The organism is Skermanella mucosa, from assembly GCF_016765655.2.
Taxonomy (GTDB): domain Bacteria; phylum Pseudomonadota; class Alphaproteobacteria; order Azospirillales; family Azospirillaceae; genus Skermanella; species Skermanella mucosa.
On record NZ_CP086106.1, the window covers coordinates 505,669 to 602,500 of the forward strand.

Here is a 96,832-nt window from a genome sequence, read left to right on the forward strand (position 1 = left end):
CGCCGATTCACCCGCACCGATCCGGGCCGGGTGTCCGTGACCCGGTTCAATCGAAGGTTCGCGTGCGCCGCCGGCCTGCTGGTCGCGGCGCTCGGGGTGCTGGTTCTGTTCGGCTGGGGTTTCGGCATCGAGCCCCTGAAGAGCATGGCGCCCCATGACGCCCGGATGCAGCCGCTGACGGCCCTGGGCATGCTGGTCGGCGGGGCGGGGCTGGCCGCCCTGTCGGCCGGCTTCAGCCTTCCCGCCCAGGTCGGAGGCGCGTTCGTCCTGCTGGCGGGGGCGCAATCCCTGATCCAGGATGCCTTCGGGTTCGACTTCGGTACCGACCGGTTCCTGTTTCCCGGGGAGATCGCGACCGCGGCCATGGCCTATCCCGGGAGGATGGCTCCGGCGTCGGCCGCCGGGTTCGCGCTTCTGGGCACCTGCCTCGTCCTGAAATGCCGGAACCGCGACGGCGGCACCGTGGCCGGTCTGTTCGGCCTGCTGCTCGCGTCCGTGCCCCTGCTGGGATACCTGTACAGCGAGAACAGCCTCTACGCGTCCGGGCCGTACCTGACCATGGCGGTCCATACCGCGGCCGGGTTCGCCGTGCTGTTCACCGGCCTGCTGGCCCTGTGTCCGCCGGACTGGCTGCTGCATCTCGGCGGCCAGGGGCCGGGCGGGACGACGGCGCGCCGCCTGATCCCGGCCACCGTCGGGGTGCCGGTCGCGGCCGGCTGGCTGGCGCTGGAAGCGGCGGACGCCGGCCTGTACCCGGAACGCCTGGCATCGGCGCTGGTGGTGCTCTCGACCACGGTCATGCTGACGCTGGTCGCGATCCGCTTCGCCGCCCATCTCGACAGGAGCGACGCCGCCCGGCGGGAGGATTACGAGAAGCTGCGCCTCGCGGTCGAGGGTGCCAGCCTGGGAACCTGGGAGGTGGACCTGGGAACCGGCGAGACGCACGGGTCGGACCGGTTCGCCGAGATGTGCGGACTGTCCCGCCGGCCGGCCCGCGCCGCCCTGGAGACCTGGCTGGAGAACCTGCATCCCGAGGACAGGGACCGCGTCCTCGCCAGCCTCCGGAGCGCCACCCGAAGCGCTTCGCCGCGCTTCCGGGACGAGTACCGCGTGCCCCGGCCCGACGGCGGCTGGCGCTGGATCTCCAGCGAAGGGCGCATCCTGTGCGATGCCGCAGCACAGCCCTGCCGGGCGCTCGGCGTCACGCAGGACATCACCGAGGCCAAGCTCTGGGAGGAGCGGCAGGAATTGCTGCTGCGCGAGGTCAACCACAGGGTCAAGAACTCGCTCCAGCTGGTGAACTCCCTGCTCGGGATGCAGGGCCGCCAGTCCGACGACCCCGCGACGCGGCGCCGGTTCGAGGAGGCCGCCGGACGGGTCCGCGCCATCTCCCACCTGCACGAGCGGCTGTACCGGGGTGCCGACGTGGAGCGGGTGGACTTCGACGTCTATCTCCGCTCCCTGTGCGAGGACCTGAGCGCCACGGCGCCGGAATTCAACATCCGGGTCGATGCGGATCCCGTGCTGCTGCCGACCGACAGCGCCGTGCCCCTGGGCCTGATCGTCACCGAACTGGTGACCAACGCGATCAAGCATTCCAACCCGTCGGACGGAAGCCGGGTCATCGAGGTCCGGTTCGGCCCCGCCGCCGGCGGCGACCCGGAACTGTCCGGCGGCGACCTGGAACTGGTCGTCCGCGACCATGGCGTCGGGCTGCCTCCGGGCTTCAACCCCGACCGGGGCGGCGGCGGCCTGGGCATGCGGGTGATCAAGGGACTGTCCCTCCAGCTCCAGGCCAGCCTGCGGACGGAGGATGCCGGTCCGGGCTCGCGCTGGATCCTGCGCATTCCTCCGCTCTCCCGGCCGGCGCCGCGGGAGGTTCCCGCCGAGGTCATGCGCGGCCGGTAATGCTGCGATGCGGCAAGCCTCCCTGGGCGAACCGCTCCGCCTGACATACTGTTTTACAAACGAACAATGACCGCCGGGAGGAAGGTCCGTGACGCCGTCCTCCAACCGCCCTTGCGGGCCTTCCCCCGAGCGAACTCCATGCCCCTCCCGCTTCTCGCATTGGCCGTCGCCTCGTTCGGCATCGGCACCACCGAATTCGTGATCATGGGCCTGCTGCCCGAGGTGGCGGCGGACCTGGGCGTCAGCATCCCCGGCGCGGGCATGCTGGTGTCCGGCTATGCCCTGGGCGTCGTCGTCGGCGCGCCTATCCTGGCGGTCCTGACCTCCAGGCTGCGGCGCAAGACGGCCCTGGTCGCCCTGATGGCCCTGTTCATCGTCGGCAACGTCCTGTGCGCGGTGGCGCCCGGCTATTGGACGCTGATGGCGGCGCGGATCGTCACCGCCTTCTGCCACGGCACTTTCTTCGGCATCGGGTCGGTGGTGGCGGCCAACCTGGTCCCGCCGGGCCAGCGCGCCCGGGCCATCGCGCTGATGTTCGCGGGATTGACCCTGGCCAACGTGCTGGGCGTGCCGCTCGGCACCGCGCTCGGCCAGTGGGCTGGCTGGCGCTCGACCTTCTGGGGCGTGGTGGCGATCAGCGTCCTGGCCGAACTGGCCATCGTGTTCTGGGTGCCCCGGGGCGGACGGGAGGAGCCGTCGAACCTGCTGAGCGAGTTCCGGGTGGTGCGACGTCCCCAGGTGCTGCTCGCCATGGGCATCAGCGTGCTGGCGTCGGCCAGCCTGTTCAGCGTCTTCACCTACATCACGCCGATCCTGCGGGAGGTGACGGGCGTCTCGCCCCACGGCGTCACCATGGTCCTGCTGCTGTTCGGAGTCGGCCTGACGCTGGGCAACCTGCTGGGCGGAAGGCTGGCCGACTGGAAGCTGATGCCGGCGCTGGTCGGCATCTTCTGCGTCCTGGTGCCGGTGCTGGCGGCGTTCACCGTCACCAGCGCCTGGTTCGTGCCCGCCGTCGCCACGATCTTCGTCTGGGGCGTCGTCGTCTTCGCCCTGGTCGCCCCGCTCCAGATGCGGGTGGTGGACGAGGCCCGCGGTGCCCCGAACCTCGCCTCCATCCTCAACCAGGGCGCCTTCAACCTGGGCAACGCCGCCGGCGCCTGGTTCGGCGGAATCGCGATCTCCTCCGGCCTGTCCTACGCCGCGATTCCCTGGGTCGGGGCGGGACTGGCCCTGCTTGCGCTCGGCACGACCCTGCTGTCCGGCAGCCTGGAGCGCCGGGATTCCGGCCTGCGGGGCGAGTTGGCCTGATCCTTCGGTGCGCGATGCCTGCGGTGGCTGGGTCGTCGGGCGATCATATCATTCTATCGCAACCGTCCATTCTCAATTAATTCGCCGGGAATTCCAATAAACGTTGAAATAAATACTAAACCGGGAGCATTGTCAGACCCGAGAACGGGGTCGATACAACCATTCAGGTCGTCTTGGCCGACAACTTACTCGTGATGCTGTCACGGGATGCATTCCCATTCGGCGATAAAGCCGATCCCGGTGTCCAGCATCCGGCGAGCCGTTCCGCGATTTCAGCGATCGGAGTGCCTTCATGGGGGGATTCCTTGGTTCGGTCACGAGTTTCGGCGTGTGGGCGAAGCTCTTCTACACGGGCTTGCTGCTTCTTCTCGCGACCGCCCTGCTCAGGGAAAGCTGGCGCCTGTGGTTCGACAGGACGGTCGCGATCGGCCAGTTCACAAGCCAGGCCGACGGCGCCGCGATCCAGGTCGACGACGCCTTCACCCGGCGCGTCCTGCAAACGCATGCTCTTTTCAAGCAGCGCCTCGCGGAGGAGCCGGAGCGGCGGCGGCGGCTCGAACTGGCGAACCGGCTCCTTGCCGACATCGCCGTGATGCCGATCGATGTACCGCCGGTCCAGGATAGCCGCAGCCTGCTCAGCGACGTCCAGGCCAGCGTCCAGGGCGTCAATATCGGCGCGATCCTGCAATCGCTGCGCAACTGGGTCAGCCCGCCGAACGAGATCACCGGCCATCTGGCCCAGGTCAACGGCGCCGTCCGGCTGATGGCCAGCTGGCCGGAGCCGCTGCGCCTTCCGAGCGGGACGCTCGCCGTCGACCAGATCCATATCTCCGGCCAAGGCGACCCTGGCGAGGTGAGCATCGGCCTGGTCTGCCGGATCGTCTACGCGCAGACCAGGAAGAGCGGCAGCCAAGGGTCGGATGTTCCATACCCGGATGTCAGCGAAGAAGTGTTTTGCACCTGGGCGCGCCTGTGGTGGGAGCTGCGCAACATCGTGGATCGCAACGATCCCCTGTCCGCGGCCGGTTACGCCGCGCAGGTGGCACCCCTTCGCCAGCAGCTCGACGCGATCATCGCCCAGGGCACCAAGTTTCCTGAATTCTACCTGATGCGCGCCGAGATCATCGAACTGGCACCGACGGACCAGAAGAAAGCGGGCGACATCGCCCTGGCCGCGCAGGACCTGACGCGCTACACCGGCCTTCTGCCGAAAAGCGTGATCGAGTCCGCCAGGAACCAGCAGGCCGAGGCGCCTGCGCCTCCACAGGCCGCCGCGCCCGTGCCCGAAAGCGCCGTGGACTACCAACCGCCACCGTCCCTGGGCGTGGCCGAAATCGGACCGGGCCGGAACGCGCGGGTCACCATGACGGCGCTTGTGCAGGATGCGCGTGGGAAGCGCTTCGTCGTCCTCCCCGACTATGCCTGGGTGGAACGGCCCGGAGCCGGCGGCAGTGTGCCCGGCGTCGAGATCTTCCAGCCGGGCAGGAAAGAGCCGATCGGCAGGATCGTGGGACGCATCGCGGACAAAGGTCCCGGCATCGTCCTGGCGGAGGTGCTGGCCGCCGACCTGAAGGGCGGCCCCGAGCGGTTCGCATTGGCCGATCCGGCGGCCGGCGACATGGTCGGCGTACAGGTCGCCGAAGCACCCGGAATGCCAGGCGAAATACGGATGGCGCGGCTTTCCGAAGTAGCGGTGGACATCGGCGGCAAATCATCCGGGTCCGGAAAGTTCCTTGCGGCCGACAAGATCACCCGGCCCGGCGACGGCGGGGCTCCGGTGTTGAACGAGGCCGGCGAAGTCGTCGCCATGGCCTACGCCAGTTCGGACCGGCAGAGCTATTTCCTTCCGATCGTCCGGATGCTGATGGATGCCGGCTATCGCGCGGTGCCGGCCGGGCAGGGAGCGAAGAAGGCAGGGGGCGCACCATGAGCATCGTCGTCATCGATCCGGGGCATGGCGGCTGGGAAAAGATCGGGGGCTCCAGCCCGAACAATGCCACGGGACCCACCGGGCTGCTCGAGAAGGACGTCACGCTCCAACTCGGGCTGGCCGTCCGCGACGCGCTCGGCGGAACGGGGCTCGACATCCTCCTGACCCGAGAGACCGACCGGAACCTCGGGCTGGCCGGCCGGGCCGCCGTCGCCGCCTCGATGAAGGCGGCGGCCTTCGTGTCGATCCACCTGAACGGCTGGGAGACCCCCGACGTCCAGGGGACCGAAACCCTCATCCACGAGGGAGCCGGCCCGTCATCCCGCCGCCTTGCGGAATGCGTCCAGGCCGCCGTGCTGCCGGTCACCGGCCTGCGGGACCGCGGCGTGAAGAAGCAGGCCCTCGGAGTGCTCAATCCAGGGAGCCACGATCCCGGCACCGCCGCCTGCCTGCTGGAAGTCAGCTTCATGACCCAGCCGGCCGAGGAGAAGCGTCTCAGGGACGCCGGATACCGAACCCGGATCGCCCAGGCCATCGCCCGGGGCATCACGACCTACCTGGTCGAAGCCGGCCGCATGCCCGAAATCATGGTGGCCGGGGAGTACGAGGACGGCTATGCCGCCGAACATGCCCCGGCGCTTCCCGAACGCGGCCCCGTGGTCGTGCCGCAGTCCCTGGCCATGACCGTACCCTTCATCACGGAACCCGGAAAGGCGCACGTGCCGTTCGCGGACATTCCCGACGGCCCGGTGCATGACAAGGAGCGCATGCTTCGGGGATGGCGCTCCCCCGAGATCATCATCGACCGCGACGATTCGATCCACGCCGTCTTCGTCGAGCTGATGGCCCGCCGCCGCCAGGCGGTCTGCAAGATCGAGGCGTCGGGAAGGGACTTCAGGGGCCGGTCCGGAGGATGGAGCGGTACCGGTTTCCTGGCCGCCAAGGGCGTGCTCCTGACCAACCACCATGTCGTCAACTCGCCGGAGGTCGCCGCCGCCGCGGAATGCGTCTTCGACTACGAAGTCTCGGACGTGGATTACGCCAAGCGCCGCGACGCCCTGCCGAAGCCGGGACGGCGTTTCCGCCTGATGCCCGAGCGGCTGTTCATCACCAGTCCATTCGACCACGGGCTCGACTATACCTTCGTCGCGATCGACGACGCGGCGGAAAAGGAGTTCGGCTGCATCACGCTGGAGCGGGCGGCCTTCACGGTCGAGGTCGGGGAGCGCGCGTTCGTCATCCATCATCCCCGCGGCAAGCCCAAGCGCGTTTCGCTGGAGGACAGCGGCATCCTGGGGATCGACAGCAAGATCCTGCATTACACGACCGACACCGAGCCGGGCAGTTCCGGCGCATCGGTCTTCGACCGCAACTGCCGGCTCATCGCCCTTCACCACGCCAGCCAGGCCAATACCGGGGGCCTGCGGCGCGAGAACGGAACGGTGCCGGAATTCGTCAACGAAGGCATCAAGATCGCGGCGATCGCCCTGGACCTCGAGCAGCGCGTCGCGAATCCTGCCGACGCGGGAGCCGCGCGGCGGGTTCTCGCGGCGATCGAGGGATCGGACTCGCTGTCCGGCTATTTCGGCGGACTTGGACGCCGCACCGGTACCGTGGGAGTGGAGAACGTGGTCGACACCTACCAGGCGTCGGACCAGGACATCGATATCGGCTTCTGGAACGTCGAACATTTCGCGACGCGCTTCGGGCAGAAGCTCGACGATGTCGCAAAGGCGATCGTCGATCTGCGCCTCGACATATGGGCCTTGAGCGAGACGTCGGCCGAGGCGACCCGGCTGCTGGTCGAGCGTATCGAACAGCGGTTCGGCCAGCGCTACGAGTGGCTGCCGTCGGAACCCGACGCCGGATCGAAGCAGGCGACCGCGGTCCTCTGGAACCCGGCGGCCGTGACCGGGCGGGCCGCTCCCTGGCCTGAAGACATCGACTGGATGCTCCGGCAGGACTCGCGTGAATTCAGCCTCGCCGGCAGGGCGCCGGAAGCGGTGCACGGGGCCGTGTTCCCGCGCTATCCAGCACGGTTCCATTTCACCGCCGCCGGTTCCCGAGGGCCGGAAAGTGCCGCGCCATTCGACTTCTTCCTCGTGCCTCTCCACCTCAAGGCCATGGACGAGGGCGGTTTGAGGCGGCGGATGGCCTCCAGGATCCTGGCCTTCGCGGTCGAGCGCGCCGTCCGCGACCATGGCGACGACGCGGACTGGATCCTTGGCGGCGACATGAACGACGAACTGGCCGGCGGCGACTTCAAGGACCTGCTCGACGCCGACTTCTCGGCCCTCGGCGCGGCCGACGAGCGGGACGGCGCGTTCACCTACCTGAAGCGTCCCAAGTCGCTGATCGACCATGTCTTCCTGTCGCCCAACCTGAAGCGGGTGGCCGGGCCGGACGACTTCTTCATCCTCGCGAAGGACCGGACGTCTCCGATCGACTATCTGGAACGCCTGTCCGACCACCGCCCGGTGCTGCTGCGCCTCTCCCTGCCGAATCGCGGCCGAGCCGTGGCGGACTCCGAAGGGGGAATGGAAAACCTGGACGAACTCCTGCGCCGGGTTTACGGGACCCGGAAGGGCGCGGGAAAGAAGGCGGCCCGGCTCGCCGGCGCCGACGCCTGAGCGGCCGGCGCCCGGACGGGAGGCCGGCCACGGTGCCGGCCTTGCTCACCGGCTTGATGGTCCGGCACGGTGTTTTTGATCGGTTTAACGTAGGTCGGCCAGAGCGCCGATGCAGGGTGTCGGCGTTCGCCCTGACGGGCGAAGGCCGACCTACCGCACTCCGCGCCGCCGAACGTCATCAAGAACACTGTGCCGAGCCAGCCTCAGCCCACCGGCAGGCCCCGGTTCCGCAGCAGCGCGTCGGTCTGCGGCTCGCGGCCCCGGAACGCGACGTAGAGTTCCATCGGGTCGCGGGTGTCGCCGGCCTCGTAGATGTCCTTCAGGCGGGCGGCGAGGCGGGGGTCGAACAGGTCGCCCGCCTCCTTGAAGGCGTCGAAGCCGTCGGCGTCCAGCACCTCCGACCACATGTACGAGTAATAGCCTGCGGCATAACCGCCGGAGAACAGGTGCTTGAAGTGGGGCAGCCTGTGCATCAGGCCCACTTCCTTCGGCATGCCCAGCCGGTCCAGCACGTCGCGCTCGAAGGCTTCCGGGTCCAGGTTGTCCGGGTTGGCCTGGGAATGGATCTCCATGTCCATCAGCGCCGAGCCGGTATAGGCCACCGTGTCGAAGCCCTGGCCGAACTTGCGGGCCTCCAGCAGGCGGCCCAGCAGCTCCTCCGGGATCGGCTCGCCGGTCTCGTGGTGGACCGCGTAGGCGCGCAGCGTCTCCGGCGCCGACAGCCAGTGCTCGTAGACCTGCGACGGGAACTCCACGAAGTCGCGTCGGACGGAGGTGCCGGACTGCGACGGGTAGCGCGCCCTGCTCAGCAATCCGTGCAGCGCGTGGCCGAACTCGTGGAACAGCGTCTCAGCGTCGTTGAAAGTCAGCAGCGACGGCCGGCTCTTGGCGAAGTTGCTATTGTTGACGATGATCGGCGTGACCTCCTCCTCGTAGGATTCGGAGTCGCGGTAGCTGCTCATCCAGGCGCCCGACCGCTTGGAAGCGCGGGCGAAATTGTCCTGGATGAACAGGCCGACATGCCGGCCGGTCTCCTTGTCCCTGACCTCGTAGAGGCGGGCGTCGGGATGGTAGAGCGGCAGGTCCGTGCGCTCGACGAAGGTGATGCCGAACAGCCGTGTCGCCGTGTCGAACGCGGCGCGGACCATGTTGTCGAGCAGGAAGTACGGCTTGATCTCGCCGTCGTCCAGGTCGTACCGGGCCTTCCGCACCCGCTCTGCGTAGAAGCGCCAGTCCCACGCCTCGATGGCGCCGTCGAAGCCGGCCTGCTCCGCCTCGGCCTGGATCAGGCCGCGCTCGGCGATCGCCTGGGCGCGGGCCGGCTCCCACACCTGGTTCAGCAGGTTCATGACAGCCGTCGGCTGCTTCGCCATGGTGTCGTCGAGCTTGTAGTCGGCATATGTCGGATAGCCCAGCAGCCGGGCCTGCTCGGTCCGAAGCGCCACGATCTCGCGGATCAGGTCGCGGTTGTCGGTCTCGCCGGCGTTGGCGCCCCGGCTGGTCCAGGCGCGGTGCGCCTTCTCGCGCAGGTCACGCCGCGTCGAGAAGGTCAGGAACGGCTCCACCGAGGAGCGCAGCAGGGTGATGACGTAACGGCCCTCCAGCCCGCGCTCGGACGCGGCCTGGGCCGCCGCCTCCCGCACATAGCCGGGCAGGCCGTCCAGGTCGGCCTCCTCCAGGACCAGCTGCCAGGCCTGCTCGTCGGCCTGGACATGCTGGCCGAACAGCGTCGTCAGGGTCGCCAGCCGCTCAGAGATCTCCGCCATGCGGACCTTGGCATCCGGCTCCAGGGCGGCGCCGCTGCGCACGAAGCCCAGGTGGCTGCGCTCCAGCAGGCGCATCTGGTCCGACTCCAGCCCCAGGTCTTCGCGCCGCGCGTAAAGGTCGGCGACCCGCTCGAACAGGGCCGGGTTGAGCGAGATCCTGGCGTTGTACTGCGCCAGCTTCGGACTGTAGTCGCGGGCGATCGCCTCCAGGTGCTCGTTGGTGTGGCTGGAATTGAGGTTGAAGAACACCGAGCACACCCGGTTCAGCAGCCGGCCGGCCGCCTCCATGGCCTCGATCGTGTTGGCGAAGGTCGGTGCCTCGGCCGAGGTGGCGATGGCGTCGAACTCGGCCAGGCCTTCTTCCATGCCGCGGTCCAGGGCGGCTGGGAAATGCTCTGGCTGGATCCGGTCGAAGGGGGGAAAGCCGAACTCGGCGGTCCACGGCGTGAAGAACGGGTTGTCGGCGGACATCGAGGCCTCGTGATCAACTGGGATACCGATGATAGCCGCTTCCCGCACCGACCACAAATCCCGGCCCACCGGCCCGATCCTGCGGCAAGGGCCGGCATACGGGCGCAGGTAGGGAATGTTTTAGCAATCGGGTCGATATGGTTCCGGCTCGATCGGACGATGCCGCCCCTCCGGAACAGGGACGGACGGCCGATCGGAAAGGATTCCCCGGAGCCCGACGGCATGCGCGCAACGCAACAGGACGGCATTTTGCCGATCTTCCCCTTGGCCGGAAAGAAAGTCTGGGTGGCCGGTCACCGGGGCATGGTCGGCTCGGCCATCGTCCGCCGGCTGGCTGCGGAGGATTGCGAGATCCTGACGGTGGACCGCGACGCGGTGGACCTCCGCCGCCAGGCCGAGGTCGAGGACTGGGTCGGGTCCCGCCGGCCCGACGCGATCTTCCTCGCCGCGGCCACGGTTGGCGGCATCCATGCCAACGGCACCCGGCCGGCGGACTTCATCTACGACAACCTGTCGATCGAGGCGAACGTGATCCACGCCGCCCATCTCGCCGGCGTCCCGAAGCTGCTGTTCCTGGGGTCCTCCTGCATCTATCCGAAACTGGCGCCCCAGCCCATGACCGAGGACGCGTTGCTGACCGGGCCGCTGGAAGAGACGAACCAGTGGTACGCCATCGCCAAGATCGCCGGCATCAGGCTGTGCCAGGCCTATCGCCGGCAGCACGGCCGCGACTTCGTTTCCGCCATGCCCACCAACCTGTACGGCATCAACGACAATTTCGACCCGATGGGCAGCCACGTGCTGCCCGCCCTGCTGCGCAAGATCCACGCCGCCAGGCGTGACGGGCGGGACCGGGTGGAAATCTGGGGCACCGGCACGCCCCGGCGTGAATTCCTGCATGTGGACGACCTGGCCGACGCCTGCCTGTTCATGATGAAGCGCTACTCGGGCGACGATCACCTGAATGTCGGCTTCGGCAAGGACATCTCCATCCGGGACCTCGCCGCGCTGATCGCGGACATCGTCGGGTTCGACGGCACCTTCGTCTTCGATCCGGACAAGCCCGACGGCCCGCCGCGCAAGGCGCTCGACATCTCCCGCCTGTCCGGCCTGGGCTGGAAAGCCTCGATCGGGCTGCGCGAGGGGATCGAGTCGACCTACGGCTGGTTCCTGAACCATCATCCGGCGGCGGCGGAGCGATAGAGCCCGGGAGCTGCGGCCTGCCGCTCCGCTCGCCGCGATGCGTTGGGCTGTCCCGGCCCGGGTGAGTGCCGGGGGTTATCAGGGTGGCGCGGAGCCCCGGAGTCCGGCGAGCCAGCGGTCCATGACCGGGAACAGCGCCGGGCTCGCGACCAGCTCGTGCCCGGCGCCCTCGAACGGCACCACCCGCGCGCGGTCGCCCGCCGCCGCCGCGAGTGCCGTCGCGTGTCTGTAAGGTATGGTCCTGTCCGCCGTGCCGTGCAGGATCAGGATCGGGGCGGCCACGCGGCCGATCTTGCCGGCATTGTCGAAACGGTCGCGCATCAGCAGCCGCACCGGGACGAACGGATAGGCGGAAGCCGCGACGTCGGGCAGCGAGGTGTAGCCGGAAATCAGCACCAGCCCGGCCACCGGGAAAGTGGAGGCCAGTTCGGTCGCCGGTCCCGACCCGAGAGAGTTGCCCACGAGGACGGTGTGCGACGCGGGCACGCCGTTCGCGGCAAGCCACCCCAGGGCGGCGCGGCCGTCGGCCTGGAGCCCGGCCTCGCTCGGGCTGCCGGGATTTCCGTCATAGCCCCTGTATCCCGCCAGCAGCAGCCCGTAGCCCTCGGCCCCCAACCCCGCCGTGACCCGGAGCGAGCCGGACAGTCCGTCGGCATTGCCATGGAAATAGACGAGGGTCGGCTTGCCCGCCGCGGCCGGCCGGTGGAGCGCCCGCAGGTCGAGGCCGTCCGCCGTGCGGTAGGAGACCTCCCGGAAACCGGGGACTGCGTGGAGGTCGGGGGGAGCGGGCGACATGTCCGCCCGGAAGACCATGGGCCGCTGCAGGGCATAGAGCGCGCCGACCACCACCAGGTAGAGCCCGGCCAGGAGGAGCGCGATGGGAAACGCGATGGATAGAAGCTTGCCCGTCCACATCTCCGGTTCCTCCCGTAAAGAACGCCCGCACCGCCGGCATGATCTGCGCCGTCGGGAGAGCCGACGCAACCCTCCGGCGCGCCTGCCTGTTGGTTTGGGATAAAACCGTCCGGCAAAGAAGGAAGATACGCATGACGACCGACAGCTCTCCAGTCTGGTTCATCACCGGCTGCTCCACCGGCTTCGGCAAGGAACTCGCCAGGATGGTGCTCGACCGCGGATGGCGTGCGGTGGTGACGGCCCGCGATGCCGACCGGGTGCGGGACCTGACCCGGGGTTACGAGGACCGCGCCCTGGCGCTGTCGCTGGACGTGACCGACGCCGGCCAGGTCGCCTCGTCGGTCAAGGCGGCGGAAGACCGGTTCGGCGCCATCGACGTGCTGGTGAACAATGCCGGCTACGGCTATCAGGCCCCGGTCGAGGAAGGCGACGACGCGGAGATCCGCGCCATGTTCGAGGCCAACGTGTTCGGGCTGGCCGCCATGATCCGCGCCGTGCTGCCGGGCATGCGGACCCGCAAGCGCGGGCATATCGTCAACCTCTCCTCGGTCGCCGGCTTCGTCGGGTTCCCCGGCTCCGGCTATTACGCGGCGACCAAGCACGCCGTCGAGGGGCTCTCCGATTCCCTCGCCCGGGAGGTCGAGCCGCTCGGCATCAAGGTCCTGTGCGTCGAACCCGGACCCTTCCGCACCGACTGGGCCGGGCGTTCCCTGAAGCAGACGCCGAGCCGGGTCCCCGACTATGCCGAAACCGCTGCGGCGCGCATGCGGGCGACCGCCGACATCAGCGGCAAGCAGCCCGGCGACCCGGTGCGGGCCTGCGCCGCCATGATCAAGGCCGTGGAGGCGGAGAACCCGCCGCGCCATCTTGTCCTGGGCGCCTTCGGCGTGGACGCGGTGCGCGGCAAGCTCGCCGGCGTGATCGAGGAGATCGACGCCTGGAAGGAAACCAGCCTCGGCGCCGACTTCCCGAAGGACTGATCAGCCTTCCGGAAGATTCCGGCGGCGATCAGGGATGGGTGTCGGCGCCCTCCCGCGGTCGCCGGCCCAGCAGGCGGATGTCCGGGCTCCAGGTGCGCGCCAGGGCATCCGCCGCCTCGATCATGCCGCCCCGGCGCAGGATCGCCTGACGGTGGCGCAGCAGGCGGGCCGACACGGCCTTTTCCGCCAGCACGCCGCCCAGCATGTCGTCGGCGCCGTCCCGGCGCAGGCGGTGGATCACCTCCTCCAGCAGGAGGCCTTCCGCTTCCGGTTCCTTGTGGTCCAGCGGGTGGTTCCGTCCCAGCTCCGCCAGCAGCCGTTCCAGCAGCACCGCGCGGCATGACGGCGTCCTGCCGTCGCCGAGCAGCCCGCCCAGCCGGGTCAGCAGGGGGTTCGTGCCGGCGGCGGCGAGGTCCAGGCGGCCGTGCAGCAGGTCGGCCAGCCGGCACAGGGACGCCGCCAGATGGCGCTGGGGACCGAGCAGTTCCTTGATGATGTCCGCATTGCCCAGCGCGTCGGCCGCGACCGCTTCCAGCAAGCCGGACAGATGGGGATCGAGATCGTCGGTCATCAGCCCGAGCACCGCCTCCAGCTTCCCGCCGATCGACGGGAACCCCATGAGATGGTCGCACAGCAGGGCGGTGAACACGAAATCGTGGCGCTCCGGACCTTCCCGCGCCCTGACCCGCCGGCTGAAATGATCCAGGGCCTGGGGATCGAAGCGCGGCAGGCGGCGCTTCTCGCCGGCCAGGTCCCGCGCCTGGGACAATCCCTCGCCGATCAGCTTTTCCAGCGCCCGGACCCGCTCCCTGGCGGGCACGCCCAATTCCTTGGCCTGGACCGCCGCGATCTGGTGGGTGGCCGTGTTGACCAGGCTGCCGGTGTCCTGGAGCTTCCGCAGATAGGTCCAGTTGTGCAGCAGTTCCGTCGTGGTGATCCGGTGCTTGTCCAGGAACATCCTGAACAGGCGGCCCAGGATCATCCGGCTCTCCAGGCCACGGATGTCGGCCGCCGTCGAACAGGGGCCGACCCGCCCGACCGTGCCCTTCACGGTGATCGGCTTGTCCCGGACCGGCGGCTTCGTCTCGTGGAAGATCTCCGCCTTGGTCGAGTAGCCGGTGATCATGCTCCGGACGCGGACGATCCTGGCCTCCTCGCAGTCCCCGGTCGCCAGCAGCAGGCGCGCCGCCTCGACAGCCTCGGCCTCGCCGGTTCCCGAGCCGGTCTCGTGGACCACGCCCTGGATGATCCAGCGGCCCTCGCGGGAAACCAGGATCTCGTAGTGGATAATCCGCCCCCTGATCATCTCCGCCCGCTCAGTTCAATCCGCTGCCGTCCTGCGGCCCAAGGCCGCGCCCGCCGTCGAACCCCATGGGACTACACCGAAATCTTAAACTTTTTGTTGCACTTAGAATTCGTTGCAATCTTAGAACGCAGGAGGCTTGATGACTCCGCACGAGCTGCTGTCCATCATCGACAGGCACGGCCGCTGGCTCTCCCGGCGTGCGGGCGGCGCCAGGGCCTGCCTTGCCATGGCCGACCTCCGGGGGATGCATCTCGCCGACACCAACCTCCAGAGGATCAAGCTGTCCGGCGCGGTCCTCACCGGCTGCGACCTGAAGCGGAGCGACCTGTCGGAGGCCGACCTGTTCGCCGCCGACCTGAAGGCGGCCGACCTGTCCGGCGCCAACCTCCAGCGCGCCGACCTGCGGGGCGCGCATCTCCGCGGCGCGCGCCTGCGGGGAGCCAACCTCCGCGATGCCGACTTCAGGGGCGGCGCCCTGCTCGACCACAAGGGGGGCAGCACCCTGACCGTCCGGCGGTCGGACCTGCACGGCGCCGATTTCGACGACGGCCTGCTGGCCCGCGCCAACCTGTCCGGAGCCGACATGTCGGAGGCGAAGCTCAACGGGGCCGACTGCACGGGCGCCCTGATGGCCGGCGTCAACCTCGCCAAGGCCAGCCTGCGCGACGCGGATCTCGGCTCGGCCAATCTCAAGGGCGCCAACCTGAGCGGGGCCAACCTGTCCGGCGCATCCCTGAAGGATGCCGACCTGACCGGGGCGACCCTGATGGGCGCCAGCCTGCGGAACGCCGACCTGATGGGGGCGACCCTGGACGGCGTCGACCTGACCGGAGTCGACTGCACGGGCGCCAACATCCGGAGGAACGCCGACCAGTTCCCCCCGACGATCCGGCAGAGCCTGGAGAACCACCAGGCCTGGGTCAGGAGCGGCGGTGCCAAGGGCGGACGCGCCGACCTCGCCGGCCAGGATCTGTCCCATATCGACCTGACGCGGGTCAATCTCAGCGGGGCCAATCTCCGCGGGGTCGATCTGTCCGGCGCCACGCTCCGGGACGCCCTGGTCGTCATGTCGGACCTGTCCGACGCCGTCCTGTGCTACGTGGACTTCACCGGGGCGACCCTGGACGGCTCCAACCTGCGGGGCAGCGACCTGGGCGGCGCCAGGCTGGACCGCGCCAAGCTGGGATCGGTCGAGATCAAGGGCGCCGGCGACCGCGCCACCGGGCGCCGGTGGCCGGTCAACCTGACCGGGGCCAGGCTGGTCGGCGCGAGTCTCGTCGGCGCCAACCTCCGGGACGCCAACCTCGCCTTCGCCGACCTCGGCGGCGCCGACCTGACCGACGCGGTGCTGATCGACGCCAACATGGCCGGGACCGTTCTGGACGGCGCGAAGCTGGACGGCGCCGTCCTGCCCGCGATGACGGACGACGACTGACGGTACCGGCGCCCTCAGGCCGACCGGACCTCGCCGATGAAGTGGTCGACCTGCCCGCGCAGGGTTTCGGACTGGCGGGACAGGTCCAGGGCGGCGTCGAGCAGCTGGCCGGCCGTGCGGCCGGTTTCCCGCGCGGCCTTCGTCACGCCGGAAATACCCGCGCAGACCTCGTGGGTCCCGGATGATGCCTGGTCGACGTTGCGGGCGATCTCGGCGGTGGCGGCGCTCTGCTGGCCGACGGCGCCGGCGACCGTCAGGGTGATCTCGCTGACCTGCGCGATGGTGGCGGTGATGCTCCGGATCGCCTCGACCGCCTGGCCCGTCGTCGCCTGGATATGGGCGATCTGCGCGGCGATCTCCTCCGTCGCCTTGCCGGTCTGGGTGGCGAGGTTCTTGACCTCCGAGGCGACGATGGCGAACCCCTTGCCGGCGTCGCCGGCCCGGGCGGCCTCGATCGTCGCGTTCAGCGCCAGCAGGTTGGTCCGGCCGGCGATGTCCTGGATCATCCTGACGATGTCGCCGATCCGGTCGGCCGCCGCCGCGAGCCCCTGGACGGTGCCGTCCGTGCGCGCCGCCTCGTCGGCCGCCCGGCGGGCGATCTCCCGGGCGCTGCCGGTCTGGCGGTCGATCTCGGCGATCGACGAGGTCAGCTCCTCGGTGGAGGCGGCGACCGCCGCGACGTTGGCCGAGGCCTGGCCGGAGACCAGGGCGACGGTGTCGGTCTGGCGGCATGCTTCCTCCGCGGTGGCCGCCAGGCTCCGGGCATTGGCGTGGACCTGCGTCGCCGACGACGAGACGCTCTCCGCGACCTGCCGGATCGTCGCCTCGAAACCGTCGGCAAGCTCGTTGAGCAGGCGCCGCCGCTCGGCCTGGGCATCCATCTCGGCCTGGCGGTGCCGCGCTTCCTCCTCCGCGTGCCGGCGCGCCTCCGTCTCGCGGGCGGCGTCCAGTTCGGCGCCGATGCGCGCATTGGCCCGCTCGACGCGCACCAGGAACCGCCAGGCGGCGACCAGCACCGCGAGGGACAAGCCGCCGCCGACCGCGACGAAGGCCAGCGCCGAGGTCAGCACCGTGTCGTCCAGCGCCCGGCTCAGGTCGGTGGTGTCGGTGACGGCCTCGACCGCGGCGATGCGCTCGCCCCCCGGGGCGTGCAGCCACAGCGCGACGGGACGGGTCACCGAACCGCCGGGTATCCGGAACGCGTCGAGATTCAGCAGCGGCCGGCCCGATCCCAGCGCGTTCACCGCGATTCCCATGCCGAGCCTCAGGTCGAGCGACTCCAGGCGGGGCAGGGGATCGACATGGAGCAGGACATAGCCGGTCAGCCGCAGCCCGCCGGTCGGCACGACCACCGACATCAGCGGCCGGTCGCCGTCCAGCCAGACATGGGTGAGGGTCTGGAGGCGTTCCGGCCCCTGGCGCGCGCCCAGCCGGCCGAGCAGGTCCGCGGGCAGCGGGCGCGGCCTGTCCGTCCATTCCTCGGCCAGCGGCTTCAGGCCGGGATCGAGCACGCCGACGCCGAGCAGCGCCACCGTGCCGTCCGTCACGACCCCGCGCCGGGGAGCGGCCATGGCGATGGCCCTCAGCGCCGCCGCGTCGCGGGCCTAGACGGCGGCCCGCATCTCGGTCGCGATCTCCGCCGCCACCCCGGCGACCGTGGCGGCGTGGCCGCGCCACAGCATGTCCGTCACCGCCACGTCCATCACCTGCTGGCTCTGGCCGTCCATGAATTCGAAGGTCAGGCGCTCGTAGCTGCGGCTCATGTATCTGCCGATGCCGGCGCTGGCGATCAGGATGACAGCGACGGCGGCGCCGAGGATGGTCAGCAGCAGCCGGTTGCCGCTCTTCGGGGCGATTTTCTTCTCGGCCATCTCGGTCCTCCCGAACCGGCTTTCTCGCGGGGCGCCACGGGGCCGGCCGGGGCTCCCGGCGGCCGGCGCCGGCCTCGTCAGGGCTTGGCCAGGGGCAGCCCCTTGGCTTTCCATTCGCCCATGCCGGCATAGTAGTAGTGCACCGCCTTGTATCCCCAGCCGACCGCCAGCCGGGCGGCGTTGTAGGCACGGGCGCATTTCGGGCCGTTGCAGTAGAACAGGACCGGGGTCGCCGGGTCCGCGCCGTGCTTCGCCAGCACCTCGGGGCCAGTCAATTCGTCGTCGATCAGCCGGATCGCCCCTTCGATATGGCCATCGCGGAAATCCGCCTCCCGCCGGTTGTCGAACACCACCAGGGCAGGCGTGCTTTCGATCATCGCCAGGACCCCGTCGGCATCGACGGTCGTGGCCCCCTCGACCCGGGGCGGCGCATCGTCGGCAAGAGCTGGAAAGGAAACGGCGGCCAGGAACAAGGCCGCGAGGATCATCGTCATCGCCCGGGGGATGAATGGCGCGCGTCTTTTATAAGACATCTTACTATCCTTTTGACTCGGAAACTTCGCCAAAGGTTCCGGTGGCTTGTTTTTCTGTTTGTAACTCTTGCCGTGCGTGGACCGGTATTTCGAGTCAATTTTTACAGAGAGGGTGCGGCGGCATGCGGCAAATTAGCCATTCCTGGATATGCCGGCGCGTGCCGGGGCGGGCGCCTCGACGGACCCCCGCCCCGGCGACGGATCACTCGGCCATAGCCCCGTATGCCAGGTTCCTGAACAGGGGGCGCATCTGGCCGCGCCCCGACGGGGCCTGCGCCATCAGGATCGCCACCAGCTTCTCCCGCGGGTCGATCACGAAGGTCGTGCCGGTCACGCCGAACCACGTGGCGTCGCCCTTGCTGCCCAGGACGGGGGACACGCCGTCCTGGGCGCGGACCGCGAAGCCCAGGCCGAAGCCATAGCCCGGCCCGGTATAGGCCGCCGGCCCACCGGAAAGCCCGGCCAGATGATCCGACAGCATCAATTCGACGGACTTGCGGGACAGCACGCGCACGCCCCGGACGGTCCCGCCGTCCAGGATCATCTGCGCGAAGCGGAAATAGTCCGGCACGGTCGAGACCATGCCGCCGCCGCCGCTGAGATAGGCCTGCGGACGGTCGCCTTCGACGCGCATCCATCCCGACAGCCATGCCGCCAGCGGATCTTCGGCGGAGAAGCCGGCCAGCCGCGCCCGGTCGGCCGGCTTCACCGTGAAGCCGCTGTCCTTCATACCCAGCGGCCGGAAGATCGTCTCGTCCAGGACGGCGTCCAGGCGCTTGCCGGCGATGCGTTCCAGGACGATGCCCAGCACGTCGGTCGAAACGCCGTACTCGAAGGTGGTTCCCGGCTCGTGTGCGAGCGGGATCCCGGCCAGGCGGCGGATCATCTCGTCGGCGGGCAGGTCGGCCTCGATCTGCTCGATCCCCTGGTCGATATAGGCCTTGCGGATCGGGTCGGTTGCCGGGCCGGTGAAGCTGTAGGTGAACCCCGAGGTGTGCCGCATCAGGTCCTGGATCGAGATCGGCCGCGCCGGCGGCGCGGTGCCGAGGACCGCGTTCCCCGCGGCGTCCGTGCTCCTGGTCTGGACCCGGAGGCCGACGAACTCCGGAACGTAGCGGGTCACCGGCTCCTGCAGGCCGAGCCGCCCCTGCTCGACCATGACCATGGCGGCGGCGGTCACCACCGGTTTCGTCATGGAGCCGATGCGGAAGATGGCGTCCTTCGGCATGGCGGTACCGGTGGCGGGGTCCAGCAGGCCCAGCGCCCTGTGGTGGACGGTCTCGCCGTCCCGGGCGATCAGGAACACCGCGCCGGGCATCAGGCCCTTCGCGACCGCTTCCTCCAGGGCGCGGTCGACCTGCTCCAGACGGGCGGCCGGAAAGCTCCGGGACATGTCCGGCGAAGCGCCGCCGCGGCCTTCCGCGAGGGCGGGGCCGGCGACGGCCGGAACGATCAGCAGGGCGGAAACCAGAAGTCTTCTCAGCATCCAACGCTCTCCGTCTTGGGACTGGGGCGGATATCGCGTTGGCTGGTATATATCTGAACGGTTGCGCTTTTATGCTTGAATGCCCGCAAAAAGAATATGTCCGCCGTCCCCGCTTCAGAAGATGTAGCGGATGCGGCAGTAGGGCATCTCGCGGGCCAGCATCTCGCGGAAGACGGCGATCATCTTGCCCTTGAGCGGCGCCCGGTAGCGGACGTTGACGGCGCCGTTCCCGGAGACCTTGCTCTCCTGCCAGCGCGGCGTCCAAAGCTTCTCCTCGGCCTTGGGATGCCAGCGCAGGTTGATCTCGTGCAGGCCCTCATTGTGGGTCAGGAAGATCACCTCGGCGGCGAGCTGCGCCTTGGCCCGGTCCGACAGCGCCGCGTCGACCTGCCGGAACAGCTCGGTATAGTCGGCGGTCCAGCCCTCGTAGGCGACCACCGGGCTGAAGTTCAGGTGGACCTCCCATCCCGCCCGGACGAAATCGTCGATCGCCGCGATGCGCTCCGGGATGGGGGAGGTGCGCACGTCCAGCGTGCGGGCCAGCTCGGCCGGCATCAGGCTGAAGCGGATGCGCATGCCGCCGCCGGGGTCGTAGGACAGCAGGTCCCGGTTGACGTACTTGGTCGCGAAGCTGCCCTTGGCGTTGGGCAGGCGGCGGAACAGCGCGGTCAGGTCGGCCAGGTTGTCGCAGATCAGCGCATCGACCGAGCAGTCCCCGTTCTCGCCCACGTCATAAACCCAGGCCTGTCCGTCCACCTGGTTCGGCTGCGTCTTGGGGCCGGTCCGGGCGGCGTGGCGCTCGATGGTCGCGCATATCCCCTCGATGTTGACGAAGGTCGTGATCGGGTTGGCGTAGCCCTTGCGGCGCGAGACGTAGCAGTAGGCGCAGGCCATGGCGCAGCCGTTGGAATGCGACGGCGCGATGAAGTCGCCGCTCCGCCCGTTGGGCCGCACCGACAGCGATTTCTTGACGCCCAGCACCAGCACGCCGCGCTTGGTGCGCACCCACTCCTCGACCTTGTCGCTGTCGCCGTGCAGGTCCGGGATGTTCCAGTGGGACGCCACCTCGACCCGTTCGGCATCGGGGAACCGGTCCAGGATCTGCCGGCCGCGCGGGTGCGTCGCGGCGGCCGGCTCCACCAGGATGCGGGCGACGTCGAGCGGCGGGACGGTCACGGCGCCGGGGTTTCCGCCGGGATCGCGCCCAGCCGAAGCGCGTCGCGCTCCAGGTCGTCCACGGCGAGGTTCTTGGCCTTGGCCTCCACCTCGAAGTCGGCCCAGGCCAGGTGCTCCGACACCAGCCGGTTGACCGCGTGGTTCCACATGCGCTGGGAATGGGCCCTCAGGTCCCGGGCCTTCAGCCCGCGGGCGCTCAGCACGGCATGATCGGGCAGTTCGTCGGCCGGCCAGCCGTCCAGCAGGTCCTCGCGCGAGACGCTGATATGGGCTATCGGGCGCACGCCACGCCAGGATGCGCGGATCGTCTCGATCCGGGGATCGTCGGCCCGGATATACTCGCCCTCCGATTTGACCCAGTGGTGATGCAGGTCCAGGATGATCGGCACGGCGTCGGCCAGCGGCAGCAGGTCGTCCAGCCCGTACGACATCTCGTCGTTCTCGACCGTCACCAGGTTCCGGGCGTCCTCCGACAGCAGGGCCAGGCCGCGGCGGAACCCCGCGATCCCCTCGGCGCGGCCGCCGCCATGGATGTTGACGTGGGCGCCCTGCGGGTGCCAGCCGCCGGTCAGGCCCATCATCCGCAGGATGTCGGCATGGTATTCCAGCTCGTCCACCGAGTTCTTCAGCGTCGCCGGGTTGGCGCTGTTCAGCACGCAGAACTGGTCGGGGTGCAGGCCGATGCGGATGCCGGCCTCGCGCGCCTTCCGGCCGGCATGCTCCAGGGCGGTCTCGACCAGCGAGCGGATCGCCGGCTCCCGGTAGAGCGGCAGCCCGATGGCGTGGGTATAGACCGGCAGCAGGCCGCTGTTGACGCGGAGCAGGCGGCGATAGGGTGGGTGGCGGGCCACCTCGGCCAGTTGCAGGTGCAGCGACTGCAGGTTCCGGCGCAGCACCTGCTCCAGCTTCTCGGCCGCCCGGGCTGCGTCCAGCCTGCTCAGCGTCGCCACGGTGACGGTGCCGGGATTCATGCGCTTGGCGGTCTCGGCGTCGCCGTCGGGCGGGATATACTGGCAGCACCAGCCGAAGCGGGGCAGGGGCGGGGTCGGCAGGGAATGGGTCAAGAACCGGTCTCCAGGGCAGCGCAGGAGCATACATATGTGACCCGCGCGGCGCCCGGCCACCGGCGGGACGCATTCTTCATCCGCCTCCCCCGGCCGCGGCGGCGCCGGGCAACGCCGGGTAGCGTCAGGGAGCCGCGCTCGTCTTCAGGAAACCGCTGTCCGGATCGCGGATCACGGCCCCTTCGTCGAGAGCGGTCTGCACCGATTCGTAATCGGCCACCAGCACGTCGCCCCAGTCGTCGGTCGTGACGTGCGGGTAAGCTTCGTCGCTTGGCCGGACCGGCATCCCCTCGGGGCCGACCAGTTGAGCGATCTTTTGCGCGGCCTCGTCCTTCCGGACGGATTCGTCTGCCATGATGATCTCCGGCTCTGTCGCGGTTCGAGCGGTATGCCTGAACGACGAGCCCAAACAGGCCGGAGATGAGTTGGTTGCGAGGGCGTATCGGCCATTCAACGTCCGCAGGCCTGCGACGGCCCCGCGAACCGGGAAACCTGCTGGGAAACCCGTTGGGAAATCCGTTGGATCCGTCCTTGCGGTGATGGCCTTCCGGCTCAGCCGGCGGCGGTCTCCCGGACCGACTGGCGCCAGTCCGCCACGAATCCGTCCAGGACGGCCCGCGCCGCCGTCCAGGCGCGGTAGGCTCCGTCGGCGGCGTCGAGGATCGCGGCCCTTTCGCCTTCCTCGAACCGGGCCGCGTGGAGCGCGCGTTCCTGCGCCTGCAGGAAGACGTTGCGGGCGCGCTGTTCCGCCGTGGCGGCCTTCTGCCATTCCCTCGGCCAGTCCCGGCCCATCTCCCGGCCCATCGCTTCCCCTCCCCTGCGGGGCCGCCCCGCCGGGCGGCCAGGATCAATCCAGGGGGCCACCATAGCGGCAAACGCCGCCGATGCAATCGGGGCCGCTCCGCCGGCGCCTCCTGGGGCCGTGTGCCGCGGCTTCGGGCCCGGCGCCCGGCACGATCCGGATCGCGGCGAAATTTCGCCGATGTCCCGCGGCCGGCGCGACATCGCGCGGACTGGCATGTTGATGGGAGCCCAGTTCCAATCGGGAGATCCCCCATGCCGGACCAAAGCATCGACCATCTGGGCAAGATCACGACGGAGCCCGCCCCGCAGGAGAAGGGACCGGACGCGGAGAAGACCAAGGCTGCGGAGAAGGCCGTCGCCCTGGGCCGGGTGACCGATCCGGAGGAGGCCGCCAGGGCGTCGGCGGCCGACCGCGACCGGGGGAATGCCTCGGGCTGAGGCGCCATCGGACATGAACCGCCGGGCAGGAGGGCGACCATGAGCCGTCGGAACATTCATCGGGACTCACCGGCCGGCCGGGGACGCCTGACGGCGCGTCCCGGGACGGTCGGCGACAGGCCGGAGACGCCGCCCAGCATCCAGACGCTGAGCGTCGGCACCGAGCGGTTCGGCCTGATCTCCGTCCCTCCCCGGTACCGGCCCGACCGGCCGGCGCCCCTCCTGGTGCTGCTCCACGGCGCCGGCGGAGAGGCCGGGCAGGCGATCGGCTGGCTCCAGCCGGTGGCCGACGAGGCCGGGCTGATCCTGCTGGCCCCGCAGTCGGAAGGCCCGACCTGGGACGTGATCCTGGGCGGCTACGGCCCCGACGTGAAACGGATCGACGACGCGCTGGCCGAGGTCTTCCGCCGGTTCGCGATCGATCCCGACCGGGTCGCGGTCGGCGGGTTCTCGGACGGCGCGTCCTACGCCCTGTCGCTCGGACTGATCAATGGCGGCCTGTTCCGGCGCGTCGCGGCCTTCTCGCCGGGGTTCGCCGCCCCGAGCGGCACGGACGATCATCCCGCGTTCTACATCTCCCACGGCACCGGGGACACCGTCCTGCCGATCGACGCCTGCAGCAGGCGGCTGGTGCCGAGGCTGCAAGCGGCCGGCTTCGACGTGCTCTACCGCGAGTTCGACGGCGGCCACACGGTGCCTCCCTACGTCGCGCGCGAAGCCGTCGGCTGGCTCCTGGACGACACGCCGTGAGGGACGATCCGGCGGGGATGCCGATCCGCGACCGGCGCGTTCCGGTCAACGGCGTCGAACTCCAGGTCGCGACCGCCGGTCCGGCAGACGGCCCGCCCGTGATCCTGCTGCACGGATTCCCGGAATCGCGCCTCGCCTGGCGCCGCCAGATCGCTCCCCTGGCCGAAGCCGGGCTGCGGCTCGTGATGCCGGACCAGCGCGGCTACGGCCGGTCCGGCAAGCCGGGCCGGGTCCGCGACTATGCCCTCGACACCCTGGCCGGCGACGTGGTCGGGCTCGCCGACGCGCTCGGGATCGGCCGGTTCGCGGTGGTCGGCCACGACTGGGGCGCCATACTCGCCTGGCATCTCGCCGGACGGTACCCCGACCGGGTCGAGCGGGCGGCGGTACTCAACGGGCCGCACCTGGCGACGGTGCGCGGCCATGTGCTGGCCCACCCGTCCCAGGGCCTGAGGAGCTGGTATGTCGGCTTCTTCCAGGTGCCCTGGCTGCCGGAAACGCTGCTCCGCGCCCGCGGGTTCGCCGGGATGCGCCGGCTGATGGAGAAGACCGCCCGGCCCGGCACCTTCGCGCCGGAGGACTGGGCGCGGTACCGCGACGCCTGGGAGCAGCCGGGTGCCGCGACCGCCATGCTGAACTGGTACCGCGCCCTGCGGCACCACGCCCCGTCGCCTCCGCCGGAGCCGATCGGCATCCCGGTGCGCGTGATCTGGGGCGACCGCGACGCCGCCCTGGACCCGCGGCTGGCCGAGGCAGGCGCGTCCCTGTGCAGCCGGTGCGAGGTGTTCCACATCCCCGAGGCGACCCATTGGGTCCAGCATGAGGAGCCGGAGCGCGTCAATCGGCTGCTGATCGATTTCCTGGTCCCGCCCTCGTCCTGACGACATCCTTTTGGGTCGGAACCGTCCGCGCCCGCGCCTGTTTTCGCAGCACCTTCCCACCAACGGAGCGGTGACCGACATGTCGAACCAACCACCTCCGGTACCTCCCGCCGGCCGTAGCGACAAGGGCCCGGGCGGATCCGCCCACGAAGGCAACTCCGTCGCCGACATCAAAGGCACGGGCGGGGCGCCTGCGAACCTTCGCGAGCAGGACCGCCAGGGCAATACCAAGCAGAACACCACCCATCAGGGCTACCAGCAGGATCGGTGATAATGTCGAGGAACACAGCGGACACCAACCGCCACCATGGCGGCCCGGGGTCGAGCCAGCAGAACGCCGACAAGCCGGCCGACGATCCGAAGAACCGGCCGGCCGGCTGGCAGCCCGAACCCGGCCAGTCCACCAACTCCAACCGCAGCCGCGTCGGCACGGGCGGGGGTGAGCGGGACCGGCACCATACCCACGACCCCGCGACCAAGTCCTGATCGGATCTTTCCGGGACCGGCCGATCCTGCCATGGTCGGGAGATGGAGGAATTGACACCACCCGACCCTGAAGCAGGCACCCCCGGAAACGAAGCCGGAAACGCCGGGCCGCTTCGCCGGCTGGTCGCCTGGAACATCCTGGAAGGGATGTTCCAGGCCCGGGCCGACGGGGCGGACCGTCGCGTGCCGGACGAAAGCCGGCGGCGCGCCGCCGTGGACCTGGTCGCCCGGCTGAAGCCCGATATCCTCGTGCTCAACGAGGCGTTGTACTGCGAGGAGGCGTTCGGCCAGCGGGAGGACTATGCCGCGCTGTTCGGCTTTCCCCATGCCGCCAGCCGCCTCTACGACGGTTCCTGGGGGAACGCGATCCTGAGCCGTCACCCGATCGCCGACACCGTCTCGACCATCATCCACCGCGCCGGCGCCAACCAGGACCGCGGCCTGCTGGCCGTCAGGCTGGCCTTCCCCGAGGGCGAGGCCTGGGTCGCCACGTACCATCCCCACCCGCAGCGCCGCCCGCGCAAGCGGCTGGAGGATTATGACGGGTTCCTGCCCCTGCTGCCCGGCCCCCTGCTGTTCGCCGGGGACATGAACGCCGTCAGCCCGGAGGACGCCCCCGACGCGGCGGCCCTGGCGCGGGGCTTCGAGCGGTTCCGGGCGCCCGACGTGGCCCGGCGGGAGGTCGAGCGATTCATTGAGGCCGGGCGGGTGCTGTTCCGCGACGTGGCTCCCCGCTTCGGCCTGCGCGACGCCATGCCACCGGCCGAACGCCGCCACACCATCCCGACACCCATGCTGAGCACCGACGTCTCCGGCGCGATGCGGATCGACTTCATCCTGGCCAACGGCGGCATCGCCGTCGACAAGGCCTGGGTCGTGCGCGAGCCGGAGGCCGACGTCGCCAGCGACCATTATCCGGTCGCCGCCGATTTCCGGCTGGCCATGCCGGGCGTCCCGGGTGTATCGGGCGCAGCTGAGGAGGAACGACGATGACCAGGAAGATGACCTACGTGACCATATCGGCGGAGCCGCTGAAGGCCGTCATGCGCGAGATCGTGACCGCCGCCGGGTCGAGCCGGCGCGAGGCCGAACTTGTGGCCGACCATCTGGTGGAGGCCAACCTGACCGGCCACGACTCCCACGGCGTGGGCATGCTGCCGCGCTATGTCGAGGTGTTCCTGGCCGGCGACCTCAAGGTCAACCAGCACGTGGCCCCGGTCACCGACGCCGGCGCGCTGCTGACCCTGGACGGCAAGGCCGGCTTCGGCCAGGTCATGGCCTTCGAGGCGATGGAGCAGGGGATCGAGCGCGCCGCCAGGCACGGCGTGGCCGTGGTCGGCCTTTCCAACAGCCACCATATCGGCCGCATCGGCCACTGGGCCGAGCAGTGCATCCGGGCCGGCTACGTGTCGATGCACTATGTCAACGTGATCAGCGAGCCGGTGGTGGCGCCATACGGCGGGCGCGACGCCCGTTTCGTCACCAACCCGTTCTGCGTCGGCATCCCGCTGCCGGGCCGCGAGCCGGTGCTGCTGGACTTCGCGACCAGCCGGATCGCCATGGGCAAGGTGCGCGTGGCCATGAACAAGGGCGAGCAGGTCAAGCCGGAGACCCTGCTGGACCACCGGGGCGAGCCGACCACCGACCCCAACGAGCTGTTCGCCGAGCCCCACGGCGCCATCCTGCCCTTCGGCGAGCACAAGGGTTTCGGCCTGGCCGTCGTGTGCGAACTGCTGGGCGGCGCGCTGACCGGCGGCGGCACGCTGCACTACAAGCCGTCGAGCCGCGCCATCATCAACAACATGCTGTCGATCATCATCGACCCGAACCGCCTGGGCACCGCGGCCAACCTGTCGTCCGAGACCGCGGAATTCGTCAAATGGGTCAAGGAATCCCCGGTCGCCCGGGGCGTCGACCGCATCAGGATCGCCGGCGAGCCGGAGCAGGACTCCCGCCGCCGCCGCGGCGCCGAGGGAATTCCCATCGACGCGACCACCTGGGGCGAGATCCTCGACGCCGCCGCCCAGCTCGGGCTGAATCGCCCGGACATCGAACGGCTGGCGGGACTTTCCTGATCGGCGGCGGAAGGAACGGGAAGACCCCCATGCTGATTGACGAAAGCTTCGCCGGCCCCGGCCTGATGCCGCCGCTGACCTGGACCGACGAGCCGGAGGACTGGCGGCTGACGCCGGACGGGCTGGTCGTCGCTCCGCCTGCGGACACGGATTTCTGGCAGGGCACCCATTACGGCTTCCGGGTCGACCGGGGGCCGCGCCTGCTCGCCCCGGTGAGCGGCGATTTCACCCTGGAGACGGAAGTCGCCTTCCGGCCGGTCCACCAGTACGACCAGGCGGGCCTGATGGTCCGGCTGTCACCCGGCTGCTGGCTCAAGACCTCGGTGGAGCACGAGCCGGACGGACCGTCCAGGCTGGGCGTCGTGGTCACCAACCAGGGCTGGTCCGACTGGTCGACGCAGGATTTCCAGGGCGACGGGATCGCCCTGCGGGTCACGCGGGCGTCGGGCGACTACACCGTCCACGCCCTGGTCGGCGGTGCCTGGACCCAGCTCCGCATCTGCCGCCTGACGGAGGACGACGGCGTAAGGCAAGTCGAAGCGGGGCTCTACGCCTGCTCGCCCCGCGGCGCCGGCTTCCGGGCGACCTTCCGGCGGCTGACCGTCGCCGGTGCCCCCGGCGGCACCGGCGGCGCGCTTCCTCCCGCGACGTGCTCGCTTTGAGCATGGTGGCGGGCTGCAGGACGAGAGCGCGTAGGCCGCTCGCTGTCCCGAATTGCGCAAAGCCGAACACGCGCTTCGTCGGTTCCGACCAACCCCGCTTGAATAATTTCGCGGTCTGCGCCCGAATCTTGAACTTTTCCGCAGGATCGTGAAGATTCCCGCAGGTGGCCGACCAGCCGTGAGGGTTTTGCGGTTCCTTGATGCCACGTCCCAGGCCGAAAACGACCGTATCGGCAAGGAGAAGCGGGGCAGGCAGTCCCCGATATCCCGGTTCCGGCCGGCGCCGTTCCACGAAAAAGCCCCTCCCTCCGTTGCCGGAAGGAGGGGCCGAAGTCTTTCCGCCAAGCTACTCGGCGGCTTGGTCGTGCCGCATACCCTGCGACGAACCCTTCATCCCGCTCAGGACCTCTTCGGCCATGGCCTTGCGGTTCTTCACGGAACTGGTCCACTGGCCCCACACGTTGGGGTCGATCTTGTCGCCGTTGTTGCCCAGGTTCTGGAGCCGGCGCTTGTCCTCGTCGGTCAGCACCTGCTTGGGCAGCGGCGGCAGGTCGCGGACGTCGTCGGCGGTGATGCCGAGCACTTCGCCGACGCGGCGGCCATAATCGTCATGGATCAGGAAGAAGTGCCAGATCATCCGTTCCTGGACGTCGCGTTCGCACTGGCCCAGCAGCGTGCCCATGTTCAGGATCAGGTCGTCGCGTTCCCAGTCCATCATGGTGTTGAAGCGGCCGCGCGCCTGGACATAGTCATTGCGTCGCTCCAGCACGGCGCGGGTCAGCGGGCCGCGGATCTCCGGCGGGTTGTTCGGCTGCTCCTCCGCAGTCTCCTTCAGGCCGTTGTGGATCGACGGCTCGAAATTGACGTGGGGGTTCTGGCCCGGCGCCAGGTCGCGGTAGAAGGACATCTGCCCGCCCGACAGGTTGGTCGCCACCTTCGCGTTCTTGGGCGAATTGACCGGCAGCTGCAGATAATTGGTGCCGACGCGATAGCGCTGGGTGTCGGAATAGGAGAAGGTCCGGCCGACCAGCATCTTGTCGTCCGAGAAGTCCAGCCCGTCCACCAGCACGCCGGTGCCCATGGCGATCTGCTCGTTCTCGTTGAAGAAGTCCTGGACATTCCGGTTCAGCGTCATGACGCCGACATGGCGGAGCGGGAAGTCCTTCTCCGGCCAGATCTTGGTGTCGTCCAGCGGATCCCAGTCCAGTTCGGGGTGGTCATGGTCTTCCATGATCTGGACGAACATGTCCCACTTCGGGTAGTCGCCGCGCTCGATGGCCTCGAACAGGTCCTTGGTGGCGGAGCCCAGCTCCTGGCCCTGGACCTTGGCCGCTTCCTCCGCCGTAAGGCTGGCGACGCCCTGGCGCGGGTGGAAGTGGTACTTGACCAGCACGGTCTCGCCCTGGGCGTTGACCATCTTGTAGGTGTTGACGCCGAAGCCTTCCATGTGCCGGTAGTTGGCCGGAATGCCACGCGGGCTGAACAGGTGCGTCAGCATGTGCATGGATTCGGGCGTCTGGCTCATGAAGTCGAAGATCCGGTTCGGCTCCTGGCGGAACGTGACCGGGTCGGGCTTCAGCGAGTGGATGACGTCGGGGAACTTGATGGCGTCGCGGATGAAGAACACCGCCAGGTTGTTGCCGACCAGGTCCCAGTTGCCGTCCTCGGTATAGAATTTGACCGCGAAGCCGCGCGGGTCGCGGGCGGTCTCGGAGGAGTCGCGGCCGCCGATCACGGTGGAGAAGCGGATCGCCAGCGGCGTCTTCTTCCCGGCTTCCTGGAACAGCTTCGCGCGGGTGTACTTGGACGCGGGCTCGTCGCCGATCTTGCCGGTGACCTCAAGCTCGCCGTAGCACACGAAGCCGCGGGCATGCACGACCCGCTCCGGGATGCGCTCGCGGTCGAAATGGGTGATCTTTTCGAGGAACTGGTAGTTTTCCAGGGTGGCCGGGCCGCGGGCGCCGACGGTCCGCGTGGACTGGTTGTTGGCGATCGGGTGGCCCTGCCGGGTGGTCAGGACGCCGTCCGAGGGCGTTACCGACGGATGCCCCTGGGGGGTCGTCTGCCCCTGCTTTTGGTCAGTCATGGCGTTTTCCCCAAGCTGCTTGGTTTGCGGCGGACCGCCTGCCCAGAAGGCTGAGGGCCCACCGCATTAACCATATGGCCGCCTGAAGGTTACACGCCAAGGTCGGTTTTCTTAGAATCGTTTTATTCTGACCGCCGCATCGTCACGACCGCGGCGCGGGGGCATAGCCGATCATGCCGCCGGACAGGATCTTGCGCCATCCAGCCGGACCGTCGAAGGGCAGAACTTCGGGCTGCAGGTCGGGATCGGTGATCCCGATCATGTCGAACTCCTCGCCGGGCCCCGCGAACAGTTCGAAGGCCCCGGCGGAGACGCCGTCGACCGGCAGGTCGGGCATCTCGTCCCGAACGGCGCTCAGGCTATCCAGATCCGCGGATTCGATTTCCGCTGCGCTGTCGATGGCGACCATGGGTTTCGACTTCGCGAGGAACGGAACGGCGCCCGGAACCGCCACGGCGGCGGTTTCGACCGACGGGTCGGTCGTGAATGCGCACTCGACGATCTTGTGCCCGTTCAGGACTTCGCGGATGTTCCGGTCGGTCCGCCTTGATGGACCTCCTGTACCCGATGTCCCGATGATCTGCCATTCCTTGAAGCTCAACGGCAGGCTCCCTTCGGCCTGCCGGCCGTCATCGATTCCCAGGTTCACCGGAGTGCCCTTGTCATAGATCCGATACAGGCTGATCCGCCCCGGTCCCCGCGATGCCGCGTCCTCCGGCGAGCAGGTGACCGTGGCATAAGGATTGTTGGTGGCCACGCGAAGCACGGAATAACGGTCTCCGTTGGCGACGGCGTCGATGGAGCAGTTGAAGATCAGGGACTTGATGAGGGGCCGAGGCGTCTCCCAGCCAAGGGACGAGAACTGGACGTCGACGGTCATGCTCGACCAGAGAGCCGGCAAGGCCAGCTTGCCTGTCAACTGGTTCCCGCCGTCATCGAGCAGTTGGTTGAGAAGTTCGGTCGCGGCCAAGCTGGGACGGGTCGGCTGGGGCGGGCCGCCGCTGAACTTGAAGATCCAGGACCAGAAGCAGGGCTTGTCGCGGCGGACGCCGTAGAGTTGCTTGCCCGAACGCATGATTCCCGCCTCGCCCAGGATCAGCCGGACCTCCATGTTGCCGCTCGCAGGCATGCGCTCCGGCGGGGTCTCGAATTCCAGCTTCAGGTCGACATTGACCAGACGGTGGCGGTCATAGCTCGGCAGGATCAGGCCCATGGCCAGCGGATCGACCTCCGTCCGCCCCTGGGTGTTGATCTGGTCGATGTGGTCGGGCGTTTGGGTCCGGGACAGCCCGAACTCCAGCGGCATCTCCTTGGCGCCGTTGAAATCATAGTTCTTGAGAAGCAGTCCGCGCAGCTTCTGCTGCTCGCTGCGGTAGATCGGCAGCAGCGTCTTGACATAGTCCTGGATCAGTCCGGGATCGAACCCCGTGCGGGACGTGAGCAGATCCCCGATCTTCTTGGTGACCTCCGTCAGCGACCAGTCGGTGTCGGCCGGCTCGTAGACGGTCGTCTCGTATGCCTTGGACATCTGGTAGAGCGCGCCGAGAAGCGACAGCTCGGCCTGCTGGTTCATCCGCTGGATGACCAGGACCGCCTCCGGATCGATGGCCGAGATCCTGGACGAACGGTTCCGGCCGAGCGTGGCGATAGCCGCGCTGCCGGCGGAAACCACGCCGTAGCCCTCTCCGATCGCCTGGATCGCCCTGGTCAGCTTCGCGAAGATCTCCGCCTTCTGCTCGTTCAAGGCTTTCAGTTCGTTGGCCAGCTTCTTCCAGTCGTCGCTGGCGGCGATCAGCTTCGCCAGCTCGGCGTCGATCTCCGATTGGGGGACGCGCAGGCCCGAGAACGCCGAGAGCGTCGTCGAGACGGCCGAGCCCATGTTCTCGCCGACCGTTTTCCATTGGGCGTCCCGCGCGTCGCGCGCCGCCTTCGCATCGGCCTTGGCCTTGGCCTTGGCCGCATCTTCGACACTCTGCGGCTTCGCGGTCAGCGCATCGGACCGGGGGCGCGTGTCGGGCGACTCGTTGATCTTCTTGGCCAACTCCTTGGCCAGTTCCTCTTCCTCCTTCTCCTTCTTGTCGGCAGCCTCCTTGGCGGCGTCGCGCGATTTCTGGAGAGCCGTGGTGGCGGAATTGACGGCTTCCTTGACCTTGTCGATGGACGCCGAAGGCTTGTCGGGATCGTAGTCGGCGATGTTGGCGGCGAGCTGGCCGGCGATGCCCAGGAACGGCTGGCCGACCGGGATCACCATGCAGACCGCGCCGGCGATCTTCGCCATGGCCCGGATCTGGGCCTTGATCTCCGCCTTGTTCCTCGCCTTGTTCAGGAGCTCTTCCTTGAGCACGGAGATCCTGCCGGTGGTGTCCTCGATCCGCGTGACGAGGGATCGCATCGATTCCGACGCATCCACTACCTGCTTGTCCGCCTGGGCCATGGCATGAGCCGCCGCCGCGACGCTCTTTCGGGCGGTCTCCATCGCCGCCTTCATGATTTCGGCAGCACTCTGCGCGGCATTGTGTTCCTTGGAGACCCACTGCGACAGCAGCATGGTCCGGAGAGCCGTTTCCGCCTCCATGTCGAACAACCGGAGCGTTCCCGGAAGCGACAGCAGCGGCATGTAGCCCGCGGGATTGCCGAAATAGTCGAGGTTGGCGCCGATGCGCGACGACAGGGTGGTGACCTCGACCCGCGCCGCCGGGTAGTCCAGCGCGGTCGCCTGCTCCCACGGAGCATAGCCGTCAAGCTTCGGTTGCGGCAGCCGGAAGGCCTCGTCATAATCGGCCAGCAGCGATCGGACGGTGTCGAGATGGCCGGCCAGATAGGCGTTGCGCAGATAGATCAGGACCTGCTGGCAGGACAGCGGATGCAACCATGCATTGGAAACCTGCTTCACCGAGACCTTTCCCGGCGTACCCCAGGTCCTTGTCGCGGCCGGCGCGGCGGCATCCTTGCCCGGCTTCGTCTCCCTGATTTCGCGGGCGGTAGTGCTCTCGATCTTGGAATCGCCGAAAACCGGCGTGCTCGCCCGGACCTCGTAATGGGCGCACCTCTGCGGAGAACCGGCTCTTCCGCCCCGCGTGGGCAGCGCGGCCCGCCCGGCCCCGCCGCCATCCAACATGCTGAGCGTCGCGATCGCGGAGACGTTGGTAAACACGTCGCCCCCGTTTCCGGGTTCTCCCGGTTTGCCGGGCGCCTTGGCATCCTTGCCGTCGGTCGGCCAATGTTCGGCGCCACGGGTAAATGTGCTGTCGGGTATCGGCCAAGTACGTTCGAAGATGATCCTGACGAACACGGCCGGCGGATTAAAGGTGGGATGGATCTCCCACGTCTTCATACCGCTTTCGTCCCACGAGTACGTTCCTTCGGAGAACGACCGCACCGAGGCGCCGTCAGCCCCGTCCAGACCCTTGCCCGCGTGCTGGCCGTTGGCGCCGCAGGCGCGGATAACCGGAATCCGGGTGGCATGATCGACGATGGCCGCATAGAGTCGGATGGTCCCGGCATTCCGCCCGTCCTTCCCGTCGTCGCCCCGCGCCTTCTGCTCGTTGGCCGCCAGCGCGCTGTCGGTCGCATAGGGCATCGCCGACACGTCGAAAGCCCCTTCCCCCTGGAAAACGATCTTGCGGGCATGGACGAACAGGTCGCACTCCGGAAGCCAGACCCGGTCATGGACCTCCAGCGTATCGCACGCGATCACCGCTTCGCGGACGGGGATCGACGGCTTCTCCGGATCGTGCCTGGCGTCGAACGGGGTCGAAAGGAAGTCGTAGAAGCCGTTGGAATGCCCGCGCTTGAGGACGACCGTCACGCCCGTAACCGAATGGCGCTGGCCTTCCGCCAGATCCTCGATCCATTTGCGGCTGTAGAGCGTGCTGTCGGTTGACGGAAACTTTCCCTTGCCCTCGATGACGGCGAGAGTTTCTGTAAGGACCGGAGCCTTGGGCATATTCGGGATGTCCTTCGATGTAATGCTTGATTTTTTGTTTTCATGAAAACGGCCGCTTTCCGGCGCGGGTATGCCGAGCCGGCCCAGCATCATTTCCGCCAATTCAGCTTAATTTCAAATAAAATTTTTTGCTTATGGTTATGATTACGATCGTATTGCTTCCCAGCGGTTTGCACGCCTCGGAAGCGCATTCTGGTATGCACTTTCCGACCTTAGGCCGAGTCATAAAGATGGCCGTCGATCGTGACCGATCGACGGCCTCCTCGAACGCTTATCAAACCGGATAGCGCTTCGCGCCGTTCGGCGCCAGGTCGCGGCCGGCCCATCGCCGCCCGCGACTCGATGCACCGCGAACCGCCGGCGGTCAGAAGCGCTTGATCTCTATGTTGTACTTCCTCAGGGCGTAGCTGACCTGCCGCGTGGTCAGGCCCAGCAGGCGGCCGGCCTTGGCCTGGACCCAGCCGGTGCGCTCCATCGCCCACAGCAGGCGGTCGCGCGGGGTGGTGAATTCCGGCTCGTCGGGGCCGCCGTTGCCGATCCGCATGCCGAGAAGCTCGCCGACCGCGGCCTCGTTCAGGGCGTCGGCGGAGGCGTTCTGGTCGGAATAGGCGGGCAGCTGCGGGTGCTGGGGCCGCATGGGCTGGGCGGGCGGCATGGGGGTGCCGGCCGGGACGGCGTTGGGCGGCAATGCCGCGGGAGCGGCGGCGCAGGATCCGCCGGTCGCCGCGGAGCAACCCGGCACGCCGCCGGTGCTGCAGCCGGCCCGCGCCGGGGCGGCGTGGGGCAGCATCGGGATACCGGCCGGGGGGGCGCCGGGCGGGGAGGCGTGGCCGGGGATCGAGGCGCCGGCGGTCGGCGTGACCGTGCGGTGGTGCCACAGGGTCGAGGAGTAGCAGAGGTTCATCTGGCAGGACAGGTCCAGGTCCCAGATCACCCCGTCGCGGCACAGGGTGGCCGCCCGCTCGATGCAGTTCTCCAGTTCGCGCACGTTGCCGGGCCACGGGCACTTCTTGAGGATGTCCAGCGCGTCGTCGTGGAGCGCCACGTTGAGCTGGTTCTCGCGGTTGAACTTCTGGACGAAATGGTTGGCCAGCAGCGGGATGTCGTCGCTGCGCTCGCGCAGCGGCGGCAGGAAGATGGTCACCACGTTGATGCGGTAATAGAGGTCGGCGCGGAACTTGCCCTGGGCGACCGCCTCCTCCAGGTTGACGTTGGTCGCGGTGATGATCCGCACGTCGGTCTTGATGGTCCGGGTGCCGCCGACCCGTTCGAACTCCTGCTCCTGAAGGACGCGCAGCAGCTTGGCCTGGAACGAGGGCGAGATGTCGCCGATCTCGTCCAGGAACAGGGTGCCGCCGCTCGCCAGCTCGAACCGGCCCTTGTGGTCGCGGTTGGCGCCGGTGAAGGCGCCGCGCTCGTGGCCGAACAGCTCGGATTCCAGCAGGCTTTCCGGCAGCGCCGCGCAGTTGATCCGGATGAAGGGCTGTTCCTTGCGCGAGCTGAGCATGTGCATCGCGCGGGCGATCAGCTCCTTGCCGGTGCCGCTCTCGCCGCGGATCAGCACGGTGGAGCGGAACGGCGCCACCCGGTGGACCTGGGCCAGCACCTCCTGCATGCGCTTGCTGCTGCACACCACGTTGTCGACCTGGTAGTCGACCTTGGACACTTCCTTCTGGAGGCGGAACTTCTCCCGCATCATGAAGCGCCGCTCCTCCGCGACGGTGCGGTGCAGGCGCACGGTCTGGCCGATCAGGTTGGAGACCATGGTCAGCAGGCGGACGTCGCTGTCGAAATTGCCGGCATAGCCCTCGTCGCTGATCCGGTCGATGGTCAGCACGCCGATGCATTCCCCGGCGGCCTTGATCGGCACGCCGACCAGGCTGATCACCACCTCGGCGATGTCGTTGCGCCCGCCGGTGCGGTTGAGGAACAACGGCTCGTCGGCCAGGTTGGGCACGACGGCCGGCATGCCGGTCTTGACGATCCGCCCCACGATGCCCTCGCCGGCGCGGTACTGGCCGCGCTCCATCTCCTCCTGGGACATGCCGAGGGCCGCGATCAGCCGGAGCGTGCTGTCGTCGGTCAGCAGGCAGATGCGCCCGCGCTGCATTTGCAGATGGTACGACAACAGCCTCAGCACCTCGCGCAGCGTCTGCTGCAGGTCGAGTGAGGAACTCAGGATCTTGCTGACTTCATAGATAGCGAAGAGTTCAACGCTCGATTGGTTGTGGCGTGTCGCTCCGGCCATGGGCAGAACCCTTTCCTCAAGGCAATCAGGGACAGATCAAGTCATCCCGCCACCGATGATGGCGGGTTCAACCCCAGTATCACCTCAGACCCTTCCCAGTGCGCCGGCCCCCTGCCCTTGTGCCTTGCCCGCTGATGCGGACCGGCCGGGCGGTTTTGACGGGATCGGCGGCTTTGTTCCGCACTGATTCATGCTCTGGACGGCATGACGAAGGTCGATCGCCTTCGCGCCTGCAGGGGCGTGACGTGCCCCTTCGCCCTTGGACCGGGTCTATGCCGCACTGCGAAGTGTCGAAAATAATCGTGCCCCGCGCAAGCGTCATCTTCCGAACCTCGAACTTAACCGTCCCTGATCGGGCGGTCTTGCCGCAAGGCCCTTATATACTCCTTTCGATAGATGGCGGCTAGGACGATTCGCCGAGCCTATGACAGACCCCCCTGTCGATCCATTCGGGCATGTCCGAATGGAGACGGCGATGCCGCTTGCCGCAAACTGATATATTAGTATATCATTCCTGTCATCAGAGCAGCCCACCCCATCGGGGAACAACGGCGGCCGGAGGAAACGCAGCGGATGACTTCGGAATTCGACGAGACCGGCGGCGGGACCGCCGAAGCGCCCGCGGGTCCCGCGAAGCCGCGCGCCCGGACCGCGCCCAAGCCGGTGCTGCCCAGCGCGGCGCTGCGGGGCGCCACCGTCTCCGCGGCCATTTACCGCGAGCTGCGGGCCGAGATCGTGTCGATGCGCCGCAAGCCCGGCGAGCCGATCGTCGAGAAGCGGATCGCCCAGGACCACGGCGTCAGCCGCACGCCGGTGCGCGAGGCGCTGCTGCGCCTGGCCGACGAGGGGCTGGTGGACATCTTCCCCCAGTCAGGCTCCTTCGTGTCGCGCATCCCGGTCGCCGAGCTGCCGGAAGCCATCCTGATCCGCAAGGCGCTGGAGGAGGCGGCGGTGCGCTATGCCGCCGCCCAGGCGACGCGGTCGCAGGTGGCCCGGCTCCGCGCCAACCTGGAACTTCAGCGGGAGATGAGCGACGGCGCCGACGCCGCCGGCTTCCACGAGGCCGACGAGGCGTTCCACGCGATGATCGCCGATACCGCGGGCTGCCCCGGCTTCTGGACCCTGACTCGGCAGGTCAAGGTCCAGGTCGACCGGTACCGGCTGCTGACCCTTCCCGTTCCCGGCCGCATCCGGTCGGTGATCACCGAGCATACCGCCATCGTCGACGCGATCGAGGCCCACGACCCGGCCCGCGCGGCCGGGATGATGGCGGCGCACCTGGACAGCCTGCGCGCGAGCATCGGCGACATCCGGGAGAACAATCCCTTCTTCTTCTCCGACAGGCCGGAGGGAGCGGGCGCCTGACCCGGCGGAAGCCGGGCCGGCGAGAGACGACAAAACCGACAGAACCAATCAATCGAGGAAACGACAATGAAGACGACGATGAAGCGCCGGACCTTCGGGACCCGGACCCTGAAGCTGATGGCCTCCGCGGCCATCATAGCGCTGGCCGCCTCGGCGACCATGTCCGGCGGCGCCCAGGCCCAGCAGGTCAAGTTCCGGTCCGCCGACATCCATCCCGACGGCTACCCGACCGTCGAGGCGGTCAAGTACATGGGCGAGATCCTGGCGCGCGAGACCAACGGCCGGCTCGGCGTCCAGATGTTCAGCTCGGCCCAGTTGGGCGACGAGAAGGACACGATCCAGCAGACCCAGTTCGGCGTCATCGACATGAACCGGATCAACCTGGCGCCGCTGAACGGCCTGATCCCGGAAACCCGCGTCCCGTCGATGCCCTTCCTGTTCCGCTCGGTCGAGCACATGCACGCCGTGGTGGACGGCCCGATCGGCGATGAGATCCTGAAGACCTTCGATGCCCAGGGGCTGGTCGGCCTCGCCTTCTACGACAGCGGCGCCCGCAGCTTCTACAACAGCAAGCGCCCGATCCGGACGCTGGACGACATGAAGGGCCTGAAGATCCGCGTGATCCAGTCCGAGGTCTTCATCGACACCATCAAGGCCCTGGGCGGCAGCGCCACCCCGATGCCGTCGGGCGAGGTCTACAGCGCGATCCAGACCGGCGTGGTCGACGGCGCCGAGAACAACTGGCCGACATACCAGAGCCAGCGCCACTTCGAGCAGGCCAAGTTCTACTCGCTGTCCCAGCACTCCATGTCGCCGGAGGTGCTGGTGATGTCCAAGCGGGTGTTCGACAAGCAGACCCCCGAGGACCAGGCGCTGATCCGCCGGGCCGCCAAGGAGTCGGTCGCGAAGATGCGCGAGCTGTGGCAGGCCCGCGAGAAGACCGCCGAGGCCGAGGTGCTGGCCGCCGGCGTGCAGGCCAACGAGGTCGACAAGGCCGTCTTCGAGAAGGCGGTGGAGCCGGTCTATGCCAAGCACATCACCGACGCCAAGCTGAAGGACCTGGTCGAGCGCATCCGCGCGGTCAAGTAAGGCAGCACCGCCAGGCGGGGCCGCGCCCTGATGCGCGGTCCCCCTTTCCCGCCATGCCGAGCCGCCGTGCCGACCCCGACCGGGTCCGGCAGGGCGGCCCCTGCGGAGGTTCGCATGAAACCCGCGCTTGCCGCGTACTCCCGCCTGCTCGACGTGCTGTCCCGCCTCGCCCTGTGGATCGGCGGGTTCGGCCTGGTCGCCATGACCGCCGCCATCGCGTGGCAGGTCTGGGGCCGCTTCGTGGTCGGCGATACCCCGAGCTGGACCGAGCCGGTGTCGCTGTTCCTGATGCTCTGGTTCATCCTGCTGGTCGCCGCCGTGGGCGTTCGCGAGCGTTTCCATCTCGGGCTGGACCTGATCCGCGACACGGTGCCGGAGCCGGTCCGGGTCGCCATGGACCTGTTCAGCTTCGTCATTGTCGGCCTGTTCGGCGGCGCCATGGCCTGGTACGGGCTGGAGCTGGTGCTGGGCACCTGGAGCGCCATCGTCCCCGTGCTGGGCATCCCCGAAGGCATGAACTACCTGGCGCTGGTCGTGTCCGGCGTGCTGATCGTGCTGTTCTCGATCGAGCGCGCGCTGATCCTGCTGGTCGAGCGGAAAGCCATGGGCGCCGCCGAATCCCTTGCCCGGGCGCACGCGCCGGGCGCCGCGATGCCCACCGCGGACTGAAGGAGACGCCTCCATGGAACTCACCATCCTGTTCGGCACCTTCGCGGTGCTGCTGGTGCTGGGCGTGCCGATCGCCTTCGTGCTCGCCATCGCCAGCTTCGCCACCATCGTCCACATGGGCCTGCCGCCGCTGATCGTATTCCAGCGCATGGCGTCGGGCATGAGCGCCTTCGCCCTGATGGCGATCCCGTTCTTCATCTTCGCCGGCGAGCTGATGGTGCGAGGCGCCATCGCGGAGAAGCTGGTGCGGCTGGCAGCCGGCGTAATCGGCCACCTGCGCGGCGGGCTGGGGCTGGTCAACGTGATGTCCAGCACCTTCTTCGGCGGCGTGTCGGGGTCGGCGGTGGCCGACGCCTCGGCGGTCGGCGGGCTGATGATCCCGCAGATGAAGGCGCGCGGCTACGCGGTGGACTATTCGGTCAACATCACCGTCACGGCGGCGATCATCGCGCTGCTGATCCCGCCCAGCCACAACATGATCATCTATTCGATCTCGGCCGGCGGCATGATCTCGATCGCCGACCTATTCACCGCCGGCATCCTGCCTGGGCTGCTGCTGGCGGTCCTGCTGATGGTCGCGGCCTATATCGTGGCCCGCAGGCGGGGATATCCGGCCGAGGTCTTCCCCGGGTTCCCGGCGCTGCTGTCGATCTTCGTGAACGCGGTGCCGGGGCTGCTGCTGATCCTGGTGATCGTCGGCGGCGTGCGGTCCGGCGTCTTCACGGCGACCGAGAGCTCGATGATCGCGGTGGTCTACGCGCTGCTGGTCACGCTGCTGGTCTATCGCAGCCTGGGCTGGACCGACTTCGTCGCGGCGACCCTGGCGGCGGCGCGGACCACGGCCATGGTGCTGCTGGTGATCGGGGCCGCGGCCTCGTTCGGCTGGCTGCTGGCGCTGCTCCAGGTGCCGGCGGCGACGGTGGAGTTCATGCAGTCGCTCAGCGACAACCCGCTGGTGATCTTCCTGATGCTCAACATCGTGCTGCTGTTCCTGGGCTGCTTCATGGACATGTCGCCGCTGATCATCATCACGACGCCGATCTTCCTGCCGGTGGTCACCGCGTTCGGCATGGACCCGGTCCATTTCGGCGTGATCCTGGTGCTGAACCTGGGAATCGGGCTGTGCACCCCGCCGGTCGGATCGGTGCTGTTCGTCGGCTGCGCGGTCGGCAAGATCCCGATCATGCAGGCGGTGCGGACCATCTGGCCGTTCTACATCGCCTGCCTCGTGACCCTGATGCTGGTGACATACATCCCCGCGATCTCGCTCTTCCTGCCGAAGATGTTCGCGAACTGAACCGACCCCGATCCGACCCCCCCAATCCGACTAGGACAGAGACAGGACCCGAGCGATGAAGATTTCCGTCAGGCAGGTATCCCACCCGGATGCCGTCCGCACCTTCGACACCGAGACCCTGCGCGAGCAGTTCCTGATCCCGTCGCTGTTCGAGGCCGACGAGATCGCCCTGACCTACAGCCATATCGACCGGCTGGTGGTCGGCGGCGCCACCCCGGTGGCCGGCCCGCTGACGCTGGAGTCGTCCAAGGAGATCGGCTCCGACACCTTCCTGAAGCGCCGCGAGCTGGGCGTCGTCAACGTGGGCGGCGCCGGGCGGGTCGTGGTGGACGGCACCGCCTTCGAGCTGGCCCCGCGCGACGGGCTCTACGTCGCCATGGGCAGCGCGGACGTGCGGTTCGAGAGCGCCGACGCCGCCAACCCCGCCAAGTTCTACCTGGTCAGCGCGCCGGCCCACGCCCGGCACGAGACCATGAAGATCTCGCTGGAGCAGGCCCGCAAGGTGACCCTGGGCGACATCGCCCAGTCCAACGACCGGACCATCTACCAGATGATCCACCCCGAGGTCTGCCGGTCCTGCCAGCTGGTGCTGGGCATGACGGTGCTGAAGCCGAACAACATGTGGAACACCATGCCGTGCCACACCCACGACCGGCGGTCCGAGGTCTATCTGTATTTCGACCTGCCGCAGGACGGGCGCGTCTTCCACTTCATGGGCGAGCCGACCGAGACCCGGCACATGGTGATCGCCAACGAGCAGGCCGTGCTGTCGCCGGGCTGGTCGATCCACAGCGGCGTCGGCACCAGCAACTACACCTTCATCTGGGCAATGGCCGGCGACAACCAGGACTTCACCGACATGGACATGGTGCCCATGGCCGAGCTGCGCTGAGGGAGGGGACGCCATGACATCGTTCGACCTTACCGGGCTGACGGCGATCGTGACCGGGGCGAACACCGGCATCGGCCAGGGGATCGCGGTGGCGCTGGCCCGGGCCGGCGCCGGCATCGCCGCGGTCGGCCGCTCGTCCATGGAGGAAACGGCCGGCCTGGTCGCCGAAACCGGCGCGCCGTTCCTGGAGATCCGGGCCGACCTGGGCTCCACCGAGCCGCTGGCCGGCATCGTGGAACAAACCGTGGGCTGGAGCGGCCGGGCCGACATCCTGGTCAACAATGCCGGGATCATCCGCCGGGCCGACGCGATCGACTTCACCGAGGCGGACTGGGACGCCGTCATGGACGTCAACCTGAAGTCCGCCTTCTTCCTGTCCCAGGCCTTCGCCCGCCGGCTGCTGGAGGCCGGGCGGCCGGGGAAGATCATCAACATCGCGTCGATGCTGTCCTTCCAGGGCGGCATCCGGATCCCGTCCTACACGGCGTCCAAGAGCGGGCTGGCTGGCCTGACCCGGCTGCTGGCCTGCGAATGGGCGGCGCGCGGGATCAACGTGAACGCGCTGGCGCCGGGCTATTTCGTCACCAACAACACCCAGGCGCTCCGCGAGGACCCCAAGCGCAGCGCCGACATCCTGGGCCGCATCCCCGCCGGCCGCTGGGGCAAGCCGGAGGACCTGGGCGGCGCCGCGGTCTTCCTGGCCTCCGCGGCGTCGGACTATGTCCACGGCGTGGTGCTGCCGGTGGACGGCGGCTGGCTGGTCCGGTGAGGTCTTCGATGGACAAGAGAGGAGCGAGGGACATGGAAACCGGATCGAACCAGGACACGAGGCGCGGCAGCGACATCTTCCTGAAGGACGCCGAGGTCGGCTGGGAGAGTGTCGGCGAAGGGCTGCGCCGCAAGATCCTGTGCTATGACGAGACGATCATGATGGCGCGGGTCGCCTTCGAGGCCGGCGCCGTCGGCACCCCGCACCGCCACCCGCATACCCAGTGCAGCCTGGTGGAAAGCGGCGTCTTCGACATCACCATCGCCGGCCGCACCGAGCGCCTGTCGGCCGGCGACAGCTTCGTCGTGCCCTCCGACGCCCTGCACGGCGCCGTCAACATCGAGCCCGGCATCCTGCTGGACGTCTTCACCCCGTTGCGCGAGGACTTCCTGCCGCCGGCGTGAGCGGAAAAAATCCATTGGGAGGTTATGGTTAACGTATTTGAAAGGTTTCTAACCTAGAACTGGGATCACGCACATGGTTGCGTTTCCTCCCTAAGACTTGGGCCCCGCGCGTCATCCGCTGCGGGGCTTTTTTTCGCCCGAGCCATCGCCCACCCGTTCGCCCGAGTGGCCGCCCCGCAAGCCGCACTTGAACCCGCCCGCCACCTGGGCTACTCAACCCCAGCCGGATGGGTGGCCGAGTGGTTTAAGGCAGCGGTCTTGAAAACCGCCGTGGGTGCAAGCTCACCGTGGGTTCGAATCCCACCCCATCCGCCATTACCCTGTTACATATAAGGCAAATATGTTGACAGGCCCTGGGGCCACGTCACGGCGTCGTCAACATTTTTTGGGGGTGGGGAGACAACAAGGAAGCAACAAGCCTTCCGGCGCAGCATGGAAGGTCTTCGGACGCGATTCCACAAGGCCCACGTTGTTTTACATACGGAATAGGTTATGGAGCGCGGGCTGGGCGTTCATTGAACGTTATATGCTGATGCACGGCATCCGGAGTGTCGCAGAACCGCTACAACGATGGCCCTCTCCTAGCTAATGAACCGACCGATGAGGTTCCCCAAGACGGCGGTTGACATTCGCCAGGACCTTCACCTTCTTAGCTGAATGGGTCTGTTGAGTTTGAACTCTGGCTGAGCTTCATCGAATGGGTATGACGTGCCACACGTCGGTCGCAGGAGAAGAGGTCCTTTATGTATATATTTGAGATAGTAATTCCTGGAACATGGCTCGATCATGGAGACAATGCAAAGAATTGGTCTATAGAGAATATCCTTTCAAGTATTTACGGGCAATTTTTTGAGGCAAACATATCTCTGAATCTTTTCACTCAAGCACTGAAAGTTTCCTATACTTCTGATTTACGCAAAATTCGAGAGGATTATACGAAAATCCTTCGTGAAACTGAAGAAAGTATCAGGCCAAATCACGCTTACCAAATTGATATAGAAGAGTATGAAAGGATTTATTTCGAAGCAGAAACGGCAGCAAAACGAAAGTTCTGGGAGAATGGGAACGCTCCCAGCTTGTTTGTTAACTCAGAACCAATGATGCATGCTAGAAACTTTCTTTATTCATTTGACATGGTGGACAAGTTTTTCCGGATTTTGCTAAAGGAGGAAGGAGTTCCAGTCGAACTGAATGACATTTATTCTAGAATGGCAGAAAAGTTCCCTGACCTTAGAGGGGTTAGGAATTCCGTTCAGCATCTAGAAGACCGTTCAAGAGGATTGGGCAGTTCGAAGAAGGAAATAAATCCACAGCCCATATCGAACCATATGATCAACGCTCAAAATGGCGGAGTGATAGTAATGAATTCACTAAACGGCACCAATTATATATGCACAATGGAAAATGGTGTATGTGGAAAGATTGACGTTTCCCCAAATTCATTGAAAGGACTCCAGTCCATTGTCCAAAGCTCTCTTAACGCCTTTCAATGGAAGGGGCCAAAAAGACATCTTCCAAATCTGTGATCGAATTCAAACTGGCATCTATTATTTCCTTGCAAGCAACATTGCAATAGAAGTCGGGTTTAAAATCCGCAGCCGCAAGGCGTGGGGATTCGAGTCCCCCGTCCGCACCACTTTGAGAATCAACGTTTCTCGGCCAAATCTGTTCACACGCCCTACCCTCGGACAGGGTGGGAATGTCAACATTTTTGGCTGATGGATGGGATAGGGATGGGACAAAGGGACGGGCTCACCGTCCCATCCTGGGCGCCGGTGCGGGCGGCGCTGGACCCCGCACTTGGTTGGTTTGGATTCGCTCAACGGCGCGCTCCCGCTGGCGTTGCTCGGCCTCCCGCTGTCGGCGGCTGGCCTCCTGCTCGATGCGACTGATCACCTCGGACGGCGGCGAAGACTTCGGCATTCGTTTCGCGAAATCGCTGAGCTCCGCGTCGCCGTGCATGGCGTCGACCACCTTCCTCAGCTTCTCCCCTTCGGGTTGGCGGTCGATGGCGTCGGCCAGCTTCTTTCCATCCTTGAGTGCTCGTCCGGAATGCGCGCCGTTTCGATCGCCGCGATATCGTCTTCACTGAGTTCGGCGACCGCCAGCGCTTGTCGGTCGAGCCGCCTCAGGCGCTCGTATTCGCCGGCCGACAGGATCACCACGCTGGGACGACCGTACTTGGTCACGACCACCGGTTCGACCAGCGCCTGATCCTGATAACGGCCGAAGTTCTTCTGAACCTCGCCCGCCGTGACGGAGTGGGACATAGGCAATCTCCTAAATCTTACGGAAGATACGGAACATTGGCGGGTACGTCAACGAGGAAGACCAGGGACAGGCCGCGGAGACTCGCCTTGCCAAGCGGCGAATGCTCGAAGCCGGTTTCCGCCTCTCCACCTCCTCGGATACCCGTTGCACCGCGCTGCCGATGCGCGGGAGAACTGGAGAACCTGGAGCGGCCTCGACGGTGTCTTCGAAGACGTGTTCCATCAGACCAAAAGCCGCCGATCCGGTAAACGGCGCTCCGGACCCGATCCGGCGATACCAGGGCAGGAACAGGAATGGCACTACGAAGGGGCAAGGCGCCGCCGCAGCCCATACTGAACGCGATGCAGGGCATCGTCTACGAGAGCGAGTGGCGGGTGAAGCGACAGCATGTGAATTGGTGCCCTCTCCAGGTGTCGTATACAGTGCGCGTCAGGCCGCCCGTCGTGGCCGCAGCCTTGAACGTCGGGAAAGTGTATTTTCCGGGTGCGAGTTTCGCCTTGGGTGCCGAGATGGGAACTCTTCGGATGAGCCAGTCCTCCCATGTCCACCGAGCAGCGGAAGCCGGGCTCGGCCGCCAAGAGGGCTATGGGTCACCGGGCGGATTGCCCCGGAAAAGAGGAGGAGATGCTGTGCCGGGCCGCCTGTTTTCCGACCGCGCCGCCCTTGAGGCGCTGTGCCGACGCTTCCATGTCCGCCGGCTGTCCCTGTTCGGCTCCACCCTGAAAGGGACGGCGCGGCCGGACAGCGACATCGACCTGCTGGTGGAATTCGCGCCGGGGCGGGAACCGGGCTATCTGGCGCTGGGCGAACTCCAGGCCCGCCTTTCCGCCCTGGCGGACGGGCGGCCCGTGGATCTCCGCACCCCTGAGGAGCTGAGCCACCATTTCCGCAACGCCGTGGTGCAGGCGGCCGAGGTGCAGTATGCCGCCGGAGGATAGGATCCGCGTCCTGCATAGGGTCGAGGCGGCAAACACGGCCTTGCGCTTCGTCACCGGGCGCCGGCGCGAGGATCTCGACAACGACGAGATGCTATTGTTCGCCTTGCTCCGTTCCGTCGAGGTTGTCGGGGAGGCCGCCTCGCGGGTCTCCCCTGAAACACGCGCCGCAGCTCCCGCCGTACCATGGGCATCGATCGTCGCCATGCGGAACCGATTGGTCCACGCGTATTTCGACGTCGACCGTAACATCGTCTGGAGAACTGTGACCGAGGAGCTTCCGCCGCTGATCTCACTCCTGAGCTCCCTGACGGACAATGAATGATGAGCACCCACGACATTCGCCGGCGTCCGGACGGCGTTTCCCAGCCCACCGGCAGCATTGAAAGGACTGCGGCAACCACACTCGACGACATCGTGCAACTTATCAGGGCGCAGGAAGTGGAGCTCCGCCGGCGCGACATACGTCATCCTGCCATTTTCGGGTCCATGGCGCGCAGTGATCGAGAGCGGATCGATGACATCCTCATCGCCATTGCCGATATCCGCGTTGATACGGCCGGCATGGATTACGCGGCCTTTTCTCGTAATCCCGTTGTCATCCGCTTGGAAGACATCCGACACGGCTCATGGCGGCCTGGACCCTGACGGCGTCGCCGGGGCGGATGCCCAGACGCTCGATGTCGCCGCGCAATGAAGACCTTGTCCGGAAAGGCAACTCCCGGGTCATGCAATTTCCGCCCTATGCCGCCCTATTTTGTCCTATCCGGGACGAAACTTGTAATAGCGAAATGATCCATTAATGCTCCACAAAACTGCTTAGAAACCGGGCACCGCTGATCGAGGGTGCAGGCGCCATTTCATGAAGAACAGATCCCGTCTTACGCTGCTTATCGCCGCCGCGTCGATGACCTGTGCTATCCAGGTCGCCAGTCCCGCACAGGCCCAAACACCGGCGCAAGCCCAGGCCCAGGCCAACACCGTGGACCCCGCCTGGTTCCGGACGCCGGAGCCCCAGGGCACCGGGGCCAGGACCATTCCGGTCCGCAGCGGGCAGTCGCTCCAGGACGCGCTGAACCGGGCCAAGCCCGGCGACGTGGTGGAGATCCACGAGGGCGTGTACAAGGCCTCGAGGGGCTTCGTCATCCTCAACTCCGGCACGCCGGCGCAGTGGATCACCGTGCGCGCGGCGGCGGGGGCGACGCCGACGCTCGACCTGAACAACACGGGATCGTTCCAGATCACCGCGTCCAACGTCGTGGTCGAGGGGCTGGAGATCGTCAACGGCCTGGGCGACAACATCCATATCTCCCCGTGGCAGGGATCGATCCGCAACATCATCGTGCGCGGCATGAAGATCCATTCGCTGAAGACCGGTGCCGGCGCGGCGATCAAGATCAACCGGAACAACCAGATCAATGCCGGCGTCGAGAACGTCTATATCGAGGACTCCGACCTTCAGCAGCCGATCAACAACGCCGTCGTGGACGGCGTCGGCGTGCGCACCGCGGTGGTCCGGAACAACTGGATCCACAATCCGACCCAGGGCAATTCCGGCATCTTCTTCAAGGGCGGCTCCTCCCAGATCCTGATCGAGGGCAATCTGATCAGCGGCATCCGGGGCAACTCGGCGCTCATGCTGGGCGGCAACAGCGGCGGGCAGTATTTCGACCCGGAATTCGCCTCGCAGGAAGGCGTGGACCAGATCGCGCGCAACAACATCATCGCGGACTACGACGATTCCGCCATCGAGGTCCGGGGCGTCGTGCGCGGCGCCATCCATCACAACACCATCGTCGGGGACTCGCCCTATACCGCCTTCCGCCTGACCTACGGCAACAACGCCGCCGGCGGGCGGAGCGGGAACCAGCAGATCACCATAAGCGACAACCTGGTCATCCACACGGCGCCGACGCCGATGATGTATGCCTGGAACGACGGCAACGTGGGCAGCTTCAGCGTCGGCCCGCAGCTGTGGGCGGGGCTGTTCAAGCAGTACGAGCGCAACGGCCTGCCGACCTTCCCGCAGAAATTCGACGTGCCGGTCAGCCGGTACGACGTCGCGAACATCGTGCGGAACCCGAGCCACGACGGCCTGACCGGGCTGGACGACGCCCGGGAACGCTATGCCCTGACCGCCCGCAGCCCGGCGCTGGGCAACGCCAGCGGACTGACCAGGACCCTGTTCGACGCCGTCGGCGAAGCGCGGTCCAAGTCGCCCTCGCTCGGCGCGCTGGAGTAGGGCGGCAACGGCGGCGGCAGCGGCGGGGGCGCGGGCCGTCGTCCCGAAAGACTAGGCCCGACCTGCGCCGGAGAGTATAGCCGATATCGTTAGAGGTATTTATCAGACTACGGCGACACAACTGAAACATATATCCCGGTCCCCGGAAATATTCAGGAAAAGCTCCTGCGCTATCACTTTGCCCGTCCGCAACATTCCGGATGAAGGCTGCAGGAACCGGGACCCTGGACAGGCCGAACCGGCCCAAAGCCCAGGAGTCCCACTTTTCAACGCCGGCCCGATATGGGCCGATTTTCCAAGGGGACCACCCATGGCCATTCCCACCAACGGCAACGACATCCTCGACGGCACCAACGGCAACGACGTCATCTTCGGCCTCGACGGCGACGACATCCTGAACGGCAAGGGCGGCAACGACACCCTGACCGGCAACCGGGGCACCGACAAGCACAATGGCGGCCACGGCAACGACAAGATCGTCTGGAACAACGGCGACGGGTCGGACTTCAACGACGGCGGCTCCGGCTACGACACCCAGGTGGTCAACGGCTCCAACGCCGCCGGCGACACCTTCGTGGTCAAGGCCAACGGCTCCGGCTTCGTGTTCGACCGGGTCAACCTCGTACCGTTCAAGCTGACCGACAAGAACATCGAGAAGCTGGAAGTCAACGGCGGCGGCGGCCACGACAAGCTGACGGTCGGCGACATGACCGGGACCAGCCTGAAGGAGGTCCTGTTCAACGGCGGCCACGGCAACGATTTCCTCGACGCCAGCGCCACCAACATCCCCGTCAAGGCCAACGGCGGCTCGGGCAACGACACGATGCTGGGCGGCTCCGCCGACGACGTGCTGAACGGCGACGGCGGCAACGACGTGCTGGTCGGCGGCCGGGGCACCGACAAGCACAATGGCGGCCACGGCAACGACAAGATCGTCTGGAACAACGGCGACGGATCGGACTTCAACGACGGCGGCTCGGGCTACGACACCCAGGTGGTCAACGGCTCCAACGCCGCCGGGGACGAGTTCGTGGTCAAGGCCAACGGCTCCGGCTTCGTGTTCGACCGGGTCAACCTCGTGCCCTTCAAGCTGACCGACAAGAACATCGAGAAGCTGGAAGTCAACGGCGGCGGCGGCCACGACAAGCTGAAGATCGGCAACATGGCGGGCACCAGCCTGAAGGAAGCCACCTTCAGCGGCGGCTCGGGCAACGACACGCTGGACGCTTCCCACGCCCACATCAAGGTCACGGCCTATGGCGGCCACGGCCACGACTGGCTCACCGGCGGTTCCAAGGACGACATCCTGAAGGGGGACGCGGGCGACGACCACATCAGCGGCGGGCACGGCAACGACAAGATCTACGGCGGAGCGGGCAAGGACACGCTGACCGGCGGCAGCGGCGCCGACCATTTCTACGTGGACAAGTACGACGTGGTCACGGACTTCCAGAAGGGGATCGACACCCTCCACTGGATCGCCTGATCCCCGCCCGAGCGGGAGACAGGGAAGACGGCCGGGCCCGGAACATCTCCGGGTCCGGTCCCGTCCGGGACATGCTCGCTGGAGCGCCTGACCATGACACATGACGCCCCCCTGGCCGTGCCGCCGGCCGGCGCGCTGGCCGGCGCGCTCGCGCGGTGCCGCCGGCCCCTGCTGTGGATCGGCGGGTTCAGCCTGCTGATCAATATCCTGATGCTGACCTCGTCGCTCTACATGATGCAGGTCTTCGACCGGGTGCTCGCCTCCGGCAGCCTCGCCACCCTGGGGTTCCTGACCCTCGCCGCGGGCGGCGCGCTGGCGCTGATGAGCGGCCTCGACTATGTCCGGTCCAGGGTCCTGTCCGGCCTGGGCGAGTGGCTGGAACGGCGGCTCGGCGCCGCGGCGCTGGAACGCTCGATCGACGGCGCCCTGGCCGGCCGGAACGAGCGCGCCGACGCGTTGCGCGACCTGGAGGCGCTGAGGGGATTCTTCTCCGGCGGCGTGACCTTCCTGTTCGACGCGCCCTGGGTTCCCGTCTACATCGCCGTGATCTACCTGCTGCACCCGGTCCTGGGCCACCTGGCGGTGGCGTCGGCGGCGGCGCTGCTGGCCCTGGCGCTCGCCAACAACGCCCTGACCGCGAAGCCGCTGGCGGCGGCCGGCACCGCGGGCCGCCGGGCGATGCGCACGGCGGAATCCGCCCTGCGCAACGCCGAGGCGGTCGAGGCCATGGACCTGATGCCCGGCATCGCGCGGCGCTGGGACCGCGACCACGGGGAGGCCCTGGCCCATCAGGCCGCCGCGGCGCGCACCGGCGCCCTGCTGCTCGACGTCACCAAGTTCCTGCGCCAGATGGTCCAGGTCGGCATCCTGGCGCTGGGAGCCTGGCTGGTCGTCCGGCACGAGCTGACCGGCGGGGCCATGATCGCGGGCTCGATCATCCTGAGCCGCGCGCTCCAGCCGGTCGAGCAGGCGATCGGCGGCTGGAAGCAGGTGTCCAACGCGCGGGCGGCGCGGCGGCGCCTGGAAGAGTTCTTCGGCCGGCCCCGGCGCCGACCCAGCGGATTGCCGCTTCCGGCACCCCGGGGGCACCTGAGCGTTGACGACCTGGTGTTCCGTCCGCCGGGCGGCGACCGGCCCGTCCTGTCCGGGGTGAGCTTCGACGCGAGGCCGGGCGAGGCGGTGGCCGTCATCGGCGCCTCGGCCGCGGGCAAGTCCACCCTGGCCCGCCTGCTGGTCGGCCTGCACCCGGCGACGGCCGGCAGCGTCCGGCTGGACGGCGCCGAGATCTTCGCCTGGCGGCGCGACGACATCGGGCGCCACATCGGCTACCTGCCCCAGGACGTCGAGCTATTCGCCGGTACGGTGGCCGACAACATCGCCCGGCTGCGCATCCCCGATCCGGAAGCGGTGGTGGCCGCCGCCCGGCTGGCCGACTGCCACGACATGATCCTGAGGCTGCCCAAGGGCTACGACACGGAGATCGGCGACGGCGGCGCGATGCTGTCGGGCGGCCAGCGCCAGCGGATCGGGCTGGCCCGCGCCCTCTACGGCGATCCCAGGCTGGTCGTCCTCGACGAGCCGAACGCCAGCCTGGACGTGGAGGGCGACGAGGCCCTGACCCGCGCGATCGCCGCCCTGAAAGGCAAGGGCGCCACCGTGATCGTGATCGGCCACCGGCCCAGTACGCTGGCCCAGACGGAACGCATCCTGGTGCTGGCCGAGGGGCGCCTCCAGCTGTTCGGCCCGCGCGCCGCGGTGATCGACCACCTGAAGCGCCGGCAGGTCCAGGCCGTGCAGCCGGCCGAGCGCGCCGAAGCCGCGACCTGAGGATACTCCCATGACCGCATCCGTTCCCGCCAACGACCCTTTTCCCGTGGTCCCCGTGGTCCCCGCGCCGGCCCTCCCGCCGGTCCCGGACCTTCCGCCGGTCCGGCGCGCCCTGCTGGCCGGCGCCGCCCTGGCCGCCGTCGGGTTCGGCGGCTTCGGGACCTGGGCTTCCCTGGCCCCCCTGTCCAGCGCCGCGGTCGCCGGCGGCATCGTCGTGGCCGACAGCAACCGCAAGACCGTCCAGCACCTGGACGGCGGCATCGTCGCCGAGATCCTGGTGCGCGACGGCGACCGGGTCGAGGCCGGGCAGGTGCTGATGCGCCTGGACGACCTGGAGACCCGCTCCACCGTGACCCTGCTGGAAGACCAGCGCCGCGCCCATGCCGCCCAGGAGGCCCGTTTGCTGGCCGAGCGCGACGGCGCCGGCGCGCTGGTCTTCCCGGCGGACCTCGCGGTCCTGCGCGCCGACGCCGGCGTGGCGGAGATCCTGTCCGGGCAGGAACGCATCTTCGAGAGCTACCGCGCCTCCCTGGAGGGCCGCGCCGAAGTGACCCGGCAACGGATCGCCCAGTACCGGTCGCAGATCAGCGCCTTCGAGGCCCAGCTGGACGCCGGCCGGAGGCAGCTCGACCTGATCCGCGAGGAGCTGGCCGGGGTGCAGGAGCTGTTCGCGAAAGGGCTGGAGCGCAAGCCGCGCCTGCTCGCCCTCAAGCGGCAGGCGGCCGACCTGGACGGTGAGCAGGGCGAGTTCTCCAACAGGATCGCCCAGGCCCGCGAGGCGATCGCCCAGGCCGAGATGGAGATCCTGTCCCTGCGCGCCGACCGGCGGAACCAGGTCACGGCCGAGCTGCGCGAGGTCCAGATGCGGCTGGCGGAGGTGCGGGAGAAGCTGGCCGCCGCCCGGGTCCGCCAGGGCCGCCGCGACCTCGTCGCCCCCGAGGCCGGGACCGTGCTCAATCCGCGCTATTTCGCGCCCGGCGCCGTGGTGCCGCCGGGCGGGCCGGTGCTCGACCTGGTGCCCCTGGACGACCGGCTGGTGGTGGAGGCGCGGGTGCGCCCCGTCGACATCGACGTGGTGCATGCCGGGCTGCCGGCGAAGGTGATCCTGTCGGCCTTCAAGATGCGGACGACGCCGCAGATCGACGCGCGGGTGATCCGGGTTTCCGCCGACGCTCTGAAGGACGAGCGCACCGGGGAGTTCTATTACTCCGCCCGGGTCGCCGCCGCCCCGGACCAGTTGGAGAAGCTGGGCGACCTCCGCCTGCAACCCGGCATGCCGGCCGAGACCCTGATCGTGACCGGCGAGCGGACCCTGCTGCAATATCTGCTTCAGCCGGTCCGGGACACCTTCCGGACCGCCTTCCGGGAGGAATGATCCCGTGTGAGGAAGTGCGAAAAGGCCTGTTGAGCGCCCTGTGTATCAGGGGAGATCCAGGATATGAGAGTTTTCGTCACGTCCGCCGCGGTGCTGGTCCTGCTGGGCGCCTGCGCGCAGGAGAATTCCGTTCAGACCAGCGCGACCCAAAACGCGGAGCCGCCCAGCAACTTCCAGTCCATCGGGTCGTGCGAGCCGACGGCATGGGTCGGTCTCGATCAGGACTCCCGGAGCCTTCCGCCGGCGGACCGCCAGCGGGTGGCGAGGCTGCTCCAGGAGGCCCAGAGCTATCATGCGGAATCAAACCGCGGGCAATGCATCATGACCCTCCAGAACGCCGAAAGGATCGTCCGCCAGGGTACCGGACGGTCATAGGTCACGGCCTCTGCGGGAGTTTTCACGATCTCCCTCTTCATCATGCGCGGGCTTTGCCCGCGCATCCACCTGCCGCCTGCCGGGACAAAACCGGCACGCCGAAGACTGCCGTTGCCCTCAGGAAGTTTTCTCCGCCAACCTGCTGGTGGCTCGGCACAGTGATCATGATGAGTTCTGCGGAGCGGAGTTGCGTAGGTCGGCCTTCGCCCGTCGGGCGAACGCCGACACCCTGCGTCAACGCTCCGGCCACGCTGTCGGCGTCGGCCTTCGGCCGAGGCCGGCCTACGTTAAATCGATCAAAATCACTGTGCATGACCACTAGCGGAACCCGATCAGGTTGAACCGCTCCGGTCCTCGCAACCGGCCGTTCCACTTGCCGCCCTGTGTTGCGCCATGGGCGCAACGTACGGCCCAATGCAGGGCAGGGGTGATGCGGGCCGACATCCGTAGGTTGCGCCCTTGGCGCAACGTATCGGATCAGATGTCTCGGGCGGATCGATCTGATCGGGTACGGTTCTATCCTGCGCTGCGGACTGCTCGGCACGGATGGCTCGCCAGGCGTCGAGCGCGGCGAATGTTCCCGTGTACAGGTCGTCGTACGTCCAGAATCGGATCGGGCATGTGGCGATCGTTGTCTTTTTCGCTTCGCCAATGCAGCCGTGGAGCGCGACGACCTGATCCTGAACATGGGCGCGCTGCTGGGCCAGTGCGAACGGGACGTCCAGGAATGGATGGTCTGGCGCTTCTTCCCGGTCGACGACGACTATGGCCGCCGCGTCGGCGAAATGCTCGGCATCACCGCCGCCGACGTCCGCGGCCCGCCGCTGCTGCCCAAGCATGTGCTGACCGACAAGGTCAAGCGCCAGCTCCAGAACCTGGGCAACAACAACGACAGGATCGATCCCAACGTTTGGGGCTAGTGGACCAGTTCCGTGAAGAACCGCAAGGCCACAACCGAAAAGGTCCTGAGCGGGATGAAGGGTTCGTCGAAGGAAATGCGGCACGACCACGCCGCCGACTAGGCCGGCCGGAAGACGTTGGCCTTTTTCCCCAGAAGCGGAGGAAGTGCATTACTTTAGATTTAAGAGAACGACCTGTCCGGAATGTCATCCCCTATGTAGGAAAGCGGACGGATTGGCGGCAGGCCGCCAGGCGGGCGATTGGCGGACATGCGGCAAGAGGTCCGCTTTGCGCCGATAGCGGAAGTAAAAGCAAACATACTTGGTACCCGAAGACGACAAGGGATCCCGAATGGTATGCTGGCGGCGCTACTGTCGCGGAGTGGCAGCGGCTGTCCTATGGCGGTGCCCGCGAGGCGCTGGTCCGGATTAAGGATTTGGCCGAGGACTCGTCGAGTTGGAGAACGGCTATCCCAGTTTGGCCCGTTTCGCCAAGGCGACGCTGAGTTCGTCGCCGACGTCGGAAGCAACTGCGTCATCATCCCGCACTACGGTGAGCATCAGCGCAAGGACGGGAGTTGATCTCCATCTAGCCACGGTGCCAGCTATCGCATATAGATAGTATCGCAAATTCGTATTAACCCCTTGCGTGCTCCGATGGCCAAACTCTCCCTGGACCGGCAAATCCAGAGTCTAACCGACGATGAGCTGGAAAGCTTCGTGCGTGACTGGGCTGCCCGTAAGGCAGAATATATCGAAGTGGAGAGGTTCAGCGGTGCTGGCGACCGTGGTCGCGATGTCGTTGGCTATCGAACGAAGAATCGCCACGAAGGGCAGTGGGACAATTATCAATGTAAGCAATACAAAGGTACTGTTTCCACCGCAATCGGAATGGCCGAATTGGGAAAGATTTTATACTATAGTTTTCTTGGGGAATTTACCCGTCCTGAGAAATACTTCTTTGTTGCACCTCGCGGCGTAAACCGCAACCTGCGGACTTTTATTTCGAACCCGAGCAAGTTCAAACAGGAGCTGCTCGATAAATGGGATGAATATTGCGCGAAAAAGATCATTGATAATAAGACAATCGACCTCACGTCGGAGCTTCGTAAATTTATTGAGGAATGGGACTTTTCGTCTGTGAAATCGATCGCGGTGGACGATATCCTTGCCGATCCGGCGAGCAAGCCGGTACTCAAGGAGTGGTTCGATGTCGATCCCGGACCAGCCCCCATCGGTGTCGCACCGGACGATATCGCAGAGCACGAGCTGCCGTATGTTCAGGAGCTGCTTGACGCGTACGGTGAGCGGGAGGGCTGTGTCATCGACAAAGACGGGGCTATCGCCCATGCCGAGCACGGGCCGCATCTCCGGATGCAGCGGGAGCGCTTCTTCGACGCGGATTCGTTCTCGCGCTTTTATCGGGACAACACCATGCAGGCGGACATCGACATTCTGCGCCGGGATCTGCTGTTCGGAATCGCCGAGGTGCACGGAGCCAAATACGCCGATACCCTAAGGCGGGTTGACGCGGTTATGATGCAGGCCGGTGTCGTCCAGCCGTCTGGAACCTTGGCCCGGCATGCGCGTGTCCCAGTCCGGCAGGGGCTCTGCCATCATTTCGTCAATGAAGGCACTCTGAAATGGCGCAAGAGCTGAACGATGATGGCGGTCGGGACGTTGCGCTCTTCAACAGCGCGCTTGAAACCGGAGTTCGCGCCGTGGTGATCCTGGATGCGGCGTTTCCCCGCTGCTTCGATCTCGCGCACCTGACCTGGCTCGACTATCTCGTAGTGCACACGGCGGACGTTGGCGGGCCGGATAGTCTTCACCCCAACATTCCGCAACGTACTGGCGAGCTGCTGGTGCGGCGGAGGCTGGTTGAGGAAAGTCTTGAAATGATGCGCAGCCTTCACTTGGTGGATAAGCACGCCACCAAAGAAGGGATTATGTATGAGGCGCGGGAAGAAGCATCGGCTTTCGTCGATACCTTGAGGACGGCCTACGCACGAGAACTGAGGAGCCGTGCGATCTGGCTTGCTGAGTTCCTGAAGGAGAAATCCGAAGAGGGCATCGTTGAGATTATTGCTGAGCGGATCGGCCGGTGGGCCGTGGAATTTCAGAATGAATCCGGGAGAGAAGGTGAGTAGCCGTGACTGCCGATAAGCCAAATATCACGCTCAAGCACCTAACGTTCACCGGGAAGGCGGCAGAGACGGCGGCCGTATCTTTTGATCCTGGCCTAACGGTCCTTTTCGGCGCGTCCAATACCGGAAAGTCATTCGCCGTCAAGGGCATCAACTTCATGCTGGGGAGCTCGCAGCCCCTTCCGGACATCACGGAGAGAAGAGCATACAACCGAGCGTGGCTTGGGCTGGGCCTTCCCGACTCAGGGGGCGTGACCCTGGTGAGGGCGCTTGCTGCTGGCGCCTTTGAATTTTACCCCGGTGACGTTCGCCCGGGCGAGGTAGCGCACGGGGCGAACGTCCGGACGCTGTCGGCTCGCCACGAGCGCAGCAACACGGACAATCTCTCGCAGTTCCTTCTAGAAGAGCTGGGCATTGGTAACTTCCAGATTTCCAAAGACGCCAATGGAAACAAGCGCACCCTGAGCTTCCGGGATCTGGCTCGCTTCTGCATTGTTGATGAAACGGCCATACAAAGCGAAACATCTCCGGCGTTGTCTGGGCAATATCAGACGAGTACGGCAGAGAAGTCTATTTTCAAGTTGCTTCTTACCGGTATCGATGACAGCGCGATCGTTCCCATTGTTGATCGCAAGACATACAGAGTGGTGATAAACGGGAAGATCGAGCTGCTTGATCAGATGATAGAAGGAATCAACGAGGAGCTATCGGCGGACTATCCGCAGGCTGATGAACTGCCCGCGCAGTGGGATCGGCTTGGAGCGACCTGGACGGAGGCGCAGCGCGAACTCGACAATGCGCAGGTCTCGATTGCCTCCAAGCTCGTCGAGAAAAAGCGGATGGCCGCGAATATCAGGAAGGTCGAAGAGCGGCGCGCGGAGGTCGAGATCAATATCGGCCGCTTCAACCAGCTTCGTCAGGTCTATGATTCGGACATACAGCGCCTGGAGGCCATCGAAGAAGCGGGCTTCCTCTTGGGCCTCGGCAATGAGGAAAACTGTCCATTGTGCGGTGCGCCGCCCGAAAGCCAGAAGCATGTTCATCGACTGATCGAGGTGGATAAGACGCGCGTTGCAGCCAACGCCGAGATCGAGAAGATCAAACGGCAGAGCTTAGAGCTCGATAAAATGCTCGAAGATCTTCAGGAGGAAGGGAAGACGTTAGAGGAGAAGATCGGTCAGCTCTATGCGGCGCTGAAAGCACTCGAGCAGTATTTGAGCGACGTGCTCCCTGCGGCTGACGCTGCCAAAGCGCGCGTTGATGAGCTTCTGCTTACTCGCGATCACGTAAAAAAGGGGCTTTCCCTTCTCCAGCGGAAGCAGTCGCTTCTCACTCAGCGGGAGGAACTGGCGTCTGCTAAGCCAGCATCCAAAAGAGGGAAACCGCAACTCGGTGTGCCGGGCACTGTAGCGGATGAATTTGCACAGATGGTGAGCGCGGTCCTCACCGAATGGCAATTCCCTGGTCAGCGTCGGGTCTCGTTCGAAGAGGGGACGTTCGATCTCCGTATCGACGGGAAGAACCGCCGGGACAATGGCAAGGGTGTACGAGCGATCACGCATGCCGCCTTCAAGGTGGCCCTTCTGCTGTTTTGTCGGGAACGTGGACTTCCGCATCCGGGCTTTTTGGTCCTGGACACGCCTCTTCTGACATATCGCGATCCCCTTAAGTCCAAAGAAGGAGAGCTGAGCAAGGATGAGCAGGAACTGAAGAATACGTCTCTCAAGGATTTTTTCTTTGAGCATTTGGCAAGGAGTGCGGACAAAGGACAGTTCGTTGTTGTAGAGAATATCGACATGCCTAAAGGGATCGAGAAATTGGCGAAACTGGAAATCTTCACAGGAGAGCGGTCCGCTGGCCGTGCTGGTCTGTTTGCCACTTCAGCCTGAATTGAACCAGTTCGTCCGTGCGAGCGAAGCCGCCTCAGCAGGGCCTGGACCTATAATTCTACGGCGTGGGTGCGAAATCGCCGGACGGGGTAAGGGACAGCAGCCTCGGGACCGAGTCCAGCCAGCTCGCCACTAGAGCGGTACCCGATCAGGTTGAACCGTTTCCGTCCAATCTTCGCAATGCGTTGGGCCACGGCCCAATCTACGGTTCCATGCAGGGCGGAGGTGATGTGGGTCGTCAATCGTAGATTGTGCTGTGACCCAACGCATCGGTCCGGCTGCCCCGGGCGGATCAGCCTGATCGGCCACAGCTCTAGTCCGCCTATAGCCCGGCCTTCTCCCGGCGGGCCTGCGCCATCAGGACCTTGTAGGGCTTGCCTGCGCCCCAATCGCAGCCGCCCCGGAACATTTCGGCGTGATATCCCTGTCCTCGAGATAGACGATCCCACCGTCCTTCCGTACCACTTGCCCCGGCCCGTCACGACAACGCACACCTGCTTGCCGTGGATGAGGCTGTAGTTGGCTTTTCCGCCGCGGCTCCAATGTCTGCTCCTGGCGCAAAGCAGTCGTGAGCGATGGTCCGGATTGGGGCAGAGCCGAAGATTTGACAGCCCTGTCCGCTAAACGGAGGTTTTGCGGACACGTTCACTCCTCGAGTCGCGTGTCGGCTATGGGTCAGAAGCAGTCATCTGTGCTGGGGCTTCAGCCGGTCTATAAGGATCAACAGCCGGAAGTCGTTGATTTCCCAATGTTACTCCGCAGTTGACCCCCTCACCATGCTCGGCCCACACATCACCCCACATCTAGACCCCCGCCTCCGCCGCCCTCAACTCCTCCCGCCTCGCCACCCCACGCCCAGCCGACCCACCGACTGCCGGTTGCCCCGCCCGGACCCCCGTCGTACAACTACCCCCAGACAGGACAAAAAGTCGCGGGAGGAACGCACGACATGATCGCCACCATCGCCATGCCCAAGCTGATGCTGATCGGCGGCGGCTCCATCGGCCAGGTCGCCGATATGCTGGGCCGGCTGGGCATCCGGCGCCCGCTGATCGTGACCGACCCCTTCATGCGCGACAGCGGGGCCATCGCCCGGCTGACCGATCCGCTGAAGGCGGCCGGCATCCCGTTCGAGGTGTTCGCCGACACCGTGCCCGATCCCACCACCGACGTGGTCGATGCCGGCGCCCGCATGCTCTCCGGCGGCGGGTTCGACGGGATGATCGCGCTCGGCGGCGGCTCGCCGATCGATACCGCCAAGGCCATGGGCGTCCTGGCCGCCAATCCCGGCCGCATGCGCGACTACAAGGTGCCCAATCCGATCCCCAACGAGGGCGTGCCGCTGCTCGCCATCCCGACCACCGCCGGGACCGGGTCGGAGGTGACCAAGTTCACCGTCATCACCGATACCGAGACCGACGAGAAGATGCTGATCGCCGGCAACGGCGTGATTCCCCAGGGCGCCATCGTCGATTACGAGCTGACGCTGACCTGCCCCTTCCGCCTGACCGCCGACACCGGCATCGACACGCTGACCCACGCGATCGAGGCCTATGTCAGCCGAAAGGCAAACCCGTTCTCCGACAGCATGGCCCTGGCCGCCATGGCGCGCGTCGCGAAGCACCTGCGCACCGCCTGCTTCGAGCCGGACAACCGCGAGGCCCGCGAAGGGATGATGCTGGCGGCCAACCAGGCCGGCATCGCCTTCAGCAACGCCTCGGTCGCCCTGGTCCACGGCATGAGCCGACCGATCGGCGCCCATTTCCACGTGCCGCACGGCCTGTCCAACGCCATGCTGCTGCCGGCGGTCACCGCCTTCTCCCTCCCCACGGCGACGGCCCGCTACGCCGACTGCGCCCGCGCCATGGGGGCCTGCGCGCCCGACACCGACGACGAGCAGGCGGGGATCGCGCTGCTGGGCGCCCTCGTCTCCCTCAATGCCGATCTCAAGGTGCCGACACCGCAGGCCTACGGCATCGACGAGAGCCGCTTCATGTCGATCCTGCCGCTGATGGCGGAGCAGGCGCTGGGCTCCGGCTCGCCGGCCAACAATCCGCGCGTGCCGACCGCGGAGGAGATCGTCAGCCTCTACCGCGACGTCTACGCGGCCTGACCGGAACCGGAGAAGGGGAGGGAACCCAGCCATGACCGAGCAGAACGGGGGCGATCAGCACGGGGCCGACCGGCACGGGGCCGACTGGCGGGAGCACGGCGTCCGCGTCGTGCGCGGCGACCAACTCGATACCAACACCCCGCAGACCCCCGGCATGAACCGGGCGGCCGCCATCAACCACGCCCGCGTCGGGGCGCAGAAGCTGTGGGCCGGGACGGTCACGATCCATCCCGACGCCAAGACCGGCGCCCACCATCATGGCGAGCTGGAGAGCGTCATCTACGTGGTGCGCGGACGCGCCCGCATGCGCTGGGGCGAGGCGCTGGAATACACGGCGGAGGCCGGGCCGGGCGACTTCATCTATGTCCCGCCCTTCGTCCCCCATCAGGAGATCAACGCCAGCGCCGACGAACCGCTGGAATGCGTCCTGGTCCGCAGCGACCAGGACGCCGTCGTCGTCAACCTGGACATTCCCATGGTGGAACAGCCCGAAACCGTCGCCTGGGTCGATCCGATCCACAAGTAGCGAAGCCGGAGGGTGCGCGTCCCGCGCACCACGGGCGGCGGGACGCCACGGCTGTCCGGCACAGTACTTGCTCGACGCTCAAAAGGCTTGTCATGGGCAGAGATGCCCCCCTTTTCGTCATGCCCGGACTTGATCCGGGCATCTCCTTGCACCGCGGCGCTGATGGAGTCTGCAAGCGATGACCGGGTCAAGCCCGGTCATGACGATAAAAAAAGAGGAACGCTCTACCAAAAAAGCATCTTTTGATTGAGCTGGCAATCGTCGTCCCGCGCACCGTGGGCGGCGGGACGCCGCCCCTCCGCCCGTTTCCGGTCAGGCCCGGCCGTAGGTGTCGGTCAGGCGGACGATGTCGTCCTCGCCCAGGTAGGATCCCGACTGGACCTCGATCAGGTTCAGCGTCACCTTGCCCGGATTCTCCAGCCGGTGGACGGCGCCCAGCGGGATGTAGATCGACTCGTTCTCGCGCAGCAGCACCTGGTCGGCATCGCGGGTGACCAGCGCCGTGCCGTTGACCACGACCCAGTGCTCCGCCCGGTGATAATGCTTCTGCAACGACAGCGTGGCGCCGGGCTTGACCGTCAGGCGCTTGACCTGGAAGCGCTCGCCCTCGTGCAGGCACTGGTAGAAGCCCCAGGGGCGATGGACCCGGCTGTGGATCTTCGCCTCCGGCCTTCCTTCCTTCTTCAGCCGCTCGACCACCTTCTTGATGTCCTGCACCTTGTCGCGGCTGGCGACCAGGATGGCGTCGTCGGTCGCGACCACCACCACGTCGTCAAGCCCGACCACGGCGGTCAGCACGCCCTCGGAGCGGACATAGCAGTTGTGAGCGTCCTCGGTCATCACGTCGCCGACGAACACGTTGCCGTTCCCGTCCTTGGCGCCGATGTCCCACAGCGCCGACCAGGCGCCCACGTCGGTCCAGCCGATCGTGGCGGGCACCACCACGGCGGCGTCGGTCCGCTCCATCACGGCATAGTCGATGGAGATGCTGGGGGCCTTGCCGAAGGCTTCCGGGTCCAGGCGGAAGAAGTCCAGGTCGCGGGAGCCCTTGGCGATCGCCTCGCGGCAGGCGGCGACGATGGCGGGTTCGAACCTCTCCATCTCGGCCAGCAGCTTGGCCGCGGAGAACAGGAACATGCCGCCGTTCCAGAAATGGCCGCCGGCCGCCAGCATGTCGGCCGCCTTGCCGATGCCCGGCTTCTCGACGAAGGCGTCGACCTGGAACACGCCCCCGTGGCCGGTCAGCTCGGCGCCCTGGCGGATATAGCCATAGCCGGTCTCCGGCGCGGTCGGCGTGATGCCGAAGGTCACCAGGTTGCCGGCGGCGGCGGCACCTGCGGCGGCGGCCACGGCGGCGTGGAACGCCCCGGTGTCGCGGATCACGTGGTCGGCCGGCAGCAGCAGCAGCAGCCCGTCGGGGTCCTGCTCAGCGATCATCAGCGCTGCCACGGCCGCCGCGGGAGCGGTGTTGCGGCCGACCGGCTCCAGCGCGATGGCCGCCGGCGTGACGGCGATCTGGCGGAGCTGCTCCGCGATCACGAACCGGTGCTCGTCGTTGCAGATCACCAGCGGCGGCGCGAAACCCTCGCCCGCGACGCGGCCCACGGTGTCCTGGAGCATGGTCCGCTCGCCGACCAGCGGCAGCAGCTGCTTCGGATAGCTTTCCCGTGAGATCGGCCAGAGGCGCGATCCGGAGCCGCCGGAAAGAAGTACGGGATGGATGGTCGGGGCACTGTTGATGGGAGGCATGATCTCAGCTCGTCCGTGTCCGTTTGACACCGTGTCTGTTTGACACAATGCAGCATACGCAGGAGGATTTCAGGAGTTTTTGGAATAAGGAGCCTGATCGATCGGGTGTATCGCAAGACGGTCCAGCCTTTCGATAACGGCTTGCGCCGGAATGGCGGCCATGTCGCGCCCTCCGAACTCCTGCGCCGTCATCGCTCCGCCGGAGGTTACCCTTGGCTGGAACTTCGCCGCCGGGGTCGGCCCGAACAGGGTAACCAGTGGGATATCCGCGGCGCCGAACATATGGCTGACCCCGCTGTCGTTGGCCACCGCCGCGGCGAAGCGGCGGGCCAGCGCGATGGTCCGCAGCGGCGTGAACTCGTCGCCCCAGACCTCCCGGTCCTGCTCGGGGAACAGCGCCGCCGGGACCGCTTCCTTCAGGTGCGGCATCCACTCCAGCTCGTCGGGTCCCAGGATGAAGACGGGCACCCGGTCCCGTTCGACCTGCGCCCGGGCCACCGCGACGAAGCGGTCCAGCGGCCAGCATTTGAACCGCTTCCCGGCGCCGGGCGCCAGGCCGACATAACGGCGGCCCGGCGGCAGCGCCGCCTCGGCCTTCGCGACCAGCGGCTCGGGCAGGCGCAGGCCGGCCTCCACCTTCGGCACCGAGCCGGCGGCCAGCCTCAGCAGGTCGGCCAGCCGGTCCACCATGTGCGGCGGGCGGATCTGGCTGGGCGGCGGCTTGGCGTCGGACAGCCGGAAGCCCAGGGCGCCGGACACGAACAGGTCGTGCGGCATCCGCCGGATCGTCAGGGTGCGCCAAAGCGTCGTCTGGGTATCGATGATCACGCCGAACCGCTCGCGGAAGGGCAGGGGCTTCAGCAGGCCGGAGACATGGACGCCGATCCCGCTGTCCTGGCGGAACTCGTCGATCAGCCCGTCCATCAGCGGCTGGAGCCGGCCGGCATAGACGGTCTTGCGCGTCGTGATCCAGGTGATCCGCGCCGAGGGATAGGCCGCCCGCACCATCCGCACGAAGGGCAGCTTGTACAGCCCGTCGCCGATGATCTCCTCATAGCTGAAGACGGCGACGCTGTCGGGGGGCGGCTGGTCCGGTCGCCGGTTCATGGTCGTGGCCAAGTCCTGGTTCCACCCGGCCGGTCAGTAGGCGGCGTAGGATTTCTCTTCCAGGATCGGGCTGTCCAGCAGCTCGTTGATCCGGCGCTTGACCGCCGCCCGCCGGTCGTTGGTGTGATAGACGGCGCGGGCCAGCTCGATGAAGGCCGGGCCGAAGTCGCGCGCCCGCTCCAGGTCGCGGATGTCGTCCTCGATTTTCCACAGGCTCTCGTTGATCGCCTTCAGCTCGGCGGTCAGCGCCGTCAGGTCGCCGCTCGGCGGGACCTGCTCCGCCAGCACGCGCGACAGCACGTCGTACTCGTGCTCGACGTTGCGCAGCTTGGCGGGGTCGCCGATGTTGGCCTTCTTGATCTCCAGGATCGTCAGCTTGTCGATCAGCTCGCCGGGAGCCACTTCAATCAGGATAGCCATCGCGTCATTCCTGGGAGGTTGCCACTATCGTTCCGACCGCTTCCTAGCACAGCCGGAGCCCGCCCGCCACTCAGGCACGGACCGTGTCCCACAGCCGGCGCACCGCCGCCTCGACGGCGTCGACCGTCAGCCCGCCCATCAGCGACACGCCGTCGCGCATCGCCTCCGGGATCTTCGCCGCCAGGGCCTCGAACGGCTCGGGCGCCTGGGCATGGGCCGCGTGCTTGCCCCACGGGCGGTAATGGAAGGCCGGGGTCGGGCCGAACAGCCCCACGGTCGGCACGCCGGCCGCCGCCGACAGGTGCATCTGGCCGCCGTCGTTGCCGACATACAGCGCGCAGCGCTGCAGGCAGGCCGCCGCGACCAGCAGCGGCGTGTTGCTCATCAGGTCGATCCGGCGGTCCGGCTCGACCGCGGCCAGCACCGGCTCCGCCTGGGCGCGCTCCGCGGGGGAGCCGATCACCGCGACCCTGCCGCCGGGCAGGATGCCGTCAGGGCCGGTCAGGCGCCGCGCCAGTTCCGCGAACCGCTCCGACGGCCAGCGCTTGTGCTCGTGGGTCGAGCCCGGCCCCAGCGCCAGCACCGGCGGGCCATCGGGCACCAGCCCGGCCGCCGCAGCATGGTCGGCGGCTCCGATCCACAGCCGGGGATCGGGCGGCGGGTCCAGGTCCAGCACGCGGCCGATCTCCTCGACCCGGTGCAGCCGCATGCCCTTCGCCCGGCCGACCCGGCGAACCTCGCGCGCCGCCAGCACCCGCGACACGGCCGAGTTCCGCAGATCGACCACCAGGTCCCAGCGGGTGCCGACCGTGGCCAGCCACAGGTCCAGCCAGTGGCGGTGGTGCTTGCGCTTCTCCATCACGATGACGCGCTCGATGCAGGGCGCCTCGGCGAGCAGCGGCGCCACGATCCGCCCGCATACGACGGTGATCCTGGACTCGGGGTGGCGCTCGGTCAGGTGCGCCAGCAGGCCGCTGGACAGGATGAAGTCGCCGATGCGGCTGTTGCCGATGAACAGAATGCGCAAGACATGCCCCCGAAGTCCCCGTGCCGCGCCAAGAGGCCACCTTGCCAAAGGCGCCGCACGTCAATACGTGATGATTTCGGATCGCGATAGCCCCTTCCCTCGACCGCCGGTGGAGCCGAGCCATGAATCCTTCCTACGTCACCCTGGCCCCGCGCGGCATCCTGGCGATCGGCGATGCCGACCGCACCGCCTTCCTCCAGGGACTGGTGACCAACGACGTCACTCCCGTCGGCCCCGCGCGCGCCGTCTATTCCGCCCTGCTGACGCCGCAGGGCAAGTTCCTGCACGACTTCTTCATCGCCGCCCTCGGCGACAGGCTGCTGCTGGACTGCGAGGCGGAGCGGCTGGCCGACCTCCAGCGGCGGCTCAGGATGTACAAGCTGCGCTCCAAGGTCGCACTGGAGGACGAGAGCGCCCGCTTCTCGGTCACCGCCCTGTTCGGCGACGGCGCCCTGGAAGCCCTCGGCCTGCCGGCCGGGCCGGGCGCCGCGGCGGCGCTGGGCGACGGCGTCGTCTTCGCCGACCCGCGCCTGGCCGCACTCGGCGCCCGCGCCATCCTGCCGCGGGGGACCGAGGCCGAAGTGTTGGAGGCCAGGGGTTTCCGGCCGGCCGGGCCGGAGGCCTACGAGCGGCTCCGCCTGGAATCGGGCGTTCCCGACGGCAGCCGCGACATGCTCGTGGAAAAGGCGATCCTGCTGGAGAACGGCCTGGACGAGCTGAACGCGATCTCCTGGCAGAAGGGCTGCTACATGGGGCAGGAGCTGACCGCCCGGACCCGGTACCGCGGGCTGGTCCGCAAGCGCCTGATGCCGGTCGCCGTCGAAGGCCCCCTGCCGGAGCCCGGCGCCCTCGTCATGCTGGGCGACAAGGAGGCGGGGGAGATGCGGACCGGCGCCGGCGACCGGGCCCTGGCCCTGCTCCGGCTGGAGGAGGTCGAGCGCGCCCGGGCGGAGGGGCTGCCCCTGCTGGCCGGGGAAACCCGCATCGTCCCGCACCGGCCGGACTGGGCGGCCTACTGAGGCGCCGCAACGGAATTTCGTAGCGACTGTGGAATTGTTACCCGCGGGGCATGTTGAAAGGGGTGAAGAAACGGACTGTTCAACAGACCAGAGGAGTTCTTCCATGCGTAGGGAACTGATCGGCGCCGCTTCGGCCATCGCCCTCATGACGGGCGCCGCCTTCGCGCAGGGCACTTCGACCACCGACCCGTCCGGCACCCCCGCGGTTCCGCCCGCCGCCGTGGACGGCATGCCCGCCACCGGCGCGGTCAGCGTCGAGGAGATGATCGGCGAGGACGTCGTGGGAAGCGACGGGGAGGAGATCGGCTCCGTCGAGGACGTGATCATCGATCCCACGTCGGGCGAGCCCAGGCAGCTGGTGATCGCCAGCGGCGGCTTCCTCGGCATCGGCGAGAAGCGGATCTCGGTCGATTTCTCCCAGGTGCAGGTCCAGACCGAAGACGACGACGAACCGGAAAGCCTGACGCTCTCGAACATGACCCAGGCCGATGTCGAGGCGATGCCGGAATTCGAATACAGCGACACCATGACCACCCTGAACCGCAGCGGCAGCGGCGGCATGAGCGGCAGCACCGGCACGACGCCGGGCGCCTCCGGCGAATCGGGCAACATGGGGACCGGCGGCATGACGGGCGGGGCCGGCGGAACCGGCGCCACGACAGGCGGCGGCAGCTCGCAATAGATTTCAGCGTAAGCAGAACCGGGGACGCGCGGGGGACCGACAACCTTGCGTGACCTGGGAGGACCCTCGGAGCGGCGCTCCGGGGGTCTCTCAGTTCCCGGGGTCTCTCAGTTCAAGGTCATAGCAACCGCCGGGCGACGGCGCGAAGCTCCCCGAAGGGGGCGCCGTCCGGCCCCAGGTCCAGCGGGCCGGCGCGGCGGATGCCCTCGCGGCCGAACCGTTCGCGGACCGCCTCTGCCAGCCAGGTCCGCGCCTGGGCGTGGCGCTGGCTTTCCAGGCGGCCCGTGGAAGCCAGCCAGGCGGCATGGTCGCCCAGCGTGGAAATCAGCTCGCCGATGCCCTGGCGCTGCTGCACCGACAGGGCCAGCACCGGGACGCTCCAGCCGCCGCGCGCCTCCTCGGCGAGGCTGAGCGCGCCGCGCACGTCGGCGCGGGCCCGTTCCGCCGCGGCACCCATGTCGGCCTTGGTCACCACGACGATGTCCGGGATCTCGACGATGCCGGCCTTCATGAATTGCAGGCTGTCGCCCGAGCCGGGCTGGACGCAGAACACCACCGTGTCGGCCGTGCCGGCGATGTCGGTTTCCGACTGGCCGACGCCCACCGTCTCGATCAGCACGATGTCATAGACGGCCCGCATCAGCACCATGGCGGCGACCGTCAGCCCCGCCAGCCCGCCCAGCCGGTCGCGCGCCGCCATGGAGCGGACGAAGCAGCCGGCATCCTCCGGGTCGGTGCCCAGGCGGGTGCGGTCGCCCAGCAGGGCGCCGCCGCTGCGCCTGGACGACGGATCCACCGCGATGCAGCCGACCGTCTTGCCCAGCCGGCGGTATTCGGTGATCAGCGCGCCGGTCAGCGTCGATTTGCCGACGCCGGGCGGGCCGGTCAGCCCGATCACCTGGGCGACCGGGTCCCTGTAGGCGGAATCCAGCAGGTCCGCGGTGGCGGCGCCGTCGGGATCGCGCTCGATCCCGGCCAGCGCCGCCGCCAGGGCCGCCTTCTCTCCGCGCGCGAGCGCGTCGCGGAGCTTGGCCAGCATGCCGGTCAGTCCCGGTTCGTCCGTACGGTCGACAGCGCCGCCTGCGCCGCCGCCAGCCGGGCGATCGGAACGCGGTAGGGCGAGCACGAGACGTAGTCGAGGCCGACGGTCTCGCAGAAATGGACCGAGGCCGGGTCACCGCCATGCTCGCCGCAGATGCCGAGCTTGATGTCGGGCCGGGTGGCCCGGCCGCGCTCGGCCGCGATCTTCACCATCTCGCCGACGCCCTCGACATCGATGGTCACGAACGGGTCGTGCTCCAGGATGCCGCCGCGCTGGTAGTCCGGCAGGAAGCTGCCGGCGTCGTCGCGGCTGATGCCGAAGGTGGTCTGGGTCAGGTCGTTGGTGCCGAAGCTGAAGAACTCGGCCGTCTCCGCGATCTCGCCGGCGCGCAGGCAGGCCCGCGGCAGCTCGATCATGGTGCCGACCAGGTATTCGATCTGCCGGCCGCTGCTGCTGATCACCTCATTGGCGACCTTGTCGATCACGGCCTTCAGGATGTCGAACTCCTTCCGGGTGCCGATCAGCGGGATCATGATCTCGGGGATCACGGTCTCGCCGGACTCCTTGAAGACCTGGACCGCCGCCTCGAAGATCGAGCGGGCCTGCATCTCGTAGATCTCCGGGTAGGAGATGCCGAGACGGCAGCCGCGGTGGCCGAGCATCGGGTTCGATTCATGGAGCTGCGACGCGCGGTGGCGCACCTTCAGGATGTCGGTGCCCGCCGCCTTGGCGACCTCCTCCATCTCCGCGTCGGAGTTCGGCAGGAACTCGTGCAGCGGCGGATCGAGCAGGCGGATCGTGACCGGCAGGCCCTTCATGATGGTGAACAGCTCGACGAAGTCCTGGCGCTGCATCGGGGCGATCTTGGCCAGCGCCGCGCGGCGGCCCTGCTCGGTCTCGGCCAGGATCATCTCGCGCACCGCGATGATGCGGTCGGCGTCGAAGAACATGTGCTCGGTGCGCGACAGGCCGATGCCCTCGGCGCCGAACTTGCGGGCGGTGCGGGCGTCCAGCGGGGTCTCCGCGTTGGTCCGGACCTTCATGCGGCGGATCTCGTCGGCCCAGCCCATCAGGGTGGCGAAGTCGCCCGACAGCTCCGGCTGGATCGTCGGGACGGCGCCCAGCATGACCTCGCCAGTGGAGCCGTCGATGGTGACGGTGTCGCCGGCCTTGATGGTGACGCCGCGGACGTTGACGGTCTGCGCCTTGTAGTCGACCCGCAGGTCGCCGGCGCCGGCCACGCAGGCCCGGCCCATGCCGCGGGCGACCACGGCCGCGTGGCTGGTCATGCCGCCGCGGGTGGTCAGGATGCCGCGGGCGGCGTGCATGCCGTGGATGTCCTCGGGGCTGGTCTCGATCCGGCACAGGATCACCGACTCGCCGAGCTGGGCCTGGGCCTCGGCCTCGTCGGCGCTGAACACCAGCTTGCCCGACGCGGCGCCGGGGGAGGCCGGCAGGCCGCGCGCGATCACGGTGCGGTGCGCCTTGGGGTCGAGGGTCGGGTGCAGGAGCTGGTCGAGCGACGCCGGGTCGATCCGGTTGATCGCCTCGGCATGGTCGATCACGCCCTCGTTCGCCAGGTCCACCGCGATCTTCAGGGCGGCGGCGGCGGTGCGCTTGCCGGTCCGGGTCTGCAGCATGTACAGCTTGTTCTGCTGCACCGTGAACTCGATGTCCTGCATGTCCCGGTAGTGGCCTTCCAGCCTCAGGCGCACCGCGTCGAGCTGCTGGAACACCTCCGGCATGACCTCTTCCATGGACGGCAGGTCGGACTTGTTGGCCTGCTTGCCGGCGATGGTCAGGTGCTGCGGGGTGCGGATGCCGGCGACCACGTCCTCGCCCTGGGCATTGACCAGGTACTCGCCGTAGAACGCGTTCTCGCCGGTGGAGGGGTTGCGGGTGAAGGCCACGCCGGTGGCGCAGTCGTCGCCCATGTTGCCGAACACCATGGCCTGGATATTGACCGCGGTGCCCCATTCGGCCGGGATGTCGTGCAGGCGGCGGTAGGTGATGGCGCGCTGGTTCATCCAGGAGCCGAACACCGCGCCGACCGCGCCCCACAGCTGCTCGTGGACGTCCTGCGGGAAGGGACGGCCCAGCTCGTGCTGGACGACCTGCTTGTAGCCGTCGATCACCGCCTGCCAGTCGGCGGCGACCAGCTCGGTGTCGAGGGTGATGTCGCGGTCGCGCTTGACGTTCTCGAGAATGTCCTCGAAGTGGTGGTGCTCGACGCCCAGGACGACGTTGCCGTACATCTGGATGAAGCGGCGGTAGCTGTCATAGGCGAAACGCGCGTCGCCGCTGCGCTTGACCAGTCCTTCGACCGTCACGTCGGTCAGGCCCAGGTTCAGCACGGTGTCCATCATGCCCGGCATGGAGGCGCGGGCGCCGGAGCGCACGGAGACCAGCAGCGGGTTTTCGGGGTCACCGAAGCCGGCGCCGATGCTGCGCTCGACCGTGGCCAGCGCCTCCGCGACCTGATCCTTCAGGTCGGACGGGTAGGTCCGGTCGTTCTTGTAATAGTAGGTGCACAGCTCGGTCGTGATGGTGAAGCCGGGCGGCACGGGCAGGCCCAGATTGCTCATCTCCGCAAGGTTCGCGCCCTTGCCGCCGAGCAGGTTCTTCATATCCGCCCGGCCTTCGGCCTTGCCGTCGCCGAAGCTGTAGACCCAGCGGGTTGTGACCTGATTACCCATGGTGCTCCCCGGTAACTCCTGTGATGGACTCAAATACTGGATTGACCGTGGTTAACAACTACCCCGGCAAAATGCTCCAGGACTATTCCGCGAGTTGTTGGGCGGATCATGGCTTTGCATATGATCATATGCGAACCGTCACGCCTCAGCCCTCTATCCTGGAGAAATCCGCGATCCGATTCAAGGTCGCGGGAATCTGGCTCAGGAGACGCAGACGGTTTACTCGGAGGGGGGGCTGGTCGGCATTGACCGTCACCTTGTCGAAGAAGGCGTCCACCGGCGCGCGGAGCGCCGCCAGCGCGCCCATGCAGCCGGCGAAGTCCTCCGTGGCGAGCAGGGGCACCGCGGCGCGCTCGGCCTCGGCCAGCGCCTGGAACAGCGCCTTCTCCTCCGGCTGCTCCAGCAGGCCCGCCTCGGGCGCGCCGCCGTGGGCGGTCCCGTCCTTCTTCTCCTCGATCCGGACGATGTTGGTGGCCCGCCGGTAGGCGGTCAGCAGGTTGGCGCCGTCGTCCGTGCCCAGGAAGCCCTGGAGCGCCTGGACCCGCCCCAGCAGGCGGACCAGGTCGTCCTCCCCGCCGAGCGCGAACACGGCGTCCACAAGGTCGTGGCGAACGCCCCGGTCGCGCAGCACGACCTTCAGCCGGTCGGCGAAGAAGTCCAGTAGCTGCGGCCCGACCTGGGCGGCCGGCACCAGCTTCTCGGCCCGGTACAGCCCGTGGGCGATCCCGAACACGCGGCCCAGTTCCAGCCGCAGGCCGTTGTCCACGATCAGGCGGATCAGGCCGAGGGCGGCGCGGCGCAGCGCGTAGGGGTCCTTGGAGCCGGTCGGCCGCTCGTCGATCGCGAAGAACCCGACCAGGGTGTCCAGCTTGTCGGCCAGCGCCACCGCGACGCTGACCGGCGCGGTCGGGCAGCGGTCGTTGGGCCCCAGCGGCTTGTAGTGCTCGGCCACGGCGTCGGCGACTTCGGGGGCCAGCCCCTCGCCCAGCGCGTAGTAGCGGCCCATGACGCCCTGGAGCTCCGGGAACTCCCCGACCATGCCGGACACCAGGTCGGCCTTGGCGAGCCGGGCGGCCAGCCGCGCCCGGTCGGGGTCGCAGCCCGGCACGAAGGCGGCCAGCTCGGCGGCCAGGGTCTCCAGCCGGCTGACCTTCTCCGCGACGGTGCCGAGCCGGGCGTGGAAGATGACGGACTCGAGGGCCGGAACCCGCTCCTCCAGCCTGACCTTGCGGTCCTGCTCCCAGAAGAACTTGGCGTCGGACAGCCGGGCGCGCAGCACGCGCTCGTTGCCGGCGATCACGGCGGCCCCGCCGTCGGACGTGACCATGTTGGCGACCACCACGAAGTGCGGCGCCAGCGCGCCGGTCGCGTCGGTCGTGGCGAAATATTTCTGGTGGGTCCGCATGGAGGTCGTCAGAACCTCCGGCGGGACGTCCATGAACTGCTGGTCGATGGCGCCGCTCAGCACGACCGGCCATTCGACCAGCCCCGTGACCTCGTCGAGCAATCCCTCGTCCGGCGCCACCACGAGGCCGTGGGCGCCCGCGACCTCCGCCGCGTCGGACGCGATCTTCGCCCGGCGCTCGTCCCTGGACAGGATCACGTGGGCGGACCGCAGGCCCTCGCGGTACCGCTCGAAGCTGCCGGCCTCGACCACGGCGTCGGGCGAGAGGAAGCGGTGCCCCCGGGTGGTGTCGACGAACGTCAACGTTCCCAGCCCGCCGCCCAGATCGAACGACCCCTCGACCGGCTTGCCGTCGAACACCGCCAGGACATGGTGCAGCGGACGGACCCAGCGGAAGCCGCCGGTCGCCCAGCGCATGCTCTTGGGCCAGGGCAGCTCGCGGATCGTCTCGGCGATCAGGCCGGGCAGCACCTCGGCGGTGGCGCGGCCGGGCTTCTCCACCACGGCGAACCAGAACGACCCCTTACCGGTGTCGCGCTGCTCGCACTGGTCCAGGCTGGACAGGCCGGCCCCGCGCAGGAACCCGGCGACCGCCTGCTCCGGCGAGCCGACGCGCGGTCCCTTGCGCTCCTCCCGCACGTCGGCGGTGCGCCCGGCCAATCCTTCCACCACCAGCGCCAGCCGGCGCGGTGTGGAGTGGGCCTCGCTCGCGGCGGCCGTCAGGCCGGCGGCCTCCAGCTTGGCGGTGACGAGACGCTGGAGATCCTCGGCCGCGCGGGCTTGCATGCGGGCCGGAATATCCTCGGAGAACAGTTCGATCAGAAGCTGGGGCATGGTTTCCGGCGGTCTGTCAGGAAGTCGGGCCGGCGGCGGACGGGGCCGGGGCCAGTGCCGGGGCCGATGCCGGCAATCCCGCCAACCAGGCCTCGCAGCAGCCCTTGGCGAGCGTTCGGACGCGGCCGATATAAGCGGCCCGCTCGACCACGCTGATCACGCCGCGCGCATCCAGTAGGTTGAACAGGTGGCTCGCCTTGATGCACTGGTCATAGGCGGGCAGGGCCAGCTTGGCGTCCAGGAGCATCCGGCATTCCGCCTCGGCGTCCTTGAAATGCCGGAGCAGCCGGTCGGTGTCGGCATATTCGAAGTTGAAGGTGGAAAACTCCACCTCGGACCGCTTGAAGACGTCGCCGTAGCGGACGCCGGCGCCGTTGAAGTCCAGGTCGTAGACGTTCTCGACGCCCTGCACATACATGGCGAGCCGTTCCAGGCCATAGGTCAGCTCGACCGCGACGGGATCGCACTCGATGCCGCCGACCTGCTGGAAATAGGTGAACTGGGTGACCTCCATGCCGTCGCACCAGACCTCCCAGCCCAGTCCCCAGGCGCCCAGGGTCGGGCTTTCCCAGTCGTCCTCGACGAAGCGGATGTCGTGCAGAGCGGGGTCGATCCCCAGGGCGTAGAGGCTCTTCAGGTACAGGTCCTGCGCATCGGCCGGCGATGGCTTCAGGATCACCTGGAACTGGTAATAATGCTGCAAGCGGTTCGGATTTTCGCCGTAGCGCCCGTCCTTGGGCCGGCGCGACGGCTGGACATAGGCCGCGCGCCACGCCTGCGGCCCCAGCGCCCGCAGGGTCGTCGCCGGGTGGAACGTGCCGGCGCCGACTTCCATGTCATAGGGCTGGAGGATGACGCAGCCCTGTTCCGCCCAGAAATTCTGGAGCTTCAGGATCAGCCCCTGGAAGCTGAGGGGCCGTGTCGCCGCGCTTGCAGGCGCCATGTTCGCTCACACTTTATGATTATGTTGCAGTGCGTGGACGATACGCGGGCAATCTGGCGGAATCAAGTGCAGGAGGCGATGCGTCGGAGCCGGCGACCCGGGGCGGGTGAACAGCGCAGGGCCGGATTGCCCACGGATCAACGCAGACGAACACAGACAGGATCGAAAAAACATCTGTGTCCATCTGCGTTCATCTGTGGACAAGCAACAGGAACCCCCTCACCGGTAAGGGCAGTCCGGGCGGCCGCAGGCGCTGGCCTTGGTGGCCGACACGTAGACGCCGCAGGAGGCGCAGCGGACCATCTCCTGCGCGTCGCGGGGGCGCGGGCGGGGCAGCCCGGCCTCGCGGCGGGCCGCCATCTCGCGCTTCGCCTTGGCGATCGCCTGGGAGCGGGTCACGAACTTGAAGCCGAACCACACGATGGCGATCAGCAGGACGAGGGTGAGGAACTTCAACATGCTTTCTCTTAGTGCCCTCGCCCCATGCCGGTCAAGTCAGGTGCCGATCAGGCCGAGCTGGGGACTTGAGGCCTGGGCGTAGGTCCGCTTCGGGATGCGGCCCGCCTCCCGGGCGGCGTGCCCCGCCTCCACCGCGGCGCGCATCGCCGCGGCCATGCGGCGCGGGTCGCGGGCCTTGGCGACGGCGGTGTTCAGCAGCACGGCGCTGCACCCCAGCTCCAGCGCCAGGGTCGCGTCCGAGGCGGTGCCAATCCCCGCGTCCAGGATCACCGGAACGGAGCTGCGCGCGCAGATCAGCTCGATCGCGTGGGGATTGGCGATGCCCAGGCCGGAACCGATCGGCGAGCCCAGCGGCATCACCGCCGCAGCCCCGGCGTCGGCCAGCTTCCGGCACGACACCGGGTCGTCGTTGCAGTAGGGCAGCACGGTGAAGCCGTCGGCGACCAGCTCCTCGGTCGCGCGCCGGAGCTCCTCCACGTCGGGATGAAGGGTCTCTCGGTCGCCGATCACCTCCAGCTTGATCCAATTCGTGTCCAGCGCCTCTCGGGCGAGGCGGGCGGTCAGCACCGCCTCCCGCGCGGTCGAGCAGCCGGCGGTGTTGGGCAGCAGGACGTAATCGGATCCCAGCAGGTCGACCATGCTCTCGGCATAGCCTTCCAGGCTGATGCGGCGGATCGACACGGTGACCACCTCGGCCCCGCTCGCCGTGATGGAGTCGAGCATGACCTGGCGGTTCGGGTAGCCGGCGGTGCCGATGAACAGGCGGGAGGTGAGCCTGCGGCCGGCGATCTCGAAGGAATCGGACATGGACGTGCTTTCAGGGCTTCGTATGGGAGTATCCGGCGTCAGCCGCCGGAGAACGGGCGGACGATCTCCAGGTCGTCGCCTTCGGCCAATGCCGTGTCGGCCCAGCGGCCGGCGGGGACGACCTCGCCGTTCAACGCGACGGCGACGCCGCGGGCTCCGGGAACCACCCCCTTCCCGCGCAGCAGGGCGTCGAGCGTCGGAGCCGCCAGCGGCTCGCGCTGGCCGTTCACCTGGATATGCGGGGGGATATGCGGGGGGACATGTCGGGTCATGGAAGTTCCTTCCCACTCTGCGGGCGGCCTGGCGCCACCTTCTTGACGAACCGGTCGATGCCGAACGGGCGGATGACCTCGGCGATCCGCCCGGTCAGGATATAGTCGGAGACGGCGTCGGCGGTGACCGGGGTCAGCAGGATGCCATTCCGATGGTGGCCGGTCGCCAGGACCAGCCCGTCCAGCGCCGAGGGCCCCAGGATGGGCGCGTCGTCGCGCGAGCCGGGGCGGAAGCCCACCCAGAGCTCGTCGATCGGCAGTTCCTCGACCCCCGGCAGCGCCCGCCAGGCACCCTCGAGCAGGGACATAACGCCTCCGGCGGTCAAGTCGGTGTCGAATCCGCGCTCCTCCACGGTGGCGCCGATCACCAGCCGGCCGTCGCGGCGCGGCACCAGATAGACGCCGGGCGTCCAGACGACATGGCGGAGCAGCGGTTCGCGCGGGTCCATCCGCAGGGCCGCCATCTGTCCCTTGACCGGCCGGACCGGCGGCCGGGCATCGTCGGGCAGGCCGGGAATCCCCCGCGACCAGGCGCCCGCGGCCAGCACGGTCACGTCGGCCCGGTGCGGCCGGCCGCCTGCGGCAAGCAAGCCAGCCGCGCGCCCGCCCTCGACCAGGATTTCCTCGACCGGAGCGTTCTCGTGCAGGCGCCCCCCGGCCCGCTCGAAGGCGGTGCGGAGCGCCAGGGCGACCTTGCGGTTCTCCACCTGATGGTCGCGCGGGCTCAGGATCGCCGCCGCCGTGCCGGTGTGCAGATAGGGCTCGCGGCGCTTGGCCTCCGCCCCGGTCAGCCACTCATGGCCGAGCCCCAGGCTCTTCTGGAGGTCGAAATTGAAGCGCAGCCGGGCGACGTCGTCGGCGTTCAGGGCCACCACCAGGGTGCCCTCGGTGCGCAACTCGACATCGATGCCGGAGGCGGCCTGAAGCTCCTCGGCGAAGCCCGGCCACAGGTCCTGGCTGTGCCGGTTCAGCGGCAGCTGGCCTTCCTCGCCGGGCTCGACCTCGACCCCGGCCGCCAGCATGCCCGCGGCGGCATGGCTGGCGCCGCGTCCCGCCTCGCCCTTGTCGAAGATCTCGACCCGGCACCCGGCGGCGGCAAGGCGCCAGCCGATGCCCAGCCCGACCACGCCGGCACCGACGATGGCGACCGAGGGGCGGTCGGACCGCGGGCCGGTCGAAATATCGGAAATGGATCGCGCTGTCGTCATGGGGGGCTCCCTTCGTCGGCATTATCCGAACAGGTTCGATGGGTATGATCTCAGCCGGCCCATCGACGGACCGGCACCCCAGCCAGATTTTCCGGACTCTCGTCCGGGGCCGCGACTATGCGGCATGCCCCGGTATGACCGCAAGGCTTATCGGGCAGCCGCCCAGCCCGGGGGCCGGCGCTACAGGCCGAAGCGGGACCACATGGCACGCTCCTCGGCGGCGCCGATCACGGCGGACACCAGGTCGTCGGCGACGCCGGCCGGCAGCAGCGGCAGCGCCGCTTCCGTCCGGACGCGGCCGCGCCACCAGCGGCGCTCGCCATGGACCAGCCGCAGGTTGACCTTTTCGCCGAAGCGGTCGCGCATGACCGAGCGCAGGTCGCCGAGCCCGTCCACCAGCCCCAGCTCCAGCGCCTTGGCGCCGGTCCAGAACTCCCCCGAGAACAGGTCGTCGTCGGTCCCCTTCAGGCGGTCGCCGCGCCGGCCGCGGACCATCGCCTTGAAGGCGTCGTGGATCTCCGCCTGGATCGCCTTCAGCCGGACGATGTCCTCGTCCCGCTCGGGCTGGAACGGGTCGAGCATGGCCTTGCGGGTACCGGAGGTGTGCACCCGCCGCTCGATCCCGTAGCGGGCGATCAGGTCCTGGAAGCCGAAGCCCGCGGATACCACGCCGATCGAGCCGATGATCGAGCTGGGATCGGCATAGATCTCGTCGGCGGCGCAGGCCAGCCAATAGCCACCCGACGCCGCGACGTCCTCCGCGAAGGCGAAGACCAGCACTTTCTTCTCGTCGGCCAGCTGGCGGATCCGTCCCGCGACCAGGGCGGACTGGACCGGCGAGCCGCCGGGCGAATTGACCTGGAGCGCCACGGCCTGCTGGCCGGGAACGGAGAAGGCGCGCTGGATGGCGGGCGCCAGCGCCGCCAGGGTGATTCCCGGGCGGAGCGCCCCGCCGGCGCCGATGACGCCGGACAGCCGGAGGACGGAAACGGTGGGGGCGGGCTTGCGACCGAGGGCGGTCATGATACGGCGGATCAGCATGCCGCTTAACATGGGGCGGACGCCCTGATTTCAAAGATCCAGCGCGGCGCCGTCGCGCAGGATCGCCTCCGCCGCCCCGGTGAACCGCCCGTCGGCCTCGTGAAGCACCAGGCCGGGCATCAGGCGGGCGGGGCTGCGGGCTCCCTTGCGCGCGGTCACCAGGATGCGCCGGGCCGGCCGGCCCGCCTTGGGCCACAGCGGAACCAGGGTGATCGCGCCGAACCGGCCGTGCAGCAGGGCGATCAGGTCGTCCAGCCGGTCGGCCCGGTGGATGACGGTCAGGGTGCCGCGCGGCTTCACCCGGCGGGCGCAGAAGTCCAGCCAGGCCGCCAGGTCGGCCGCGCCCTCGCCATGTGCCAGCGCGCGGCTCCCGTCCGGCGGCGGGGTATGGGTGCCAGCCTCCTGGAACGGCGGGTTGGTCATCACCCGGTCGAAGGCCGTGGCGGCGATTCCTTCCGGCGGCGCCAGCAGGTCGCCTTCCAGGATGCGGACCCTGTCCTCCAGCCCGTTGGCGCGGATGTTCTCCGCGCCGAGCGCCGCGAGATCGGGCTGAAGCTCCAGCCCGGTTACGTCGGCCCCGGGAACGCGCGACGCCAGGCAGAGGGTCGCGGCGCCCACGCCGGCGCCGACGTCGAGCACCCGTTCCCCCGCCGAGGCGGGCGTCGCCGCCGCCAGCAGCACCGGATCGATGGCGGCGCGGTAGCCCCGGGCGGGCTGCATCAGGAGGACCCGGCCGCCCAGCAGCCGGTCGGCGGTCCGGTGGGGGACGGGGTTATCGGCCGGGGGCATCTTCAGTCGGGGGCAAGGTGGCCCGTCTCCTCCAGGATCCTGCGGGCCGCGGCATAATCCTCCTCCGCGACCATCAGGCGCCGCGGGATCGCGCCGATGCTGCCTTCCAGGATGCTGGTATAGGTGTCGAGGACGACCGCCTCTATGCCGGCATCGGCCAGCAGGGCCGTCAGCCACGAGACCAGCACCGGATCTACCGTGCGCAGGAGTTCCTTCATGATTCCTTCCCCGGGACGGCCGGTCAGACGGACCGGCGAACCTGTCCTCCCCAGCGAATAGCACGCCGGAGGAGGCATGGAAACGGCATGCCGCCGCGGCCTGGCATGCGTCGATTTCGACAGCGCACTTGACCAGCGAAGTCCTGTCCTTATGCTCGCTAGCGATTCGTGCCCTGCCACGCCATGCTGGAGACCAAATTGGCGGTCGTCACCAACCTCAGCCTGAAACGATCAAACCCCGACGTGAACGCACTCGATAAGCTGACGGACCTGGTCGCCGACGACCTCAAGGCCTGCAACACCCTGATCATCGACCGGATGCAGTCGCCGGTCGAGCTGATCCCCCAGCTCGCCGGATACATCATCGCGGCGGGCGGCAAACGCCTTCGCCCGGTCTTGACGCTGGCCTCCGCCAAGCTGTGCGGCTATGACGGGATCCGGCACCAGGCGCTCGCCGCCTGCGTCGAATTCATCCATACCGCGACGCTGCTCCACGACGACGTGGTGGACGAGAGCGACCTGCGCCGGGGGCTGGCGTCCGCCAACGCCGTGTTCGGCAACAAGGCGAGCGTGCTGGTCGGGGACTTCCTGTTCAGCCGCTCCTTCCAACTGATGGTCGAGGACGGCTCGCTGGAGGTGCTGCGCATCCTGTCCCACGCATCCGCGGTGATCGCGGAGGGCGAGGTGCTCCAGCTCACCACGTCCAACGACACCGGCACCAGCGAGCAGGCCTACCTGGACGTCATCCGCGCCAAGACGGCGGAGCTGTTCGCCGCCGCCTGCCAGATCGGCGCGGTGGTGGCATCGCGCCCGGCGGTGGAGGCCGACGCCCTGTTCGCCTACGGGCTCAACCTCGGCATCGCGTTCCAGCTGGTCGACGACGTGCTGGACTATTCGGCCCTGCAGGCCCGGCTGGGAAAGACGGTGGGCGACGATTTCCGCGAAGGCAAGATCACCCTGCCGGTGATCCTGGCCTACCGCCGCGGCAGCGACGAGGACCGCGCCTTCTGGCACCGCACCGTCGAGGAGATGGAGCAGGGCGAGGGCGACCTGGACCGCGCCATCGCGATGATGAACCAGCACGGCGCGCTGCGCGACACGGTGGAGCGGGCCCGGCACTATGGTGCCATCGCCCGCGATTCCCTGGGCCTGTTTCCCGACGGGCCGGAGAAGCGCGCCCTGCTGGACGTCATCGACTTCGTCATCGACCGGGAGTTCTGATCCGGTTCGGGGAATATCCGCAGGCTGGACCGGATATCGTGGAATTCGGCACTTGCGCGGGGACAGCCCAGCCGGTATATACCCGCCCACGCCGCCTCGCGGCGGACATCCAGGGTAACGGAGTGTAGCTCAGCCTGGTAGAGCACTGTCTTCGGGAGGCAGGGGCCGGAGGTTCGAATCCTCTCACTCCGACCATGAAGCAAAAAGGGCCTCGGCATCGCCGAGGCCCTTTTTGCTTGACCCATGACACTGAGGCGGAGGGGCGGCGTCCCGCCGCCCGAAGTGCGCGCACTCTCCCACGCGGCCCTGTCCGACGATCAAGTCGTCGCGCGCACCGTGCCGGCGGGCTGGGTGGCGGTGCTGGCCCTGACCGGCAGGATGCACCGGATGCAGGTGCCCTCGTTCAGGCGGCTTTCGATCTCGACCCGGCCGCCGTGCAGCTCGATGAAGCTCTTGACCAGCGACAGGCCCAGGCCGGCGCCGGTCTGGCGGGCCTGGGGGTTGGCCCGCTCGAAGCGGCCGAACACCCGCTCCTGGTCGGCCGCCGGGATGCCGATGCCGGTGTCGCTCACGGCCAGCACGAAGGAGCCGCCGATCCGTTCGGCGGAAACCAGGATCCTGCCGCCCGGCGGGGTGAACTTGATGGCGTTGCTGATCAGGTTGAACACCGCCTGCTTCAGCCGTTTCTCGTCGGCCTCGATCGTGCCGATGTCGTCGGCATGCTCGATCTCCAGCTTCAGGTTCTGCTTGCGCGCCCAGTCGCGGGTCAGGTTGAGCACGCTGCCGAGCATCGCCGGGATATCGACCGGCGCCCGCTCCAGCACCATGAAGCCGGCCTCGACGGTGGCGAGGTCCAGGATGTCGTTGATCAGCAGCAGCAGGCGCTGGCCGCTGTCCAGCACGGCGCGGCTGTATTCCAGCTGGCGCTCGTTCAGCTCGCCGAAATACTGGTTCGCCAGGATCTCGGCGAAGCCCATTATGGCGTTGAGCGGCGTCCGCAGCTGATAGGAGACGTTGGCGATGAACTCCGCCTTCAGGCGGTCGGCCGCCTCTAGCGCCGCGTTGCGCTCGCGCAGCGCCTGCTCGACCCGGACGCTGTCGGTGACGTCCAGGAAACTGGTCAGCACCGCGCCGTCGGGCAGCGGCACGCTGGAGAACTCGACCACCGAACCGTCCGCCCGCTCGATCCGGCCGTTGCGCGCGGCCCGTTCCAGGGTGCTCGCGATGCTCTCGTTCTTGAAGCCGTCCCAGTCGTTGCCGAAGTCGAAGAAGTTCTTCATCCTCTCGACCAGCTCGACCAGGTGCGGCTCGCCGTTCAGGTCCTCGGGCCGCAGGCGCCAGATCCGGGCATAGGCCGGGTTCGACAGCTTCAGCCTGCCGTCGCCGCCGAACACCGCGATGCCCTCGGCCAGGTTGTCCAGGCTTTCCTGCTGGACCGCCATCAGCGTGTTGTAGGAGGATTCCAGCGCCAGCGCGTTGGTCACGTCCTCCAGGATGAACATCAGGCCGCCGAAGGGGTGCGGCACCAGCAGCATGCGCAGCGTCGTGCCGTCCGGAAGATGGAGCAGATCCTCGGCCGGTTCGATCAGGGAGGTGAACTTGGACAGCTGCTCCCGCTTGTAGCGCGGGAAATCGGCATGCTCCGGCAGGCGCCGGCGTGCCCGCAGATCCTCCATCACCTCGCCGTAGGTCGGCTCGGTCTCCAGCCATCCCTCGTCCAGGCCCCAGAGCGAGACATAGGCCTGGTTGAAGAACAGCAGGCGGGTATCGGCGCCGTAGATCGCGATCGGCGATCCCAGCTGTTCGAGCACTTCCCCGTGGGCGGCGATGTGGCGGTTCAGTTCCCGGCGCAGGTCTTCCTGGGGCGTCAGGTCGAGCGCGTAGCCGACCAGCATGGGCGCCGATGTCCCCGGGGCCTCGGCCACGGGGGCCTCGGTGATCTCGATCAGGCGGCGCGCGCCGTCGATGACCAGGTGCTGGGTTTCCGACCGGGCAGCGCCGTCGGCCCTGGCCTGTTCGGCGAGCGACCTGCGCGGCTCGTCGAGCGACGCCGGCACAAGCTCGCTCTGCCGTTCAAGGGCTTCGTCGCGGGTGAGGTCGAGCGCGTCGGCGTAGGCCTTGTTGCACCAGGCGATCGACAGGTCCCGGCGGCGCAGCCAGATCGGGAAGGGAACCCGGTCAAGCGCCGCGCGGATCTCCTCCAGGGTCTGCAGGGCCGCCGTGCGGGCCTGGGTCTGGCGGGTGATCTCGCCCGTGATGTGGCCGATGTCGCGGGCCCACAGGACGTCGAACTTCTCCCCGCCCGCGGAACCGGTCCCGCGCGATCCGCTCAGCTCCAGGACCCGGCCGTCGTCGGCCGTGGTGACGACGATCCGGAACGGCTGCCCGGTCCGGCGCAGATGGCCGAAGGCGCCGTTGAGCGCCGCCGCGTCGCTCGGCGCCAGGGCGTTCTCGATGTCCTCCAGCCGGTCGCAGCGCCCGATTCCGAGCAGGCCGGCGAACCCGGGGGAGAGCGCGTAGGTGCCGTCGGGGCTCCAGCCGCACCAGGCATCCGGGGAAGCCGACAGCAGCGCCTCCAGCCGGTCTATCTCACCCAGCAGGTCCGCCGTGCGCTTCGACTTGCCGCGAACCCGGAGGGTCTGCCAGGCAAGGCCGACGACCCCGGCCAGTGCCGCCGCACCCAGGGTGATCATCGACCCGCTCGGCCCCAAGTCGACGGCCGGAGTCTGGGCGCAGGCCGACGTCGCCGTCAGCGTCGCGCCGGCGGCGGCCAGGAGGATCGTGTGTTTTGAAGCCAGCTTTCTCACGGGGAAGGTGTTAGTTAACCTAGTTTAACTCAATCGATGAACGACGTTACATAAACGATCGGCTTTCGTCCATCCTTACGCCCTTGGCGGGAGGCTGTTTCGACCTCGCGAGCGGATTTTTTCCTTGGATCGAGGTTCCATAAACCTGCGGGTGAGGACATCCGGCCGCCCGGCGGCGGGCGTGCCCGCCGCCTGCGGTTCCTCCGGCGGGCCGCCTACTGGTTGGGGGACCGGGTGATGGTCTTGATCGGTCCGCGCGGGTTGCCGGACATTTCGGCGATCTTGCGGTCCTGTGCCTCGATGATGGCGCGTGCCGGCTCGTCGCCGTCCAGCCCCCCGATTTCGGAGCTGGGAACCTTGCGGTTCGAGGTCTTGACGCCATCCTGGTACACGACGTCGAACAGGACGTACGCGTTGTCGGTCGGCTGCTTTTTTCGGGCCATTGCCCCTCTCCCAATGCGATGCAGGGTCAACGGACTTCTTTAGGGCATCGGATCGACCTGCCGACACCGTCTCTATAGGCCTATGACGTTTGGCCCGGAGCGGTCCCGCCCGGCTCGACGTCGGCATGGGATCGGTCTTCGCCGGCGGGGTCGCCGTCGGAGTCGTCATCCGACGTCTCCGGGCCGGTGGAAGCCTTGCGCTGGGCGACGGCCTCCTCCTTCAGGCGAAGCTTCTCCTGCTTCTTCTGTTCCTTGGCGCGATTGCGATCGGCGCGCTGCTGGTTGTAGTTGGGCTTGAATGCCATAAGACCTCCTGGGACGTCGGCACTGTAGCACGCCGGCCCGACGCCACCGCAACCCCCCGCCGCACGCTTTCGCCGATTCCAGCCGATCGCCGGGTGCAAGTCGGCGGCGGTCTGGGCTAGAGTGCCCGCGCCGACATTACCGTATCCATGGCCAGGCCCGACGGACAGATGCCCCCCATGACGCCAGCCCCAGCCCCGATCGGTGCCGCGGAACCGCGCCGCGACGGGTTCACCGACATCCGGCCCGATGGATGGATCGACCGCCATGCCCCGGCGGCCGTGCGGCCTTACCTGAAGCTGGCGCGGCTGGACCGTCCGATCGGGACCTGGCTGCTGCTGTTCCCCTGCTGGTGGAGCCAGGCGCTGGCGACCCAGGGCTGGCCCGATCCCTGGATGATGGTGCTGTTCGGGATCGGCGCCGTCGTGATGCGCGGCGCCGGCTGCACGGTCAACGACATCCTGGACCGCGACATCGACGGCTTGGTGGAGCGGACCCGGACCCGCCCGATCCCGAGCGGGCAGGTGACGGTGCGCCAGGCGCTGGCGTTCCTGGTGTTCCAGATGCTGGTCGGCCTGGCGGTGCTGGTGCAGTTCAACCTTTTCACCATAGCGCTCGGGGCGGCGTCGCTGGTGCTGGTCTTCACCTATCCGCTGATGAAGCGGATCACCTGGTGGCCGCAGGCCTTCCTGGGCCTGACCTTCAACTGGGGAGCGCTGGTCGGCTGGGCGGCGGTGACCGGCGGGCTCGACCTGCCGGCGCTGCTGCTCTACGCCGCCGGCATCGTCTGGACGCTGGGCTACGACACGATCTACGCCCACCAGGACAAGGAGGACGACGCCCGGATCGGCGTCAAGTCCACGGCGCTGCGCCTGGGCGACGCCTCCAAGATCTGGATCTACGGGTTCTACACGCTGACCTATGGCGGGATGCTCGCGGCCGGGATGGCCGCCGGGCTGGGCGTCTGGTTCCAGCTCCTGCTTACTGCCGCGCTGCTCCAGCTCGCCTGGCAGGTCGGGACCTGGCGGCCGGACGATCCGGCGGACTGCCTGTCCAAGTTCAAGTCGAACCGCTGGTTCGGCTGGCTGGTGCTGGGCGCCATCGTCGCAGGCCGGGTCCCGTGACCGGCTGAGCCGCCGATTCCGCTTGCGCGGGGCGGGGGCGTATGGGCAACTCCGCGCCATGACCATCACCGCTCCCCCCAGCGGCTCCGATGCCGGCCGGGAGGCCTTCATCCGGGCGAACACCGAGCTTGCGGCGCCGCCGCTGCTGCCGGAGGTCCTGCTTCACCTGGCGACCCAGGTGACGCCGCTGTGGGAGGCGACCGAGGCGAGCCTCGCCGCCTGCAACCTGCCGCCGCCCTACTGGGCCTTCGCCTGGCCGGGCGGCCGGGCGGTGGCCCGCCACGTCCTGGACGATCCCGGCCTGGTGGCGGGGCGCCGGGTGCTCGACTTCGCGTCGGGCAGCGGCATGGCCGCCATCGCCGCCGCCAAGGCCGGCGCCGCCCGCGTGGCGGCGGTGGAGATCGATGCTTTCGCGGTCGCGGCCATCGGGCTCAACGCGGAGGCCAACGGCGTGGCGCTCGACGTGCTCAGCGAAGACATCGTGGGCCGCCCGCTGCCCGGGATCGACGTGGTGCTGGCCGGCGACGTCTGCTACGAGCGGCCCATGGCCGAGCGGGCGATCGCCTGGCTGCGCGGGCTGGCCCGCGGCGGCACGTTGGTCATCCTGGGCGACCCCGGCCGCGCCTACCTGCCCAAGTCCGGCCTGGAGCCGCTGGCCCGCTTCGCCGTGCCGACCTCCCTGGACCTGGAGGACAGGGAGGTTCGCGACACCACGGTATGGCGGCTGCTGGGGGAGGAGTAGAGCGGTTTCGGCGCTTTCGCCTGCTCCCCGAAGCAGGTTGCAGGGAAATGCGGTCATGCTACATTCGGGGTCCCGACGCTGGCGCGGACAGTCGGAGGTAGGACGATGAACAGGCAGGCTGTTGCAAAAGGTTTGAGAATGCTCCGCTTCGGGGCATATGGTGGTCTTGCCTGCGCCGTCGCCGCCGGGGCGATCGGCATCGAAGACGTCTATCAGGCCATAGTCAGCGTGATCGGTTTCGGCAGCCTTGTCGCATGGAAGCTGTCGCACCTTGCCTGATTCCCGATCCAGGAGGACCGGAGCGCGGCGGCCTCCGCAACCCCGCTGACCATCATGAATCCCTGGGGCAAAGGCGAGCTGATTTCGCTCCTGTTCGGCGTGAGCTTCGTCTTTTTCGGTCTGCTCCTGCACCGCAAGGTGCTGTCGAGGGATAAGGTCTTCGGGTTGGCGGCCAATGGATTGACGCTGGGGCCGTTGGTCATGATCGTGTTCGATCCGTTGAACAAGTACCTGATGCTGGTCGATCTCGATCTGCTGCAGATCGCCGTGACCGAGGCCAGGCTGACCCTCTGGTGGGCTGCGTTGGTGGCCGCGGTCAATATGCTTCTCACCCTCTTCCCTGCCGCCAATCAGCCTTGACGGTCCAGGCGCAGGCCCGACAGCGCCAGCGCCGCCGTCTGCTCCGCCCGGTAATCCGGGTCCGTCACGATGGCGTGGATGAATCCGTGGAGATCGCTCCCCGGGGCGAGCCGGGCGCGGACGGCCTCCAGAACGCCGGGCTGGTCCAGGGCGGGCCAGGTCCGGCCGGCGCAGGGGATCGCGGCGAGGGCGACCGGCCGGCCGTCGATCGCCAGGGCGCCGCGCCGGCTCAGATAAGCCTCGGCGGAGGCGATCACGCCCAGCCCCTCGATCTCCAGCCGGATGCCGCCCAGCTCCCGGCGGTCGTAATTGACGCCGATCCCCTCGGTCGCGTCCATGCGCTCCAGCTCGGCCCCGGTCAGCCACTGCACGGCGACCTCGACCACCGCTCCGGGGGCGGGCGCCGGGTGCAGGGTGGCCGGCAAGGCGCCGTAACGGGTGAAATGGGCCGAATAGACCACGTCGAACCCGGCCAGCCTGCCGCACAGCACGGGGATGGTGAGGGGGTGCGGCCAGTCCCTGAACTTCCGCGCGAGCTGTTCCGGCGCCCGGTTGGAGCCGCAGGCGATCACCGGCACGCGATCCGCCAGAAGTGCCGGCAGGGTGGCCGGAAGCGGGTGCTGCGCCCCGTCCCGGAACAGGTAGGAGCAGGCCGGGAACGCGTAGGGATAGCCGGAGGCCAGGGCCAGGACCGCGGGGTCGATGGGGGAGGAAGCCATGGCGCCGACGGTGCGGCGTCCGGCGCCGTTCGTCAATCCGCTTGACGCGGCGGCGGCGAAGCCGATGTTAGGCCGACTTCCTTCCCGCCCTTTCCTTCCTGCCGTCAGAGATGCTGATCCGATGCCCTATTCCTCCCTGCGCGATTTCATGGACCGGCTGGAGCGCTCGGGCCGCCTCGTCCGGGTCAAGACGCCGGTCTCGCCCGTGCTGGAGATGACCGAGATCCATACGAGGCTGCTGGCGCAGCAGGGGCCGGCCGTGCTGTTCGAGAACGTCGTCCGGCCGGACGGGTCGCGCTACGAGATGCCCGTCCTGATCAACCTGTTCGGCACGGTGGAGCGGGTCGCCTGGGGCATGGACCGCGAACCGCACCAGCTGCGCGGCGTCGGCGAGACGCTGGCCTTCCTGCGCCAGCCGGAGCCGCCGGGAGGATTCCGGGAGGCGCTGGAGCTGATCCCGCTGGCCAAGACCGTGCTGTCGATGAAACCGAAGACGGTGTCCTCGGCGCCCTGCCAGGAGGTCGTGCTGAAGGGCGACGACATCGACCTGGGCCGGCTGCCGATCCAGGGCTGCTGGCCGGGCGAGCCGGCTCCCCTGATCACCTGGCCGCTGGTCGTGACCAAGGGACCGGGCAAGAAGCGCGAGGACGACTTCAACCTCGGCATCTACCGCATGCAGGTGACCGGCCGGAACACCACGCTGATGCGCTGGCTGAAGCACCGGGGCGGCGCCCAGCACCACCGGCGCTGGGCGGCGTCGGGCAAGCGCGAGCCCCTGCCGGCCGCCGCCGTGCTGGGGGCGGACCCCGGCACCATCCTGGCCGCCGTCACGCCGGTGCCGGACACCCTGTCGGAATACCAGTTCGCCGGGCTGCTGCGCGGCCGCAAGGTCGAGCTGGTCGATTGCAAGACCATCCCGCTGAAGGTCCCGGCCCAGGCCGAGATCGTGATCGAGGGGCTGGTCAGCCTGGACGAGTTCGGCGACGAGGGGCCGTACGGCGACCACACCGGATATTACAACGCGGTCGAGCCGTTCCCGGTCTTCCACGTCACCGCCATCACCATGCGGCGGAACCCGATATACCTCTCCACCTTCACCGGCCGCCCGCCCGACGAGCCGAGCGTGCTGGGCGAGGCGCTGAACGAGGTCTTCATCCCCCTGCTGGTCCAGCAGTTCCCCGAGATCGTGGATTTCTGGCTGCCGCCGGAGGGCTGCTCCTACCGCATCGCCGTGGTGTCCATGAAGAAGGCCTACCCGGGCCACGCCAAGCGGGTGATGATGGGCGTCTGGTCGTTCCTGCGCCAGTTCATGTACACCAAGTGGGTCATCGTCGTGGACGACGATATCAATGCGCGGGACTGGAAGGACGTGATGTGGGCCGTCTCCACCCGCATGGACCCGGCCCGCGACATCACCGTGGTGGAAGGCACACCGATCGACTACCTGGACTTCGCCAGCCCGGAAAGCGGCCTCGGCGGCAAGGTCGGCCTGGACGCCACCAACAAGTGGCCGCCGGAGACCAAGCGCGAGTGGGGCCAGCAGCTCCGCATGACCGACGAGGTGGTCGAGGAGGTCACCCGCAAGTGGGACAGCTACGGCATCCCGCTGCACGGCAAGCCGATCTGGAAATGAAAAAAATACAAGAAAACTTGTATTGGGCATTGGGCCCCAGTCCGTTCCGGACTAATCCACCCCGAAATCGTATGCGGCGACGGGTGCCTGGGCGTGGTTGGAACCGTAGATCCGCAGGGCGCTCGGACAGGAGAAATCGGCAGTGACAGCGCACCACCCGGAATTGCAGGGCGGAGAGACCGATCGTTTCGAAGCAGCTTCCATCGCTTCCGGTTGCGGGACTGACGTTCATCCCTCGTAAACGGCATCCGACCGATGCTTTGGTTGCCGGAGCATTCGCCGGCGGCCGATCGGGGAGGTGATGCCATGCGCTACCGGATGGGCGGCAGCGTGATCGAGTTCGGAAGCGCCGGCGGCGACGTGATCGCGGCGGCGACGCGGATGGTGTTCGACTGGGCGCCGGCGCCGGGAAATTCCTTCGAGTGGATGAGGTACGATGCCGGCGACGAGTTGCCCGATGCCGGAAGCCGGCCGAGCACGGCGACCGGAACGGTCACGTTCGACAGCCTGTCCCCGGCGCTGGGGTTCGCCGGACCGCCGGCCGGCTTCCGGTTCGACTCGTCAAGCATGAGCGATACGCTGGAAAGCCTGAAGGCAGACCCGTTCGCCGTCTGGGACAACTGGGCTTGGGATCCGGCGACGCGGACCCTGGACCCGCGGATGGGGTATGAATCCGGCCACAACGCCTGGGTCGAATATGCCGAAAGCCTCGTCGTCAGCCAGGGCTATGCCACGGAAGGGGGGTTCCGTTTCGTCCATCACGGAAGCTGGGTCCTGCGGCCGACGCCCGACCTGATCGCGTTCGGCGGCGCCGGGAACGATCGTCTCTTCGGCGGCACCGGCAACGATACCCTGTACGGCGAGGCCGGCGACGACGAGCTTCACGGCGGGCTGGGCCGGTCCTTCCTGTCCGGCGGTTCGGGCAACGACCGGCTGACCGGCGGCTTCGGCGGTTCGGTCATGACCGGCGGACCGGGTGCCGATACCTTCATCTTCGCCCCCGGCGGAGGAGCCGACACCGTGACGGACTTCGACGTCCTCCGCGATCGGCTGGTGTTCGACAGGCCGGTGGCGGAGGTTCTGGAAAGTGCCGTTTCCCTTGGCGGATCGACCCTGATCGACCTGGGCGGCGGCAGTATCGTCCATCTCGCCGGCGTCGCTACGGAGCAGTTGCTGGCGCGGGCGGATACGATCTTCGCCATGGCGTGACCGCGGAGCCACGGCCAGCCCCACTTCCCCCCTTGCCCCGGATCGCACGCCCCCGCACTCTTCCCGGAAGGCAACGAGCAGGCAGGGACAAGAAAAAGATGGCCGCGAAGAAGCAGACACCGAAGCCGCAGCGGATCATGCTGGACTTCCACCACCACGAGGGACTGGGCGGGAGCGTCGAGGAGGCGATCCGCAACGATCTGTCGGTGGTCAAGCAGTCCGGCCGCTGCCTCTGGACCGCGTCGGACGAGACCGCCACGATCGAGCGCCTGACCACCGAGGACTGGCAGACCTTCGGCCGCCACACGCCCTACCGGCTGGCCGACTTCTTCGACCTGCCGGTCGAGGGAGAGGTGGACATCGAGGGGCTGTCGGTGGACGGCGACTATCTCTGGATCTGCGGCTCGCACAGCCTGAAGCGCAAGAAGCCCGATCCCGACGACAAGGGGGTCGAGGAGGCGCTTGAGCGGCTGACTCGGGTGGAATGCGAGCCGAACCGCTACCTGCTCGGCCGAATCCCCCTGGTCCGCGAGACGGAGGATGGCGTCCATGCCTTGGCCCGGACCGCGCCGTCGAGCGACGGCGGCGCCGAGCTGAGGGCCGGCCGCCTCAAGATGGACGCCAAGGGTTCCAACGCCCTGTCCAAGGCGCTGCGCAAGGACGAGCATCTCGGCCGCTTCATGGCGATCCCGTCCAAGGACAACGGCTTCGACGTGGAGGGCATCTCCGCGCGGGGCGACCGGGTGTTCCTCGGCATGCGCGGGCCGGTGCTGCGCGGTTGGGCGGTCCTCCTGGAGCTGGAGGTCACGGAAAAGGGCAGCGTCGGCAAGGCCGCCGGCCTGAAGCTGCGCCGGATCGGCCCCGATGGCGAGCGTTACCGCAAGCATTTCCTGGACCTGGACGGGCTGGGCATCCGCGAGCTGTCGCTGGAAGGCGACGACCTGCTGATCCTCGCCGGGCCGACCATGGACCTGGACGGGCCTGTGGTCCTGTACCGCTGGCACGACGCCTGGAACCAGCGGGAGGAGACGGTAATCCCGCGCACCCGGCTGGAACGGGTGATGGACATCCCCCACGGCATCGGCTTCGACCATGCCGAGGGGGCGACTTTGTTCGAGCGGCCGGGCGAGCCGCCGGCGGTGCTGGTCGTCTACGACAATCCCGGTCCGGACCGGCTGGACGCCGACGGCGCGGGTGTCGCGGCCGATCTGTTCCCTCTGCCGCCGAGGAAACCGCGCAATCCAGCCATGTCCTGAGGAAGGTTGGCAGGCGGCCGGGGCGGGTTACCCTTGCGGTCATGACCGCCTCCACGACAGCCACGCCTCCGGCCACCGCCGGCCGGCCGCCGCATATCGCGATCCTGATCGCCATCACGGCGATCGGGCCGCTGGCGCTCAATATCTTCATCCCGTCGATCCCCGGACTCGTTCGGGTGTTCGAGACGGATTACGGCACCGCCCAGCTGGCGCTGACCCTGTACCTGATCGGCATCGCCTGCGGCCAGCTGATCTACGGGCCGCTGTCCGACCGGTTCGGCCGCCGTCCGGTGCTGCTGGCGGGGCTGAGCGTCTTCGTGGCGGCCAGCCTGGTCTGCGCGCTGGCGCCCACGATCGGCATGCTGATCGCCGGCCGGATCGCCCAGGCGGTCGGCGGCTGCGCCGGCATGGTGCTGAGCCGCGCCATCGTCCGCGACGTCTACGAGCGCGACAAGGCCGCCAGCATGCTGGCCTACATCACCATGGCCATGGCGGTGGCGCCCGCGGTCGCCCCGGCGCTGGGCGGTTTCCTGGAGGTCTGGTTCGGCTGGCAGGCCAGCTTCCTGCTGGTGCTCGGGTGCGGCGCCGCGGTGTGGCTCTGGAGCCTTGGGTCCCTACGAGAGACGAACTTCCGGCGCCAGCCGCTGCCCGGGCCGGTCGGCATGGCGATCGGCTACGCGGCGCTGCTGCGCTCGCCGGAGTTCCTGGGGTACGCGCTGAACACGGCCTTCGCGTCGGCCGTCTTCTTCGCCTTCCTGGCCGGCGCCCCCTACATCATGATCGACCTGCTGAGGCGGCCGCCCAGCGAGTACGGGACCCTGTTCGTGCTGGTCTCTGCCGGCTACGCGCTGGGCAGCTTCATCGCGGCTCGGATGGCGACACGGCTGGGCGCCCGCCGCCTGGTGCTGGGCGGCACCCTGGTCAACCTGGCGGGCGTGTCGATGATGGGCGCGCTCGGGCTGCTGGGCCTGTTCGACGCGCTGGCGATCTTCCTCCCCATGTGCATCGTCGCCGTCGGCAACGGCGTCAGCATGCCGAGCGGCATCGCCGCCGCGATCAGCGTCAACCCGAGGGTGGCCGGCGCCGCGTCGGGCCTGCTGGGCTTTCTCCAGATGTCGGTGGGTGCGTTGGCGACGGTGGCGGTGGGTTACCTTAAGGACGACGACCAGATGCCCATGATCCTGGTGATGGCCGTGTCCGTGGTGCTGTCCGTCGGGGCCTATCTGCTGGCGGTGGGGGCGGGGCGGCGGTCGGGGAGTGCGGTCCCGGCGCCGGGGACCACGGACTGACGGGGGACCGACGGGGGATCAGTCGCCGACGCCGCCGAGTCGCAGGTCTTCGTCCGGGGCCGATCCGGTCCGGGCGCGGCGGCGGTCCTGGGCCGCGACCAGCCGTTCCATCATCCTCAGGTCGGTCGGGTCCAGCGTCAACGCGGTATCGACCCACAGGTCGGTGATGTCGTTCAGGTCCTGCAGGGTGATCGGGTTGACCCGCTGGCGCGCCTGGTAGATCGCCCGATGGGCGGCGTGGCGACGGCTGTTCTTGCGGACATAGTCGAGCAGGACCTCCTCGCCCTCGCCGTCCTCGGCCAGGACGTCCACGATGCCCATGTCGTAGAGCTCGGCGCCGGTGTGGATTCGGCCGCTCATGATCAGCTTCTCGGCGACCGCGGCGCTGCTCCGGCGGGCCAGGAAGTTGTAGGCGCCCATGCCGGGGAACAGGTTGAACATCACCTCGGGCAGGCCGAACTTGGCGCTGCGCTCGGCCACGATGACGTTGGCCGACAGCGCCGCCTCGAACCCGCCGCCCAGCGCGTCGCCCTGCACCAGGGACATGGTGATCACCGGCAGGTCGAGCGCCACCGAATTGGCGTGGATCTCGGCGACGCAGGCCCGGGCATAGGTCGTCAGCGCCTCGCGGTCGCGCCGGCGGATCAGCTGGGCGAACAGGCCCAGGTCGCCGCCCAGGTTGAAGACGCCCGGCATCCGCGATCCCAGCACCACGTACTTGACCTGCGGCTCGGCGGCGTCGCCGCGCGAGGCCAGCATCTGGCGGACCCGGCGCAGCTCCCGGAGGACGCCCGGGGTGAAGCTCGGCCTGTCGCTGAAGCGGAAACGGCACCAGAAGACGCCGGTGCCGGCGTCGAAGTCGATATCGAGTTCGCGGAACTGGCGGTCCAGCTGAAGCGGGGCGCGCCGGGGCTGCTCCGGGACAGTGGCGGGCTTTTCAATTTTAACCGAATTGAGAAGGTGGCCGCTAATCTGCTCAAGCATGACTCTCTCCATCGCTTCCAGTATGCAAGGCGTCAGCCGGTCAGATCCGCGTTCGCCAAGGTCCAGGGTGGGCTGTCTCTCACCCATTATTTTGGGGTACAAACCTAAGAAACGGTTAATTGTATCTATCGCGTATGCATGCGGGCTTTGATTTATTGGTGGTGTCGCTCTAGATTTGTCGCCGTAAGAATTGCGCTGAATGTCGTATTTACATTCAGTAAAGTTTTATAGAGAGAGCAGCCATCGGACTTGCCCGTCAGCGGTTCCGGATCTCCGGGAATGATTGTCGGGATATGCGAGTACCCGCCCTGGCCAGGGCGCCACGTTTTGGGGAAAAGACGTTACGGTGAGTTTCTTGAGGGTTTCCGTCTCCGAAACGGGGGTCGCCATCATGGGCGCCGAGGTCTTCATCATCGACGACCGCAGCGTCAATCGGAAAATCCTGACCAAGTTCGCGTCCTCGGTCGGCGACGACATCAACGTGTCCGCCTTTCCCAATCCCGTGGAAGCCCTGGATGCCTGCCGGCGGACGGTGCCCGACCTGGTCATCACGGACTTCAAGATGCCCCTGATGGACGGGGCGGGGTTCATCCGGGCCCTGCGCGGCCATCCCGGCACCGCCGACGTGCCGGTGATCGTGGTCACGGCCTACGAGGACCACGAGATCCGGCGCGAGGCGCTGGAGGCCGGGGCGACCGACTTCATCCTCAGCCCGGTCGATCCCTGGGAGTTCCAGACCCGCGCCCGCAACCTCCTGCGGCTGCGCGCCCAGCAGTTCGTGATCCACCGACAGACCGTGCGGGAGAGCGAGGAGCGCTTCCGCCTGCTGGTGGAGGGAGTGCGCGACTACGCCATCGTGATGCTCGACCCGGCCGGGCTGGTGACCAGCTGGAACGCCGGGGCGGAGCGCCTGCTGGGCTACTGCGAATCGGAGATCCTGGGCCAACCCGCCGGGGTGCTCGACCCCGCCGCAGGCATCGGGGTGCCGCAGGGCGAAGGGGCGTCGGGGGGCGTCGGCGCCATGCTGGCCCTGGCGGCGTCGGACGGCAGCGTCCACGGCGAGCATGTCCGCGTGCGGAAGGACGGCTCCCGCTTCCAGGCCGACATCCTGGTGACCGCGATGCGCGACGATGCCGGCCGCCTCGCCGGCTTCTCCATGGTCACCCACGACATCACGACCCGCCGCGACATGGAGGCGGCGCTGCGCGACGCCCTGGCCGAAAGCCAGGTGCTGCTGCGCGAGCTGCACCACCGCGTGCGCAACAACCTGCAGGTCATCAGCACCGTGCTGTACCTGCAGACGCTGGGCATGCCGGAAGGCGACCTGAAGCACGGCTACCGCCGGACCCAGCAGCGGATCGACGGGCTGGGCCTGCTGTTCCGCAACCTGCTCGGCCCCAGCCGGATCACCAGCGTCCGGTTCGACGGCTATCTGGTCGATCTGTGCAACAGCCTGGTCCGCGACTTCGACGCCGGCCGCCAACTGGTGCGCCGGGCCGACATCGGTTCGCTGGCGCTGGAGCTGGACATGGCGGGGCCGCTCGGGCTCGTGATCGCCGAGATCCTGTTCACGGTGGCCGAGGGAGCGCCGGCCCGGACGGGCGGCGGCCTGATGGTGCGGGTCGAGCCCGAGTCGGGCGGCCTGAGGCTGAGTTTCGAGTTCGACCGCGACCCCGGCGCGGGACCGCCCCTGGTCGGGGGGCGATACGGGCTCGGCCCCGCCGTCATGGCGGCCCTGGTCGACCAGCTCGGCGCCCGCATCGCCCTCGACGAGGCGGCGGTCGCGGAGGACGGCCCGGAAGACGGTGCCCCCGCCCCGGAAGTCGGCGCGCGGATCTCGCTGACCATGCCGGCGAGCCTGTTCGAGCCGGTCTGACCGACGCCCGGTTCCGGCGGGTTGACCTGGATCAAACGTGGTATGGCCGACATGGGGTATAGGGTTGTCCCTGCAGCAAGGGGGACCACCGCATGGCGAGGCCGATTGCCGCCCCGACCGGGCGCGAACGGACGTTCGGCGAGGACGAAATCATCGTCAGCAAGACCGACCTGAAGGGCCGGATCACCTACGCCAATTCCGTCTTCCTCAGGATCGCGGGCTATGAGGAGGCCGAGGTGCTGGGCCAGCCGCACAGCATCATCCGCCATCCCGACATGCCGCGCGCGGTGTTCAAGCTGCTGTGGGAGACGATCGCCTCCGGGCGGGAGATCTTCGCCTACGTCAAGAACATGGCGCGCGACGGGGACCATTACTGGGTGTTCGCCCACGTCACGCCGAGCTTCGACATGGCCGGCGCGATCACCGGCTACCACTCCTTCCGCCGCTGGGCGAGGCGCGACGCCATCGCCGCGGTCGAGCCGCTGTACGGCAGGATGCTCGCCGCCGAGTCGGCGGGCGGCCGGCGGGACGGCATGACGGCCTCCACGGCGCTGCTGCTCGAAGCGATGGAGCGGAAGGGGACCGGCTATGACGCGTTCATCCTCTCTCTCTAGGATCCGCGCGCTGGCGGGCGCCATCGCCGCCGCCGGGGCCGCCGGCGCCCTGCTGCCGCTCCTGGCTTCCGGGGCCCTGCCGGGCTGGTGGAGCGCCGCGCCGCTCGCCGCAGTGCTGGGGGCCGCGCTCGCCATCCTGGTCCTGGCCGGACGGGTGGAGCGGGCGATCCGGCGCGCCGACGAAATCTGCGCCGAGGCCGCCGCCGGCAACTACGACCGCCGGATCACCGGGGTGGAGGAGGGCGGCGATCTCGGCCGGCTCTTCGTCCGGGTCAACGACGTGCTCGACCTCGCCGACTGCTTCAGCCGCGAGGTCGGGGCCGCCATGGACCATGCCAGCCGCAAGCTCTATTACCGCCGGGTGACGCTGACCGGCCTCAAGGGCTGCTACCGCGCCGTGGCCGACGTGATCAACCGCTCGGTGGCCGACATGGCGGAGCGCGACCGCGTCCTGGCCGAGGCCGAGCACGACATCGCCGACCTGGTCGAGGCGGCATCGCACGGCGACTTCGGCCGGCGGCTGGTGGTCGCCGACCGCGCCGGCGCCATGGGCCGGCTGTGCAACGGGATCAATGCCCTGACGGCCACGGTCAGCACCAGCCTGACGGCCATCGACGGCGTCCTCTCCGCCATCTCCCGGGGCGACCTGGAGCGCAGGATCGAGGAGGACCTGGAGGGCGTCTTCGCCACGATCAAGACCAACACCAACCACATGGCCGAGCGCCTGCAGCGCATCGTGGCCGAGATCGGCGACGCCGCCGACCGGATCGGCGGCACCGCCGGCGACATCGCGGACGGCAGCCGGAACCTGTCGGGCAGCGCCGAGCAGCAGGCCGAGCACCTGGAACGGACCTCGTCGGCCATGAAGGAACTGACGGCCTCCGTCCGCAGCAACGCGGAGAGCGCCGCCGAGGTGACCCGCTCGGTCGAGGAGGCGAGGGCGCTCGCCAACTCGGCCGGACAGGTGGCGGAGGACGCGGTGGCCGCCATGCACAGGATCGAGCAGTCGTCGAAGCGCGCCGCCGACATCATCGGCCTGATGGACGAGATCGCCTTCCAGACCAATCTCCTGGCCCTGAACGCCGCCGTCGAGGCGGCCCGCGCCGGGGAGGAGGGCAGGGGGTTCGCCGTGGTCGCCGCGGAGGTCCGCATGCTCGCCCGCCGCGCCGGCGACGCATCCGGGGACATCAAGCGGCTGCTGAAGGAGAGCGGCGGGCACGTGGTCAGCGGCGTGGATCTGGTGACTGCCGCGGTCAAGGCGCTCGACGAGATCGCGACCTCGGTGACCGCCGTGGCAGACCGCGCGATCGCGATCGTCGGGGCCACC

General features: G+C 68.0%; 86 protein-coding genes, 2 tRNA genes and 1 riboswitch (1 of these 89 cut by a window edge). Of the genes, 53 read left to right on the forward strand and 35 right to left on the reverse strand.

The window, feature by feature from the left end:
• The first annotated feature begins 36 nt into the window (after positions 1-36).
• From JL100_RS02330 to JL100_RS02345, 4 genes are all read left to right on the forward strand, one after another.
• A complete protein-coding gene (locus JL100_RS02330) occupies positions 37-1,908 on the forward strand; it encodes a sensor histidine kinase (RefSeq protein WP_202683767.1) in 1,872 nt (623 codons plus the stop codon).
• Between the two features lie 138 nt (positions 1,909-2,046).
• Positions 2,047-3,216: an MFS transporter gene (locus JL100_RS02335; RefSeq protein WP_202683766.1), complete on the forward strand. Its 1,170-nt coding sequence runs from the start codon at positions 2,047-2,049 to the stop codon at positions 3,214-3,216.
• Positions 3,217-3,508: 292 nt separating this feature from the next.
• Positions 3,509-5,146 (forward strand): serine protease family protein, encoded by a 1,638-nt coding sequence (locus JL100_RS02340; protein WP_202683765.1) that lies wholly within the window; start codon positions 3,509-3,511, stop codon positions 5,144-5,146.
• Positions 5,143-7,776 (forward strand): N-acetylmuramoyl-L-alanine amidase, encoded by a 2,634-nt coding sequence (locus JL100_RS02345; protein WP_202683764.1) that lies wholly within the window; start codon positions 5,143-5,145, stop codon positions 7,774-7,776. The genes JL100_RS02340 and JL100_RS02345 overlap by 4 nt, the downstream gene beginning before the upstream one ends.
• Before the next feature lie 203 nt (positions 7,777-7,979).
• On the opposite strand, the gene JL100_RS02350 is transcribed toward JL100_RS02345, so the two are convergent.
• Entirely contained in the window at positions 7,980-10,013 is a 2,034-nt protein-coding gene (locus JL100_RS02350) for a M3 family metallopeptidase (protein WP_202683763.1), read from the reverse strand.
• Between the two features lie 222 nt (positions 10,014-10,235).
• Between JL100_RS02350 and fcl the strand changes: the two genes are divergently transcribed.
• Positions 10,236-11,216 carry a GDP-L-fucose synthase gene (gene fcl, locus JL100_RS02355; RefSeq protein WP_323378385.1) on the forward strand — a complete coding sequence of 327 codons (981 nt, stop codon included), beginning with the start codon at positions 10,236-10,238 and terminating at the stop codon, positions 11,214-11,216.
• A 78-nt stretch (positions 11,217-11,294) separates the two neighbouring features.
• Here fcl and JL100_RS02360 read toward each other — a convergent pair whose 3' ends face one another.
• Positions 11,295-12,131: an alpha/beta hydrolase gene (locus JL100_RS02360; RefSeq protein ID WP_202683762.1), complete on the reverse strand. Its 837-nt coding sequence runs from the start codon at positions 12,129-12,131 to the stop codon at positions 11,295-11,297.
• A 131-nt stretch (positions 12,132-12,262) separates the two neighbouring features.
• On the opposite strand from JL100_RS02360, the gene JL100_RS02365 reads away from it, so the two are divergent.
• Complete coding sequence (locus JL100_RS02365) at positions 12,263-13,111, forward strand: oxidoreductase (RefSeq protein WP_202683761.1); 849 nt, start codon at positions 12,263-12,265, stop codon at positions 13,109-13,111.
• Positions 13,112-13,139: 28 nt separating this feature from the next.
• Here JL100_RS02365 and JL100_RS02370 read toward each other — a convergent pair whose 3' ends face one another.
• On the reverse strand, positions 13,140-14,417 hold the full coding sequence (locus tag JL100_RS02370) for a hypothetical protein (protein WP_202683760.1): 1,278 nt from the start codon (positions 14,415-14,417) through the stop codon (positions 13,140-13,142).
• A gap of 139 nt (positions 14,418-14,556) precedes the next feature.
• Between JL100_RS02370 and JL100_RS02375 the strand changes: the two genes are divergently transcribed.
• Positions 14,557-15,852 (forward strand): pentapeptide repeat-containing protein, encoded by a 1,296-nt coding sequence (locus JL100_RS02375; protein WP_202683759.1) that lies wholly within the window; start codon positions 14,557-14,559, stop codon positions 15,850-15,852.
• Positions 15,853-15,866: 14 nt separating this feature from the next.
• Here JL100_RS02375 and JL100_RS02380 read toward each other — a convergent pair whose 3' ends face one another.
• The 8 genes from JL100_RS02380 to JL100_RS02415 form a co-directional block, all read right to left on the reverse strand.
• Complete coding sequence (locus JL100_RS02380) at positions 15,867-17,423, reverse strand: methyl-accepting chemotaxis protein (RefSeq protein ID WP_202683758.1); 1,557 nt, start codon at positions 17,421-17,423, stop codon at positions 15,867-15,869.
• Positions 17,424-17,456: 33 nt separating this feature from the next.
• A complete protein-coding gene (locus JL100_RS02385) occupies positions 17,457-17,723 on the reverse strand; it encodes a hypothetical protein (protein ID WP_202683757.1) in 267 nt (88 codons plus the stop codon).
• Positions 17,724-17,800: 77 nt separating this feature from the next.
• Positions 17,801-18,256, reverse strand: a complete 456-nt coding sequence (locus JL100_RS02390; protein ID WP_202683756.1) for a rhodanese-like domain-containing protein — start codon at positions 18,254-18,256, stop codon at positions 17,801-17,803.
• Between the two features lie 202 nt (positions 18,257-18,458).
• On the reverse strand, positions 18,459-19,742 hold the full coding sequence (locus JL100_RS02395; RefSeq protein WP_202683755.1) for a serine hydrolase domain-containing protein: 1,284 nt from the start codon (positions 19,740-19,742) through the stop codon (positions 18,459-18,461).
• 114 nt (positions 19,743-19,856) lie between these two features.
• Entirely contained in the window at positions 19,857-20,918 is a 1,062-nt protein-coding gene (locus tag JL100_RS02400) for a spore photoproduct lyase family protein (RefSeq protein ID WP_202683754.1), read from the reverse strand.
• Positions 20,915-21,982: an apurinic/apyrimidinic endonuclease family protein gene (locus tag JL100_RS02405; protein WP_228421034.1), complete on the reverse strand. Its 1,068-nt coding sequence runs from the start codon at positions 21,980-21,982 to the stop codon at positions 20,915-20,917. Before JL100_RS02405 ends, JL100_RS02400 begins: the two co-directional genes overlap by 4 nt.
• 124 nt (positions 21,983-22,106) lie before the next feature.
• On the reverse strand, positions 22,107-22,337 hold the full coding sequence (locus JL100_RS02410; RefSeq protein WP_202683752.1) for a hypothetical protein: 231 nt from the start codon (positions 22,335-22,337) through the stop codon (positions 22,107-22,109).
• Between the two features lie 197 nt (positions 22,338-22,534).
• The gene (locus JL100_RS02415) at positions 22,535-22,786 is read right to left on the reverse strand and encodes a hypothetical protein (protein ID WP_202683751.1); all 252 of its coding nucleotides are present in this window, start codon (positions 22,784-22,786) and stop codon (positions 22,535-22,537) included.
• A 252-nt stretch (positions 22,787-23,038) separates the two neighbouring features.
• On the opposite strand from JL100_RS02415, the gene JL100_RS02420 reads away from it, so the two are divergent.
• The 8 genes from JL100_RS02420 (at position 23,039) to JL100_RS02455 (ending at position 28,078) form a co-directional block, all read left to right on the forward strand.
• Positions 23,039-23,224 carry a hypothetical protein gene (locus JL100_RS02420; RefSeq protein WP_202683750.1) on the forward strand — a complete coding sequence of 62 codons (186 nt, stop codon included), beginning with the start codon at positions 23,039-23,041 and terminating at the stop codon, positions 23,222-23,224.
• 39 nt (positions 23,225-23,263) lie between these two features.
• Positions 23,264-23,974, forward strand: coding sequence for an alpha/beta hydrolase (locus JL100_RS02425; RefSeq protein WP_202683749.1), 711 nt, complete (start codon positions 23,264-23,266; stop codon positions 23,972-23,974).
• Positions 23,971-24,855 (forward strand): alpha/beta hydrolase, encoded by an 885-nt coding sequence (locus JL100_RS02430; protein WP_202683748.1) that lies wholly within the window; start codon positions 23,971-23,973, stop codon positions 24,853-24,855. Before JL100_RS02425 ends, JL100_RS02430 begins: the two co-directional genes overlap by 4 nt.
• Before the next feature lie 79 nt (positions 24,856-24,934).
• The gene (locus JL100_RS02435) at positions 24,935-25,126 is read left to right on the forward strand and encodes a hypothetical protein (protein WP_202683747.1); all 192 of its coding nucleotides are present in this window, start codon (positions 24,935-24,937) and stop codon (positions 25,124-25,126) included.
• A gap of 2 nt (positions 25,127-25,128) precedes the next feature.
• Positions 25,129-25,341 carry a hypothetical protein gene (locus tag JL100_RS02440; RefSeq protein ID WP_202683746.1) on the forward strand — a complete coding sequence of 71 codons (213 nt, stop codon included), beginning with the start codon at positions 25,129-25,131 and terminating at the stop codon, positions 25,339-25,341.
• Positions 25,342-25,392: 51 nt separating this feature from the next.
• On the forward strand, positions 25,393-26,334 hold the full coding sequence (locus JL100_RS02445; protein WP_202683745.1) for an endonuclease/exonuclease/phosphatase family protein: 942 nt from the start codon (positions 25,393-25,395) through the stop codon (positions 26,332-26,334).
• Positions 26,331-27,416, forward strand: a complete 1,086-nt coding sequence (locus JL100_RS02450; RefSeq protein ID WP_202683744.1) for a malate/lactate/ureidoglycolate dehydrogenase — start codon at positions 26,331-26,333, stop codon at positions 27,414-27,416. The genes JL100_RS02445 and JL100_RS02450 overlap by 4 nt, the downstream gene beginning before the upstream one ends.
• Positions 27,417-27,445: 29 nt before the next feature.
• Positions 27,446-28,078: a DUF1349 domain-containing protein gene (locus tag JL100_RS02455; protein WP_202683743.1), complete on the forward strand. Its 633-nt coding sequence runs from the start codon at positions 27,446-27,448 to the stop codon at positions 28,076-28,078.
• Between the two features lie 346 nt (positions 28,079-28,424).
• Here JL100_RS02455 and JL100_RS02460 read toward each other — a convergent pair whose 3' ends face one another.
• From JL100_RS02460 to nifA, 3 genes are all read right to left on the reverse strand, one after another.
• Entirely contained in the window at positions 28,425-30,164 is a 1,740-nt protein-coding gene (locus JL100_RS02460; RefSeq protein WP_202683742.1) for a catalase, read from the reverse strand.
• Positions 30,165-30,306: 142 nt separating this feature from the next.
• Positions 30,307-34,110 carry a hypothetical protein gene (locus JL100_RS02465; protein WP_202683741.1) on the reverse strand — a complete coding sequence of 1,268 codons (3,804 nt, stop codon included), beginning with the start codon at positions 34,108-34,110 and terminating at the stop codon, positions 30,307-30,309.
• Between the two features lie 364 nt (positions 34,111-34,474).
• Positions 34,475-36,358, reverse strand: coding sequence for a nif-specific transcriptional activator NifA (gene nifA / locus JL100_RS02470; protein ID WP_202683740.1), 1,884 nt, complete (start codon positions 36,356-36,358; stop codon positions 34,475-34,477).
• Positions 36,359-36,931: 573 nt separating this feature from the next.
• On the opposite strand from nifA, the gene JL100_RS02475 reads away from it, so the two are divergent.
• The 9 genes from JL100_RS02475 (at position 36,932) to JL100_RS02515 (ending at position 44,369) form a co-directional block, all read left to right on the forward strand.
• Positions 36,932-37,723 (forward strand): GntR family transcriptional regulator, encoded by a 792-nt coding sequence (locus tag JL100_RS02475; protein WP_202683739.1) that lies wholly within the window; start codon positions 36,932-36,934, stop codon positions 37,721-37,723.
• A gap of 66 nt (positions 37,724-37,789) precedes the next feature.
• Positions 37,790-38,812, forward strand: coding sequence for a TRAP transporter substrate-binding protein (locus JL100_RS02480; RefSeq protein WP_228421035.1), 1,023 nt, complete (start codon positions 37,790-37,792; stop codon positions 38,810-38,812).
• A 114-nt stretch (positions 38,813-38,926) separates the two neighbouring features.
• Entirely contained in the window at positions 38,927-39,481 is a 555-nt protein-coding gene (locus JL100_RS02485; protein ID WP_202683738.1) for a TRAP transporter small permease, read from the forward strand.
• Positions 39,482-39,494: 13 nt separating this feature from the next.
• Entirely contained in the window at positions 39,495-40,778 is a 1,284-nt protein-coding gene (locus JL100_RS02490; protein WP_202683737.1) for a TRAP transporter large permease, read from the forward strand.
• A gap of 55 nt (positions 40,779-40,833) precedes the next feature.
• Complete coding sequence (gene kduI, locus JL100_RS02495; RefSeq protein ID WP_202683736.1) at positions 40,834-41,670, forward strand: 5-dehydro-4-deoxy-D-glucuronate isomerase; 837 nt, start codon at positions 40,834-40,836, stop codon at positions 41,668-41,670.
• Positions 41,671-41,683: 13 nt separating this feature from the next.
• A complete protein-coding gene (gene kduD, locus JL100_RS02500) occupies positions 41,684-42,439 on the forward strand; it encodes a 2-dehydro-3-deoxy-D-gluconate 5-dehydrogenase KduD (RefSeq protein WP_202683735.1) in 756 nt (251 codons plus the stop codon).
• A gap of 32 nt (positions 42,440-42,471) precedes the next feature.
• On the forward strand, positions 42,472-42,843 hold the full coding sequence (locus JL100_RS02505) for a cupin domain-containing protein (protein ID WP_202683734.1): 372 nt from the start codon (positions 42,472-42,474) through the stop codon (positions 42,841-42,843).
• A gap of 225 nt (positions 42,844-43,068) precedes the next feature.
• Positions 43,069-43,158 (forward strand) — tRNA-Ser (locus JL100_RS02510).
• Between the two features lie 428 nt (positions 43,159-43,586).
• Complete coding sequence (locus tag JL100_RS02515) at positions 43,587-44,369, forward strand: hypothetical protein (protein WP_202683733.1); 783 nt, start codon at positions 43,587-43,589, stop codon at positions 44,367-44,369.
• A gap of 453 nt (positions 44,370-44,822) precedes the next feature.
• Here JL100_RS02515 and JL100_RS02520 read toward each other — a convergent pair whose 3' ends face one another.
• Complete coding sequence (locus JL100_RS02520; RefSeq protein WP_202683732.1) at positions 44,823-45,113, reverse strand: type II toxin-antitoxin system Phd/YefM family antitoxin; 291 nt, start codon at positions 45,111-45,113, stop codon at positions 44,823-44,825.
• A gap of 630 nt (positions 45,114-45,743) precedes the next feature.
• Between JL100_RS02520 and JL100_RS02525 the strand changes: the two genes are divergently transcribed.
• The 14 genes from JL100_RS02525 (at position 45,744) to JL100_RS02590 (ending at position 60,928) form a co-directional block, all read left to right on the forward strand.
• Positions 45,744-46,052, forward strand: coding sequence for a nucleotidyltransferase family protein (locus tag JL100_RS02525; RefSeq protein ID WP_228421036.1), 309 nt, complete (start codon positions 45,744-45,746; stop codon positions 46,050-46,052).
• Positions 46,036-46,374 (forward strand): HepT-like ribonuclease domain-containing protein, encoded by a 339-nt coding sequence (locus JL100_RS02530; protein WP_202683730.1) that lies wholly within the window; start codon positions 46,036-46,038, stop codon positions 46,372-46,374. Before JL100_RS02525 ends, JL100_RS02530 begins: the two co-directional genes overlap by 17 nt.
• Positions 46,374-46,697, forward strand: a complete 324-nt coding sequence (locus JL100_RS02535) for a ribonuclease HepT family protein (protein WP_228421037.1) — start codon at positions 46,374-46,376, stop codon at positions 46,695-46,697. The genes JL100_RS02530 and JL100_RS02535 overlap by 1 nt, the downstream gene beginning before the upstream one ends.
• Before the next feature lie 214 nt (positions 46,698-46,911).
• A complete protein-coding gene (locus JL100_RS02540; protein WP_202683728.1) occupies positions 46,912-48,291 on the forward strand; it encodes a right-handed parallel beta-helix repeat-containing protein in 1,380 nt (459 codons plus the stop codon).
• A 310-nt stretch (positions 48,292-48,601) separates the two neighbouring features.
• Positions 48,602-49,777, forward strand: coding sequence for a calcium-binding protein (locus JL100_RS02545; protein WP_202683727.1), 1,176 nt, complete (start codon positions 48,602-48,604; stop codon positions 49,775-49,777).
• A 93-nt stretch (positions 49,778-49,870) separates the two neighbouring features.
• On the forward strand, positions 49,871-51,604 hold the full coding sequence (locus tag JL100_RS02550) for a type I secretion system permease/ATPase (protein WP_202683726.1): 1,734 nt from the start codon (positions 49,871-49,873) through the stop codon (positions 51,602-51,604).
• Between the two features lie 10 nt (positions 51,605-51,614).
• The gene (locus JL100_RS02555) at positions 51,615-52,979 is read left to right on the forward strand and encodes an HlyD family type I secretion periplasmic adaptor subunit (RefSeq protein WP_202683725.1); all 1,365 of its coding nucleotides are present in this window, start codon (positions 51,615-51,617) and stop codon (positions 52,977-52,979) included.
• Between the two features lie 63 nt (positions 52,980-53,042).
• The gene (locus JL100_RS02560; RefSeq protein WP_202683724.1) at positions 53,043-53,354 is read left to right on the forward strand and encodes a hypothetical protein; all 312 of its coding nucleotides are present in this window, start codon (positions 53,043-53,045) and stop codon (positions 53,352-53,354) included.
• A gap of 659 nt (positions 53,355-54,013) precedes the next feature.
• Positions 54,014-54,274 carry a catalase-related domain-containing protein gene (locus tag JL100_RS02565; protein ID WP_407696943.1) on the forward strand — a complete coding sequence of 87 codons (261 nt, stop codon included), beginning with the start codon at positions 54,014-54,016 and terminating at the stop codon, positions 54,272-54,274.
• Between the two features lie 636 nt (positions 54,275-54,910).
• Complete coding sequence (locus JL100_RS02570; protein ID WP_202683723.1) at positions 54,911-55,912, forward strand: ABC-three component system protein; 1,002 nt, start codon at positions 54,911-54,913, stop codon at positions 55,910-55,912.
• Complete coding sequence (locus JL100_RS02575; RefSeq protein WP_202683722.1) at positions 55,897-56,403, forward strand: ABC-three component system middle component 2; 507 nt, start codon at positions 55,897-55,899, stop codon at positions 56,401-56,403. The genes JL100_RS02570 and JL100_RS02575 overlap by 16 nt, the downstream gene beginning before the upstream one ends.
• A gap of 2 nt (positions 56,404-56,405) precedes the next feature.
• A complete protein-coding gene (locus tag JL100_RS02580) occupies positions 56,406-58,289 on the forward strand; it encodes a hypothetical protein (protein ID WP_202683721.1) in 1,884 nt (627 codons plus the stop codon).
• A gap of 949 nt (positions 58,290-59,238) precedes the next feature.
• Entirely contained in the window at positions 59,239-60,402 is a 1,164-nt protein-coding gene (locus JL100_RS02585; RefSeq protein WP_202683720.1) for an iron-containing alcohol dehydrogenase, read from the forward strand.
• A 31-nt stretch (positions 60,403-60,433) separates the two neighbouring features.
• A complete protein-coding gene (locus tag JL100_RS02590) occupies positions 60,434-60,928 on the forward strand; it encodes a cupin domain-containing protein (protein WP_202683719.1) in 495 nt (164 codons plus the stop codon).
• Positions 60,929-61,240: 312 nt separating this feature from the next.
• Here JL100_RS02590 and JL100_RS02595 read toward each other — a convergent pair whose 3' ends face one another.
• The 4 genes from JL100_RS02595 to JL100_RS02610 all read right to left on the reverse strand — a co-directional run bounded on the left by JL100_RS02595 (position 61,241) and on the right by JL100_RS02610 (position 65,231).
• A complete protein-coding gene (locus JL100_RS02595) occupies positions 61,241-62,677 on the reverse strand; it encodes a mannose-1-phosphate guanylyltransferase/mannose-6-phosphate isomerase (RefSeq protein ID WP_202683718.1) in 1,437 nt (478 codons plus the stop codon).
• 69 nt (positions 62,678-62,746) lie between these two features.
• Positions 62,747-63,796 (reverse strand): glycosyltransferase family 9 protein, encoded by a 1,050-nt coding sequence (locus tag JL100_RS02600; RefSeq protein WP_228421038.1) that lies wholly within the window; start codon positions 63,794-63,796, stop codon positions 62,747-62,749.
• Positions 63,797-63,817: 21 nt separating this feature from the next.
• A complete protein-coding gene (locus JL100_RS02605) occupies positions 63,818-64,204 on the reverse strand; it encodes a DUF6165 family protein (protein ID WP_202683717.1) in 387 nt (128 codons plus the stop codon).
• A gap of 70 nt (positions 64,205-64,274) precedes the next feature.
• Positions 64,275-65,231, reverse strand: coding sequence for a glycosyltransferase family 9 protein (locus tag JL100_RS02610; RefSeq protein WP_202683716.1), 957 nt, complete (start codon positions 65,229-65,231; stop codon positions 64,275-64,277).
• Positions 65,232-65,353: 122 nt separating this feature from the next.
• Here JL100_RS02610 and ygfZ point away from each other — a divergent pair, with 122 nt between their 5' ends.
• Positions 65,354-66,250, forward strand: coding sequence for a CAF17-like 4Fe-4S cluster assembly/insertion protein YgfZ (gene ygfZ, locus JL100_RS02615; protein ID WP_202683715.1), 897 nt, complete (start codon positions 65,354-65,356; stop codon positions 66,248-66,250).
• 103 nt (positions 66,251-66,353) lie between these two features.
• On the forward strand, positions 66,354-66,932 hold the full coding sequence (locus JL100_RS02620) for a PRC-barrel domain-containing protein (RefSeq protein ID WP_202683714.1): 579 nt from the start codon (positions 66,354-66,356) through the stop codon (positions 66,930-66,932).
• 118 nt (positions 66,933-67,050) lie between these two features.
• Here the strand turns inward: JL100_RS02620 and meaB are convergent, their stop codons facing one another.
• The 11 genes from meaB to JL100_RS02675 form a co-directional block, all read right to left on the reverse strand.
• Entirely contained in the window at positions 67,051-67,971 is a 921-nt protein-coding gene (gene meaB / locus JL100_RS02625; RefSeq protein ID WP_202683713.1) for a methylmalonyl Co-A mutase-associated GTPase MeaB, read from the reverse strand.
• Positions 67,972-67,976: 5 nt separating this feature from the next.
• Positions 67,977-70,670, reverse strand: a complete 2,694-nt coding sequence (ppdK, locus tag JL100_RS02630; RefSeq protein ID WP_202683712.1) for a pyruvate, phosphate dikinase — start codon at positions 70,668-70,670, stop codon at positions 67,977-67,979.
• Positions 70,671-70,815: 145 nt separating this feature from the next.
• A complete protein-coding gene (gene glyS / locus JL100_RS02635; protein ID WP_202683711.1) occupies positions 70,816-72,909 on the reverse strand; it encodes a glycine--tRNA ligase subunit beta in 2,094 nt (697 codons plus the stop codon).
• 16 nt (positions 72,910-72,925) lie between these two features.
• Positions 72,926-73,852 carry a glycine--tRNA ligase subunit alpha gene (locus JL100_RS02640; RefSeq protein WP_202683710.1) on the reverse strand — a complete coding sequence of 309 codons (927 nt, stop codon included), beginning with the start codon at positions 73,850-73,852 and terminating at the stop codon, positions 72,926-72,928.
• 219 nt (positions 73,853-74,071) lie between these two features.
• Positions 74,072-74,311, reverse strand: coding sequence for a PP0621 family protein (locus tag JL100_RS02645; RefSeq protein WP_202683709.1), 240 nt, complete (start codon positions 74,309-74,311; stop codon positions 74,072-74,074).
• 36 nt (positions 74,312-74,347) lie between these two features.
• Complete coding sequence (thiG, locus tag JL100_RS02650; RefSeq protein ID WP_202683708.1) at positions 74,348-75,118, reverse strand: thiazole synthase; 771 nt, start codon at positions 75,116-75,118, stop codon at positions 74,348-74,350.
• A 38-nt stretch (positions 75,119-75,156) separates the two neighbouring features.
• A complete protein-coding gene (gene thiS / locus JL100_RS02655; RefSeq protein ID WP_202683707.1) occupies positions 75,157-75,390 on the reverse strand; it encodes a sulfur carrier protein ThiS in 234 nt (77 codons plus the stop codon).
• On the reverse strand, positions 75,387-76,598 hold the full coding sequence (gene thiO / locus JL100_RS02660; RefSeq protein ID WP_202683706.1) for a glycine oxidase ThiO: 1,212 nt from the start codon (positions 76,596-76,598) through the stop codon (positions 75,387-75,389). Before thiO ends, thiS begins: the two co-directional genes overlap by 4 nt.
• Positions 76,589-76,689, reverse strand: a riboswitch (TPP riboswitch). It overlaps the preceding gene by 10 nt.
• A gap of 89 nt (positions 76,690-76,778) precedes the next feature.
• On the reverse strand, positions 76,779-77,621 hold the full coding sequence (locus JL100_RS02665; protein ID WP_228421039.1) for a S49 family peptidase: 843 nt from the start codon (positions 77,619-77,621) through the stop codon (positions 76,779-76,781).
• A gap of 48 nt (positions 77,622-77,669) precedes the next feature.
• A complete protein-coding gene (locus JL100_RS02670; protein ID WP_202683704.1) occupies positions 77,670-78,428 on the reverse strand; it encodes a tRNA1(Val) (adenine(37)-N6)-methyltransferase in 759 nt (252 codons plus the stop codon).
• A 2-nt stretch (positions 78,429-78,430) separates the two neighbouring features.
• Positions 78,431-78,646, reverse strand: a complete 216-nt coding sequence (locus JL100_RS02675; protein WP_202683703.1) for a putative signal transducing protein — start codon at positions 78,644-78,646, stop codon at positions 78,431-78,433.
• A 198-nt stretch (positions 78,647-78,844) separates the two neighbouring features.
• Here JL100_RS02675 and JL100_RS02680 point away from each other — a divergent pair, with 198 nt between their 5' ends.
• Together JL100_RS02680 and JL100_RS02685 are read left to right on the forward strand one after the other, a co-directional pair.
• On the forward strand, positions 78,845-79,867 hold the full coding sequence (locus JL100_RS02680) for a polyprenyl synthetase family protein (RefSeq protein ID WP_456115315.1): 1,023 nt from the start codon (positions 78,845-78,847) through the stop codon (positions 79,865-79,867).
• A 118-nt stretch (positions 79,868-79,985) separates the two neighbouring features.
• Positions 79,986-80,062: transfer RNA gene (locus JL100_RS02685), tRNA-Pro, on the forward strand.
• Positions 80,063-80,184: 122 nt separating this feature from the next.
• Here the strand turns inward: JL100_RS02685 and JL100_RS02690 are convergent.
• The 3 genes from JL100_RS02690 to JL100_RS02700 all read right to left on the reverse strand — a co-directional run bounded on the left by JL100_RS02690 (position 80,185) and on the right by JL100_RS02700 (position 83,422).
• Positions 80,185-82,674, reverse strand: coding sequence for a PAS domain-containing sensor histidine kinase (locus JL100_RS02690; RefSeq protein WP_228421040.1), 2,490 nt, complete (start codon positions 82,672-82,674; stop codon positions 80,185-80,187).
• Between the two features lie 215 nt (positions 82,675-82,889).
• Positions 82,890-83,117 carry a hypothetical protein gene (locus JL100_RS02695; protein WP_202683701.1) on the reverse strand — a complete coding sequence of 76 codons (228 nt, stop codon included), beginning with the start codon at positions 83,115-83,117 and terminating at the stop codon, positions 82,890-82,892.
• A gap of 80 nt (positions 83,118-83,197) precedes the next feature.
• The gene (locus JL100_RS02700) at positions 83,198-83,422 is read right to left on the reverse strand and encodes a hypothetical protein (protein WP_202683700.1); all 225 of its coding nucleotides are present in this window, start codon (positions 83,420-83,422) and stop codon (positions 83,198-83,200) included.
• A gap of 177 nt (positions 83,423-83,599) precedes the next feature.
• Between JL100_RS02700 and ubiA the strand changes: the two genes are divergently transcribed.
• The 4 genes from ubiA to JL100_RS02720 all read left to right on the forward strand — a co-directional run bounded on the left by ubiA (position 83,600) and on the right by JL100_RS02720 (position 85,925).
• Positions 83,600-84,544 (forward strand): 4-hydroxybenzoate octaprenyltransferase, encoded by a 945-nt coding sequence (gene ubiA / locus JL100_RS02705; protein WP_202683699.1) that lies wholly within the window; start codon positions 83,600-83,602, stop codon positions 84,542-84,544.
• Positions 84,545-84,602: 58 nt separating this feature from the next.
• Positions 84,603-85,286 carry a class I SAM-dependent methyltransferase gene (locus tag JL100_RS02710; protein WP_202683698.1) on the forward strand — a complete coding sequence of 228 codons (684 nt, stop codon included), beginning with the start codon at positions 84,603-84,605 and terminating at the stop codon, positions 85,284-85,286.
• A 105-nt stretch (positions 85,287-85,391) separates the two neighbouring features.
• Positions 85,392-85,565 (forward strand): hypothetical protein, encoded by a 174-nt coding sequence (locus JL100_RS02715; RefSeq protein ID WP_202683697.1) that lies wholly within the window; start codon positions 85,392-85,394, stop codon positions 85,563-85,565.
• A 54-nt stretch (positions 85,566-85,619) separates the two neighbouring features.
• Positions 85,620-85,925: a hypothetical protein gene (locus JL100_RS02720; protein WP_202683696.1), complete on the forward strand. Its 306-nt coding sequence runs from the start codon at positions 85,620-85,622 to the stop codon at positions 85,923-85,925.
• Here the strand turns inward: JL100_RS02720 and JL100_RS02725 are convergent.
• Complete coding sequence (locus JL100_RS02725) at positions 85,916-86,644, reverse strand: gamma-glutamylcyclotransferase family protein (protein ID WP_202683695.1); 729 nt, start codon at positions 86,642-86,644, stop codon at positions 85,916-85,918. The two genes, JL100_RS02720 and JL100_RS02725, sit on opposite strands and share 10 nt — an antisense overlap.
• A 121-nt stretch (positions 86,645-86,765) precedes the next feature.
• Here JL100_RS02725 and JL100_RS02730 point away from each other — a divergent pair, with 121 nt between their 5' ends.
• The 4 genes from JL100_RS02730 to JL100_RS02745 all read left to right on the forward strand — a co-directional run bounded on the left by JL100_RS02730 (position 86,766) and on the right by JL100_RS02745 (position 92,031).
• On the forward strand, positions 86,766-88,277 hold the full coding sequence (locus JL100_RS02730) for a UbiD family decarboxylase (RefSeq protein WP_202683694.1): 1,512 nt from the start codon (positions 86,766-86,768) through the stop codon (positions 88,275-88,277).
• Between the two features lie 306 nt (positions 88,278-88,583).
• Positions 88,584-89,486, forward strand: a complete 903-nt coding sequence (locus tag JL100_RS36645) for a calcium-binding protein (RefSeq protein ID WP_323378388.1) — start codon at positions 88,584-88,586, stop codon at positions 89,484-89,486.
• A 98-nt stretch (positions 89,487-89,584) separates the two neighbouring features.
• On the forward strand, positions 89,585-90,742 hold the full coding sequence (locus JL100_RS02740; protein ID WP_202683692.1) for a DUF3616 domain-containing protein: 1,158 nt from the start codon (positions 89,585-89,587) through the stop codon (positions 90,740-90,742).
• Between the two features lie 41 nt (positions 90,743-90,783).
• Positions 90,784-92,031 (forward strand): multidrug effflux MFS transporter, encoded by a 1,248-nt coding sequence (locus JL100_RS02745; protein ID WP_202683691.1) that lies wholly within the window; start codon positions 90,784-90,786, stop codon positions 92,029-92,031.
• An 18-nt stretch (positions 92,032-92,049) separates the two neighbouring features.
• Here JL100_RS02745 and JL100_RS02750 read toward each other — a convergent pair whose 3' ends face one another.
• Positions 92,050-93,015: a crotonase/enoyl-CoA hydratase family protein gene (locus tag JL100_RS02750; RefSeq protein ID WP_202683690.1), complete on the reverse strand. Its 966-nt coding sequence runs from the start codon at positions 93,013-93,015 to the stop codon at positions 92,050-92,052.
• Positions 93,016-93,361: 346 nt separating this feature from the next.
• On the opposite strand from JL100_RS02750, the gene JL100_RS02755 reads away from it, so the two are divergent.
• The 3 genes from JL100_RS02755 to JL100_RS36650 all read left to right on the forward strand — a co-directional run.
• The gene (locus tag JL100_RS02755; RefSeq protein WP_202683689.1) at positions 93,362-94,891 is read left to right on the forward strand and encodes a response regulator; all 1,530 of its coding nucleotides are present in this window, start codon (positions 93,362-93,364) and stop codon (positions 94,889-94,891) included.
• 92 nt (positions 94,892-94,983) lie between these two features.
• On the forward strand, positions 94,984-95,505 hold the full coding sequence (locus JL100_RS02760) for a PAS domain-containing protein (RefSeq protein WP_202683688.1): 522 nt from the start codon (positions 94,984-94,986) through the stop codon (positions 95,503-95,505).
• A protein-coding gene (locus JL100_RS36650; RefSeq protein ID WP_202683687.1) for a methyl-accepting chemotaxis protein crosses the window boundary here: on the forward strand, positions 95,480-96,832 show its 5' portion. The gene runs 195 nt beyond the window's last position; the window shows 1,353 of its 1,548 coding nt (coding positions 1-1,353); the start codon lies at positions 95,480-95,482; the stop codon falls past the right edge of the window. Before JL100_RS02760 ends, JL100_RS36650 begins: the two co-directional genes overlap by 26 nt.

Excerpts from the sequence above, each read along its gene's own strand:
- JL100_RS02335 (WP_202683766.1), top strand. The coding sequence starts at position 2,047 with ATGCCCCTCCCGCTTCTCGCATTGGCCGTCGCCTCGTTCGGCATCGGC.
- JL100_RS02340 (WP_202683765.1), top strand. The coding sequence starts at position 3,509 with ATGGGGGGATTCCTTGGTTCGGTCACGAGTTTCGGCGTGTGGGCGAAG.
- JL100_RS02345 (WP_202683764.1), top strand. The coding sequence starts at position 5,143 with ATGAGCATCGTCGTCATCGATCCGGGGCATGGCGGCTGGGAAAAGATC.
- JL100_RS02350 (WP_202683763.1), bottom strand. The coding sequence starts at position 10,013 with ATGTCCGCCGACAACCCGTTCTTCACGCCGTGGACCGCCGAGTTCGGC.
- fcl (WP_323378385.1), top strand. The coding sequence starts at position 10,236 with ATGCGCGCAACGCAACAGGACGGCATTTTGCCGATCTTCCCCTTGGCC.
- JL100_RS02360 (WP_202683762.1), bottom strand. The coding sequence starts at position 12,131 with ATGTGGACGGGCAAGCTTCTATCCATCGCGTTTCCCATCGCGCTCCTC.
- JL100_RS02365 (WP_202683761.1), top strand. The coding sequence starts at position 12,263 with ATGACGACCGACAGCTCTCCAGTCTGGTTCATCACCGGCTGCTCCACC.
- JL100_RS02370 (WP_202683760.1), bottom strand. The coding sequence starts at position 14,417 with ATGATCAGGGGGCGGATTATCCACTACGAGATCCTGGTTTCCCGCGAG.
- JL100_RS02375 (WP_202683759.1), top strand. The coding sequence starts at position 14,557 with ATGACTCCGCACGAGCTGCTGTCCATCATCGACAGGCACGGCCGCTGG.
- JL100_RS02380 (WP_202683758.1), bottom strand. The coding sequence starts at position 17,423 with ATGGCCGCTCCCCGGCGCGGGGTCGTGACGGACGGCACGGTGGCGCTG.
- JL100_RS02385 (WP_202683757.1), bottom strand. The coding sequence starts at position 17,723 with ATGGCCGAGAAGAAAATCGCCCCGAAGAGCGGCAACCGGCTGCTGCTG.
- JL100_RS02390 (WP_202683756.1), bottom strand. The coding sequence starts at position 18,256 with ATGTCTTATAAAAGACGCGCGCCATTCATCCCCCGGGCGATGACGATG.
- JL100_RS02395 (WP_202683755.1), bottom strand. The coding sequence starts at position 19,742 with ATGCTGAGAAGACTTCTGGTTTCCGCCCTGCTGATCGTTCCGGCCGTC.
- JL100_RS02410 (WP_202683752.1), bottom strand. The coding sequence starts at position 22,337 with ATGGCAGACGAATCCGTCCGGAAGGACGAGGCCGCGCAAAAGATCGCT.
- JL100_RS02415 (WP_202683751.1), bottom strand. The coding sequence starts at position 22,786 with ATGGGCCGGGAGATGGGCCGGGACTGGCCGAGGGAATGGCAGAAGGCC.
- JL100_RS02420 (WP_202683750.1), top strand. The coding sequence starts at position 23,039 with ATGCCGGACCAAAGCATCGACCATCTGGGCAAGATCACGACGGAGCCC.
- JL100_RS02425 (WP_202683749.1), top strand. The coding sequence starts at position 23,264 with ATGAGCCGTCGGAACATTCATCGGGACTCACCGGCCGGCCGGGGACGC.
- JL100_RS02435 (WP_202683747.1), top strand. The coding sequence starts at position 24,935 with ATGTCGAACCAACCACCTCCGGTACCTCCCGCCGGCCGTAGCGACAAG.
- JL100_RS02440 (WP_202683746.1), top strand. The coding sequence starts at position 25,129 with ATGTCGAGGAACACAGCGGACACCAACCGCCACCATGGCGGCCCGGGG.
- JL100_RS02450 (WP_202683744.1), top strand. The coding sequence starts at position 26,331 with ATGACCAGGAAGATGACCTACGTGACCATATCGGCGGAGCCGCTGAAG.
- JL100_RS02455 (WP_202683743.1), top strand. The coding sequence starts at position 27,446 with ATGCTGATTGACGAAAGCTTCGCCGGCCCCGGCCTGATGCCGCCGCTG.
- JL100_RS02460 (WP_202683742.1), bottom strand. The coding sequence starts at position 30,164 with ATGACTGACCAAAAGCAGGGGCAGACGACCCCCCAGGGGCATCCGTCG.
- JL100_RS02465 (WP_202683741.1), bottom strand. The coding sequence starts at position 34,110 with ATGCCCAAGGCTCCGGTCCTTACAGAAACTCTCGCCGTCATCGAGGGC.
- nifA (WP_202683740.1), bottom strand. The coding sequence starts at position 36,358 with ATGGCCGGAGCGACACGCCACAACCAATCGAGCGTTGAACTCTTCGCT.
- JL100_RS02475 (WP_202683739.1), top strand. The coding sequence starts at position 36,932 with ATGACTTCGGAATTCGACGAGACCGGCGGCGGGACCGCCGAAGCGCCC.
- JL100_RS02480 (WP_228421035.1), top strand. The coding sequence starts at position 37,790 with ATGAAGACGACGATGAAGCGCCGGACCTTCGGGACCCGGACCCTGAAG.
- JL100_RS02485 (WP_202683738.1), top strand. The coding sequence starts at position 38,927 with ATGAAACCCGCGCTTGCCGCGTACTCCCGCCTGCTCGACGTGCTGTCC.
- JL100_RS02490 (WP_202683737.1), top strand. The coding sequence starts at position 39,495 with ATGGAACTCACCATCCTGTTCGGCACCTTCGCGGTGCTGCTGGTGCTG.
- kduI (WP_202683736.1), top strand. The coding sequence starts at position 40,834 with ATGAAGATTTCCGTCAGGCAGGTATCCCACCCGGATGCCGTCCGCACC.
- kduD (WP_202683735.1), top strand. The coding sequence starts at position 41,684 with ATGACATCGTTCGACCTTACCGGGCTGACGGCGATCGTGACCGGGGCG.
- JL100_RS02505 (WP_202683734.1), top strand. The coding sequence starts at position 42,472 with ATGGAAACCGGATCGAACCAGGACACGAGGCGCGGCAGCGACATCTTC.
- JL100_RS02515 (WP_202683733.1), top strand. The coding sequence starts at position 43,587 with ATGTATATATTTGAGATAGTAATTCCTGGAACATGGCTCGATCATGGA.
- JL100_RS02520 (WP_202683732.1), bottom strand. The coding sequence starts at position 45,113 with ATGTCCCACTCCGTCACGGCGGGCGAGGTTCAGAAGAACTTCGGCCGT.
- JL100_RS02530 (WP_202683730.1), top strand. The coding sequence starts at position 46,036 with ATGCCGCCGGAGGATAGGATCCGCGTCCTGCATAGGGTCGAGGCGGCA.
- JL100_RS02535 (WP_228421037.1), top strand. The coding sequence starts at position 46,374 with ATGAGCACCCACGACATTCGCCGGCGTCCGGACGGCGTTTCCCAGCCC.
- JL100_RS02540 (WP_202683728.1), top strand. The coding sequence starts at position 46,912 with ATGAAGAACAGATCCCGTCTTACGCTGCTTATCGCCGCCGCGTCGATG.
- JL100_RS02545 (WP_202683727.1), top strand. The coding sequence starts at position 48,602 with ATGGCCATTCCCACCAACGGCAACGACATCCTCGACGGCACCAACGGC.
- JL100_RS02550 (WP_202683726.1), top strand. The coding sequence starts at position 49,871 with ATGACACATGACGCCCCCCTGGCCGTGCCGCCGGCCGGCGCGCTGGCC.
- JL100_RS02555 (WP_202683725.1), top strand. The coding sequence starts at position 51,615 with ATGACCGCATCCGTTCCCGCCAACGACCCTTTTCCCGTGGTCCCCGTG.
- JL100_RS02560 (WP_202683724.1), top strand. The coding sequence starts at position 53,043 with ATGAGAGTTTTCGTCACGTCCGCCGCGGTGCTGGTCCTGCTGGGCGCC.
- JL100_RS02570 (WP_202683723.1), top strand. The coding sequence starts at position 54,911 with ATGGCCAAACTCTCCCTGGACCGGCAAATCCAGAGTCTAACCGACGAT.
- JL100_RS02575 (WP_202683722.1), top strand. The coding sequence starts at position 55,897 with ATGGCGCAAGAGCTGAACGATGATGGCGGTCGGGACGTTGCGCTCTTC.
- JL100_RS02585 (WP_202683720.1), top strand. The coding sequence starts at position 59,239 with ATGATCGCCACCATCGCCATGCCCAAGCTGATGCTGATCGGCGGCGGC.
- JL100_RS02590 (WP_202683719.1), top strand. The coding sequence starts at position 60,434 with ATGACCGAGCAGAACGGGGGCGATCAGCACGGGGCCGACCGGCACGGG.
- JL100_RS02595 (WP_202683718.1), bottom strand. The coding sequence starts at position 62,677 with ATGCCTCCCATCAACAGTGCCCCGACCATCCATCCCGTACTTCTTTCC.
- JL100_RS02605 (WP_202683717.1), bottom strand. The coding sequence starts at position 64,204 with ATGGCTATCCTGATTGAAGTGGCTCCCGGCGAGCTGATCGACAAGCTG.
- ygfZ (WP_202683715.1), top strand. The coding sequence starts at position 65,354 with ATGAATCCTTCCTACGTCACCCTGGCCCCGCGCGGCATCCTGGCGATC.
- JL100_RS02620 (WP_202683714.1), top strand. The coding sequence starts at position 66,354 with ATGCGTAGGGAACTGATCGGCGCCGCTTCGGCCATCGCCCTCATGACG.
- meaB (WP_202683713.1), bottom strand. The coding sequence starts at position 67,971 with ATGCTGGCCAAGCTCCGCGACGCGCTCGCGCGCGGAGAGAAGGCGGCC.
- ppdK (WP_202683712.1), bottom strand. The coding sequence starts at position 70,670 with ATGGGTAATCAGGTCACAACCCGCTGGGTCTACAGCTTCGGCGACGGC.
- glyS (WP_202683711.1), bottom strand. The coding sequence starts at position 72,909 with ATGCCCCAGCTTCTGATCGAACTGTTCTCCGAGGATATTCCGGCCCGC.
- JL100_RS02640 (WP_202683710.1), bottom strand. The coding sequence starts at position 73,852 with ATGGCGCCTGCAAGCGCGGCGACACGGCCCCTCAGCTTCCAGGGGCTG.
- JL100_RS02645 (WP_202683709.1), bottom strand. The coding sequence starts at position 74,311 with ATGTTGAAGTTCCTCACCCTCGTCCTGCTGATCGCCATCGTGTGGTTC.
- thiG (WP_202683708.1), bottom strand. The coding sequence starts at position 75,118 with ATGTCCGATTCCTTCGAGATCGCCGGCCGCAGGCTCACCTCCCGCCTG.
- thiS (WP_202683707.1), bottom strand. The coding sequence starts at position 75,390 with ATGACCCGACATGTCCCCCCGCATATCCCCCCGCATATCCAGGTGAAC.
- thiO (WP_202683706.1), bottom strand. The coding sequence starts at position 76,598 with ATGACGACAGCGCGATCCATTTCCGATATTTCGACCGGCCCGCGGTCC.
- JL100_RS02665 (WP_228421039.1), bottom strand. The coding sequence starts at position 77,621 with ATGACCGCCCTCGGTCGCAAGCCCGCCCCCACCGTTTCCGTCCTCCGG.
- JL100_RS02670 (WP_202683704.1), bottom strand. The coding sequence starts at position 78,428 with ATGCCCCCGGCCGATAACCCCGTCCCCCACCGGACCGCCGACCGGCTG.
- JL100_RS02675 (WP_202683703.1), bottom strand. The coding sequence starts at position 78,646 with ATGAAGGAACTCCTGCGCACGGTAGATCCGGTGCTGGTCTCGTGGCTG.
- JL100_RS02695 (WP_202683701.1), bottom strand. The coding sequence starts at position 83,117 with ATGGCCCGAAAAAAGCAGCCGACCGACAACGCGTACGTCCTGTTCGAC.
- JL100_RS02700 (WP_202683700.1), bottom strand. The coding sequence starts at position 83,422 with ATGGCATTCAAGCCCAACTACAACCAGCAGCGCGCCGATCGCAATCGC.
- ubiA (WP_202683699.1), top strand. The coding sequence starts at position 83,600 with ATGACGCCAGCCCCAGCCCCGATCGGTGCCGCGGAACCGCGCCGCGAC.
- JL100_RS02710 (WP_202683698.1), top strand. The coding sequence starts at position 84,603 with ATGACCATCACCGCTCCCCCCAGCGGCTCCGATGCCGGCCGGGAGGCC.
- JL100_RS02715 (WP_202683697.1), top strand. The coding sequence starts at position 85,392 with ATGAACAGGCAGGCTGTTGCAAAAGGTTTGAGAATGCTCCGCTTCGGG.
- JL100_RS02720 (WP_202683696.1), top strand. The coding sequence starts at position 85,620 with ATGAATCCCTGGGGCAAAGGCGAGCTGATTTCGCTCCTGTTCGGCGTG.
- JL100_RS02725 (WP_202683695.1), bottom strand. The coding sequence starts at position 86,644 with ATGGCTTCCTCCCCCATCGACCCCGCGGTCCTGGCCCTGGCCTCCGGC.
- JL100_RS02730 (WP_202683694.1), top strand. The coding sequence starts at position 86,766 with ATGCCCTATTCCTCCCTGCGCGATTTCATGGACCGGCTGGAGCGCTCG.
- JL100_RS36645 (WP_323378388.1), top strand. The coding sequence starts at position 88,584 with ATGCGCTACCGGATGGGCGGCAGCGTGATCGAGTTCGGAAGCGCCGGC.
- JL100_RS02740 (WP_202683692.1), top strand. The coding sequence starts at position 89,585 with ATGGCCGCGAAGAAGCAGACACCGAAGCCGCAGCGGATCATGCTGGAC.
- JL100_RS02745 (WP_202683691.1), top strand. The coding sequence starts at position 90,784 with ATGACCGCCTCCACGACAGCCACGCCTCCGGCCACCGCCGGCCGGCCG.
- JL100_RS02750 (WP_202683690.1), bottom strand. The coding sequence starts at position 93,015 with ATGCTTGAGCAGATTAGCGGCCACCTTCTCAATTCGGTTAAAATTGAA.
- JL100_RS02760 (WP_202683688.1), top strand. The coding sequence starts at position 94,984 with ATGGCGAGGCCGATTGCCGCCCCGACCGGGCGCGAACGGACGTTCGGC.